Annotated in this window: 94 protein-coding genes, 2 pseudogenes and 2 riboswitches; of the genes and pseudogenes, 72 read left to right on the top strand and 24 right to left on the bottom strand. The window is 37.8% G+C overall.

Translation table 11 applies throughout. From position 1 onward, the window contains the following. The 3 genes from ACLHDF_RS11080 to ACLHDF_RS11070 form a co-directional block, all read left to right on the top strand. Positions 1-202 (top strand): aldo/keto reductase (locus tag ACLHDF_RS11080; protein ID WP_413918892.1); only part of this gene is annotated, 202 nt, incomplete at its 5' end. A gap of 166 nt (positions 203-368) precedes the next feature. Beyond that, positions 369-536 (top strand): Fur-regulated basic protein FbpA, encoded by a 168-nt coding sequence (locus ACLHDF_RS11075; RefSeq protein ID WP_251394943.1) that lies wholly within the window; start codon positions 369-371, stop codon positions 534-536. A 49-nt stretch (positions 537-585) separates the two neighbouring features. Continuing rightward, positions 586-789 carry an IDEAL domain-containing protein gene (locus ACLHDF_RS11070; protein ID WP_413918891.1) on the top strand — a complete coding sequence of 68 codons (204 nt, stop codon included), beginning with the start codon at positions 586-588 and terminating at the stop codon, positions 787-789. A 511-nt stretch (positions 790-1,300) separates the two neighbouring features. Here ACLHDF_RS11070 and ACLHDF_RS11065 read toward each other — a convergent pair. The 4 genes from ACLHDF_RS11065 to ACLHDF_RS11050 form a co-directional block, all read right to left on the bottom strand. Continuing rightward, entirely contained in the window at positions 1,301-2,656 is a 1,356-nt protein-coding gene (locus ACLHDF_RS11065) for an arsenic transporter (protein WP_413918890.1), read from the bottom strand. A gap of 194 nt (positions 2,657-2,850) precedes the next feature. Further along, entirely contained in the window at positions 2,851-3,960 is a 1,110-nt protein-coding gene (menC, locus tag ACLHDF_RS11060) for an o-succinylbenzoate synthase (RefSeq protein ID WP_413918889.1), read from the bottom strand. Further along, entirely contained in the window at positions 3,957-4,784 is an 828-nt protein-coding gene (locus ACLHDF_RS11055; protein ID WP_413918888.1) for a GNAT family N-acetyltransferase, read from the bottom strand. The genes menC and ACLHDF_RS11055 overlap by 4 nt, the downstream gene beginning before the upstream one ends. Positions 4,785-4,810: 26 nt before the next feature. Continuing rightward, the gene (locus ACLHDF_RS11050; RefSeq protein ID WP_413918887.1) at positions 4,811-5,617 is read right to left on the bottom strand and encodes a MurR/RpiR family transcriptional regulator; all 807 of its coding nucleotides are present in this window, start codon (positions 5,615-5,617) and stop codon (positions 4,811-4,813) included. A gap of 191 nt (positions 5,618-5,808) precedes the next feature. Here ACLHDF_RS11050 and ACLHDF_RS11045 point away from each other — a divergent pair, with 191 nt between their 5' ends. The 12 genes from ACLHDF_RS11045 to ACLHDF_RS10990 all read left to right on the top strand — a co-directional run bounded on the left by ACLHDF_RS11045 (position 5,809) and on the right by ACLHDF_RS10990 (position 21,501). Further along, positions 5,809-7,179, top strand: a complete 1,371-nt coding sequence (locus tag ACLHDF_RS11045) for a sigma-54 interaction domain-containing protein (RefSeq protein WP_413918886.1) — start codon at positions 5,809-5,811, stop codon at positions 7,177-7,179. 73 nt (positions 7,180-7,252) lie between these two features. Next, positions 7,253-8,569 carry an aspartate aminotransferase family protein gene (locus tag ACLHDF_RS11040; protein ID WP_413918885.1) on the top strand — a complete coding sequence of 439 codons (1,317 nt, stop codon included), beginning with the start codon at positions 7,253-7,255 and terminating at the stop codon, positions 8,567-8,569. Positions 8,570-8,635: 66 nt separating this feature from the next. Continuing rightward, positions 8,636-10,042: a sodium:solute symporter gene (locus ACLHDF_RS11035; protein WP_413918884.1), complete on the top strand. Its 1,407-nt coding sequence runs from the start codon at positions 8,636-8,638 to the stop codon at positions 10,040-10,042. Positions 10,043-10,172: 130 nt separating this feature from the next. Beyond that, positions 10,173-11,510, top strand: coding sequence for an MFS transporter (locus ACLHDF_RS11030; RefSeq protein WP_413918883.1), 1,338 nt, complete (start codon positions 10,173-10,175; stop codon positions 11,508-11,510). A gap of 331 nt (positions 11,511-11,841) precedes the next feature. Further along, entirely contained in the window at positions 11,842-14,871 is a 3,030-nt protein-coding gene (locus tag ACLHDF_RS11025; protein ID WP_413918882.1) for an efflux RND transporter permease subunit, read from the top strand. Between the two features lie 93 nt (positions 14,872-14,964). Continuing rightward, positions 14,965-15,138: a Fe3+ hydroxamate ABC transporter substrate-binding protein gene (locus ACLHDF_RS11020; RefSeq protein ID WP_413918881.1), complete on the top strand. Its 174-nt coding sequence runs from the start codon at positions 14,965-14,967 to the stop codon at positions 15,136-15,138. A gap of 105 nt (positions 15,139-15,243) precedes the next feature. Beyond that, positions 15,244-15,507 carry an autorepressor SdpR family transcription factor gene (locus tag ACLHDF_RS11015; RefSeq protein WP_413918880.1) on the top strand — a complete coding sequence of 88 codons (264 nt, stop codon included), beginning with the start codon at positions 15,244-15,246 and terminating at the stop codon, positions 15,505-15,507. After that, positions 15,508-16,146: an SdpI family protein gene (locus ACLHDF_RS11010; RefSeq protein WP_413918879.1), complete on the top strand. Its 639-nt coding sequence runs from the start codon at positions 15,508-15,510 to the stop codon at positions 16,144-16,146. A 343-nt stretch (positions 16,147-16,489) separates the two neighbouring features. Next, complete coding sequence (locus tag ACLHDF_RS11005) at positions 16,490-16,621, top strand: hypothetical protein (protein WP_413918878.1); 132 nt, start codon at positions 16,490-16,492, stop codon at positions 16,619-16,621. 678 nt (positions 16,622-17,299) lie between these two features. Then, positions 17,300-19,831: an EAL domain-containing protein gene (locus ACLHDF_RS11000; protein ID WP_413918877.1), complete on the top strand. Its 2,532-nt coding sequence runs from the start codon at positions 17,300-17,302 to the stop codon at positions 19,829-19,831. A gap of 56 nt (positions 19,832-19,887) precedes the next feature. Further along, a complete protein-coding gene (folE, locus tag ACLHDF_RS10995; RefSeq protein WP_413918876.1) occupies positions 19,888-20,532 on the top strand; it encodes a GTP cyclohydrolase I FolE in 645 nt (214 codons plus the stop codon). Between the two features lie 48 nt (positions 20,533-20,580). Continuing rightward, entirely contained in the window at positions 20,581-21,501 is a 921-nt protein-coding gene (locus ACLHDF_RS10990; protein ID WP_413918875.1) for an NAD(P)/FAD-dependent oxidoreductase, read from the top strand. Positions 21,502-21,539: 38 nt separating this feature from the next. Here the strand turns inward: ACLHDF_RS10990 and ACLHDF_RS10985 are convergent, their stop codons facing one another. Both ACLHDF_RS10985 and ACLHDF_RS10980 read right to left on the bottom strand, forming a co-directional pair. Beyond that, the gene (locus tag ACLHDF_RS10985; RefSeq protein WP_413918874.1) at positions 21,540-21,827 is read right to left on the bottom strand and encodes a hypothetical protein; all 288 of its coding nucleotides are present in this window, start codon (positions 21,825-21,827) and stop codon (positions 21,540-21,542) included. A gap of 326 nt (positions 21,828-22,153) precedes the next feature. After that, positions 22,154-22,336 (bottom strand): annotated as a pseudogene (locus ACLHDF_RS10980) (glycosyltransferase family 2 protein); the annotation flags it as partial. 23 nt (positions 22,337-22,359) lie between these two features. Next, positions 22,360-22,447: riboswitch (cyclic di-GMP riboswitch) on the bottom strand. A 557-nt stretch (positions 22,448-23,004) separates the two neighbouring features. On the opposite strand from ACLHDF_RS10980, the gene ACLHDF_RS10975 reads away from it, so the two are divergent. The 4 genes from ACLHDF_RS10975 (at position 23,005) to ACLHDF_RS10960 (ending at position 27,362) form a co-directional block, all read left to right on the top strand. Further along, positions 23,005-24,384: an APC family permease gene (locus ACLHDF_RS10975; RefSeq protein ID WP_413918873.1), complete on the top strand. Its 1,380-nt coding sequence runs from the start codon at positions 23,005-23,007 to the stop codon at positions 24,382-24,384. Positions 24,385-24,436: 52 nt separating this feature from the next. Then, on the top strand, positions 24,437-25,309 hold the full coding sequence (locus tag ACLHDF_RS10970; protein ID WP_413918872.1) for a carbon-nitrogen hydrolase: 873 nt from the start codon (positions 24,437-24,439) through the stop codon (positions 25,307-25,309). A 38-nt stretch (positions 25,310-25,347) separates the two neighbouring features. Further along, entirely contained in the window at positions 25,348-26,469 is a 1,122-nt protein-coding gene (locus ACLHDF_RS10965; protein WP_413918871.1) for a class II histone deacetylase, read from the top strand. Positions 26,470-27,107: 638 nt separating this feature from the next. Next, a complete protein-coding gene (locus ACLHDF_RS10960) occupies positions 27,108-27,362 on the top strand; it encodes a hypothetical protein (protein ID WP_413918870.1) in 255 nt (84 codons plus the stop codon). Between the two features lie 154 nt (positions 27,363-27,516). Here the strand turns inward: ACLHDF_RS10960 and ACLHDF_RS10955 are convergent, their stop codons facing one another. After that, positions 27,517-27,831 (bottom strand): hypothetical protein, encoded by a 315-nt coding sequence (locus ACLHDF_RS10955; RefSeq protein ID WP_413918869.1) that lies wholly within the window; start codon positions 27,829-27,831, stop codon positions 27,517-27,519. Positions 27,832-28,083: 252 nt separating this feature from the next. Here ACLHDF_RS10955 and ACLHDF_RS10950 point away from each other — a divergent pair, with 252 nt between their 5' ends. The 6 genes from ACLHDF_RS10950 to ACLHDF_RS10925 all read left to right on the top strand — a co-directional run bounded on the left by ACLHDF_RS10950 (position 28,084) and on the right by ACLHDF_RS10925 (position 33,920). Beyond that, positions 28,084-28,317 (top strand): hypothetical protein, encoded by a 234-nt coding sequence (locus tag ACLHDF_RS10950; protein ID WP_413918868.1) that lies wholly within the window; start codon positions 28,084-28,086, stop codon positions 28,315-28,317. Positions 28,318-28,395: 78 nt separating this feature from the next. Further along, complete coding sequence (locus tag ACLHDF_RS10945) at positions 28,396-28,806, top strand: hypothetical protein (RefSeq protein WP_413918867.1); 411 nt, start codon at positions 28,396-28,398, stop codon at positions 28,804-28,806. Between the two features lie 319 nt (positions 28,807-29,125). Next, positions 29,126-29,944, top strand: a complete 819-nt coding sequence (locus tag ACLHDF_RS10940; RefSeq protein ID WP_413918866.1) for a flagellin — start codon at positions 29,126-29,128, stop codon at positions 29,942-29,944. Positions 29,945-30,069: 125 nt separating this feature from the next. Then, entirely contained in the window at positions 30,070-32,001 is a 1,932-nt protein-coding gene (locus ACLHDF_RS10935; protein ID WP_413918865.1) for a glycosyltransferase, read from the top strand. A gap of 18 nt (positions 32,002-32,019) precedes the next feature. Next, positions 32,020-33,390, top strand: a complete 1,371-nt coding sequence (locus tag ACLHDF_RS10930) for a glycosyltransferase (protein WP_413918864.1) — start codon at positions 32,020-32,022, stop codon at positions 33,388-33,390. A 329-nt stretch (positions 33,391-33,719) separates the two neighbouring features. Then, the gene (locus ACLHDF_RS10925; protein WP_413918863.1) at positions 33,720-33,920 is read left to right on the top strand and encodes a YjfB family protein; all 201 of its coding nucleotides are present in this window, start codon (positions 33,720-33,722) and stop codon (positions 33,918-33,920) included. Between the two features lie 114 nt (positions 33,921-34,034). On the opposite strand, the gene pcp is transcribed toward ACLHDF_RS10925, so the two are convergent. Genes pcp through ACLHDF_RS10910 form a run of 3 tightly spaced genes read right to left on the bottom strand, consistent with a single transcriptional unit; the run spans position 34,035 to position 36,361 of the window. Beyond that, the gene (gene pcp, locus ACLHDF_RS10920; RefSeq protein ID WP_413918862.1) at positions 34,035-34,676 is read right to left on the bottom strand and encodes a pyroglutamyl-peptidase I; all 642 of its coding nucleotides are present in this window, start codon (positions 34,674-34,676) and stop codon (positions 34,035-34,037) included. 14 nt (positions 34,677-34,690) lie between these two features. Continuing rightward, on the bottom strand, positions 34,691-35,656 hold the full coding sequence (locus ACLHDF_RS10915) for a DUF979 domain-containing protein (protein WP_413918861.1): 966 nt from the start codon (positions 35,654-35,656) through the stop codon (positions 34,691-34,693). Then, entirely contained in the window at positions 35,657-36,361 is a 705-nt protein-coding gene (locus tag ACLHDF_RS10910) for a DUF969 domain-containing protein (protein WP_413918860.1), read from the bottom strand. A 364-nt stretch (positions 36,362-36,725) separates the two neighbouring features. Here ACLHDF_RS10910 and ACLHDF_RS10905 point away from each other — a divergent pair, with 364 nt between their 5' ends. Continuing rightward, positions 36,726-37,637 carry a zinc ribbon domain-containing protein gene (locus ACLHDF_RS10905; protein WP_413918859.1) on the top strand — a complete coding sequence of 304 codons (912 nt, stop codon included), beginning with the start codon at positions 36,726-36,728 and terminating at the stop codon, positions 37,635-37,637. Positions 37,638-37,701: 64 nt separating this feature from the next. Further along, on the top strand, positions 37,702-39,159 hold the full coding sequence (locus ACLHDF_RS10900) for a zinc ribbon domain-containing protein (RefSeq protein WP_413918858.1): 1,458 nt from the start codon (positions 37,702-37,704) through the stop codon (positions 39,157-39,159). A gap of 92 nt (positions 39,160-39,251) precedes the next feature. Here ACLHDF_RS10900 and ACLHDF_RS10895 read toward each other — a convergent pair whose 3' ends face one another. Next, complete coding sequence (locus tag ACLHDF_RS10895; protein ID WP_413918857.1) at positions 39,252-39,809, bottom strand: HPP family protein; 558 nt, start codon at positions 39,807-39,809, stop codon at positions 39,252-39,254. 231 nt (positions 39,810-40,040) lie between these two features. Between ACLHDF_RS10895 and ACLHDF_RS10890 the strand changes: the two genes are divergently transcribed. Next, positions 40,041-40,832 carry a histidinol-phosphatase HisJ family protein gene (locus ACLHDF_RS10890; protein ID WP_413918856.1) on the top strand — a complete coding sequence of 264 codons (792 nt, stop codon included), beginning with the start codon at positions 40,041-40,043 and terminating at the stop codon, positions 40,830-40,832. Positions 40,833-41,023: 191 nt separating this feature from the next. Continuing rightward, positions 41,024-41,110, bottom strand: a riboswitch (cyclic di-GMP riboswitch). A 116-nt stretch (positions 41,111-41,226) separates the two neighbouring features. Here the strand turns inward: ACLHDF_RS10890 and ACLHDF_RS10885 are convergent. Then, positions 41,227-41,574: a helix-turn-helix domain-containing protein gene (locus tag ACLHDF_RS10885; RefSeq protein ID WP_413918855.1), complete on the bottom strand. Its 348-nt coding sequence runs from the start codon at positions 41,572-41,574 to the stop codon at positions 41,227-41,229. Positions 41,575-41,784: 210 nt separating this feature from the next. On the opposite strand from ACLHDF_RS10885, the gene ACLHDF_RS10880 reads away from it, so the two are divergent. Then, positions 41,785-43,512: a phospho-sugar mutase gene (locus tag ACLHDF_RS10880; RefSeq protein WP_413918854.1), complete on the top strand. Its 1,728-nt coding sequence runs from the start codon at positions 41,785-41,787 to the stop codon at positions 43,510-43,512. 68 nt (positions 43,513-43,580) lie between these two features. Here ACLHDF_RS10880 and ACLHDF_RS10875 read toward each other — a convergent pair whose 3' ends face one another. Beyond that, the gene (locus tag ACLHDF_RS10875; protein ID WP_413918853.1) at positions 43,581-44,027 is read right to left on the bottom strand and encodes a VanZ family protein; all 447 of its coding nucleotides are present in this window, start codon (positions 44,025-44,027) and stop codon (positions 43,581-43,583) included. A 543-nt stretch (positions 44,028-44,570) separates the two neighbouring features. Between ACLHDF_RS10875 and ACLHDF_RS10870 the strand changes: the two genes are divergently transcribed. The 17 genes from ACLHDF_RS10870 to ACLHDF_RS10790 all read left to right on the top strand — a co-directional run bounded on the left by ACLHDF_RS10870 (position 44,571) and on the right by ACLHDF_RS10790 (position 61,067). Then, on the top strand, positions 44,571-45,338 hold the full coding sequence (locus ACLHDF_RS10870; RefSeq protein ID WP_413918852.1) for a tyrosine-protein phosphatase: 768 nt from the start codon (positions 44,571-44,573) through the stop codon (positions 45,336-45,338). A gap of 15 nt (positions 45,339-45,353) precedes the next feature. Next, positions 45,354-45,512 carry a hypothetical protein gene (locus tag ACLHDF_RS10865; RefSeq protein WP_413918851.1) on the top strand — a complete coding sequence of 53 codons (159 nt, stop codon included), beginning with the start codon at positions 45,354-45,356 and terminating at the stop codon, positions 45,510-45,512. A gap of 254 nt (positions 45,513-45,766) precedes the next feature. Next, on the top strand, positions 45,767-46,879 hold the full coding sequence (gene wecB, locus ACLHDF_RS10860; RefSeq protein ID WP_413918850.1) for a non-hydrolyzing UDP-N-acetylglucosamine 2-epimerase: 1,113 nt from the start codon (positions 45,767-45,769) through the stop codon (positions 46,877-46,879). Between the two features lie 19 nt (positions 46,880-46,898). Then, positions 46,899-47,780: a UTP--glucose-1-phosphate uridylyltransferase GalU gene (gene galU / locus ACLHDF_RS10855; RefSeq protein WP_413918849.1), complete on the top strand. Its 882-nt coding sequence runs from the start codon at positions 46,899-46,901 to the stop codon at positions 47,778-47,780. 20 nt (positions 47,781-47,800) lie between these two features. Continuing rightward, a complete protein-coding gene (locus ACLHDF_RS10850) occupies positions 47,801-48,481 on the top strand; it encodes a sugar transferase (protein ID WP_413918848.1) in 681 nt (226 codons plus the stop codon). 29 nt (positions 48,482-48,510) lie between these two features. Further along, positions 48,511-49,773, top strand: a complete 1,263-nt coding sequence (wecC, locus tag ACLHDF_RS10845; protein WP_413918847.1) for a UDP-N-acetyl-D-mannosamine dehydrogenase — start codon at positions 48,511-48,513, stop codon at positions 49,771-49,773. Between the two features lie 32 nt (positions 49,774-49,805). After that, a complete protein-coding gene (locus ACLHDF_RS10840) occupies positions 49,806-51,044 on the top strand; it encodes an oligosaccharide flippase family protein (RefSeq protein WP_413918846.1) in 1,239 nt (412 codons plus the stop codon). Between the two features lie 32 nt (positions 51,045-51,076). After that, positions 51,077-52,384 carry an O-antigen ligase family protein gene (locus ACLHDF_RS10835; RefSeq protein WP_413918845.1) on the top strand — a complete coding sequence of 436 codons (1,308 nt, stop codon included), beginning with the start codon at positions 51,077-51,079 and terminating at the stop codon, positions 52,382-52,384. Next, positions 52,377-53,441, top strand: coding sequence for a glycosyltransferase (locus tag ACLHDF_RS10830; protein WP_413918844.1), 1,065 nt, complete (start codon positions 52,377-52,379; stop codon positions 53,439-53,441). Before ACLHDF_RS10835 ends, ACLHDF_RS10830 begins: the two co-directional genes overlap by 8 nt. Before the next feature lie 124 nt (positions 53,442-53,565). Next, positions 53,566-54,960: a glycosyltransferase gene (locus ACLHDF_RS10825; RefSeq protein ID WP_413918843.1), complete on the top strand. Its 1,395-nt coding sequence runs from the start codon at positions 53,566-53,568 to the stop codon at positions 54,958-54,960. Position 54,961: 1 nt separating this feature from the next. Then, positions 54,962-56,119: a beta 1-4 rhamnosyltransferase Cps2T gene (cps2T, locus tag ACLHDF_RS10820; protein WP_413918842.1), complete on the top strand. Its 1,158-nt coding sequence runs from the start codon at positions 54,962-54,964 to the stop codon at positions 56,117-56,119. A gap of 16 nt (positions 56,120-56,135) precedes the next feature. Beyond that, positions 56,136-57,038 carry a glucose-1-phosphate thymidylyltransferase RfbA gene (gene rfbA / locus ACLHDF_RS10815; protein WP_413918841.1) on the top strand — a complete coding sequence of 301 codons (903 nt, stop codon included), beginning with the start codon at positions 56,136-56,138 and terminating at the stop codon, positions 57,036-57,038. Continuing rightward, complete coding sequence (gene rfbC, locus ACLHDF_RS10810) at positions 57,035-57,589, top strand: dTDP-4-dehydrorhamnose 3,5-epimerase (protein WP_413918840.1); 555 nt, start codon at positions 57,035-57,037, stop codon at positions 57,587-57,589. The genes rfbA and rfbC overlap by 4 nt, the downstream gene beginning before the upstream one ends. A gap of 7 nt (positions 57,590-57,596) precedes the next feature. Then, positions 57,597-58,607, top strand: coding sequence for a dTDP-glucose 4,6-dehydratase (gene rfbB / locus ACLHDF_RS10805; protein ID WP_413918839.1), 1,011 nt, complete (start codon positions 57,597-57,599; stop codon positions 58,605-58,607). After that, on the top strand, positions 58,607-59,467 hold the full coding sequence (gene rfbD / locus ACLHDF_RS10800; RefSeq protein ID WP_413918838.1) for a dTDP-4-dehydrorhamnose reductase: 861 nt from the start codon (positions 58,607-58,609) through the stop codon (positions 59,465-59,467). Before rfbB ends, rfbD begins: the two co-directional genes overlap by 1 nt. Before the next feature lie 144 nt (positions 59,468-59,611). Continuing rightward, the gene (locus ACLHDF_RS10795) at positions 59,612-60,367 is read left to right on the top strand and encodes a YveK family protein (RefSeq protein ID WP_413918837.1); all 756 of its coding nucleotides are present in this window, start codon (positions 59,612-59,614) and stop codon (positions 60,365-60,367) included. Further along, positions 60,357-61,067: a CpsD/CapB family tyrosine-protein kinase gene (locus ACLHDF_RS10790; RefSeq protein WP_413918836.1), complete on the top strand. Its 711-nt coding sequence runs from the start codon at positions 60,357-60,359 to the stop codon at positions 61,065-61,067. Before ACLHDF_RS10795 ends, ACLHDF_RS10790 begins: the two co-directional genes overlap by 11 nt. 51 nt (positions 61,068-61,118) lie before the next feature. Here the strand turns inward: ACLHDF_RS10790 and ACLHDF_RS10785 are convergent, their stop codons facing one another. Beyond that, on the bottom strand, positions 61,119-62,075 hold the full coding sequence (locus ACLHDF_RS10785) for a LytR family transcriptional regulator (protein WP_413918835.1): 957 nt from the start codon (positions 62,073-62,075) through the stop codon (positions 61,119-61,121). 180 nt (positions 62,076-62,255) lie between these two features. Between ACLHDF_RS10785 and ACLHDF_RS10780 the strand changes: the two genes are divergently transcribed. The 6 genes from ACLHDF_RS10780 (at position 62,256) to ACLHDF_RS10755 (ending at position 69,516) form a co-directional block, all read left to right on the top strand. Then, positions 62,256-63,023 carry an SGNH/GDSL hydrolase family protein gene (locus tag ACLHDF_RS10780; protein WP_413918834.1) on the top strand — a complete coding sequence of 256 codons (768 nt, stop codon included), beginning with the start codon at positions 62,256-62,258 and terminating at the stop codon, positions 63,021-63,023. A 175-nt stretch (positions 63,024-63,198) separates the two neighbouring features. Beyond that, complete coding sequence (locus ACLHDF_RS10775; protein ID WP_413918833.1) at positions 63,199-63,960, top strand: tyrosine-protein phosphatase; 762 nt, start codon at positions 63,199-63,201, stop codon at positions 63,958-63,960. A gap of 141 nt (positions 63,961-64,101) precedes the next feature. Further along, positions 64,102-64,839 carry a CpsB/CapC family capsule biosynthesis tyrosine phosphatase gene (locus tag ACLHDF_RS10770; RefSeq protein WP_413918832.1) on the top strand — a complete coding sequence of 246 codons (738 nt, stop codon included), beginning with the start codon at positions 64,102-64,104 and terminating at the stop codon, positions 64,837-64,839. 465 nt (positions 64,840-65,304) lie between these two features. After that, complete coding sequence (locus tag ACLHDF_RS10765) at positions 65,305-66,072, top strand: tyrosine-protein phosphatase (RefSeq protein WP_413918831.1); 768 nt, start codon at positions 65,305-65,307, stop codon at positions 66,070-66,072. Positions 66,073-66,170: 98 nt separating this feature from the next. Further along, positions 66,171-67,892, top strand: a complete 1,722-nt coding sequence (locus tag ACLHDF_RS10760) for a pyruvate oxidase (protein WP_413918830.1) — start codon at positions 66,171-66,173, stop codon at positions 67,890-67,892. A gap of 43 nt (positions 67,893-67,935) precedes the next feature. Continuing rightward, positions 67,936-69,516, top strand: coding sequence for an FMN-binding glutamate synthase family protein (locus ACLHDF_RS10755; protein ID WP_413918829.1), 1,581 nt, complete (start codon positions 67,936-67,938; stop codon positions 69,514-69,516). 23 nt (positions 69,517-69,539) lie between these two features. On the opposite strand, the gene ACLHDF_RS10750 is transcribed toward ACLHDF_RS10755, so the two are convergent. Beyond that, a complete protein-coding gene (locus ACLHDF_RS10750) occupies positions 69,540-70,166 on the bottom strand; it encodes a GntR family transcriptional regulator (RefSeq protein WP_413918828.1) in 627 nt (208 codons plus the stop codon). A 168-nt stretch (positions 70,167-70,334) separates the two neighbouring features. Between ACLHDF_RS10750 and ACLHDF_RS10745 the strand changes: the two are divergent. Next, a pseudogene (locus ACLHDF_RS10745) lies at positions 70,335-70,600 on the top strand (permease DsdX); the annotation flags it as partial. A 76-nt stretch (positions 70,601-70,676) separates the two neighbouring features. Beyond that, positions 70,677-71,156 (top strand): competence protein ComK, encoded by a 480-nt coding sequence (locus ACLHDF_RS10740; RefSeq protein WP_413918827.1) that lies wholly within the window; start codon positions 70,677-70,679, stop codon positions 71,154-71,156. A gap of 106 nt (positions 71,157-71,262) precedes the next feature. Here the strand turns inward: ACLHDF_RS10740 and ACLHDF_RS10735 are convergent, their stop codons facing one another. After that, entirely contained in the window at positions 71,263-71,754 is a 492-nt protein-coding gene (locus ACLHDF_RS10735) for a sigma-70 family RNA polymerase sigma factor (protein WP_413918826.1), read from the bottom strand. A gap of 466 nt (positions 71,755-72,220) precedes the next feature. Between ACLHDF_RS10735 and ACLHDF_RS10730 the strand changes: the two genes are divergently transcribed. From ACLHDF_RS10730 to ACLHDF_RS10710, 5 genes are all read left to right on the top strand, one after another. Continuing rightward, the gene (locus tag ACLHDF_RS10730) at positions 72,221-72,967 is read left to right on the top strand and encodes an SGNH/GDSL hydrolase family protein (RefSeq protein WP_413918825.1); all 747 of its coding nucleotides are present in this window, start codon (positions 72,221-72,223) and stop codon (positions 72,965-72,967) included. 379 nt (positions 72,968-73,346) lie between these two features. Continuing rightward, positions 73,347-75,761 carry a nitrite reductase large subunit NirB gene (nirB, locus tag ACLHDF_RS10725; protein ID WP_413918824.1) on the top strand — a complete coding sequence of 805 codons (2,415 nt, stop codon included), beginning with the start codon at positions 73,347-73,349 and terminating at the stop codon, positions 75,759-75,761. 18 nt (positions 75,762-75,779) lie between these two features. Then, positions 75,780-76,106, top strand: coding sequence for a nitrite reductase small subunit NirD (gene nirD / locus ACLHDF_RS10720; RefSeq protein ID WP_274588790.1), 327 nt, complete (start codon positions 75,780-75,782; stop codon positions 76,104-76,106). A 70-nt stretch (positions 76,107-76,176) separates the two neighbouring features. After that, positions 76,177-76,947, top strand: coding sequence for a uroporphyrinogen-III C-methyltransferase (cobA, locus tag ACLHDF_RS10715; RefSeq protein ID WP_413918823.1), 771 nt, complete (start codon positions 76,177-76,179; stop codon positions 76,945-76,947). 24 nt (positions 76,948-76,971) lie between these two features. Beyond that, positions 76,972-77,808 (top strand): formate/nitrite transporter family protein, encoded by an 837-nt coding sequence (locus ACLHDF_RS10710; protein WP_413918822.1) that lies wholly within the window; start codon positions 76,972-76,974, stop codon positions 77,806-77,808. A 216-nt stretch (positions 77,809-78,024) separates the two neighbouring features. Here the strand turns inward: ACLHDF_RS10710 and ACLHDF_RS10705 are convergent, their stop codons facing one another. Continuing rightward, positions 78,025-78,351, bottom strand: a complete 327-nt coding sequence (locus tag ACLHDF_RS10705) for a cyclic-phosphate processing receiver domain-containing protein (protein ID WP_413918821.1) — start codon at positions 78,349-78,351, stop codon at positions 78,025-78,027. A gap of 455 nt (positions 78,352-78,806) precedes the next feature. On the opposite strand from ACLHDF_RS10705, the gene ACLHDF_RS10700 reads away from it, so the two are divergent. The 6 genes from ACLHDF_RS10700 (at position 78,807) to ACLHDF_RS10675 (ending at position 85,207) form a co-directional block, all read left to right on the top strand. Then, entirely contained in the window at positions 78,807-79,784 is a 978-nt protein-coding gene (locus tag ACLHDF_RS10700; protein ID WP_413918820.1) for a carbohydrate kinase family protein, read from the top strand. 459 nt (positions 79,785-80,243) lie between these two features. Continuing rightward, on the top strand, positions 80,244-81,107 hold the full coding sequence (locus tag ACLHDF_RS10695; protein ID WP_413918819.1) for a GRP family sugar transporter: 864 nt from the start codon (positions 80,244-80,246) through the stop codon (positions 81,105-81,107). Between the two features lie 274 nt (positions 81,108-81,381). Then, the gene (locus tag ACLHDF_RS10690) at positions 81,382-81,828 is read left to right on the top strand and encodes a VOC family protein (protein WP_413918917.1); all 447 of its coding nucleotides are present in this window, start codon (positions 81,382-81,384) and stop codon (positions 81,826-81,828) included. Positions 81,829-81,934: 106 nt separating this feature from the next. Beyond that, the gene (locus ACLHDF_RS10685) at positions 81,935-83,068 is read left to right on the top strand and encodes a DUF2087 domain-containing protein (RefSeq protein ID WP_413918818.1); all 1,134 of its coding nucleotides are present in this window, start codon (positions 81,935-81,937) and stop codon (positions 83,066-83,068) included. A gap of 62 nt (positions 83,069-83,130) precedes the next feature. Beyond that, positions 83,131-84,453 carry an MATE family efflux transporter gene (locus ACLHDF_RS10680; protein WP_413918916.1) on the top strand — a complete coding sequence of 441 codons (1,323 nt, stop codon included), beginning with the start codon at positions 83,131-83,133 and terminating at the stop codon, positions 84,451-84,453. 109 nt (positions 84,454-84,562) lie between these two features. Next, positions 84,563-85,207, top strand: a complete 645-nt coding sequence (locus ACLHDF_RS10675; RefSeq protein WP_413918817.1) for a cupin domain-containing protein — start codon at positions 84,563-84,565, stop codon at positions 85,205-85,207. A 49-nt stretch (positions 85,208-85,256) separates the two neighbouring features. Here the strand turns inward: ACLHDF_RS10675 and ACLHDF_RS10670 are convergent, their stop codons facing one another. Together ACLHDF_RS10670 and ACLHDF_RS10665 are read right to left on the bottom strand one after the other, a co-directional pair. After that, entirely contained in the window at positions 85,257-86,087 is an 831-nt protein-coding gene (locus ACLHDF_RS10670; protein ID WP_413918816.1) for an LCP family protein, read from the bottom strand. Between the two features lie 76 nt (positions 86,088-86,163). Next, positions 86,164-86,535: a PilZ domain-containing protein gene (locus ACLHDF_RS10665; RefSeq protein ID WP_413918815.1), complete on the bottom strand. Its 372-nt coding sequence runs from the start codon at positions 86,533-86,535 to the stop codon at positions 86,164-86,166. 553 nt (positions 86,536-87,088) lie between these two features. Here ACLHDF_RS10665 and corA point away from each other — a divergent pair. Further along, positions 87,089-88,060 (top strand): magnesium/cobalt transporter CorA, encoded by a 972-nt coding sequence (corA, locus tag ACLHDF_RS10660; protein WP_413918814.1) that lies wholly within the window; start codon positions 87,089-87,091, stop codon positions 88,058-88,060. 42 nt (positions 88,061-88,102) lie between these two features. Here corA and ACLHDF_RS10655 read toward each other — a convergent pair whose 3' ends face one another. After that, the gene (locus ACLHDF_RS10655; RefSeq protein ID WP_413918813.1) at positions 88,103-91,294 is read right to left on the bottom strand and encodes an Ig-like domain-containing protein; all 3,192 of its coding nucleotides are present in this window, start codon (positions 91,292-91,294) and stop codon (positions 88,103-88,105) included. A gap of 451 nt (positions 91,295-91,745) precedes the next feature. Between ACLHDF_RS10655 and ACLHDF_RS10650 the strand changes: the two genes are divergently transcribed. The 4 genes from ACLHDF_RS10650 (at position 91,746) to ACLHDF_RS10635 (ending at position 94,092) form a co-directional block, all read left to right on the top strand. Then, a complete protein-coding gene (locus tag ACLHDF_RS10650) occupies positions 91,746-92,255 on the top strand; it encodes an SUKH-4 family immunity protein (protein WP_413918915.1) in 510 nt (169 codons plus the stop codon). Between the two features lie 143 nt (positions 92,256-92,398). Beyond that, entirely contained in the window at positions 92,399-92,671 is a 273-nt protein-coding gene (locus tag ACLHDF_RS10645) for a YesK family protein (RefSeq protein WP_413918812.1), read from the top strand. Between the two features lies 1 nt (position 92,672). Next, positions 92,673-93,131 (top strand): N-acetyltransferase family protein, encoded by a 459-nt coding sequence (locus ACLHDF_RS10640; RefSeq protein ID WP_413918811.1) that lies wholly within the window; start codon positions 92,673-92,675, stop codon positions 93,129-93,131. A gap of 475 nt (positions 93,132-93,606) precedes the next feature. Continuing rightward, positions 93,607-94,092 carry a hypothetical protein gene (locus tag ACLHDF_RS10635; RefSeq protein ID WP_413918810.1) on the top strand — a complete coding sequence of 162 codons (486 nt, stop codon included), beginning with the start codon at positions 93,607-93,609 and terminating at the stop codon, positions 94,090-94,092. A gap of 220 nt (positions 94,093-94,312) precedes the next feature. Here the strand turns inward: ACLHDF_RS10635 and ACLHDF_RS10630 are convergent, their stop codons facing one another. The 4 genes from ACLHDF_RS10630 to nagA all read right to left on the bottom strand — a co-directional run bounded on the left by ACLHDF_RS10630 (position 94,313) and on the right by nagA (position 97,894). Then, positions 94,313-95,038 (bottom strand): SIS domain-containing protein, encoded by a 726-nt coding sequence (locus tag ACLHDF_RS10630; RefSeq protein WP_413918809.1) that lies wholly within the window; start codon positions 95,036-95,038, stop codon positions 94,313-94,315. 15 nt (positions 95,039-95,053) lie between these two features. Then, positions 95,054-95,779, bottom strand: a complete 726-nt coding sequence (locus ACLHDF_RS10625) for a GntR family transcriptional regulator (protein ID WP_413918808.1) — start codon at positions 95,777-95,779, stop codon at positions 95,054-95,056. 196 nt (positions 95,780-95,975) lie between these two features. Beyond that, positions 95,976-96,707: a glucosamine-6-phosphate deaminase gene (gene nagB / locus ACLHDF_RS10620; protein ID WP_413918807.1), complete on the bottom strand. Its 732-nt coding sequence runs from the start codon at positions 96,705-96,707 to the stop codon at positions 95,976-95,978. Between the two features lie 2 nt (positions 96,708-96,709). Then, the gene (gene nagA / locus ACLHDF_RS10615; protein ID WP_413918806.1) at positions 96,710-97,894 is read right to left on the bottom strand and encodes an N-acetylglucosamine-6-phosphate deacetylase; all 1,185 of its coding nucleotides are present in this window, start codon (positions 97,892-97,894) and stop codon (positions 96,710-96,712) included. Between the two features lie 337 nt (positions 97,895-98,231). Here nagA and nagE point away from each other — a divergent pair, with 337 nt between their 5' ends. Both nagE and ACLHDF_RS10605 read left to right on the top strand, forming a co-directional pair. Continuing rightward, complete coding sequence (gene nagE, locus ACLHDF_RS10610) at positions 98,232-100,109, top strand: N-acetylglucosamine-specific PTS transporter subunit IIBC (RefSeq protein ID WP_413918805.1); 1,878 nt, start codon at positions 98,232-98,234, stop codon at positions 100,107-100,109. 117 nt (positions 100,110-100,226) lie between these two features. Further along, positions 100,227-100,361 carry a hypothetical protein gene (locus tag ACLHDF_RS10605; RefSeq protein WP_413918804.1) on the top strand — a complete coding sequence of 45 codons (135 nt, stop codon included), beginning with the start codon at positions 100,227-100,229 and terminating at the stop codon, positions 100,359-100,361. The last annotated feature ends 96 nt before the right edge of the window (positions 100,362-100,457 follow it).

Here is a 100,457-nt window from a genome sequence, read left to right as displayed (position 1 = left end):
CGGTAAATCAGTTGCTCAAATTATTCTGCGATGGGATCTGCAAAACGGAGTTGTAACAATTCCAAAATCGACAAAAGAACATCGTATTGTTGAAAATTCATCGCTATTCGATTTTGAATTGGATGCTGAAGACGTAAGTAAAATTGATGGATTAAATCAAAATCACCGAGTAGGTCCAGATCCGGATAACTTTGATTTTTAATAGAAGAACCAAGACAGGGAGTTTCTCTCTGTCTTTTTTATATGCGTTATTACATAAATTTAATAATTTCTTCACAGTAAGCTAAAGGACGGGCTATATGATAAAGAAAGGTCGTGAAAGATAGAGAAATCATTTTATTTTTAGGTGTAAAATAGGCGGTGTAACGATGACAAAACAAGCTTACTCTCACATACAATGTAAAAAAACATCAATGATTGATTTATTGCTGGATGCAGGGGTTTATAAAAAAGGAAACAAGCAGTTATATGAGCTTACGCTTCAAGAACTTGAAACAGAATACGAAGCTATTTCACAGCAGCGTATATCGGAATGAAATTTTGATACATTGCTAGAATTTGTTATAATAGAGGAAAGGATAGGAGTTGATTTATATCGAAAAGCACCCGACAGACTCGCAGCCCATCCGTACGGATATCCTCGATTCTATATTTGCTAAAATGGTATTAAATAAGGCTATCCGAGATTTTAGAAGAGATCAAATTTTACGTGAAGTAGATCAAACATTAGAAGAAAGAAACAAAGAGAAATTTTTTCAATTAATTGAAGAATTAAAATCAATTTCTTAAAGTGTGTTTGCATGATAGAATTTGATTTAATCATTTTAGCATATAAAAACAGGTAAAGAGCGGCATGCTTAGTTACCTGTTTTTTTGTCGTCTGCTTGCAAATAAAGGCTTTAAATAAAAAGTGTATAAAGTTTTATAAACGTTCCTCTATTAAACAGACAAAAAGAGTAAGTCTAATGTACTCACTCTTTTCAGAAAGGTATGGGTGTTACTGAGAAAATGAATGTCACCTTCTAAGTGTTGCGTGTGGGGTTTAGAAAGTTCTATGCATCTGCATATTTTCTATTTCATTCGCTCTATGTATTGTTAAAGTAACAATATAACTATATCTTATCACACGAACGAAATTCGATTCAATATATTTATTGATTTTCTTTTTAAATTGTTCTAAATAATTAGTGAATGTAAAAAAATGTTTTTATTAGGTGACTGTCTATCTATAAAAAAACACTTGTTTATTTCTGACGGACTGTAAGCTTCAAAAGAGTACAATCCGTCTTATAAATCCGTATTAAGAAAAAATGAGCTGAACCCAATAAAATAAGAGAAAAAGAGTAACGATGGTGGTAAGTGGGATAACGATAAGCGATACTTTTAAATAATCTTTCCATTTCACTTTGATATTATTTTCTTTTAGAATATGCATCCAAATAAGAGAAGCCAGCGTTCCAATCGGCAATAAAAGCGAGCCCATATCACTTCCAATAATATTAGCAAGGTAAATTGTTTTAAGAGTAATAGGATCGAGCCCCATTTCGGTCAAGGTAATGGTTCCAACCATTAGGGCAGGGTGATTGTTAAACAAGTTAGAAAGAATGGAAACAAGTCCTCCCATGATAAAGCTTGCTTCAAAAAGCCCTCGGTTTACAATTGGTTCGCATATTTTCACCAGTAGCTCTGTCAACCCAACGTTATGAAGACCGTAAATAATAACGTACATTGAAAAAGCAAAAACGAAAATGTGCCACGGGGTTTTCTTTAAAATATCAATTGGATTTGTACGTAAATGATACCATCTCCAAATGAGTAAAATCAGTGAGCCTAGTACAGCAACCAATTCGATTGGTATATTTAAATAAGAGGCAACAAATAGGAGACAGCGCATGACAAACACAAACAATAAAACTTTCAGCATAAATTGTGTGCGTTTACGCTTTGTTTCAACAGAAATGCTTCCTTTTAAGGGATGAAACTGTTTCGTAAAGAAACTTTCTTCTATATCTTTTGAAGCATGCGGCAGTTTTTTTGGCAAATGGCGTTTTACGACCGTATACATGAGCCAAGACATAAATAATAAACCAAGTGTCGCCGGCACAAACATCATTGCGGTGTGCATATAAAGCGACATATGAACAATTTTTAAGGCAATCAAATTGACAATATTACTTACACCTATAGGCGCGCTGGAAGCGGTAGCAATAAGCGCTCCACTTAAAAGGTAGGGGATCTGCTGATGGGGTTTTAGCTGAAGGTTTTTCAAAAGTAGAATTAAAATTGGAGTGGTAATTAAAATACTGCCGTCATTATTAAATAGTAAAGTCATTAAAAAGCAAAGCAGTTGAATGTACCAATATAATCGATACCCTGAGCCTTTGGATAAACTCACTAGTCTTGCAGCTGCCCAGTGGAAGAAACCGAAACTTTCTAATATGACGGCCATGACAATGGTGGCAATAATGGTGATAGAAGCGCCGCTTATTTTTCCAAAAATATCAACGATATCTGATTCGGATACAATGCCTGTAAGTAGAATAATGGCTGCTCCTATGGCTGCCGGCCATGCTTCGTTAATGCCGTTTGGCCTCCAAAAAATAACGAGCATTGTCATTGTAAACACGAAAATGGCAATTCCAATTTCAATATTCATCAGTATGCTCCTTTCTTCTAAAATTTGTAACGAATATACCCTTGCATGTCCCTTACACTCTATTTATATTCATTTATCACTATAAGGATTGTGCATAAGACCATTTTTGCTAATATGTTTGTTTATCTTGCCAAGGCACGTATCATCTCGGGAGAGAAGCCTAAAAAAAGCCTGCTTAAAAGCAGGCTTCAAGATTAGCAAGTATAGATTTTTTTATGTGAAGTTAACGCTTGTATCTGGTCATAATCAGGTTCATAGCCAATGCCTGGTATATCGGGAACAGAAATGATACCGTTGTCAACTGTGATTTCCGGGTGAACGATATCACGTGACCAGTATTTAGAAGATGCGGCCGTATCTCCAGGAAGCGTAAAATTGGCAAGCGTGGTAATGGCAATATTATGTGCGCGCCCTACGCCTGATTCCAGCATGCCGCCGCACCATACGGGCACACCGTAAGTCTGACAAAGATCATGAATTTTTTTGGCTTCTGTCAGTCCGCCTACTCGTCCAATTTTAATATTAATAATTTGTGTGCTTCCGAGTTTAATAGCTTTTCGAACGTCTTCAGCTGAATGAATGCTTTCATCTAAGCAAATTGGCGTGCGCATGCGGGCCTGTAGTTCAGCATGATCGATTAAATCATCATGAGCTAACGGCTGTTCGATCATCATTAAATCAAACTCATCAAGCTGAGAAAGGTGATCAAGATCTGCAAGTGTATAAGCAGAGTTCGCATCAACCATGAGTGGAATTGAAGGGAACTCGTTTCGAACCGCGCGCGTGAGATTAAGATCCCAGCCCGGTTTAATTTTAATTTTTATTCGCTTGTATCCTTCATTCAAGCCGGCTTCAATTTTTCGAAGCGTTTCGTCAATCGTAGGCTGAATGCCCACGCTAAGCCCGACTTCAATTTGACTTTTACTGCCTCCTAAGGCTCTAGATAGAGAGAGGTTTTTCCTCCGCGCATACAAATCCCAAACGGCGCCTTCTAAAGCCGCTTTTGCCATGTAATTGCCTCGAATATGAGCAAAGCGTTCAGATACTTCATCAGGATGCTGAATGTCCTGATGTTGAAGCAAGGGAATTAAAAAATCCTCCATGATGTGCCAGTTTGTTTTGAGCGTTTCTTCTTTATAAAAAGGATCTGCGCACGCTACAGATTCAGCCCAGCCGGACCGCCCGTCTTCGTCTTGAATTTCTACTAAAATAAAATCTCGATCTACTTCTTTTCCAAGACTTGTGGTAAATGGATGAAGTAAGTCCATTTTTAAGTGCCGTAAAATGACCTGTTTGATGTTCATTTTTGCACCTCTCTTTTCGTTAAAATGTAAAAATGAACGGGTCCGTTGCTCCCTGGATGCTTCATAAAGTCCGTTACTTCAAACCCTTTTGCAAAACATGTTTGAAATACGCGCCTTGTACGTATCCGCCAGTCCAATGCAAGAGAAGGAGAAGCTTCTTTCATTTGCTGAAAAGCAGACGGAATGGCTACAGATACGATATCACGGCCTAACACTTTTTCATCAATCTCTGTAACAGAAGGAAACCCTTCATCCGTTAATGTCCAGTGAATAAGCGATGCGTCCATTATTTGATCTGGCTTATAGAGAGGCTGACCTCGTTTTGTATCCTCTGCAGATGCCCATTCTACAACAAATCGATCAGAAGGCAAGTCGGCATTTAAGGGGTCGTTCATGTCTCCATAGCAGTTTTCAATGTACGTAGAACAAACGGCTCCAAGCTTTCCGATATTTAAATACCCGTTGGCGCTTTCTAACGGATCGTACGTCCAGCTAATATATGAATAACCCTTTTTTTTACTTTCTTGCCGCTGCGCATGCTTAAGCTTAGCCCCGATACCCATGCTGCGATAGGCAGGGTCAACTGCTAATATATGAGAACATAAATAGACGCAATCTCCATCAAACCCTGGAAAACTATATTGAAAGCCGATCAGCTTTTCATTCAGAAACGCACCGAGAACAAGACCTCCGTTTTTAACAGCGGTCAAAGTTTGGTGAACGGGCGTGGCTTCTTCTTTTCCCCAGACGCGGCTTTCTAATGTGCGTACGTCTTCTAGTTCATTGATTGTGGTAAGTGAACGAATCGTTAAGGCTTCAGTCATGTGTTTACTTCCTTTCTTTTTATCATTTATTCTAAAAAGATGCCTTGCTCGGCATAGAGCTTTTCCAAGCGTTCCTGTCGTTTTCCAGCCGTCTTAGCATCTTTTTTTTGCATGCTGCTGATTACAACTTGAGATAGCGCAAGAAGCGATAAAATATGTTCGGTTGTACCGGCTAAAAGTGTGATATCAGCGATTTGCCCTACTGGAGACAAACGGCGGTCTGTAATGGCAATCACTTTCGCTCCTTGTTTTTTAGCTTGCTGAGCTACTTCGAGGGCTTCTTTTGTATACCGCGGCAATGAAAACACGACAACGGTTGATGCACTAGTGAGATTACATAGCGTTTCAAGCAAAAATCCTGTTGGAAAAGATAAAAGAACATGATTGCGAAGCTGATTCATTTTATAATACAGCCAGTAAGCTGCCGTATGAGATTCACGGAAACCGGCAATATACACTTGATCACTGTTTATAAGCGCATCTACAGCTTGAGCTAATTCCTTTTCGTCAACAGGGGAGAGCCATTCACCGAAGAGTTTCTTTTCTTCCGCTGCAGAATCGGCTGAATGCTGGCTAGCTGCTTCTTTTGAATCAGTAGAAGAAAGCCATTCGTTTCGCATTAACCCCTGCAAATCTGAAAACCCGTTTAACCCAAGCGCATAGGCTAGACGAATAACGGTTGTTTCACTGACACCCGCTTCTTTGCCAATTTGTCCAGCCGTGTATAGCGAGCCTTTTTCCGTAAAATTGACGAGAAACTCTGCCACTTTTTTTTGACCGCGAGAAAGGTCCGGAAATTTATGTTTAACTAATTCTTGAAATGATTGATTCATATAGCCTCCTGAAAAAAGAAGTTATAACTTCATGAAAATATATTAATGCATTTTTAACTTCATTTCAATTGCTGGTTTAAAATAAAAAGAAGTACTCATGATATAATAAATTGATTATTCAAAAATAAATGAAGTTATTTAAAAACGAATTATATTTTATTCAAAAATGAATAAGGAAGCGGGGAACATACATGAATCCAGAATGGAATGAAAATCAGTGGATCCTTCATTCATTAAAAGATGATTTGCTTGTGACGGATGAAAAAGGCATCATTGTCCGAATACATGAAGGAACGGGAAATATTTACGATGTAAAAGCTGAAAAACTCTTGGGAAAGTCTGTTTATGAGCTTGAAAAACAAGGGTTGTTTACACCAATCGTCACGCCAATTGTGCTTGAAACAAAGAAGAAAATTACGCTTGTACAAACCACTAAACAAGGCAAGCAAGTGCTCGTTACGGGCATTCCTGTAAAAGATGAAAAAGGAGAGATTAAAAGAATCGTCAGTTATTCTCATGATGTGACGGAGCTAATGGAAATGAAGACATATCTTGATGCGATGGAAGGCGAAATGCAGCGGGTAAAAAGCGAGCTTATGCTGCTGAGGAACCAAAATCTATCAACAGAAGGAATTGTATGCAACAGCGACAAGATGCAGCACGTTCTGCGCACGGCTGTTCACGTTTCGAATGTAGACGTAAATATTCTACTTTTAGGGCAATCCGGAGTAGGAAAAACGCACTTAGCCAAGCTGATACATAACAAAAGTACAAGAAGCAAAGGTCCATTTATTGAAGTGAACTGCGGGGCGATTCCGGATCATTTATTTGAAGCTGAACTCTTTGGCTATGAAGCGGGGGCTTTTACCGGTGCATCTAAAAATGGAAAGGTGGGACTAGTGGAATTAGCAGATGGCGGTACGCTTTTTTTAGATGAAGTGGGGGAGCTGTCACCGGCTCATCAAGTGAAAATTTTAAAGCTGATTCAAGAAAAACAGTTTTATTCCGTTGGAGGAAGAAAGCCTAAAACCGTGGACTTTCGCTTAATTGCAGCGACGAATAAAGATTTAGAAAAAGCCGTAGCTGAAAAAGAATTTCGAGAAGATTTGTATTTTCGTTTAAGTGTCGTACCGATTACCATTCCATCTTTGAACGAGCGTCCTGAAGATATTTTCCCGCTGCTTACACATTTTGCCGAGCAGTTTGAAAAGAAATATAACCGGAAAAGAACGTTTGATAATGCGGTTATTCACGCACTGCTTGCACACGAGTGGAAAGGAAACGTACGAGAGTTAATCAATGTGATTGAACACGCGGTGGTCGTGTCTTCACAAACGTTGATTACAATGGAGCATTTGCCGCATTCTCTGCATAAAAAAAAACGAATTCAGCACGTTGAAGAACATCGGGAAATGAAGCTTAACGACGCGTTAAACGAGCTGGAAAAAGAGATATTAATAAATGCGAAAAAACAATATAAAACCACAACAGAAATAGGTAAAGCACTCGGAATCAGTCAGCCTTCAGTTGTTAGAAAATTAAAAAAACATTCTGTTTTTTAACGTCTTTGGCACGCTCTTTGCATGTAAAACAAGTACAAACACATTACTTGATAGATTGCGAGGAGGAAGTCATATGACGCAGGCATCACTTACACAGTTAATGAACAGTCTACCAGATTTACTAGCACCAAGCATGGCCAAAGATCACCCTAATTTACCGGTGGTAAAAGCAGAGGGCTGCTACTACTACGGAGCGGACGGAAAAACCTATTTGGATTTTACGTCAGGTATTGCAACAGCTAATACAGGTCATCGTCATCCTAAAGTTGTACAAGCGATTAAAGATAGCGCTGATCATCTTATGCACGGCCCGTCAGGTGTTATTATGTACGAATCAATTTTACAGCTTGCGGAAGAATTAAAAACAGTATTGCCAGGAGGCTTGGACTGCTTTTTCTTTGCCAACAGCGGAACTGAAGCAATAGAAGGAGCGTTAAAACTAGCCAAGTATGTTACGCGAAGACCTTATGCTGTTTCGTTTACGGGCTGCTTTCACGGCCGTTCTCTAGGAGCGCTTAGCGTAACCACATCGAAAAGCAAATACCGGAAATTTCTTCAGCCGTCGGGCTTAGCATATCAAGTACCTTATGCAGACGTGAATCAGTGTCCAAGAGGAGAAGATCCGGAAATCTACTGCGTGGAAAAGCTAGAAAGAGATTTTGACACCTTGTTTAAGCATCAAGTAACGCCGGAAGAAGTGGCGTGCATGATTGTAGAGCCGGTTCTAGGAGAAGGCGGCTACGTGATCCCGCCGAAAGCGTGGCTGCAAAAAATAAGAGAAGTGTGCGACAGACATGGAATTCTGCTTATTTTTGATGAAGTGCAAACCGGTTTTGGACGCACCGGAGAGTGGTTTGCAGCTCAAACATTTGACGTGACGCCTGACATTATGGCAATCGCAAAAGGCATAGCATCAGGCTTGCCGCTAAGTGCTACCGTGGCTTCAAAACAGCTAATGGAAAAGTGGCCGATTGGTACACACGGCACAACTTTTGGAGGCAATCCCATCGCTTGTTCAGCGGCGCTTGCGACGTTGGACGTATTAAAAGAAGAAAAGCTGATTGAAAACTCAAAAGCAATGGGGAAATATGCAGCGGATCAGCTTCAGCATTTAAAAGCGAAGCATGAAGTCATCGGAAGCATTCGTTCAGTAGGGCTAATGATTGGAATTGAAATTATTAATCCAACAACAAAGCAAGGTGACGGAAATCTTCTTCTTGAGATTTTAGACAAATGTTTGGAAAAAGGCGTGCTGTTTTACCTTTGCGGAAATAGCGGAGAAGTGATTCGAATGATTCCTCCGTTAACCATTACAAAAGAAGAAATTGATGCCGGTCTTCGCGTGTTGGATGAAGCACTGACAGAAATCACAAGCCTTAACATGATCTAATTAAGATCAAGGCAGCTCTTTGTTTCAGGGAAAGATAGATTGACCTATACTAAGGAGGAATCTGTTATGAACGGACTGGATATGACGGTTATGTTTGTCTATTTTGGCGTATTGATTGTAGCTGGTATTATTGGCTCGTTAAAAGCAAAGTCATCGGAAGAGTTTATTTTAGCCGGACGAAACTTAGGGATGTTTATGTATTTAGGGTGTTTGTCTGCCGTTATTTTAGGGGGAGCATCGACGATTGGAACGGCTCAGCTTGGCTATGAGCACGGGCTGTCTGGTATTTGGTTTGTGACGATGATTGGACTTGGAATCATTACGCTTGGCACGATTTTTATCAAGCGGATTTCGGCTTTAAAAGTAACCACTATCAGTGAACTGCTAGGAAAAAGATATAACGCTCAAGCGCAGATTATCAGTGCAGTTGTTGCCGCTATTTATACATTAATGGTATCGGTCACTCAGGTTATTGGAATGGGAACGATCATTCATGCTTTGCTTGGATGGAACATGACAACATCAATGTTAATTGGCGGTTCAGTTGTTCTGTTCTACACGATTTTAGGCGGAATGTGGAGCGTAACGGTTACTGATATTATTCAGTTTGTTGTGATGACGGTGGCGATTTTTGGATTTATGCTTCCAATGAGCGTATCAGAAGCAGGAGGACTCAAAGCGCTTGCCGGAGATTTGCCGACATCTTATTTTGATTTTTCATCCATTGGATACGGTCAAATCTTTCAGTATTTCCTCTTGTATACACTTGGTATGGCAGTTTCTCAAGATATTTGGCAGCGAGTATTCACGGCGCGAACAGAAAAAATTGCGCAAAACGGCTCCATTTTTGCAGGGGTGTACAGCATTGCCTATGCGATTGCGGGAAGTGTGATTGGGATGTGTGCGTATTTGCTGCTGCCAAATGCAGAAAGCAGTCAAAGCATTTTTGCGACGCTTGCCGTTCAGATCCTGCCTCAAGGATTATTAGGCTTAGTACTAGCAGGTGTTTGTTCGGCGCTGATGTCAACTGCTTCAGGAACGCTGCTTGCGTCTTCTACGCTCATTAGTAACGATATTATTAAAAAAGTGTGGCTTAAAAATATTTCAGAGAAAAATTATTTAATCTTAACGCGCGTTAATACGCTTATTGTCGGCATCCTTGCTATTGTGTTTGCTCTTTGGATTCAAGATGTGCTTGTCGCTTTAGACGTTGCGTATGCTATTTTATCAGGAGCGATTTTTGTTCCGTTTGTTGTGTCGCTGTTTTGGAAAGACATTCATTCAAAAGCCGGAGTTTCAGCGATTGTTGTCAGTACGCTAGTGGTACTTGGAGGTCTATTGATTGAAGGACTTTCTTCTACCACTCCAATTTTATATGGTATTTCAAGCAGTATCATTGTAATGGCAGGGTTTGCGGTTATGGCTCGAAACAAAGAACTATCTGATCAAGAGAAAGTTCAAGAAGATATGTGAATAAGCAGGTAAAAAGCTTCTCATAGTAAAGTGAGAAGCTTTTTAGCGTTTTGTGTGCATAAATATAGACAACAAACGGCAAGGAGGAGTAAACTAGACGCTCAGATTATAGAGATAAGGAGATTGTCAAATGAAAAGCAGAACATCCGTAATGGTTAGTATTGTTCTGGCAATGCTAGTGGCTTCGCTTGATTCAACGATTATGAATACAACGATGCCCGTCATTGCAAAAGAACTGGGAAGGTTTGATTTGTACGCGTGGTCGTTTGCTTCGTACATGATTGCAAGTACAATTTTATCTCCAGTAGCAGGGAGATTATCGGACTTATTTGGCCGCAAAAAAGTATTTGGGTTTGGAATTATTGCTTTTTTAATTGGTTCGATGCTCTGCGGCGTGGCAAATACGATGATTCAGCTTGTTCTTTTCCGTGCGGTTCAAGGGATAGGAGCCGGGTTTATGGTGGCGTTTCCAGCTATTATTGCCGGAGATTTATTTCCCGTAGAGAAGCGAGGGAAAATTCAGGCGCTGTTTACAACAATGTGGGGATTATCAGCTGTGTTAGCTCCGCTTTTAGGCGCTTTTTTTGTGGATTATTTAACGTGGAGATGGATTTTCTTTATTAATTTACCGGTATGTATCGTGTCATTTCTTACGTTAATGCCGTACCAAGAAAGCTATGAGCCGAAAAGAGCAAAAGTCGATTACATCGGTGCCATTTTATTTGGAGCGGGTGTTACGTCACTCCTACTTGTTACAGTAGTGGAACAAAACCGAGTTGTGTATACAGTCGTTGGACTTATTTTACTAGTCATTTTTTATCTGCATGAACGAAAACATGCTTCTCCGATTGTACCGCTGTCTATGTTCCAAAACAAAACGCTGTCATGGATTAATATCAATGCGTTTATTGGAACAGTAGCTTTATTCGGTACGTCGAGCTACATTCCGTTATTTTTGCAGCGAGTGGCGCATTTGTCACTGTTTATGAGCGGAGTTGCGCTGTTAGGAACAGCGGTCGGCTGGATGTCTGTGTCTGTTCCTGCGGGTAAATGGATATTAAAACACGGCTACAGAAAGCTTTTGTTAATTGGGAATGTGCTGCTGGTTGGATCAGGAACGCTGCTGATGATGCTAAATGAAAGTCACGGTTTCTTCTATGTGTTTTGCGTTATGATTGTCCAAGGACTATCGTTTGGATTGCTTTCTACGGTTGGAGTCATTGGTGTGCAGCAATTAGTAGGAGGACATGAAAGAGGTATTTCTACGTCATTTTTTATGTTTTGCAGAAACATGGGAACAGCAATCGGCGTTACCATTATGGGTGCTTTGCTGACTTCAGGCGGAAGCTTTATGGCAGGTATTCATCACTTGTTTTTATTTGGCTTTGCAGGAAGCATAGTGGCTTTATTAACGTCATTAAAGATTCAAAACGAGGCCGAATCAAAGCACAATCGAGCTGCTAGTTAAGGGAATTTGTGCTAAATATGTTTATTTCATAAAAAAACGGGAAGAAACCAAATAAGGTCATAGAATTGCCTAAAAAATCGTAGGCATATTCTTCTTCTTCTTTCACTTACTACATGTGGGACGCCGGGTATCGGCGTCTTTTTTTTGTGCTGTAAAGAGACTGATTATATAACCAAAAGCATATACATAAACGACTTTGTTCAAATAATGGGACTTTTTACAAAAATAAGTCTTTAAATGGTAAGAATCATTAGGTATAATTTAGTGGTTATTTAGCATATTTTAGAAATGTTTAACTGAGTTCGTACGAAAAAGTGAAAGGGGAAATTTCATGTCATGGCTCACCAAATGGTCGTTTAAAAACAAAGCGGCTATCACGATTATGTCTATTTTAATTTTAGCTTTAGGAGTTATTAGTTATTTTACACTTCCGATGGAATTCTTGCCGACCGCTGATCAGCCTCAAGTGTCAGTAGTGGTTATGGGGCAAGGAACGGATGCAGACTCGATGGAAAAACAAGTTACGTCACCGATTGAAGAATCGGTAGCCGGTGTTAAAGGAAAAAGCAATGTGTATTCAACAACAGGAGACGGCTATTCTAAAATCGATATTTTATTTGAATCCAAAACGGATATGAAAGAAGCAAAAACTAACGTCCAAGAAGCGCTGTCTTCCGTACAGCTTCCAGCCAATGTATCAAAACCTAATGTTATTCAATTAAACACCTCTATGATTCCCATCGCAGATATATCACTCACATTTAAAGAAGGATTAACAAGAGACAACCTGGATCTTGCAGAGAAAAAATTAATTCCTAAATATAAAGACGTTAAAGGCATTGCTAGTGTTCAAACGTATGGAACAGAAGATTCCTACGTGTCTATTAAAGTTGATAATAAAAAATTATCCGAAAAAAACGTGACCATTGATAAAGTCATCAGCGTGTTAGAAGGTAAAAACACGTCACTTGCAGTCGGCGAAAAAGTCATTAACAATAAGTCGAGCAATATCAATGTAACAGGTAAAATTGACAGCTTGGATAAAGTGAAAAAGCTTCCGGTTGTACCGAATGTAAAACTGGGCGACCTTGCAAAAGTAGAAGTAAAAAAGCCTGAAGGCGTCGTGACGCATATTAACGGAAAAGATGCACTTTTACTTATTGTTACGAAAGACAGTCACTCAAACGCCGTCAGCATTACAAAAGAAGTAAAAAAACTGTCTCAACAAATCAGCAAAGACTATAACAATGTGGATGCTTCTGTATTTTTTGCAACGGGTGACAGCGTACAAAACTCTGTTCATTCAATGATGAAAGAAGTATTGCTCGGCGCATTTTTTGCGACTGTTGTAATCATGCTGTTTTTACGCAGCGTTCGCTCTACGTTTATTACAATTGTATCCATTCCTTTATCGCTTTGCTTTACGCTGTTTTTACTATCCAAATCAGGCGTCACGCTCAATATTTTGACGCTTGGAGGAGTAGCGGTAGCGATTGGGAGATTGGTAGATGATAGCATCGTTGTCATTGAAAACATCTTTCGGAAAATGCAAAAAGAAGAGTTTTCGCTTGGGCTAATTATTGACGCGACAAAAGAAGTAGGCTCTGCTATTACCGCTTCTACGTTAACGACAGTGGCCGTCTTTTTGCCAATCGGCCTTGTAAACGGAGGGCTTCAAGACTTTATGCTTCCGTTTGCCTTAACGCTGACGTACTCGCTGCTGTCTTCATTAATCGTGGCACTTACCGTTGTGCCGTTAATGAGCGCCGGATTATTAAAAAATGAAAAACTTCGCAAGCACAAACAGCCGGTTCGTTTTACAAAGGCTGTTACGTGGTCACTTAATCATAAGTGGGTTGTGCTGCTGCTTTCGCTGCTTTTATTTGTAGGATCCATTGGCGCCTACACGATGATGCCTAAAGGAACGGTTGATAACTCTTCGTCCGACTTTGTGGGCACAACGTTAAGTTATCCAAATAATACGCCAATTGAAACCGTTGAAGAAAAGTCACTGCAGCTTGAACGCTATATTTTAGCTCAAAAAGAAGTAAAAGATGTATATATGCAGCTTGGTAATACAGACGAAGGAGCAAAGTGGGGAGACGTTGGTTCGCCTACTGAAGCTACGTATACGATTATAGTAAAAGACAGTGAAAACATTGATTTGCTGATGAAACGAATTGAAAATCAAAAGAAACTTTATGACGGAGGAGATCTTAGCGTAAGTGCTGCTTCACTCATGGGAGCGTCCACTACTTCTATTACCGTTGATGTGATTGGAAACGACATCAACAAGTTAGAAAAGACAGCAGACAGCATTAAGAAAGAAATTAGCGATATAAAAGGAGTAGACAAAGTTTCTACTAACCAAGACGAAAAGAAAACCATTTACTCTTTAGACGTAGATCCAACAAAAGCGAATACTCAGCAAGTAGCGCAGCAGCTTGGCGTTATGCTGAACAAAACGCCAATTGGAACAGTAGATTTAGAAGGAAAACAAGCAAACGTTTTTCTTGAATCTGTCCTAAATCCAACATCACCTCAAGGGTTAAAAGATATTTCTATTATGACGGAAACTGGAGCATCACCTGTTTCAAAAGTGGCTTCATTAAAGCAAGATGAAAAGCCAACAAATCAGTTTCATAAAAATGGAGACCCATATATTCAAGTAACAGCGGATGTAGACCCGGAAAAGCTTTCAGAGATTAATAAAGATATTCAAACAACGATTTTTGGAGATGGGAAGAGTAAAGGACTATCGATTTCAAAAGATGTTGACGTTGTAATAGGCGGAGCAAGCACTCAGCAAGGAGAAGATTTCTCTGACTTGTTTATTACGATGCTTGTTTCGATTGGTATTGTGTTCTTAATTATGGTGATTACGTTTAAAACAATCCGCACGCCGTTTGCGATTTTATTCTCACTTCCGCTTGCGGCGATTGGTGCCGTTTTAGGTTTATTAATCAGCCGTATTCCAGTAGACGTAACGGCTTTATTAGGAGCATTGATGCTGATTGGTATTGTTGTGACCAATGCAATTGTGCTATTAGACCGAGTGAAGCAAAATGAAAAGCACATGATTATGCGCGATGCGATTGTGGAGGCATCCGCTACACGTATGCGTCCAATTGTTATGACGTCTGCTGCTACGATTTGTGCGATGCTGCCGCTTTTATTTAAACAAAGCGAAAGCGGAAGCCTTGTTTCTCAAAGTCTAGCAGTCGTCGTAATTGGGGGATTGGCTGTTGCCACTCTTCTTACGCTTGTAGTTATTCCGGTTGTGTATGAGCTGCTTCATTTTCGAAAATCGAAAAAGCAAAGAATACAGCAAAAACAGCAGGAAGATGTAACGCCGCTATAAAATGTACAAAAGCCCGCTTATTTTAAGCGGGCTTTTTTATGAAACCTTTTGGCTAGTAAAACGTATAGTTATACAAAGGGATGGAGGGATGATATGTTTGAGATAAAAGAGAAGTGTTCTGTTTGTCAAAAAGAAATTCAGCCGGGTGAAGAGGTATGGGTGCGGATGAAGTATCCAAATAAAAGAGGCATGACCGAAATTAAAGCTTTTTTACATCAAGAAGCGCAGTTTGTATGCGTGGACTGCTTTGAAAAAACAAAAAAATGAGTCAAATGCAACAGTACTCTTTTCAAAATATTGACATATTATATTTTATAGTTTAATATTTAGATAATTATCTAAATGCTTAAATATAATGGAGATGAACCTCAATTGAATGAAACATTTAAAGCCTTAGCGGATCCCACTCGCAGGAAGATTTTAGAGCTGCTAAAAGAGCGGGATTTAACCGCAGGAGAAATTTCTGAGTATTTTAATATGACCAAACCCAGCATCTCAAATCATTTGAAAATCTTGAAGCAAGCGGACCTCGTTCAAGATGAAAAAAGAGGGCAGTTTGTGATTTATTCATTAAATACAACCGTTTTTCAAGATTTAATCGGCTGGCTTTTCAGCTTTCAGAAAGGAGAGAATTAAATGAAAAAGCACGTATTTCCTTTAAGCATTACACTCTTAACACTGGTTGCATGGCTGATCGCACTGCCGCACCTTCCAGCTGCGATGCCCATTCATTGGGGAGCAAATGGAGAAGCAGATGGGTTTGCAACAAAGATAAATGCAATGATATTAACAGTAGGAATCATGGCACTTATTTATTTTATCATCGCATTTATTCCTCGAATTGACCCTCGCAAAGAAAATTATAAGTACTTTTCAAAAACGTATAACATCCTGTTAAACGCCGTGCTGCTATTATTCTTTTTTATAAATATGAGTACCATTTTGCAGGGGCTTGGTTATAACGTGCCGATGTCGTACATTGTTCCGGTTATTGTTGGAATCATTTTTATTATTATCGGAAACTACTTGCAGCGCGTCCGCTCTAACTATTTTATGGGAATTCGTACACCGTGGACGCTAAGCAATGAAAACGTATGGAAAAAAACGCATCGGTTATCTGGAAAGATATTTTTTATAGGCGGACTGTTAATACTCATTAGCGCTTTTTTACCCGAGGAGTACACGTCAATAATCAGGTGGGTCACAATTGTTTTTTGCGTGGTCGTTCCTTATCTGTATTCGTACTTGGTGTATAAAAAAGAAATGAATATGTAGGCGTACCAAAAAATCCGGTGAACACACCGGATTTTTTTATGGATAAAATATCAGCCGTAACGCCACCGTTCGTGTCACGCCGACTGATGGGAATACATATAGCGTAAAGTATGAAACGCGTTTCAGGTCAAGGATTACCATAAAAAACTTACAGATTTTTCGAACGAGAAAGCCCACTCCTTTAGATGTGGGATGAAAGTGAGCTCAAATACATTGTGTCGTTTTATAACCAAAGGGTGATAGTATCTTAAGTATCGGAAACGGTAAGAGAAAATTCTCTTACTCTTTTTGTTTCCAGGAATGTATAATAATAGGAATATATGTTCTTTTGGAGGTGCGATGAATGGCTAAAAAGCAGTCCCCTACATTTGTATTAACGCAAGAGTTAAAAGAGCATCCACTATTGTTTTCTGTCATTGAAAAAGAGTTAGAGATTTGTCGAGTTATGTACAATGCCGTTTTAGGCAACTATTGAACAGTTTAAGACACAGCACGATCAATTTATTAAAACGATTTTAAGTCAGAAAAAGCTCATTCTAAATTCGGGAATCGTTGTTTCTACGTAATAAAAAATAGTACAGATGGCGGTTTGATACGACCGAGCTTGTGAAAGCTAAAGATACAGTTGTCAATGGCAACAGAGGTTACTTTGGCTGTAAATGTTCTAACGAAAGTCTACCCAGTGTCTTGTACCCTACATGCCGAGCATACCCTTGTATGAACTGGGGCTGCCGGGCATAGAGGAAGGTAAGGGAGTTAGAACCCCTCGGCTTCAGCCGTGTGGAGTATCAGCGTATCAGTGGGGAACTATTATTTTATTGACGGGAGTCGGAATCTACTGGTATCACCGAATTTTGAAGAATTTTAAGAAGTAGAGGCATATATAAGAAAGTTAAAATTTAAGCATTGATATTTTGAAAAAAGCAGTTAAAATATTATAAGAATACAAATTTGTTCTACCCGTGTAAATAAAAGTATTTATTTAATATGTTTTATAATTAGTTAAGAGTAGAGCCAACCAAAGCGGTTGGTTTTTTGTATGAGTTCATTCTTTTTTTGTGGAAATTAAAGAATATTATCCGATGTAAACCTAGAGCATATAAGCAGGTTTTGAGCCTGGCGGATCAGTTCTTTAAACAGGAGGCCATCACTAGTGTCGATAAAGAAAAAGTTATCCGTATTCTTTACTTTGCTGGTATTGTGTATTCTACTAGCGAATAACACCTTGCACTACATTCGATCAAAAAATAGATTAATAGAATTTAACCAAAGGGAAATCACGCTGGTAACAGAAGAAATTGCGTACGAAGTCGAAAATTCTAAAAATAGTGCTTCTTATATGGAAGATCGGATGGCACAAGAATTACGAACGGCCTCAATCGCAATTCAACAGTCTTTGCCTGCTGATTATCATGACATCAGCAATGACCAGTTAAAACAATTGGCTAAAACACTGATGGTATCTCACATTACATTATTAGCACCCGTAGAAGGTGATATTATAGGCGTGAAATCTTCTGATCCTAAGGAGATCAATATGTCTACAAAAGAGTGGGGCTATTGGTATACATCTTTTCAGCAGCTACTTTCTCAGCAGCCGGTCACTACAACAAAAGGATTGACTTTACCTCATTTTTGGAGCGGGCCGATCGAGGTAGCTTCTAGCAACCCCAATCACATTGACAAATGGGGATATTATTACGACGGGTCTACTAATTATATTATTAACCCTTATTTTCGTGATCGGCATGTACTGGATTTTGAAAAAAGGTTCGGTCCTACGAACGTAATGAACCGTTTTACAGAAAATCTTGACGGTGTTCTGGAACTAACGGCTTTTAACCCAAAAAATTTCGGGAAAAGAAATCAAAACGTATGTTTAAACGGCAATAAATATATTAAAATAAAAGATCAGCCAATTTGGTACGGAACATACACATACCGAAATACCGAACGTGACAAAAAGTCCATTCAAAAGGCCTTAAAAACAGGGAAATCACAAAGCTATCTTGCTGAAATCAATCATAAAAAAGTATTAAAAACATTGGTACCGATTAAAGAAAGAAACTCTCCAGCTTACGTAATAGGCGTAGTCTATGACTACGGGCTTATTGAAAAAGAGCTGCATCAAGAATTAATTAAACATTTATTACTGTCTCTTCCGTTTATCTTTATAGTCCTTATTATCAGCTTTGTATTCTCCACGTCCATTACGCGGCCGATTAAACATATTATGGAGCATGTGAATCAAATCGCCAAAGGCAATTTTGGCAAGGTGCTGAATGTAAGGAGAAAAGATGAGCTAGGAGAACTTGTGGCCAATATCAACCACCTTTCTCACTTTTTAAAAACGTATGTTGACGATTTGAAGAAGAGTCAGGAAGAAAGTGAGTACCATGCGTACCACGACTTTTTGACAGGCTTGCCTAACAGAAGATATTTTAAAGAAGAATTAAACAGGCGCTTAATTGAGTCGAAGGAAAAGTCCATTCGTCACGTAGCCGTGTTATTTATGGATATAGACCGGTTTAAAGATATTAATGATACGCTAGGGCATTCAAAAGGAGATCAGCTTATTCAGCTGATAGCTAACCGCATTAAAGAATGTCTGCCTTCTGCTAACAGCTTTCTTACAAGACAAGGTGGAGACGAGTTTGTTATTTTATTCAGTGATTTTACACCGGAAGAAGTCGAACGAATCGCGGAGAAGATCATTGCGTATGTTCAACAGCCTTGCTACATTGACAATGATGAAGTTTTCGTCAGTATAAGCAGCGGGTTAAGCTTTTATCCGGAGCACTCTACGAATTTAGACACGCTTATTACGTATGCAGATGTCGCCATGTATGCTTCAAAAAGACAAGGCGGCAGTAAGGTAAGTATCTATCATGATTCGTTAAATCAAAAACAAACTGAAAAAATTCACATCGAAACGCGCTTGCGAAAAGCAATTCAAAAAGGTGACATTGAGGTTTACTATCAGCCGAAAATAGAAGCGAAGCGCAATGTAATAACCGGTGTAGAAGCATTAGCGCGCTGGAATGACGCAGAGCTTGGATTTGTTTCTCCGGAAGTGTTTATCCCTATAGCAGAAGAAGCTGGTTTGATTCACTCTTTATGGGAAGTTGTGATGAAGAAAGCTTGTTCTCAAGTCAGCGAATGGAATAAGGTCTTAAACGAAAAAATGACGCTGGCGGTTAACTTTTCTCCGCGGCAATTTCAAGATCCGATTGTTTTGGTTAATGAAATCAAACAAATTCTTTCTCTGCATAGTTTTGATCCCAATTGGTTTGAAATGGAAATTACAGAAAGTACATTGCTGATGAACGCGGAAGAAACGATTAAAGCTTTACATCTGTTAAAGAAATATGGTATATCAATTTCTATCGATGATTTTGGAACCGGATATTCTTCGTTAAGTTATTTAAAAAAATTACCAATCGATTGTTTGAAAATCGACCGGTCTTTTATTCAAGACATTCAAGAAGATTACAGCAACAGCGAAATTGCACAGGCGATTATCAGCTTATCTCAAAGCTTAAAGCTGCAGGTAATCGCAGAAGGTGTAGAAGAAGAATATCAAAAAGCGTTTTTAATGGAAAACGGCTGTGATCACATGCAGGGGTACTTATTTAGCAAGCCCCTTACTGCAAAAGGTTTTGAAGCGGCGTTTTTTAATAGTTGAAGCAAAGACATCAATTGAAACGAAACTTACTAAGAAGAGGGAAGAGGAAGTAAAAGATGGCACTTAGTACACAAAATTTAATTGCTCAAAAATTTTTAGAAACACTAGGAACAAATTCAACTGAAATAGATAAAAAAATAGATCAAGCTGACACATTTATGAGTGCGGTGAAAGAACTGATCGATTTATGCGGAGATAATCCGGAAAGAGATGGTCTTGAAGAGACTCCGTACCGAGTGTTAAAGGCATTTTTAGAATACACAGAAGGCTACCGTGAAGACCCAAAAGCTCATTTGGAAAAAACATTCGATGTGAATCACAACGAATTGGTGTTAATACGAGACATTGAATTTCATTCGATGTGCGAACATCACTTTGCGCCGTTCTTTGGCGTTGCTCACGTTGGGTATATACCGGATGAAAAAATCACAGGTCTATCTAAAATCGCTCGTACGGTAGAAGGATACGCAAAGAGATTTCAAGTTCAAGAACGTCTAACGAATGAAATTGCAGACGCAATCGAAGAGGTGTTAGAGCCTAAAGGAGTTATGGTGATTATTGAAGCAAAGCATATGTGCATGTGCGGAAGAGGAATCAAAAAGTCTTCAGCTTCTACAGCTACTTCATCCGTTCGAGGAACATTTATGGAAAAACCAGAAGTTCGAGGAGAATTTTTATCTCTTTTACAACGGCAAATGTAAAGAAACAAAAAGCCATATAAGCTGAGAAGCAGAAGCGAGGTGAGCTGTATGCAACACGTTGACGTACTGATTATTGGCGGAGGGCCCGCTGGCATCTCTGCTGCTGTGTGGTGTAAAAGGTTAGGCGTTGAGTGCTTGCTTCTTGAAGAACAAGCACAATTAGGCGGACAGCTGTTTACTATTTATAACGAGATTATCGATTATCCCGGATTACAAGCGGAAAATGGAATAGAGATGCAGCGAAAAATGGTGAAGCATTTTATCGATATGGGTTGCTTATATGAAGTGAATACAAAAGTACTCTCCATTGATGAACGCTCTAAAAAAGTAAAAGTGAAGCAGCAAGAAACAGAAATTTGCTATACCTATCTTATTTTAGCAACGGGCTCTAGTCAGCGAAGGCTTGGAGTGCCTGGTGAGCAGCAAATGCTTGACCGAGGAGAAGTATATTCCGCCTCAGCAGACGGGGAACGGTTAAAAGGTAAAATAGTTGCTCTCATTGGCGGAGGAGACCGTGCTTTTGAAGGAGCACATCTTTTAGCATCAAAAGCAAAAGAAGTATATCTTATTCATCGCTCTAGGCATTTTAAAGCAAGAGAGCAATACGTTGAAAAAGTTCTTTCCAACCCCGGTGTTAAGGTGATGACAGATACCGAAGTGACAGCTATCCACGGAAAGCATCACGTCACATCGATCGATTTAAAGAGTAAAAACACTGAATGCGAGAACTTATTAGTAGACGCAGTGCTGATTAGACTAGGCATAGCGCCCAATGTTGAACTCATTAAAGAAAAAGTCACCACTACACAAAGCGGGCTTATCGTTATCAATAAAGTGCATCAAAGCAGTAACCCATATATTTACGCAATTGGAGACGCCTGCACGACTCCCTTGTTTTCTAGTATCAGCTCTTCGGCCGGCCAAGGAGCGATTGTAGCCAAGCATTTATCGAGTCTTTTGAATGAGTGATAATATCAAAAAGCATCTATCCAATCGATAGATGCTTTTTACGTAACATAGTAGAAAAAACATAAGAGAAGTGTGTTCAGGGGCAGACAAATCGTTTGGAAAAAAGCAATGTAGTTTCTAGGAACAGCGCTGATTCTTTTTACTAGCGTATACTCGATGATGAAATTAAAAAGAACAACGATAGAAGCAACCATTATATATGCCCATACATTCTGCTGAAACAAACGAGTAAAAAGAGGCGAAAAAAGAAGTAAAAAAGTAGCGGTTTGAACAGAACCTCTAGAAAATAAATCATGTTTTTTAACGTTGTGAGTCACGATATTCATCCTTTACATGTTTTATTCTACCAAATAAAAAAGACTTAAATAACGTTTTCTGGCCATTTTTACCTGAGATGTTCCTCATTTAAGGTAAATAGGATAAAATGTATGTCAAATGTAACTTGTCATAATAGTATAGAAGAAACAGATAAAAGGAGATAATATGGGACCTTGTCAGATAAAAACACGGAGAAGGAGCAGTCGGTCATGATAATGAAACATCTTGATCGTTTGAATACATAGCTTTTAAAAGAATACAATGAAGGTATTTTTCATCAACTGTGAAGGTGACATCACGGTTAGCAACGAAGCAGCCTTCAAGCTAACAGGAACGTACAGTTATCTGCAATCATAAATACATCAAGCTCCACATTATTTGAAAGAAGCTGATCGCCTAACCCAGCCAAGCAGTCGCGAATTGATTTTTCTTCATTGTGCGCCAGAATAAATGCCACGATGCGCGGCCTCATATACGAAGCTCCAATACTTTCAGTAACGACACGCTGATTGTTCATGTTTTCCTTTACCCCGTGATATATCAGGAAACCCAGCTATTCCCTAGTCCTAAGGACCTTAGACCGGAAGTTTTGCGTCCCAGCCTTTCCACTGGTTTGCCTTTAAGTGAACATGTTAAGTTCACTACATTTGTTTCTTTTAAAGAACGAAATGATTGAATTAATACTATATAGCGAATATTTTTTTGGATTTTACCACAAAACTAGGTTTAATTGCCCTGAAAACATTCGGCAAATTTCGATAAAAGTAAATTGGAAAAGCTGCTAATTATGTATACAATTTTATTTATGTTTATTGGAGTGACAAAGCGGGAGGTCCAGAATCGATGTTAAACTACTACAACCAAACTCTATGGAAATGTTATTAGACGTGATATACACAGAGTGATGGGATGCAAGAAAGTGATGGGTGATAAATGATAGTTGTAGGAGGTTATAAAGTAGAATATATAGTTAAGTGTAATATGTTAAAAATTCTGACAAAAATGAAGACAAAGAAAAAGTTATCGATTATAATAGAAGAATAATGAATGATAGTCATTCATTATTCTTGTTGTTTATAAATTTCCATTACATTAACCATAAATGAATGATAGTCATTCATTTATAGGCATTAAAATAGAAGGGAGAGTGTATGAGAACTATATTAGTTGAATGGGGGAAACAAGATGAAAGGTAAGCCAAGTGCTACATTTGTTCGTACGCTAACGCTTCGATCACTCGTCATTTTAGGTCTTGCATATATGGCTCCAATGACGGTTTTTACTACATATGGAGTTGTAGCTCAAACTACACATGGCATGGTTTCTATGGCATATGTCCTTGCTCTTGCAGCGATGCTATTTACCGCCTACAGCTACGGGCATATGGCTAAAGAATATCCTTTATCAGGTTCTGCCTATACGTATACTCAAAAATCTGTAAGCCCTCACATCGGATTTCTTGTCGGCTGGTCTGTGCTTTTAGATTATCTTTTTTTACCGATGATTAATTTTTTGTTAGCGGGAACTTTTTTATCGGCTGCGTTTCCGTCTATTCCATCGTCTCTTTGGATTCTACTTTTTATTGTTATCATTACTTGTATAAACGTGTTTGGTATTCAAATGACAGCAAGAGTGAACGGAATACTTGTTCTTTTTCAATTCCTTGTAACGGCTCTATTTGTTATCTTATCTATTAAGAAAATGGTGGAAGGAGAAAGTGATATTCTGTTCTTTTCTTCTTTACAGCTCTTCAACTCAGAGGATTCTTTTTCTTTTGTTCTTGCAGGAGCTTCAATTCTTTGCTTATCTTTCCTTGGGTTTGATGCTGTGACTACACTTTCTGAAGAAACAATTGATCCAAAGAAAAATGTACCAAAAGCGATTTTTCTTGTAGCATTTATAGGGGGGATACTTTTTATACTCGTTTCGTACATTACCCAGCTTGTTTATCCAAACTACCATTCATTTAAAGTTGTAGATTCAGCTTCGTTTGAAATAGCAGCTTATATTGGAGGAACGCTCTTTTCATCCGTCTTTCTTGCCGGAATTATCACTTCAACGATTGCATCAGGAATTTCTTCACACGCCAGTGCTTCACGGCTGCTTTATGCAATGGGCAGAGAATCAATGCTGCCTAAAAGACTATTTGCATATATACATCCCAAATATAAAACACCATCGCGAAACGTTGTCTTTATTGGAGTACTTTCATTAAGTGCACTTGCAATGGATGTAGTTACAGCTGCTTCCTTTATCAATTTTGGAGCGTTAATTGCATTTACATTTGTAAATATCTCTGTTATCTTTCACTATTATATCCGTGGAAAACAAAGAGATGTTAAAGGCACATGCCGTTATTTAATTAGTCCCATTCTTGGAGCAGCCTTTACAGTTTGGCTATGGACAAGCTTAGATATAAAATCTATTTCGTTAGGGAGTATTTGGGTTGTTATAGGTTTTATTTATCTAGTATACAAGACGTCATTTTTTACAAAGGCGCCGCCGCAATTTATTTTTGATGAAAAAACAGAGCCAAACCAACTCAAAACCGAACATATATCTTGATAAAGCACGTTATTAATTATCTGAAATTTCTAATATAAAAGGAGAGATTAAAATGAAAGAAACAGTAAAGGTTGGTCTTATTCAAGTTAAGTGTGAAGAAAGCGTTGAAGCTAATATTAATTACACGTTCACAAAAATTAAAGAAGCCGCAGCAAATGGAGCTCAAATTATTTGTTTACAAGAACTATTTAATGCTCAGTATTTCCCTCAAAGTGTTTCACCTGCAGGATACGAGCTGGCTATACCGGCAGAGAGCTCCGTATTAAAAGAAATGGCAGACCTTGCAGCAGACCTGAAAGTTGTGCTGATTGTGCCTTTTTATGAAAAAGCAGCTAGAGGCGTATATTTTAATAGTGCAGCCGTATTCGACGCAGACGGAACCTGCTTAGGAATTACAAGAAAGAACCACATTCCTGACGGGCCGAACTATCACGAAAAATATTATTTTGTTCCAGGAAATACGGGATACCCTGTATATGAAACGCAGTATGGAACAATTGGAGTAGGAATTTGCTGGGATGAGTGGTTTCCAGAAGTAGCACGAATTTTATCGCTGCAAGGAGCAGATATTCTATTTTATCCCTCTGCGATTGGTTCAGAGCCTGATTACCCTGAACTTTCAACTCGTCCCGCATGGGAAAAAGCTATTTCAGCACATGGGATTTCAAATGGCGTTTTTGTTGCTGCGGTGAACCGGGTAGGAACTGAAAAAGAGATGACATTTTATGGAGGAAGCTTTGTAAGCAATCCAATGGGAGAAATTCTACAGTCTTTAACGGATGAGGAAGGAATTTTGATTCAAGAAGTTAATTTAAAAGAAATTGATTCGACGCGTAATTTGCTTCAGTTTATGCGTGACAGAAGACCAGATACGTACGAATTATTATTAAAAAAAGAAGCATTCCGCACACCTTCAAATGTATAAGCTTGATTTCTAGTATAAAAAGAAAGGAGCAAAACAGAATGGTACACAAAACAAGCTGGATTTGGGATGAACGATTTTTACGCCATGACACGGGCAGGATTCGGTATATGTTTGAAGGTGGAGAAGTAGTAGAACCTTGTGACGAGTTTGAAAACAAGCATCGAATGACCGTGATTAAAGAAATAATTGAAAAAAGCGGTTTAACACATCACTTAGTTAGACAATCACCTTATGAAGCAACGGATGAAGATTTACTTCGGGTTCATACTAAAAACCATATCCAGCGTGTTCAAAACGGATGTAAAGCAGGAACAAGGGAAATTGGACCTGAAGCTTATGCATCTTCTGAAACTGAAGGGATCGCAAGGCTATCCGCAGGTGCCGTCATGAAAGCAGTAGATACGGTGATGGAAAGTGAAACGACAAAAAAAGTTTATGCTCAAATACGTCCGCCAGGGCATCACGCGTCTTCAGATCAAGCAATGGGCTTTTGTTTTTATAACAATGTGGCCGTAGGCGCTGCTTATGCAATTGAACATTACGGGTTAAAAAGAGTCGTCGTCTTGGATTGGGATGTTCATCACGGAAACGGAACACAAGACATCTTTTATGAACGTGACGACGTACTCGTTATTTCGATTCATGAAGAAGATTATTTTCCATTAGAATCCGGTCAAGTACATGAAGTCGGACAAGGAAAAGGGGAAGGATATAATGTAAATATACCCGTACCTTCCCTGACTGGAGATAAAGGCTATCAGTACGTATTCGAATCTATTATTTCACCAGTTATTAGCCAATTTGAGCCTGAGCTTATCATAATATCAGCGGGGCAAGATGCAAATGCACTAGACCCTATTTCTCGTTTAATGGTGACAAGAGAAGGTTTTAAATACATGGCAAACAAGATGCGAGAATTAGCAGAAACATATTGTGAAGGGAGGCTCATTGTAGCACAAGAAGGAGGATATAACTTAGCATATCTTCCTATCGCCACGATGGGAGTTATTGAAGGACTTACCGGTGTAGATGTGGACTGGAAAGATCCGCACGTTTTGCCGCACAGAAAAACACCGGCTGCTTTATTCGAAGCAGTAGATAACGTTGTAAACTATCAGAAAAGGTTTTGGAAGTTTGCTGAGAAAGAAAGCTTTTGTTGAAAAGTAGGGATGTAAGCTGTTAATAGCTTAAATATATTGAAACAAATAAATGAAATGGTATAACAAAAAAGAGTCTCCTTAATGGAGGTTCTTTTAAATGATCAATTAATAATAATAGTTAAAGTGTGCTTTAAGGCTGTTGGTCATTTTTAGAGAGAATTAACTTCTTTATTGGTTACATATGCTCCTACTTTTTTATGTATCAAAGACATAAAGATGTATATATACGATAAAATAAATTTTATGTAAAAATAGGTTATTTTATCCAATAAGGAGGGCGTATGAAAAAAAATGTTGTACTAGCTTTTATTGTTCTCATGTTAGTGCTATGCTTGAGTGCTTGTAAAAGCACAGAAAATAAGGCGTAGGAAACACACAAAGAAAAAGTAACAGAAGCAGCAAGCAGCGAATTAACCGCTGAAGATAATAGCGGAGGTGAACAAGCAACGCCGGAAGAAATTGCTGAAGCAGAGCGTTTAGAAAAAGGCATTCTGCTATATGGTCAAGGCTCAAAAAGAGGAGATTACGGAGCAACGGTTGAACATGCTACATATGAAGTAGCGCAAGAAGTTAAAGACAAAGTAGGGATTATTTCTGCTAGAGTTACCATTAAAAACGTTCGTGAAGATTCAAAAAGCGTGGATCTTTCTGACATTCAATTTTCTGTTAAAGATGAGAAATTCGGAAAATCTTATGAAGGCCAGCCTCTTATGGAGGACGAGCAAAAATTTAAACAAGTCCCGCCAGGATATTCGCTCACATTTGGCGTGAAATTCCTCATGAAAAATCCGCCAAAAAATGTTAGACATTTCTATCTATATATGGACAGCTCAATTGATCCGTTTGAAGACACGTATTGGCAGCTTGATGGGTTGTCGAAGAGTAAACAGTAAAAATAACTGCTTTTAAAGTAGTTATTGTCCTTGAATGGTTTAATACATATACTCTAGGTATTGAATGAAATCACATATCTTTTCTGAAAAATAATATTTTATAGTTGAGCTTAGTAAAGAGACAGGATAGATAGTTATTCTGTCTCTTTTACTGTTAGTTTTTCAACGTATGTAAAAAATCACTTAATGCTTCTTTTGTTGGGAACTTAAACGAATATCCGAAAGAAATCGGCTGTTTGCCTCCGTTTAACCGCTTTGGAAAATATTTTAAAGCGGTACTATGAATTTTTCCATCACTTTGACTTAAGTCTACATCAAATGAAAGAGGACTCACTGCAACATTTATTTCTTTTGTTGGCAGTAAGTATACAATATCTCCAGTCTCTTGATGTCTGTATTCAAGTCCTTTTGTTGTTTCGTTTGTTAGTTCAAAGTTATGAATTTCAAAAATATGTCGTAGATTGTGCATGATAAAGGCCCCTGTCTTTTTAGTAATTATACGTATTTTATAAGAATTGGGGAGGTTTTTGAAGGAAAAGTTCATCAATCACTTTACTAACTTCATGAGTTATATATTTTAAGGCATTCATAACTATTAATAAAAAAGGTTTAAAAAAGATTATTTTTATGTAAAAAGGAATACTGAAAACCATTTATTGTACAAATGTAGGTACAGAATAATAACAAATTTATGTGATTGTAGAGGATAAAGGTTTATCTTGTGGAATTAAGTCAAATGCTTCAAACTATTCACCACAACATAAAAAAACTAAGTGTCTTATTAAGGCAGCTTGTTTTATCTTCAAGCTTCAAATCAAGCTATGTACCTTCACATAACTTACAGCTGTTAATACATACGCTGGTAGAGAAAAAAATGAAGCATTTTCCTTTACTAGTTAAGAAGTATGCGGAGCGAATCAAAAAAGAAGAAGCGAATATAAAAGAAAAGGATTGACGCGAAGTCGGAGCCGAGTTACTCACGTTATTTTTAACAGTATCAACACATCCTGTCTCATTGCATACAATTACTCAATTGAATTATAAAATAAAGCAGCTTTGTGAGCTGTGTGAAACACAAGCAGAGCCCAACTCTTATATCCAAATTGAAAATACCTCTAACAGCCGTCTCTATGCGAGTGGAAATATTTTTGTTTTAGGAAGCGGGTGCATCAATACAACGATTCACTCCGGCGGTATGGTAAAGATTAAAGGGACTTTTCGAGGTGGAGAAGTGTATGCAAAATTAGGTGCTGATATTCACCGAGTGGGATCTGACAGCGGCACAGCAACATTCATCGAAGTGCCAGAAGATCAAAAAATTTGTATTGAAACAGCCATGAAAGGAACAACCATCAAGATAGGAAGCAAAAAACACACCTTCAAAGAAACCATCAGGCAAGTCACGGCAGCTCTTGATTCAAGCGGGTATTTGATGTTGAAGTAAGTACAGGGTTGTCTAAATAAATGGTAAGTACGTGAAAGGAAAGTGCTAACGCCTACCCTTTTTGATTTGCTAATTTTATAAATTGCCGTTTAACGTATGGAAAAAGGCACTCAAATCCGCTACCTAAAAATTTAAGTAAAAACCAATAAATCATCTAAACAACTGAACGCTCCTGTCGATATATAGTATGAACATATTCTTCTAAATGATATATGTTTGATAACAATCACTCCTCGCTGAATCAATCAGCAAGCGAGAAACTTCTTGCATACAAGGATGTAACCAAGAAGTAAAACCAATTATATGGAGGTAAAGGAAAATGAAAATTAATCACAATATTGCAGCGTTAAATACGTATCGTCAGTTTAACAGTGCAAATAATGCACAATCTAAGTCAATGGAGAAATTGTCTTCAGGTCTTCGTATTAATAGTGCGGCGGATGATGCTGCAGGTCTTGCTATCTCTGAAAAAATGCGCGGGCAAATTCGTGGTTTGGATCAAGCTTCTCGTAACTCACAAGATGGGATTTCTTTAATTCAAACAGCAGAGGGAGCATTGAATGAAACTCATTCAATTTTACAGCGTATGCGCGAATTAGCTGTTCAAGGGGCCAATGATACAAATACTGCTGATGACCGTGGTGAGGTTCAAAAAGAATTAAATCAGTTAATGTCTGAAATCGACCGTATTGCCACCGATACTCAATTCAATACACAGACTTTATTTTCGACCGGATCATTTCAAGCAACTCTTCAAGTTGGTGCTAATAAGAATCAAGTTATTACGTTCAGTATTGCAGCTATGTCATCGGGTGCATTAAGCCTTAGCACAGGTAATATTTCTGTGGGTAGTAATACGGCCGCAAATACTGCTATTAGCGATATAGATGGAGCGATCAAAACTGTATCATCTGAAAGATCTAAGTTGGGTGCACTACAAAATCGATTAGAGCACACTATTAATAACTTAAATACTTCTTCAGAGAATTTAACAGCTGCTGAATCTCGTGTTCGCGATGTGGATATGGCTAAAGAAATGATGGAACAAACTAAAAACTCAATTCTTTCTCAAGCGGCACAAGCTATGTTAGCGCAAGCCAATCAACAACCACAGGGAGTACTTCAATTACTTCGTTAATTTAATGGCTATACTAATTATTACCCTTTCTTATATAAGAAAGGGTAATTTTAAAAGAATAGCGTGTCATCTTGGAATGATGACACGCTATTCTTTTAAAACAACAACTAATTTGAGGAGATATTATGAAACCTTTTATTTCTTTATGTATGATTGTGAAAAATGAAGAAAAAGTACTAGGCAGATGTCTGGAATCTGTTGCTGGCTTAGTTGATGAAATCATTATAGTAGACACAGGTTCATCAGATAAAACAAAGGAAATTGCAAGTGAATATACCCAAGATGTATATGATTATGAATGGACAAATAGTTTTGCAGATGCACGTAATTATGCTGGATCTAAAGCAAATGGTAGATGGATATTAGTTTTAGATGCAGATGAATTTGTAGATCAAGAAAACTTTAGGGAAACCATTAACAAACTAAAAAGAATTCCGAATCCTGTTGAGGGTTATTCTGTTAAAATTTACAATTTTTTAGGTGTTTATGGAGAACAGGTTGTTCAACACAATAATTTACGGATTTATAAAAATGATAAATCAATTTACTATTTTCGAAGTATCCACGAACAATTAGGTAAAGAAAGCGAATCGTTAGAATTAGATACGTTAGATTTAGTAATCTATCACTCTGGATATTTAAACAAAACTGTTGAAGAAAAAAATAAACACGAACGTAATTCACCATTAGTTAATAAAGAGCTAGAAAATGGAGCCTCACGTGCATTTGATTATTTTAACTTAGGTAATGAATATTTTTCTGTAAATGAAATTGAAGCAGCTTTAGGAGCATATAAAAGTGCTTATACAAATAAAGAAAGTTTTGATCTAAGTTGGGTTAGTATAGCTTTAATCCAGATTGTAAACTGCTTGACAAGACTTGAAAGATATAATGAAGCCTTAAATGTTATTCATGACGCTGAGCAAATTTGGTCTACTACAGTTGACTTTAAATGTCTCAAGGCAAATATCTATTTTATACAAAATAGATTTGATGATGTAGAAGAAGAAATGCTGGATTTATTGAAAAACGGTCATAAATATAATCACTGTATATTAAATGTTAATTTCAAAGATCATCAACCTCATTTTTTACTTGGTAATATTTATGCTTTAAGTAAGAACTATGAAAAGTCCGTGTTTCATTATGTTAAAGCACTAAATATAAACAAAATTCATATAGAAACGATTACCAATTTGATGCATGTTTTAATAAAGAAAAGTTCAGATGAGGAAATATTATCGTTTATTAGAAGGTTCCGGTGGACAGAAAATAGAGGAATTCTAGTTCATTTAATTAGAGTATTTTTGAGCTTAGGGAATGCTCCTTTATCTTTTAGGTTGTTGGGTTTCTTAGTAGATAGTGATATAGAAATAAAAGGCCTATTAATGAAAAGTTACCTACTGTCAGAAAGCTTAATTCAATGCTATGAGTTGCTTGGTAAAATAGAATTACAAGATTTAGGTGTTATCATTAAGAGTGGATATTTTGATATATATGATATGTTAATTTTGGATTTACTTTTAGAAGATAAATCTTTACTTGAAAAAATCGAGAATTTTCTTACTTTAGAGTACGGAAATTTTATTGAATTTATTCAAGGTAGCATATCGGGAAAAATTAAAGAAAGTTATTATATTAACATTTTGGAACGATGTATTCAGTTAAATCAATTTGAACTATTTGAGAGAATAGTTAGTAAAAGATATCAAACAAAGATTTCACTTATTGATTTGTCTATAGGTCATTTATTATACAAGTATGAATTTAAGGAACTTTCTATCGATTTTTATAGCAGAATTGATATAAATGATCTTGATAGTCAAGGTTATATTAATATAATTACTTACCTTTTAGGAAATAACCAAGATGATGAAGCATTAGAATTTGTTTTATCGGCATTAGGAAGAGAAATAACGGATTTTCGCATATTTAAATTTGGAATAGAATCACTAAGAAGGAAAAATATTGAGTCTGATGAAGAAAATTTACTCAAAATAGCTTTAGATTATTACCCTGACAGTAATTGGCTAAAAGATATTCTTGTTTTTGGATGAAAATATAAGGAGGAGCCTGTGAAAACATCAATTATTATTTTAACACATAATCAGTTAGAATATACTAAAAAATGTATTGATAGCATTAGAAGGTATACAAAAACACACTATGAAATTATTGTAGTCGATAATGCCTCTTCCGATGGTACTGTTTCTTACTTGCAGCATCAAGATGATATTAAAGTGATATTTAATCATGAAAACTTAGGTTTTGCAAAGGCAAATAATCAAGGATATGAGATAGCTACTGGTAATACTATAGTGTTTTTAAATAACGATGTTGTGGTTACATTGGGCTGGTTAGAATCAATGATAGACACACTATATTCCAGTGAAAGTATTGGAATGGTGGGACCAGTTACGAATAATATTTCTGGGTTACAAATGATTCCTGTGTCATATGATCAAATAACCCTTCAAGGGTTACAAGAATTTTCAAGTGACTATCGAAGGAATGTAATTGGTGATATAAGGAAAAGTTTGAGACTTGTAGGATTTTGTTTAGCTTGCAAAAGAACTGTTTTAGATAAAATTGGACTTTTTGATGAAACTTTTGGAATCGGGAATTATGAAGACGATGATTTATGTCTGAGAGCACTGGAAAAAGGGTATGAACTCTATATTGTTCAGGATGCTTTTATCCATCACTATGGAAGTGTAACTTTTAGGGAAGGTAATGTTGATTACACGAGGCTGATGAATACCAATCAAACAAAACTTCAAAAAAAATGGGGGTTTAGTGTTAATTATTTTATGTTCCCACGCCCTGAAGTAGTTAATTTAGTTCCTAATGGTGTAAAAAGAGTGTTGGAAATTGGCTGTGGAATGGGGGCCATGGCAGTAGAATTAAAGGAAAGATATAAGTGTAAAGTTGTCGGGGTAGAAATTGATAGTAAAGTAGCCAAATTTGCCAAATATAATCTAGACAAAGTCTACTCTGATGACATTGAGGTATTTGATGTATCAGAGTTAGGTAGATTTGATTGTATTATTTGTGCGGATGTGTTGGAACATTTAAGAGATCCATGGACAGTTGTTCAGAAGTTATCTAACCTTTTAGAAAAAGGGGGATATATGGTTATTTCAATACCAAATGCAGCTAACATTGAAGTAATTAAAAGCTTAATACAGGGTGATTTCACATATAAAGATGCAGGACTACTTGATAAAACACATTTGCGTTTCTTTACTCGTAAAACATTGCCAAAACTTTTTCCAACTGAGATGGAATTGAAAGAAGTACATTCAATTCTATTAAGTTACACTGATTCAGAAAAGGTATTTGTTGAATTTTTAGGACGGTTAGGAAAAAAATTCGAACTTGATACAGAGATGATAGAAATAGATGCTTTAACGTATCAGTTTTTATTAAAAGCCCAAAAGAAATAAGAGGTTAAAGAAGAGATCTTAAGTTCATTATAAAGGGGCGCAATCTACTGTGAACACTTGAGTTTTGTTGAATAGATTCGGAGAAAACTAGTATTAAGATATACTCTATTCTGTCACTGAAAGGTACAATCGTAAAGTGGGCGAACCAACAACTACAAGGAGTATTACAACTTCTTAGTTAATTTTAAATTGTTTAAAAGAGGCTCTGATGTTACTAAAGCCTCTTTTGGGTAAAAAGATAAACTATCTTTTATAGATGGATAAAAAGAGATATTTGTTTAATAGAACAAAATTAACTGCTATATTAAACAGAAAAAAGGAAGTGTCCTATGGATATCGCACTCATGTCAATGTCACTAAGCCAAGGAAAAGTCCGGCAGCAAGCTTCTTTATCAGTCATGAAAATGGCAATGGGAAACGCCAAACAACAAGGAGAAGCTGTTCAAGAGTTAATAAGCAGTAACAATGTAAAAGCACTTCAACAAGTTGCTCAGCCGCATTTAGGTAGAAATATTGATCTGAAATTATAAGTTAATAGCCGTTACAAGATACATGGAGGGACAATGAATATTCCTTGTCTCACTATACGAAATGACCTTACCAGATAAAGGAAGGTCATTTCGTATATAAAATATTGTTAGCTTTTAATGCGTAGCCCCGCCCGAAACCACAACATCCTCCTTAACTAAAATCGTCGTTTTTACCACGCTAAGTAACCCTTGCACAATCAAATCCAGCGACATACTTGCTTTCCCTGGATGATTGACAGCTTGTTCAGGAAGATAAGGAATATGCACAAATCCACCTTTAATCGAACAATTTTGAATCATGTTCATCAGCCCGTAAAACACGTGGTTACAGACAAAGGTTCCAGCGGTTTGAGAGACGCTGCTTGGGATGCCTGCCTGGCGCAGATTTTCGACAGCTGCTTTAATTGGCAGTGTCGAAAAGTACGCAGCAGGGCCGTTTTCGATAATAGGGCGATCAATGGGCTGCTGGCCGATGTTGTCAGGGATTCGCGCATCGTCTACGTTAATGGCAACACGCTCTACTGTAATGTCTTCTCGTCCGCCTGCTTGTCCAACGCAAATGACGATAGAAGGGCTGATTTCTTCTATATACGTATGAAGCTTTGCGAGCGATTCGCCAAAAACAGTAGGAAGAGGCTTGGCAACAATCTTATAATCTTCAACAGCTACACCGTTTAAAGCTTTGACAGCTTCTAAGGACGGATTAATGCTTTCACTTTCAAATGGTTCAAAGCCGGTTAATAATACAGTTGTCATTCCATTAGTCTCCTTTAAAAGTGGTATACAAGGTAATACATCAATAATGTGTTAACAACAAAAACGGATAAAGCAATCGGCACTTGAGCTTTAATCACGGCGTTTTTGTCTTTTAATTCAAGCAGCATGGCAGGTACGACGTTAAAATTGGCTGCCATTGGCGTAAGAAGCGTGCCGCAGTAGCCAGCAAACATGCCAAGTGCCGCCATAATCGCTGGATTTCCTCCGTGCATATGTACAATTAACGGAAGTCCAATACCTCCAGTAATAACGGCAAACGCCGCAAATGCATTTCCCATTACAATGGTAAATAGCAGCATTCCTAAACAATAAGCAAGCACAGCAACAAACGCATAGTTAGTCGGTAGTACATCACTTACAATATCCGAGACGACTGTTCCAACGCCTGATTTTGAAAAGATACCGCCAAGCGCTGCGAGCATTTGGGGTAAAATAACCGCCCAGCCGACTGCTTGAAGCAAGCGGCTTCCTTCTTTAACAGGTACGTCCATTTTTGCTTTGGTGACGCCCATCGAAGCGATAAAAGCAATTACAGCTGCGATTGCTAGTGAAATTAACGTGACCTTTTCTGGATCAATTAACGACCAGTTTCCAAACTTGATTTTGCCAAAAAGAAGAGTACCGATAATTGTAAAAATAGGAATAAATAAAGCTGGTAAAAAGATTTTGTTTTTTAATCGTTGCGCGTGAGCCCCTCGTTCTTCAGCAGGTGTTTCGGCTTCATTGGATTTAGTTACGCGGTTAAATGAAGCAAGCAGCACCATGATAATAACTAAACATCCTGCATAAAAAGGCGGAATCACGTTGCCAAATAAAAATGTAATCGAAAACAGCGCCCAAAACAAAGAAGATCCTAAACGGTTAGGATGGTTGGAATCGCGCGCAATTCGAATTGCGATAAAAGCCACAATAATGCCGAGCAAATAGTAAATTGTATCAAGTGTCAAGATGCTTTTCATTTAACTCGCCTCCGTCTTTGAAGATGATGTTGGTTTGTGCTTCGTCATTCTTCTGTGAATACGTCGGTCTAACTGACGGAAACGAAGCGCGCTGATCAGTAACGCCGCAATGGCTGTTGGAATCCCCCAAAGCGCCATATCCCAGACGTCAACATGAATTCCTACGGAGTCAAAGAACCCTTTCATTAAGAGAATTCCACCCGTTGCGATAAAGATATCTTCTCCGAAGAACCAGCCTGTATTTTCAGCTGCGGCTGCGTGAGCGCGAATATCTTCTTTTACTTTAGGTGGAAGCTCTCCATATTTGGCACGAGCTGCGCCTTCAGACATAGGTGCAACTAACGGACGCACGGATTGCGCGTGTCCCCCGATATTTAAGCCGACTGCGGCTGAGATTTCACGGATAAAAAGATATATAAGTAAAACATTTCCAGAAGAAGCGTTTTTGGCTTTTTTAATCAGCACTTCCGCTTGTTCCTTTAACCCGTATTTTTCTAACACGCCGAAGATAGGAAGAGTAAGTAAAATAGCCATCGACATATAGCGGTTATCTACAAAGAACTGGCCGAACATCGTAATCACTTCCTGCAGTGACAAACCTGATACAAGACCTGTCACGATACCCGCAACAGTCACCACAAGCAGTGTATTTAGTCGAAATAAAAATCCCACTGCCACTAACAAAACCCCAATTAATTTCAACATAAAAAAATCCCCCTTGAGTATGTATAAATCGTGCTGCAAATTCACCTCCATTGCTTTCCTAAAAAAACAAAGATGTTTTGAGTATAAACAATTCTGAAAATTAAAACAAGATAGTTAAAAGATAAAATAGTTATATTGGTGAACTAAAAGCATAAAAAGAAGGTTTATATACAACATGCATGTAAAAATAAAAGAGAGAATTTTGGACAGAAACTTTTTAAGCTGATCTGCTGAAAACAACTCTCCTGAAATACCAAATATGGTGTATAATGCTAAAAGGTATGAATATAGAATTATATAGATTATATATAGGTAAATCTATATAACTATATTTTAAACAATATATTGAAGGAGGAAGGAGCATTTGAATTGTTCAAATTGCGGCCATTTTAATGATGGCGGAAAGTTTTGCGTGAAATGCGGTCACAAATTAAAAGAAGAGGCAGCTGTAAGCCAGACGGCAGCAGCATCTGAATATCAGTCTCAACCTCAGCCGCAAACAGCGTATGCGCCTCACCAATCTAATCAGCGTGTTCGTCAAGCGAAAAAAGTGTCAAAATCATTTTTTAGTTATTTTACAGAAGGAATTAAAAATCCAACAGCTACAGCACAAGCAGCAGGTGAAAGCCAATTTGTTAATGCTCTTATCACAGTCATTCTTTATGCTCTTAGTATACCTATTATGCTGTATGTAGGCTGGAAGCTATTGTTGATTCAATTTGTTCGAAGCATGTTCAAATTGCCTATTATCAGTGAAGAGCTGGCTCCATCTGACATGGAGGATTTTAATACGGGCGCTGATTTGATAAAAGCAACAGATATCAATAGCATTATTCATTTTAATTTTACCGATTTTGTCTTTAAGCAAGGGATTGTCATTTTTATTGGAATGGCGGTCATTATTGGAGCAACATATATTGCAGCAAAGTTTGGAAAAGTAGACGTTTCCTTTAAAGAATTTTTCTCACGCTTTGGCACGTTTTTAATTATTCCAACAGCTCTTCTTTTAATTGGACTTGTACTTGCATTTCTCCATATTGAATACTTCTCTTATTTTATGAATTTTGGTTTGCTGAGTATTTTCCTTGTGGTTCCATTTACGATTGCTAGCTTTAAGCAAAGCGGAACAAATGGACTTGATCATATCTATAGCACTCTTATTGTGTATGTAGTAATTACGATTGTGCTGACGTTCATCGCGAATGGCTTAGGAGAAGAAGCCAAAACCATTATTACAAGAATGGGAAACAGCACTGAATTGAATGATCTATTTTAAGCCGACAGAAAGCATCGTGTACAGCGGTGCTTTTTCATACCATTATAAAAAAGGAGTGTAGAAATTGAGCTATTGTAAAGAGTGTGGACATCAGTTAACAACTGAGCATGAATTTTGTCCAGAGTGTGGACATCCCGTAGAAAGAAAAGCGGCTTCTAGTGAAGGGGCAGAATCACAGCGTTACGTAGAACCTACATCATCTTCAGTAGAGGAATCTAGACAATCGGTAAAGCCTTCGAATAAAAAAACGAAGGTCATTGCGATTTCAGTGATAGCGGCAGCTGCCATACTTGGCGGTGCTTATTACGGAATAGATAAAACAATAATGGCGCCTAAAGCCGTATCAGAAAAATTTATTGCTTCAGTAAAGGGCAATGATGTTAATGAAGTGAAAAAATATGTAAATGATGGTCAAATTCAGCTGGAAGCCAACGATGAGCAAACAAAAGCATTTATTACATATTTGCATGAAAATCCGGATGTAATGAAATCCATCTCTGAAGGGTTAGCGGCAGATAGCAGTGCGCTTGAAGCAGGAGTCCCAAGCGAAGATCACTCTTCATACGCTAAGCTAGAACAAGACGGAAAGAAATGGGGAATCTTTGATCATTACACGGTACAAGTAAATCCTGTGTATGCAAAAGTTCAATCTACAGAAGATGCGACAGCGGTATATATTGACGGTCAAAAAGCTGGAACGGTAAGCAGTGAATCCTCTAAAAAAATTGGACCATTTTTACCTGGTACGCACACCATAAAAGGTGAAGTTCAAAATGAATATGGAAAAGTTGAAAACGAACAAGAGATTGACGGCACCAACGGAGAAGATGTGAACGTGGAGTTTGATTGGTCAGATTATGCGGTATACGTTTCTTCAGATTATGATGACGCAACGCTGTTCGTTAATGGCAAAGACACCAAAACAGAAATTGGCGATATTGATTATCTAGGTCCACTGCCAATGGATGGTTCTGTAAAAGTATATGCAAAACGTAAATTTGATTCTGGAGAAAAGAAAACGGAAGAAGTATCAATCAAAAAAGGAATAGAAGATATTGCGCTTAATTTTGACGAAAAAAATACGGCAGAAGCATCCGCTCCTTCTAGGGAAGAAGGGGCCAGTGAACAAGATTCAAAAGCTGATTCTGGGGTATCTACTACGGAAGTTTCCAGTTTTATTGAACAATATATGTACGCTACAATTTCCTCAATTAACACGGGAGACTTCTCTATTGCAGAGCCTTATATCGATTCTAACGGACCGAAATACAAGGAACAAAAAGACTATACAGCTTACCTAATCAAAAAGGGAATAACAGAAGATTTATTAAGCTTTAACGTAAATAGAGTAACAAAAATTGATGGTTCTATGTATAAAGTATATACAACAGAAGAGTATGATATTTCGTACGGAGATGGATCTGTTAAATACAAAAAATTTAACAGTATTCATAAAGTAAAAGAGTTATCTGATGGAAGTCTAGGAGTTTATCAGCTTATTAGTTCAACTGAAGTAAAGTAAAAGCTAGTAAATAAACGCTGAAGCAGAAAAAAATGAAGGAGGAAAAAACAAATAGAAAAAGACGTCTTCCATGAGGAGACGTCTTTTTTATATCAAACCCAATACCTCGGGTACTGCCGATCTTGAAATAAATTGTTATACACGGTAGAAATCAGTACAATCACACACGCACAAATCATAATAACTCCTAAAAATCCCCAGCCGGCCCCTGTGTTAATGGCCACAATTGCGCTGGCTGCAGCGGGAGGATGAACGGTCTTGGTAAGAATCATTAAAATAAGGACAAACGCAAGTACAATGGCAATTGTAATAAGACTTCGATGAAATAAACTCCAAATAATAAGTGCTGAAAGCGTTGCGAGCAAGTGCCCTCCAAGCACGTGGCGCGGCTGTGATAAAGGACCTTTATGAGCGCCAAAGATAAGCACGCAGCTCGCGCCAATCGGAGCAAGCGCCATCGGATAACCAAGCGCGAGTGCAATCGAGCTGCTGATGATAATTGCAATTAAGCCTCCTAAAGAAGAAACGACCGCATCTCTATAATTGATTTTCGGTTCTTCTTTTAGTTCTCCTTTCATCTTTTTCGTATAAGTGCTTAAGTAAGACAGAAAGGGGCTTTTTGTTTGTGAAAAACTTTTTTCAATTTCCATTTCTTGTTTCCTTTCTCTTTTAAGTAAAAGTTGTTTGTCAAGTTGCATGTCAGAACATCTGCTATATTAAGTTAGTTTATAAGAAAACAAGGATTACTGGAAGAGGAAAAACGTCTTTTTTTATTGGAAATACTTTTTATGACCGAACAAAGGCGAGATGGGCGGCATAAAGGGTCTCTATGTGCAGGGAAAGCAAGAGAGATGTATAATGAACTTAGAGGTGACTAAACTATGTATCTAGCAGACTACCATCATCACACGAACAATTCATTTGACTCACAGGCAGTCATGAAAGAAGTGTGCGAACAGGCTGTGAAAAACGGCATAAACGAAATTTGTTTTACCGAGCACTTTTCATTAAATCCATTAGCACCAACATACGGTCATATGGATTTTGATAAATATGAACGAGAACTAGCGGAATGCAGAGATCAGTTTCAAGGCCAGTTAGTGATTAAAAAAGGAATTGAGATTTGTGAGCCGCACTATCTAAAACAAGAATATCAAAAAACAGTGAAGCAAGAGAAATTTGATTTTATTTTAGGATCGGTTCACAATATTAATAACATTAAGCTTCGCAAGCATTTGGAGCTGAATGATAAAGAAGCAATTTACCGCGCTTATTTTAATGAAATGTATAAGCTAGTAAGCGAAGCGGATATTGATGTGTTGGCTCATTTAGATTTAATGAAGCGCTATGCGTTTGAGCAATACGGCATTTACGACTTTTATCAATTCAAAGACATTTTGGCGGATATTTTGAAAAAAGCAATCGAGCGCAATATCGGAATTGAAATTAATACTTCAGGTATAAGAGGGAAGCTGGGCGAAGCGCTGCCGGCACTTGAAGTTGTTGGGCTGTACCGCGATTTGGGCGGAGAAATCTTAACGATTGGATCTGATTCACATTTTGCTGAAACGGTAGGAGCACATATGAAAGAAGCGGTTGAAATGGCAAAACAGTGCGGGTTTACAGAGATTTATACGTTTGATCAACGTGAGGCAAAAGGAATTCGTATTTAAAAGGTAAAATGGAAAAAGCATGCTCAAACCAGAGCATGCTTTTTATATTCAATTACGCTTGAATTTCGATAAAAATTTCCGAACCTCTTCTACCGTCAGTCTTAGTGTACGAGCTGCTTGCATCAGGTTAACCCATTCGCGACCAATTAACAGTATATTTTCCTTCTTCATTACGGTTCATCCATCCTTCGCCAGGGAACTCAGCCATCGCAGCCATAAGCGACGTTAAATCTGAAGCTTTGCGTTACCATTTTTCAATAGTTTTGCCCTTATCTGGAGAATTTGTAAGGGTTATCACATTTGTAGCTTAAGGTTATTGTATAAAATACTATTAATAAAAAATGTCGAAATGGGTCGATATTCATAATGGAGTTATAAAATTAATAAATTTCAGTCAATTCGTAAGATCATTCATTTTGCGGAACTTTAAATAACATTGAAATTCCACAAACTCTTCTTTGGTCATGCCGTCTTTAATTGCTTGCTCAATTAAGTAAAGCCATTCCTTATTAATAAGTGGCTTTGAAGATGATACAGGATGACTGATTTCAGCTTCAATTAATTCGTCAACCGTTGTATTAAGAGAAGACGCAATTTTATTAAGCATGTGAAGAGAAGGGTTATTGTTTAGCCCTTTTTCTAAATGAGATAAATATGATTTTGAAACTTTGGCTTTTTCAGCTAGCCGTGTAATGGAATATCCTTTTTTTAACCGTAAACTTTTAATTTTGGCTCCTACCACATTCAGCCCGTCCTTTTCTTATGTCTTTTGTTCATTATAATGCATATACACTTATTCTGTACGTGTTTATACTAAAAAATGTTCTTTATAAAGAAAAATATTTTTAACTTTAAAATCATTTTGATACAAAGGACTCTGGTGAAATTCATATCTAGTTCATATAAACCGTTCACAATACTAATGGATAGACACAAGACAGGAGAGATGAACATGGCGTGGAATAATGAATGGAATAAATGGATCAATCATAACGAATTACAAAGTGAATTAAAAAAACAAATGAATGACATGACAGAACGTGAACGAGAAGATGCGTTTTATAAACAGCTGGAATTTGGAACAGGAGGCATGAGAGGCGAGCTTGGCGCGGGACCGAACCGCATGAATATCTACACTATTCGAAAAGTCACAACTGGACTCGCTAAATATATTGAAAGAAACGGAATTGAACCAAAAAGACGAGGAGTAGTGATTGCGTATGATTCCCGCCATCAGTCATCGGAATTTGCCTTAGAAGCGGCCAAAACATTAGGGGTGCACGGTATTAAGACATATGTATTCCAAGAGCTGCGGCCCACGCCAGAGCTGTCATTTGCCGTCCGCTATCTTCGGGCTTACGCAGGTATTATGATTACAGCAAGCCACAACCCGGCAGAATACAACGGCTACAAGGTATACGGAGAAGACGGAGCGCAGCTTCCTCCTGCAGCTGCTGATGTGATTGTCACTTTTATGAATGAAATTGAAAATGAACTGCTGCTGGAAGTAAAAGAAGAACGTGAACTGATGAGACAAAATCTGCTGAGCTATATCAGAGAAAATTTGGATCATGTGTACCTTGACTATGTAAAAAATCTGCAGCTAAATGAAAATGCAGCAAAAGCTCATCTACATATTGTCTATACACCGCTGCACGGGACAGGACACAAGCTGGTGCCGCAAGCTCTTCAAACTTTTGGCTTTGAAAATATCACGATTGTGAACGAACAAGCGAATCCAGATCCCAGCTTCTCCACAGTTTCATCACCCAATCCAGAAGAAGCACAGGCTTTTGAGTTAGCCATAAAATATGGAGAGAAAACAAGAGCGGACCTTTTACTAGCTACAGATCCAGACGCTGACCGCCTAGGGGTGGCTGTGAAAAATAACAGCGGTGACTACGTACTTCTGACAGGAAATCAAACAGGCGCTTTGTTGCTGCATTATATGCTGTCACAGAAAAAAGAAAAAGGCATACTCGCAGACAACAGCGTGATACTTAAAACGATTGTCACATCAGAACTAGGCCGTGCCATAGCAGAGGATTACGGCGTTCAAACGGTCGATACACTCACAGGTTTTAAATACATTGCAGAAAAAATCGAAGAGTATAATCAAGAAGAAACGAAAACCTTTCAATTTGGCTACGAAGAAAGCTATGGTTATTTAATTGGTGACTTTGTACGCGATAAAGATGCTGTACAGGCAGCTGCAATGATTGCTGAAGCAGCTGCTTATTATAAGCAACGAGGAATGACGCTATATGAAGGCTTAATTCAACTGTATGAAACATATGATTATTACAAAGAGTCTCTTACGGCTTTCACTCTAAAAGGAAAAGATGGAGCCGAACGAATTAGCAGCATCGTTAACCAATTTCGTGAGAATCCCCCGACAGAAATAGCAGGCGCAGCGGTTGAAAATATTGAAGACTACCAAAGCAGAAAGAGAACCAATTTGTTCACCGCGCAGCAAGAATTGATTGATTTACCTTCTTCAAATGTACTTAAATTTTGGCTGCAAGACGGCTCGTGGTTTGCCATTCGCCCGTCTGGGACAGAGCCGAAAGTAAAATTTTATTTTGGAGTGAAGCAAGCAACAGAGAATAGAAGTGAAAAGCGATTACAGGAAATTCAGGCAAATGTAATGAGTACAGTAGAAAATATGATATACACATAAAAAAGCATGAGGCACTAGCCTTATGCTTTTTTATGCATATATCTATCCTTTCCACAACGCCTATAAATCTATCGCGTCGAAGACTTTCTCACTTTATACAATACAAACAACATTACAGCTGCTCCAAAGGAATCAATCATTACATCCACAATCCGTCCGTCTCGGCCAATGATAAAAGCCTGATGAACTTCATCTAAAAAAGCAAATGCTGCGAGACAAAACCAAGCTTTCACATAACGATACCGCTGTTCCTTTAAATTCCAGTAAAAAAGCAGCCCAAGCATGCCGAAAAAAGAAAGGTGGGCGATTTTTCGAAGGATGAATTCTAAATCAAATCCGTAGGTATAAGACGTATAAAACTCGCTGCCGGGATGCAAAATTGACCAGAGCGTAGCGTTATGATCCCAAACGGAAGAATTCGTCCATGTAGAAGGATCAGTTACTAATAAGTGCGGTGTGTGGGAGAATTTTGAAATAGCTAAAAGCAGAAGTATTAATAAAATACGTTTTAACATAGTAAAAAAACTCTTTTCTCTACAAAATTTTCACTTAATGATAAAGAAATGAAGAGAGAAATGCAAGAATTTAATGGAATGTTCTTCCGCCACTAGTCTAAATACCTAATTTGAATCGGGTTTATTTAACTATTAAACATTCCTCGGTTACCTGCAAAACATTATATTAATAGTAATGGTCGCGTTTTCAGAGTTGGCGTTAGGAAAAGGTTGATTTATTAGAATTTTTTCAATAAATAATTCAGTTGTCTCAATAAATGTAAGACTTTAACTGATAAAATGAATAGTAGGAATAAAATAGAATCATATGATATTTTTTCATCCTCATCTAGATTATGTGAAGTTTTTAATATATAATTATAACATTTGAAATGAACAATAAGATTCATTTTAAATACAAATACCGGCATAAAAAGTATGTTTTTGGGGTATTTGATAACTTTCGACAAAATAAGACATTGAAGCTATTTTATGCCTATGGTAGTATTTCATAGGTATGAAGTAAAATTTATGGGTCTTTAGGTACAAGGAGGATTTTAAGGAATGATTGATCTTCACTGTCATATACTGCCTGGTATCGATGACGGAGCACAGACAATGGAAGACAGCTTAGATATGGCAAGAAAAGCAGTTTCAGAAGGAATTCATACGATTGTCGCGACTCCCCATCATCAAAACGGGAAATACATAAATGAAAAAAATGAGATTTTACAACGAGTTGCTGCGTTAAACGAACGACTGCTTCAAGAGAATATTCCTCTTACAATATTACCAGGTCAAGAGAGTCGTATATACGGAGAAATGATCCAAGACTATCGAAACGGTAAGATTCTCACCTTAAATTCTACTAATAAATATGTGTTTGTAGAATTTCCATCAAACCAAGTCCCGCGGTTTACAGAACGTTTGCTATACGATGTTCAAGCAGAAGGCTTAACGCCGATTATTGTGCATCCAGAGCGAAACAGCCGTTTAATAGAAGATCCAGATATCTTATACAACCTCGTTAACAAAGGAGCTATGACGCAAGTTACGGCATCTAGCTTAACAGGGCGATTCGGTAAGAAAATCAAGAAGTTCTCCATGAACTTAATTGATGCAAATCTTACACATATGATTGCATCAGATGCTCATAATATTTCAGGACGGAATTTTCACATGCAGGAAGCAAGTGAGCTTATTTCTGCTGAGTATGGAATGGACATGCTGTATCTGTTTCAAGAAAATGCAGAAGCGATTGTAAATGGCAGCGCTTGTTACAAAGATACGCCTGAGAAGGTGAAGAAGAAAAAGTTTTTGGGGATTTTTTAAATAAGGAGGATAGAAGTGAAGAAGTTTGATGAACTGCCAAAGAACGTTAAGAAGACAATTCGCTATATAAATCAGGATGCTTCTTTTGAACATCTAATGATTTTTAAACATTATTTAAATAAAGCAATTAAGAATAAGAAAAAAGATTTTTTTTTAAATAAATCTAAAAGTTAAGATTATTAATGGTGATATCTCCTAGCCGCTATCCAAGGAGGTACTCGACTGCATTATGGATATAGGTTCTTGTCTTAGATACTTAATTGTCGTAAGTGTTGTGTGAGGATAGGCTAAATACCCAATTATTTGAGATAAGTGCTTAAGAAATAACTGAGGTCATAGATAGTTATTTCTTAAGCATTTATTATGATAGATATCTTATAGCTTAGTAATTAAGAGAAAATAAATAGAAGTTTCAGGAAGGTGACTTAATGACTAACCCGAAGATTAAAGTAATGACTATATTTGGAACAAGACCTGAAGCAATAAAAATGGCTCCGTTGGTACTTGAATTAAATAAACGTAATGAATTTGAGTCTATTGTAGTAGTAACAGCTCAACATCGTGAAATGTTAGATCAGGTATTAAGAGTATTTAATATTACTCCAGATTATGATCTAAATATTATGCAAAACCGACAAACATTGATGGATATTACTACACGTGGATTAGAAGGTTTAGATGATGTCATGAAAAAAGTAAAACCAGATATCGTATTGGTCCACGGTGATACAACCACTACCTTCATAGCAAGCCTCGCAGCTTTTTATAATCAAATTAAAGTAGGGCATGTAGAAGCTGGATTACGTACATGGAATAAGTATTCACCTTATCCAGAAGAGATGAATCGTCAATTAACAGGAGTGTTAGCAGATTTACATTTTGCTCCTACTGAAAAATCAGCATACAACCTTGCAAAAGAAAATAAAAATCCAGAAACTATATATGTTACAGGGAACACAGCAATTGATGCTTTAAAAACAACCATATTAAAAGAGTATTCACATCCAGTTTTAGATAGTATTGGTAATTATCGCTTGGTGTTATTAACGGCACATCGACGTGAAAATTTAGGTGAACCTATGCGCAACATGTTTCGAGCAATTAAGAAAATTGTTGAAGAGCACAATGATGTACAAGTAGTATATCCTGTACACTTAAATCCAGTAGTTAGAGAGTTAGCAAATGAAATTTTGGGAGAACACTCTCGAATTCATTTAATTGACCCTCTTGAAGTAGTTGATTTTCATAATTTTGCGTCCAGAGCACATATTATTCTAACGGATTCTGGAGGGATTCAAGAAGAAGCTCCATCCTTAGGTGTCCCTGTTTTAGTATTACGTGATACAACAGAGCGACCAGAAGGAATTGATGCAGGTACTCTAAAGCTAGCTGGAGTTGAAGAAGAAACAATTTATAACTTAGTAAAAGAATTATTAGTGAATGAAAATGAGTACAATGCAATGTCTAAAGCTTCTAACCCGTATGGTGATGGGAGAGCCGCACAACGGATTGCAGATGCTATAAAAAATCATTTTAATTAAGTAGAGGAGATAGGTTGTTATGTCAAAAGTAAGAAAAGCTATTATTCCTGCAGCTGGTTTAGGTACAAGATTTTTACCAGCTACTAAAGCAATGCCAAAAGAAATGCTTCCGATTGTAGATAAACCAACTATTCAGTATATTATTGAAGAAGCAATTGAATCAGGTATTGAAGATATTATCATTGTAACGGGGAAAGGCAAACGTGCCATTGAAGATCATTTTGATAATGCACCAGAACTTGAGCAGAATTTAGTCGAAAAAGAAAAATTTGATTTACTTGAGAAAGTACGCCAATCAGCAAATGTTGAGATTCACTATATTCGTCAGAAAGAACCTAAAGGATTGGGGCATGCAGTATGGTGTGCACGTAAATTTATTGGAGATGAACCGTTTGCGGTGTTACTTGGTGACGATATTGTTCAAGCTGAAACACCTTGTCTACGTCAATTAATGAATGAATATGAACAGACGTTATCTTCTGTAATTGGTGTTCAAACGGTTCCTGAAAACGAAACACATCGCTATGGAATCGTGGATCCTATTTCAAGCAATGGAAGACGTTATCAAGTCGATGCATTTGTTGAGAAGCCAAAAGAAGGAACAGCACCTTCTAATTTAGCGATTATGGGTCGTTATGTATTCACGCCAGAAATTTTCAAATTTTTAGAACAGCAGGAAATTGGAGCTGGCGGTGAAATTCAATTGACAGATGCTATTCAAAAATTAAATGAAATTCAACGTGTATTTGCGTATGACTTTGAAGGTCGTCGCTATGATGTTGGAGAAAAGCTAGGTTTTATTGAAACAACTCTAGAATTTGCATTACAACAAAAAGAATTGCGTGAACACCTGCTTCCTATAATGGAACGGCTATTAAAAAATAATAAAGTAAACTTGTAGTAAGTAGGAGGAGTATTTAAATGGCTCAATTACAGCAAAATAATCATACTTCCCAATCGTTTGTTATGACTGAATCCGTTGTTGTTGCAAATAGTAAAGCTTACCGATTTACTAAGCGTTCTCTCGATATACTGGGAGCAGGGTTAGGAATGCTATTTCTATCCTGGTTATTCATTATTATGGCAATAGCTATTAAAATAGAAGACCCTAAAGGCCCGGTATTCTTTAAACAGAAAAGGGTAGGCAAGGACGGAAAAGAATTTGATATGTACAAAATGCGTTCTATGGTTTCAAATGCTGAAGAGCTTTTAGAGTCTTTATTGAAGCATAATGAAGTCTCCGGAGCAATGTTTAAAATGAAAAATGATCCTAGAATTACTAAAATAGGTCGCTTCATTAGAAAAACTAGTATTGATGAATTGCCGCAACTTTGGAATGTATTAAAAGGTGATATGAGTTTGGTAGGTCCAAGGCCGCCTTTACCTAGAGAAGTTAATGAATATACATTATATCAAAAGCAAAGGTTACTTGTAACACCTGGATGTACGGGTTTATGGCAAGTTAGTGGAAGAAATAATGTTGGTTTTGAAGAGATGGTAGAACTAGATTTGAAATATATTCAAAAACGTACAATTATGTTTGACATCTATATTGTATTTAAAACTGTAAAATGTATATTGTTGCCTAACAGTGCTTATTAATTATTAAAAAGAAAAAGAGGGTAATATTCATGAAAAAAGTTTGTGTAGTTGGTTTAGGATACATAGGTTTACCTACAGCAAGTGTACTTGCTAGTAAAGGATTTCAAGTGCATGGGGTAGATGTAAATGAAAAGGCGGTTAACTTAATTAATGAAGGAAGAATACATATTTACGAGCCTGATTTAGATGTTTTGGTGAAGCAAGTTGTAGAAAATGGTAATTTAGTAGCTTCAACTAAACCTGAAGAAGCAGATATTTATATTTTAGCAGTTCCAACACCTTTTAAGGAAAATCATAAACCAGATTTAACCTATGTAGAAGAGGCTACCAAAGCAATTGTTTCTTATATTAAACCAGGCAACATTGTTATTTTAGAATCCACAAGTCCTATTGGAACTACAGAAAAAATCGCGCAATGGATCCTAGTAGAACGTAAAGACTTGACAATAGGCAAGGGTGAAAATCGAATTTATGTCTCGCATTGCCCAGAGAGAGTATTACCTGGTCAAATTTTACGAGAGTTAGTAGAAAACGATCGTATTATAGGTGGAATTGATGAAGAATCCACAAATAAAACAGTAGAATTTTATGAAACTTTTGTTACGGGCCAAGTATTACAGACGAATGCTAGAACTGCAGAGATGACCAAATTAACTGAGAATTCATTTCGTGATGTAAATATTGCCTTTGCAAATGAGTTATCTATGATTTGTGGAGACTTAGATATCAATGTATGGGAATTAATTAACTTAGCAAATCACCATCCACGTGTTAACATTTTACAACCTGGACCTGGTGTAGGGGGGCACTGTATAGCTGTTGATCCATGGTTTATAGTAGATGCTGCACCCGAGAAATCTCAATTAATACATTCAGCAAGAAAAGTAAATGATTTCAAGCCAAATTATGTGATTGAGAGAATTAGAGAAACAGCTCGAGGGTACAATCATCCAACAATTGCATGTTTAGGTATTTCATTCAAGCCAGATATTGATGATCTACGTGAAAGTCCTTCCCTTGACATTGTAAACATTCTATCCGAAGAAGAGTATTTCATTAATGTGGTAGAACCTAATATAGAAAAATTGCCAACACTCTTAGAAAGCAAAGGAAATATTAAATTATTAGGCTTGGAAGAGGCATTATCTAGTTCTGATATTGTAGTGGTTTTAGTAGATCATACACCATTTAAAGAAGTAAATCCTGAGTTATTTGAAGGTAAATTAATTATTGATACGAAAGGTTTAACTGACAGTTTGCCATGCAAAACCACACTAGTTTCTCAACCCTAAATAAAAAATTATCTGGACTAAGAGAGTGGATGATGAGAGTAGGTTTTTTACATCTGCTCTCTGCTAATATAATTGTTCAAATTGCAGGATTTGGTGGCCAATTATTTTTAACAAGAATTATTAGTGTAGAAGATATTGCTATAGTGAGAGTTTTGCAATCTTACTATTCTATTTTAATTATTGCAGCTACTTTTGGGATTAATATGTCAATTATGAAAATTTGTTCAGAAGATATAGAGCAAAATATAAAAAAGCTAATTTTTAGTTTTGGCTTTTATATAAGTATCTTAATTAATGTAGTAGTTATGGGCATATTTATATGTGTAGTGCAAGGTGGTTTCTTTACTGCTGGAAATGGTGATTTAGAAAAATATTTACTTTTATATAATTTGCAAGTACCTTTTTTTGTTTTGACTAGTATTATTTTTGCGTATTATCATGCACAAAACAAAGTTAAAGTAGTGTCGAATTTTCAAAGTGCAACGAAGCTTAGTGTTATTATTTTCAGTATACTATTAGCTTTAGTTTGGGGACTACAAGGATATATTTATGGATCAGTTTTGTGTAATGGTATTGCCTTTTTTGTGCTGTTTTTGTACGTGAGAAAAGAATTAGTACCTATATCTATTAAAAAATTTCATCAGATTGATTTTAAAACATTTTTTAGTACAGGTACATACTCGTTTGGAACAAATATTTTATGGCAATTATTGCTGTATTTAAATATTATTATGGCCAATTACATGGTAGACGATAGAGAAGCGATTGCATTTTATGGAATGGCTCATTTAATAATAAATACTATGATGATGATTCCTATGACACTTAACCAAATTATGATTCCATATATATCTAAAGAGGCTAAAAATCATAAGCAAGTTTCTGTAATTTTAAAAAGTTACCAAAGAAAGATGCTTCTTCTGATTCTTCCTTTGTGTTTGATTACCTATTTTCTATTACCTCCAATCTTGCCTTATCTCTTGGGTGAAGAATATGTAAATTCTGGAATTTATTTTAAAATTATGTTAGCCATGCTCTTTTGTTGGAGTTTATTTTCTCCTAAAATGAACACGTTATTAGCAGTAGGGAAAATAAAGTATAATTTTTATACGTACTGTTTCTCAATAGTAATATATGTAATCCTTAATGTTATTTTGATGCTTCAATATAATATGTTAGGTGCTGCTGTTGCTATTTCATTAACTTTCTTTATTACTATGTTTATCAATCAATTATATTATTTAAAATATAAAAAACAGTTGAATTATTAAATTTAACTTATTAGCTGAAGGGATGTTAGAAGGTGGGTGTTTTAATTTTTCTTACAATAGCTATACTTCTATGGAAAAACTATTTTAAGACAGCTGTATTCTTTTTAATTTTCACTTTTGTTTCTATACCATACAATTATTACATTTACAATAAACTATTTATTAATGTATTAGGGGTTGATATGCGTGTAGTATCTTTATGTTTAATATATAGCTTGTTTATAGTAAATATTTTTAAAAGAAAAGTTAAAATTGAGTTTTCTGTAAGAGATTTAGTCTTCGTAAGTTTTATTTTATTAGCAAGCTACTATTTCTTATTAGGTGTATCTAATAATACAGGTTTTATTAAAGATGATACATATCCAATTATTATTATGCTTTTAACATATAGTTTAAGTAGAAATATGCTGTCTGATTCTAAAGATATTACGAAATTTTTACATGTAATATCTTTAGGAACATTCGTATATTCTTTATGCGTCATCTTTATTTATCTATTTATGAAAGATCGATTAGTTGATATTTTTGGTGAAACATTATTTTTTTGGTGGGGAGAAGAGAGAATAAATTTTGTTAATACCACTTTAATATTATTTTCAGCGATATTTTCTCTAGACAATATTTTGAAAAAACATAAACAAATTTTATTTTCTGTTATATTTATCTTCAATTTTATTGCCATGTTTCTTTCTCAGAACCGAACTTTGATTGCATCTTTCATGGTGATACTGGTACTTTATCTTTTCTATAAATTAGTTACATCTAAAATAACAAACAAAAAAATCACTTTAGTGGCGGTAATAATCCTTATTGGCCTTGGTGTCGGACAATCTCAAGGTGTTCAAGACATTATTGAAAAAACAAGTTTTATTAATAATGTATATAATCGTTTCTTTGAAGAAAAGTTAGATACTTTAAATGTAAGACAAGTTACTAATAACAATGGCTTAGAAAAAATTAAAGAAGAACCTTTGGGTTATGGTATTGGACAAGGTGTTGCCCTATATACGGATCAAGGGGCCTTTTATAGTGAAGGTACGTTTATAGACAATTTGTTTATTACCTTAGGTATAAAAATAGGTATCGTAGGATTAAGTTTGTTTACATTTATGATTATAGATTTATTTATAATTATTATAAAAATACTAATAAAAACAAAAGATAAAAATTACTTATTGTTGTTAATGATTTATCCGTTTTTTGTATTGATATCAGCTGTTATGAATGCACAAATGGTATATGGCTTGCCTGTCATGATGGTATTTATTATACTTTATGCATTTTGTATCAAACATTATAATTTACTAAAAACTAAGATAAGGAGTCAAGCTCATGTCTAAAGTGCTATATATCATCATGAATGATATCCATCCAGGAGAAAATCACTCTGGACCTACTGTTCGTTCTTTGGAGATTTTGAAAGAAATGAATTTGTTACATTCAAACTTGGATGTTATAAGGGGTAAAAGTCCTCGAGAACGTTTAGAAAAGTTTAAAGCATTGGATTCTAATAACCGATATGATTTTTGCTATATTGAGCTCAAAGTCGGGGTTACTAGATATTACGATACAATGCTTTTATTATCATTAAAGAGAAAATTTAAGAATTTAAAAATCGGGATGTATTATAGAGATATGTACTGGGGATATGGAATACAAGTGAGTAAAGGTTATCTTAAAAATCTGCTTGTTCCTATAGCTAATAAGTATCATTTGAAATTTCTTAGTAATATAGCTGATGTTATGTTTGGGCAAAGTAAAAGTTTCTGTGAGGAAATGAAAAAATTTGTGTCCGGTGATTGTGAACTTAAAATTATTTCACCCGGATGTGAAAATATAAATGTACCAAAAGAGAATCCGTCAGGTGTTATTTATGTTGGAGAGATAGATGAGGTTTTTAGTGGTGTAGAATTATTAATCGAGTCTATGTTTTTGGTGAATCAGATAAAACATGTTCCTTTATACCTTGTATGTCGAAAACATGAATATGATCAAAGTTTATTGTTACAAAAAGCGAATGAGAAATATGAATGGCTGAATATTGAGCACCATACAAAAGAAACGATAGGAAGTGTCTATTCAAAAGCTAGTTTAGCCATAATTCCACGTTATAAAAATGATTATACAAAATTATGCTTGCCAATTAAATTATTTGAATATATAACTTATGAATTACCAATTATAGCAGTAAGGCATGGTGAAGTCTCTAATTTTATTGAAGATCATAACATTGGATATGTTACTCCTCCAGATGCAAATGAAATTTCTGAAAATGTTTTAAAGCTTATAGAGGAGTCAATGTTAAATCAAAAAATGATAGAGAATTTAAAGAGTGCAAAAAGAAAAAATAGTTGGAATCAACGTGTACATCAGATTACTAAAGTTCTCAGCAGTTAATATAGATTAGAAAGGTATGATTATAGTGGGGGAAATTTATTAATAAGGATATCCTAGTTTTTAGTGTTTAAGTAAAACAACAATACTAAAATTAATATAAATGGAAAAGGGTAAAGTAAATCATATGAGAATTTTACACTATAGTTTAGGTTTGCCTCCATATCGAAGTGGAGGTCTAACTAAATATTCGTTGGATTTAATGCTTGAGCAAATACAGCAAGGTCATGATATTTACCTGTTGTATCCAGGACAAATTAATCCTCTTCAAAAACAATCTATAAAAAAAAATAAGGTTTATGAGGGAATTAAGGTATACGAACTAATTAATCCATTACCTGTACCACTGTTAGGAGGAGTATATCAACCTCTAGATTTTATGAAGAGTCTTCAAGTAACCTCCCTGTATACTGGTATGTTAAGAGATTTAAAACCAGATGCAATTCATATTCATACATTAATGGGTATACATAAAGAGTTTTTAGAAGATGCAAAGAAGCTAGGAATTAAAACCGTCTTTAGTACACATGATTACTATGGCATCTGTCCAAAGGTAAACTTGTTAGATGTTCAGGGAAGAATATGTGAGGATTTCGATAATGGACGAAAATGTATTTCTTGTAACGTTAGCAGTTATAGCAAATCAATGATTATCACTATGCAGTCGCACTTATATAAGAGTTTGAAAAATAGTAATTTTATGAAGAAAATACGTGTTTCTAAAAAAGCTAATATTAAACAGTTTGAAGAACGCAATGCTAATAATGATCACAACTCAAGTGAATTAATACTAGATGAAGAAAGTGCGGAACACTTCCGTCAGTTGAGAAGTTATTATATAGAAATGTTAAATTATGTAGATGTCATTCACTTTAATAGTACTGTTGCCAAGAATGAGTACGAAAAATATATAAGTGTTGATAGTGAAGTTACATTTGTTACACATAGTGATATTAGAGATGTTAGGAAAATAAAGACTTATGATTCTAATAAATCATTGCAGATTGGATTTTTAGGACCTATCGATACGTACAAAGGGTTTCCTTTCTTAAGAAAAACTCTCAAAAATTTACTCCAAGAAAATGAAGGGAATTGGCATTTACATGTATATGGAGACGACCGAACTGTACATTTAGATGAAGACAAGGAGTATATTACTTTTCATGGTCGTTATGAACACGAAGAGTTGTCTACTATTTTTAATAAATTAGATGTTTTAATTGTACCAAGCTTGTGGAAAGAAACATTTGGTTTTATAGGATTGGAAGCTTTATCTAATGGAGTTCCTACAATTGTGACAACATATGTAGGGTTTAAAGATATTGTGGAAGATTATAATACTGGTTTAATAGTGGAACCAAATGAAAAAGATTTAGGTGAAGGAATTAAATATGCTATTCATAACCGAGATCAACTTGCAGTTTGGAATCAAAATATTTATAAAGCATCATTTAACTTTATTATGAAAGAACACAGTCGGTCATTAGAAGTACTATATGAAAAAATTGTAGGAGAAAAATAAGATGAAAAATGTATTTATTATTGGTTCTAAAGGAATTCCAGCTAAGTATGGAGGATTTGAAACATTTGTTGAATATTTAACAAAAATGAAAGTCAGCGAAGAAATAGCTTATCACGTTTCCTGTATGGCTGATGATAACAAAGAATTTTATCATAATAATGTTCGTTGCTTTAACGTAAAAGTTCCTGATATCGGAAGTGCTAAAGCTGTTTTGTATGATATTTTAAGCTTGAAAGAATGTTTGAACTATATAAAAGAAAAGAAACTTACTAATTCAATAGTATATATACTGGCTTGTCGGATCGGCCCGTTCTTCGCTAAATACAAAAAAGCTCTTGAAAAAATGGGCGTCCAAGTATTTGTGAATCCTGACGGACATGAATGGAAGCGAAGCAAATGGAATTACTATATTAGACAATATTGGAAGCTTTCTGAGCGTCTCATGGTTAAACATGCGGATTTATTAGTATGCGACTCTAGAGGAATAGAAGAGTATATACAAAAAGATTATCAACGATATTCTCCAAAGACAACTTTCATTGCCTATGGTGCGACAGTAGAAGAAGCACGATTAAGTAATGATTCTAGCAAATTAACAGAATGGTATCATAAAAACGATATTGAAGCATTTCAATATTACTTAATTGTTGGTCGTTTCGTACCTGAAAATAATTATGAGTTAATGATTAGAGAGTTTATGGAATCAAACTCGAAAAAAGATTTAGTTATTATTTCGAATGTGGAACAAAATAACTTTTATGAAGAACTTTTACAACGCACAAACTTTAATCAAGATTCACGTATTAAGTTCGCTGGAACAGTATATGATCAAGAATTGCTTCAAAAAATTCGTGAACAAGCCTATGGATATTTTCACGGTCATGAGGTAGGAGGAACAAATCCTTCACTACTTGAAGCACTTGCATCTACTAGACTCAATTTACTACTAGATGTTGTCTTTAACAGAGAAGTAGGTGCTGAGGGGGCAGTCTATTTTAACAAAGATAAAGGTAATTTAGCGAAACTAATAGATTCCGTAGACCTATATCACATAGATGAAATTAATTTAATGTCAAAAAAAGCTAAACAGCGTATTGTTCAGGAATACTCATGGGAAAAAATTATTCATGAATATGAGACGTTATTCTTAAAAAATTAATAAAGGAGCTGGAAATATGAAAGGCATAATATTAGCCGGTGGTAGTGGTACTAGATTATATCCTATTACACGATCAATTTCTAAACAACTAATTCCGATTTACGATAAGCCAATGATTTATTACCCCTTGTCTGTATTGATGTTAGCAGGTATAAAAGATATATTAATTATCTCTACCCCTACTGATACTCCACGTTTTGAACAGTTGCTTAGAGACGGTAAAGATTTAGGCATTAATTTAAGTTACGAAGTACAAGAATCACCTGATGGGTTAGCGCAGGCGTTTATTATTGGTGAAGAATTTATCGGAGAAGATTCAGTGGCTCTTATTTTAGGGGATAATATCTTCTATGGTCACGGATTTACTAAAACTTTAGAGCGTGCAGCAAGTCGTGCTGAAGGGGCTACAGTATTTGGATATAATGTCAAAGATCCTGAGCGATTTGGTGTAGTAGAGTTTGATGAAAAAGGGATAGCCATTTCAATAGAAGAAAAGCCTTCTGAGCCAAAGTCTACATATGCTGTTACAGGGCTCTATTTCTATGATAATGATGTGGTAGAAATTGCAAAATCAATTAAACCGTCAGCACGTGGAGAATTAGAAATTACGTCCATCAATGAGGAATATCTACGTCGTGGTAAACTTCAAGTGGAGCTACTAGGACGTGGTTTTGCGTGGCTTGACACAGGTACCCATGAATCATTATTGGAAGCTTCTACGTTTATTGAAACTGTAGAGAAACGTCAAAGTTTGAAAGTAGCTTGCTTAGAAGAGATAGCATTTAGAAAAGGATACATTACAAAAGAACAACTTGTTCAACTGGCTGAGCCATTAAAGAAAAATGAATATGGCCAGTATATGCTACGTCTAGCGAATCAAAGTACATTAGAAAAAATATTGGTAGGTGGGAAAGCATGAATCTTATAAAAACAAAATTTGAAGATGCAGTCTTGATTGAACCAAAGGTTTTTGGTGATCACAGAGGTTTCTTTACAGAGAGCTATAATAAAGAAATATTTAAACAAAATGGAATCGATATGGATTTTATTCAAGACAATCATTCATTGTCTCAGCAACCAGGCACGTTGCGAGGCATGCATTATCAGCTAAATGACAAAGCACAAACAAAACTTGTACGTGTAACACGAGGTGCAATTTATGATGTTATTGTGGATATCCGAAAGGGTTCACCTACATATGGAGAATGGCAAGGGTTTATTTTATCAGCAGACAACAAACGTCAGCTTTTAGTACCGAAAGGCTTTGCTCACGGTTTTTGTACGATTGTTGAAAATACTGAAGTACAGTATAAAGTAGACGAACTTTATTCACCGGAACATGATAGAGGCATTGCTTGGAACGATCCGGCTTTAAATATTGATTGGCCGTTTAATAACCCGGTTCTTTCTGACAAAGATACAAAACATCCAACACTAGCAGAAGCAGATAATAATTTTACTTGGGAGTGATCCAGCAATGAATATTTTAGTAACAGGCGGAGCAGGTTTTATTGGAAGTAATTTTGTACGTCATATGGTAGAAACATATCCTAGTTATGGTATTGTAAACTATGATTTACTTACATATGCAGGAAATCTTGAAAACTTAAAAGATATTGAAAATCATGAAAACTATACGTTTGTAAAAGGTGATATTAATAATAGAGAACTTGTAGATCATTTAGTTAAATATCATAATATTGATGTAATTGTGAACTTTGCAGCAGAATCACATGTTGATCGTAGTATTACAGAGCCTGATATTTTTATCAAGAGTAATGTCTTAGGTACACAGGCACTATTAGATGTAACAAAAGCTAATAACTTGAAGAAATATGTACAAGTATCAACTGATGAAGTATATGGTTCACTAGGTGAGACAGGCTATTTTACAGAAGAAACTCCTCTTGCTCCAAATAGTCCTTACTCTGCAAGTAAAGCAGGGGCTGATATGCTTGTTAGTGCGTATCATGAAACATTCGGTATGAATGTTAATATTACAAGGTGTTCAAATAACTATGGACCTTATCACTTTCCAGAGAAATTGATTCCGTTAATGGTTACGAATGCTCTAGAAGGCAAAGAACTTCCTATCTATGGAGATGGTAAAAATGTTCGTGATTGGTTACATGTAAAAGATCATTGTGCTGCTATCGATTTGGTTATTCATAAAGGGGAGCCAGGAGAGATTTATAACGTAGGCGGCCACAACGAACGAACAAATAATGAAATTGTACATTTAATCGTAGAGAAACTTAATGCTCCAAAAGAATTAATTAAATTTGTAGAAGACCGACTTGGACACGACCGTCGTTACGCAATCGATCCTACTAAATTAACAACAGAACTTGGATGGAAGCCAAAATACACGTTTGATACAGGAATTGTTGAAACAATTCAATGGTATTTGGACAACCAAGACTGGTGGAAAAATATTAAATCAGGTGACTATGTAAACTACTATAACAAACAATATGGTGATAAATAATGAGTCAAAAAGTCTTAATTACAGGAGCGAATGGACAGCTTGGTAAGGAGTTAGTCGAGCTCTTTTCTGAAAAAGATTTTGATGTCTATGGATTTGGCCGAGATAAAATGGACATTACGAATCAAGAGCAAGTTCAAGAAATCATGAGTACTATCAATCCAGATATTGTGATTCATTCTGCTGCTCATACAAAAGTAGATTTGGCAGAATCAGAACCTGAACAAGCATTTCTAATTAACGGGTACGGTACTCGCAATGTAGCGGTAGCTGCTGAAAGAATTGGAGCAAAGTTAGTATACGTGAGTACTGATTATGTATTTGATGGAACTGGTAATACACCTTATAACGAGTTCGCACCAACTTCTCCGTTAGGGGTATACGGAAAATCAAAATTAGCTGGGGAACAATTTGTACGAGATCTTCATTCCAAGTTCTTTGTTGTACGAACTTCTTGGGTATACGGTAAGCATGGAGCGAACTTTGTCAAAACAATGTTGAAGTTAGGTAAGGAGCGTAAAGAGCTTTCAGTAGTATCAGATCAAATTGGCTGCCCGACGTATACGTTAGACTTAGCTAATTCTATTCTAGAGATAGTAGCCAGCGAGAAATATGGTATCTACCATGTTTCTAATAGTGGAAGCTGTTCTTGGTATGAGTTTGCAAAAGCTATTTTTGAAGAAACTGGTATAGATATTCAAGTGAATCCATGTACTACAGAAGAATTTCCTCGACCGGCTGCTCGACCTGCATATTCAGTATTTAAGCATATGTCTTTGCAATTGAATGGTTTTCAACAGCCTAGAACATGGAGAGATGGATTGTCACATTTTTTAAGTGAACAAACTCAGAATATCAAGTGACATTCAATAAAATTTCCAAGTTATTAATTTAAAAATTTGTAAAAATATAAGCATATTACCAAAGGTTATATAGATAAATATCACTATGTCAATTATAATAAAGGCTGAATTGTTTTCAATTTAAAAAATTATTTGGAGGTCATCATGGAAGAAACAATTGGTATGAAGGAATTGTTTCAGACGCTGAAGAAACGCATGTGGCTAATTGCGTTAATTACAATTATTGCGGCGATTATTAGTGCAGTTGTTAGCTTTTTTATTATTACACCTGTATATGAATCAAAAACGCAAATACTTGTTAATCAAGCTAAGTCTGATCAACAGTTATATAATGCTTCGGAAGTGCAAACGAATATTCAATTAATTAACACTTATAATGTAATTATTAAAAGTCCAGCGATTTTAGATAAGGTAAAAAGTGAATTAGGTTTAGAACAGACTCTTGATGAACTTGATAAACAAATAAGTGTAAATAGTGCTAAAGACTCGCAAATAGTGGAAATTACAGTACAAGACCCTTCTCCACAGATAGGAGCTCAAATTGCTAATAAAACAGCTACTGTATTTAAAAGTGAAATTTCTAAGATTATGAATGTGGACAATGTTAATATACTTTCAAAAGCAGAAGTAAAAAGTTCTGTTTCCCCAATCAAACCTAAGCCATTATTAAACATTCTTTTTGGAGTAGTTATTGGACTGATAGGTGGAGTGGGAGTAGCATTTTTACTAGAATACTTAGATAATACAATAAAAACAGAACAAGATATTGAAAATATTCTTGAACTTCCAGTAATGGGTGCTATCACTAACATTAAAGAAGTACCAAAAGCAACAAACGTAGCAGCAAGAGCACCCTTAAATACTCGTGCTCAGCAAAGAGGTGAAACTTATGGCTCGTAAACGAAAAGATCAGAAAAATGATAAATTACTTACGTTAAAGCGTCGTTTATTGGCTCATAATAGTCCTAAAGATCCTGTCGCTGAACAGTACCGTACGATTCGTACGAACATTCAGTTCTCAGATGCTGATCAAGACATCAAGTCTATTGTGTTAACGTCAACCGGTCCTGGAGAAGGGAAGTCAACAACGGCTTCGAACTTGGCAACCGTTTACGCTCAGCAAGGGCTTCGAGTGTTGTTAATTGATGCAGATTTACGTAAGCCAACTGCGCACTATACGTTCCGTTTAGAAAACCATGTTGGCTTAACGAATGTATTAACGAAACAGTCTACGTTAGGGCAAGCGATTCAAGGAACAGAAGTACCGGATCTATTTTTGCTTACAAGCGGCCCTATTCCTCCTAACCCGGCAGAGTTACTTGCATCAAACAATATGACGGAGCTTTTGAAAGAAATGAAAGAAGAGTTTGATATGATTATTTTCGATACGCCTCCGGTTCTCGCAGTAGCAGATGCACAGATTTTAGCAAATCAAGTAGACGGTTCAATTCTTGTCGTTAGCAGCGGCAAAACCGATAAAGAAGCCGCAGTAAAAGCAAAGGAGCTTTTACTGAAAGCCAATGCAAAAGTATTGGGTGCCGTGTTAAACAATCGTAAAATGGAAGAAGGCAGTGACTACTACTATTATTACGGTATGTAAGTTTATGTTTGTTTGAAAGAACCCCTCCAGCTTAGGCTGGAGGGGTTCTTTTTAGTTTAGATTTAAGTTTTCTTTTAGCATAGTTGAAATTTTTGTACGTTCCGCATCTGGTACATTGTAATAATAAATACCGTTCATCTTTCCGCCTGTACCATTAATTTGAATATGCTCGATGTTATTACGTGCTTCTTTGTAGTTCGATTGAATTTCCTTCATATCGTCAAATGTTAAGTTTGTTTTAACGTTATCGCCAATCGCATCTAAGATAGTTCCATAGTTCGTAAGAGACTTAATGCTTGCGCCTTCATCGATAACCGCTTGAATAATTTGCTGCTGGCGGGATTGACGGCCGAAGTCACCGCGTGGGTCATCATAGCGCATACGAGAATAACTTAGTGCTTTTTCTCCGTTTAACTCAAGTTTCCCTTTTTCAAAGTGATGTCCTTCGTACGTAAAATCTAATGTGTTGTTTACAGTAACACCGCCAACTGCATCTACAATGTCTTTAAAGCTTTCCATATTTACTTGTATGTAATAGTCAATTGGAACATTCAAAAAGTTTTCTACCGTTTTAATCGACATATCAACTCCGCCAAATGCATATGCATGATTGATTTTGTCTTCTTTTCCTTTGCCGACAATTTCAGTACGTGTATCACGAGGGATACTCACCATTTTGACTGCTTTTTTATCGGGATTTACTGTTAGCAGCATGAGTGAGTCTGAACGTCCACGGTCAGCTCCTCGTTGATCAACACCTAGCAGCAAAATTGAAATAGGGTCATGTTTAGCTAGACTTACTTTTTCAGAACGTTTGTCCGATTTTTCACGGTTTAAAGGCTCATGCGTACGATTAAAGGTATTCGCCACTGAACTGTATACGGAATATCCGTAAATACCAACGCCAAGAATGAGAAGAAGAATGATAGCTAATGCAATTTTAAATCCTTTTTTCTTTTTGGATTTGCGTTTTTTACGCCTGCGCTGCAGGTCTTGTCCTGTTTCCATTTTTATCGTCCTTTACAATTTTTTCGGGTTAGAAAGTTCGTGTCTTTCATCATGTGACAAAGTACACAACCATTCTTCTATTCTATCAAAAAAATTGTCATTTTTAATCATTTTTTTATAAAAAACAGTAAAAAATATATTATAATGGAAAGACAAGTAAAAAAATAAGGGAGTTAGTTTATGAAAGTATTTGTGAATATTTTTGCGGCTGTTGTGCTTATCGTTACTATTGTTGCGGGTAAAATGTACTGGGATCATCGGATGTCTGCGGAAGCTTCTAGTACAACCACGTCAAGTAACAGTGCTAATAAAGCTGCTGGTGGAAATTGGGAAGACTATGCAGAGAATCTTCCAAAATCCGTGAAAGAGAAGCTGAAAAATGCAGAAGCATCAGGAAAGCCGATGAAGCTATTAATTGTAGGCTCACAAGCAACGTCTAATGACTCAAAGGCATGGCCTGCAATGTTAAAGCAAACATTAAATCATACATATGGTTCGCTTGTAGAAACGAGCGTACTCGAATACAAAGATGAAACCACGCTTGATTTTGTTCGTAATCAAGATTATAAAGATATTATCAAAGAAAAGCCCGATGTACTGTTGTTTGAGCCTTTTCTATTAAATGATAATGGAGTTGTAGGCATTACAAATACGCTGGATAACTTACAGGTCATCATGTCTCATGTAACAGAGGCAGATAAAGATCTTGTGACGATTTTACAGCCGTCTCAGCCGATTTACAATGCTAGCAATTATCCGAAAGAAGCAGAGGCTCTAGGCGATTTTGCGAAGGAAAACGGCTATGAGTATGTGAATCACTGGAGCGCATGGCCTGATTATAAGTCAGACAAAATACTGGATTATTTAGTAGAGAAACAGCGCATTCCGACTGCAAAAGGGAATAAAGCGTGGGCAAGCTATTTAGAAGAATATTTTACAGCATCTTAAACCTGTCGTTTGACAGGTTTTTTTATTGAGATGAAGCTGCTTTTAATATAGTCTGCAGGACTGCTTACTCTATGTAAAAACTTTGTAAGAAAACCTATTAATTTATTGAAAATTGCCAAAAACAGTATTAAGATTAGATGTAATTATCGCTATTAAGTAAAGGAGGAAATACGCTGTGATAGATTTATATACGAATATCTTGCCTAATGTAGACAAAGGGCCGCGCGATACGACTGCTTTTTTAGCCATGGCAAAATCCCTGGTTGATCAAGGTGTAACGTCTGTAGTAGCGGCTCCAGTATATGATAGTCAAGACACCGAACAACTTACGATTCAAATGCATGTAGACGCAGCGAATGAGCGCTTGCAGCATTCATTTATTCCTCTTACCATTCTTCCTGGACAAAAGGCAATCACTCATCATCGTCTCGTTACAGCGTTTGAACAAAATACACTCATCACGATTAACCGCTCTACGAAATACGTGCTTTTACAGATCCCAAACGAATATACATTTAGCTCTACTGAACAAATTCTTTACCAGCTTCAATTAAAAGGCGTTGTCCCTATTATTAGTGAGCCGGAACGACAATCGGTCTTTTTAGAAAATCCTGATCAGCTTTATGAACTTGTGAAAAAAGGAGCTATTGTTCAGCTGTCCGCAGGCAGCTTAATCGGTAAAAATGGCCGCAAAGAGAAAAAAGCCGCTTTTTCGTTTATTAACAACGGACTGGCTCACGTTATTGCATCAGGAGTAAGTGCTGATACATACGAAAGTTATACATTGCCTAAAGCATACGAGATCGTATCTAAACAGCTCGGTACACAGGCTCTTTATAAGTTTATTGGGAATGCTGATTATGTAGCAGAAGGAAAAGCTGTTTTTAAAGAACAGCCGGAACGAGTAAAAAAAGGAAAAATACTAGGTATATTTTAGTCTGTTTTAAAGCCTGTTCGTATCGGATGGGCTTTTTGTTATGGTTCTAAAGGTTATTATTCCGGTAAAAAAAGTATGCTAAAATGAGGAACATAAGAGTGGAATTTCCAAGTTAATGTGTAAAAACAAGGAGAAGATTTTGTGATAGATATTTACACCCATATGTTACCCAGAACAGCAAACAGCAAGCAGCTGTTTGTAGATGCTGCTAAATATTTAGTTAGTCAAGGCGTAAAAGCAGCAGCGACGACTTTAGATAAAGAAATGAAGACTTCTCTTTCTCTTTATGTAAAAGAAGCGAACCAAACATTAAAAGATAACAATATCCCCCTTACGATTGTGGAAGGGACGGAAGTGATGGCGGACCGTGCGTTTGCAGAATCTTATCAACGCCGTGATGCTATGCTTGCTTCAAGTGAAAAATATATCGTGTTAACCGTTCCTAAACAGGAAGAGGCGGATTATCTTGAGCAGCTTTTATATGAAATTCAGCTTAATAAAATTGTCCCTATTATTAGTGAACCAGAATGTCATCCATACTTTTTAGCACATAAAAACGAATTGTATAAGCTTGTGAAAAAGGGTGGGATTGTACAATTGTCTTCAGATAGTATTATCGGGAAAAATGGAAAGCCTGCCAAAAAAGCTGCGATGCAGTTTATTGAACATAACCTTGCCCATGTGATTGCCTCTGGTACAAGCTTGGATAACTACAAGCAGCATTCACTGCGTGAAGCTTACGATGTGATTGGGAAAGAAAAAGGAGCCGCGACAGTTCAGTTATTGATGCAAAATGCTGCAACTACATTTAACGGTCAAGGCGTTCAAATTCTACCGCCTGAACGCATCAAAAAAACAAAATTCCTAGGAATCTTCTAATATTTCCCTTTGTACCCTGATTAACACCTAGTTAATCAGGGTATTTTCATAAAAAGACCTATTTCAGTCCCTCCTTTTATTATTATTATTTGGATTTTTTTACAAATTATGTTTGCGTTTTCACAAAGATTAATAGTAAAATTATGTTAGTTAAGTAGAGAACAGGAAAGTGCGCGGTTTTAAGGGGTTCGTGGTGGTAAATGTCGAGAAGAATACATAGTTTCATATGAGAAATCGTCGTAGAATATATGTATATCGATATAGAATATTTGCCATGACTAAAGAACGCAGTCATGGCAAATATTCTAGACCTAAGCGTCTGTCACTCCCCTTGCGGGGTTAGTGCCATCCGCATAGGTGAACCTTTGAATGATTATTCAGTGAAGTGTGAGTAGTATCCTCTGATGAAAGAAGATTGCCAGTTGACTAAGCAGGGTGTAGATATCATGCAGGGAGGGAAATAAAGTGATTGATATTCATACGTACATATTGCCTAATATCGATAGCGGACCTGAGGAAGTAGACGGCTTTTTGAAGATGGCACGCTCCTTAGCGGATCAAGGCGTTCAGTCCGTTGTGGCCACCCCGCTTTATGATAGCGATCAAGAGTTTATGAAACACCATTTATTTCTCTATGTGAATGCAGCTAATGAATTGCTTACGAATTCATATATTCCTCTTCAAGTATTACCAGGTCAGCTTGTCCCTTTATCGCCTCAACTTCTGCGAAACTATGAGCGAAATCAGCTACTCACACTTAATCACACCGATAAATATTTGTTTCTTTCACTGCCTGAATATGATTTCTCACCTTATTTTGAAAAAATACTGTATGATCTTCTAGCAAAAGGTGTTGTGCCTATTCTTCGTTCACCAGAATGTCATCCGATGTTCCGAGATCATCCTGAGCGTTTGTATGAGCTGGTTAAAAAGGGCGTAATCGTTCAGCTAAGCGCCGCTAGTATTCTTGGTTTAAACGGAAAAAAAGAAAGAAAAGCGGCGTTTACGTTTATTAAATACCGCTTAGCCCACGTGATTGCCTCTGGCGTTCATGCTCGCAATTACCACGCCTATTCACTTTCAAAAGCGTATGATTACATTTCCGATATGTACGGTGCTTCAGAACTTTATTTTTTTATTGAAAATGCAGAGGCTATTATCGACGGTCGTCCGGTTCATCAGGTAGAACCTGAGCCTATGAAAAAATTCAGTTTATTCAAGTTATTCAGCTAAAAAAGGGACTTTTCCATAAAAATGGGAAAGTCCTTTGTTTTGTCTTTCTTGCATTGTGGTATGGAATAGAAAGAAAGTTAAAGAAAGGAAGGCTGAATATGATAAAAACTACGGCTGGAAAAGCAGCCATGTCGGTATTAAAAGAATGGAAGATTGATCACATTTTCGGTATGCCGGGAGATTCGATCAATCACTTTATGGACAACTTGCGCAGTGAAAAAGATGAAATTGAATTTATTCAAGTCCGTCACGAGGAAGTAGGCGCACTTGCGGCATCTTCCTATGCTAAAATCACGGGCAAAATCGGCGTATGTCTGTCGATTGGCGGACCGGGTGCAATTCATTTGTTAAACGGTTTGTATGATGCCAAAGCGGACGGAGCACCGGTCTTGGTGTTAGCTGGACAGGTGCCTCGTGAGAAGCTCGGCAATGAGTCGTTTCAAGAAGTGAACTTAGAACGTGTTTTTGACGACGTGTCGGTGTTTAATCACCGAGTAGACTCGCCTGAATCATTTCCGCATCTGCTTCAGCAAGCGATTCGAACGGCTTATGCAAAAAAAGGCGTAGCGGTGTTAGTCATCCCGGATGATATTCCATCTTCAACGATTAAAATTGATTCAAAAACGCCAATTGCTAATGTATCAAAAACAATTTTTCACAGCGACCCGGAAGATGTAGCTAAAGCGCTTTTAGCGATTAAATATGCAAAAAAACCGGTCATTTTAGCAGGAACAGGTGCAAAGCACGCCAAGCTTGAATTAGCGCAGTTTGCAGAGAAAATTGCGGCGCCGGTTATTTTTACGCTTCCGGCTAAAGGGATACTGCCTGATCATCATCCTTACAATCTAGGACAGCTCGGACAGCTTGGGACAAAGCCGGCGTATGAAGCGATGGAAGAAACCGATTTGTTAATTATGGTTGGGACTTCGTATCCATACCGTGAGTTTTTACCAGATGGAGTCGAAGCAATACAACTGGACTCGGATGCCACGCAAATTGGCAGACGCTATCCTGTATCTATCGGACTAGTCGGAGACTCTAAAACGACGCTGTCACAGCTTACCCATAATTTAGATTATCAAGAAAACCGCCGTTTTTTAGAAGAGTGTCAAGTCAATATGGAAAACTGGTGGAAACACGTAGAAAAAGAAGAAAATGAAGTGAGCACGCCAATCAAGCCTCAGCAAGTCATTCCTAAGCTTCAAAAAATCGTTGATGATGATGCAATTGTATCTGTTGATGTAGGGAACGTGACGGTATGGATGGCGAGACATTTCCGCATGACGAATCAAAAATTTGTGGTTTCCAGCTGGCTCGCAACGATGGGCTGCGGACTTCCGGCTGCTATTGCAGGAAAGCTTGCCCATCCTGAAAAACAATCGATAGCCGTATGCGGTGACGGAGGCTTTACGATGGTGATGCAAGACTTTGTGACGGCTGTGAAGTACAAGCTGCCAATTGTTGTCGTCGTCCTTAATAACAGTGAAATCGGGATGATTAAATATGAACAAGCGCTTCAAGGTCACTTGGATTATCAAACGCAGCTTGGTGAAATGAACTTTGCGAAGTTCGCTGAATCATGCGGAGGAATTGGCTATCGTGTTGAAAAATATGAAGAGCTGGAAACAGCTTTTGAAAAAGCGTCTCTTGCGAATGTCCCTGTTGTGATTGATGTGGTCGTAGCGGATGAACCACCGCTTCCAGGCAAAATTTCATTCGGACAAGCGGCTAATTATTCGAAGCATATGATGAAAAAGTTCTTTAAAGAACATGAGCTCGAAATGCCGCCGCTTCGCAAAGGGCTAAGCAGAATGCTTTAATCAGTGACTCTCCTTACAGGGGAGTCTTTTTAGGAGGGATATCATGGGAGTGTTTGAACTTATTTTACTTGTTTTTGGCGCGGTGATGATGCTGGTGATTGTAGTGCCGGTTATCATTGCTATTATTCTTTGGATGAAAGATGAAAAACAAGAAGAGCATTCGGTGCTTAGAAATTATCCGCTGCTCGGGAAAATGCGCTATATTTTTGAGAAAATGGGGCCTGAACTGCGTCAGTATTTATTTTTAAATAATAACGAAGGCAAACCGTTTTCTAGAAATCAATATGAACAAACCGTTAAGTCAGGTAAATACCTCAACCGAATGATGGGATTTGGTTCAGAGCGTGATTTTAATGAACCGGGCTATTATATTCGAAACGCGGTGTTTCCAAAGCAGCGTGACGAAATGAAAGCGGATAATACACAAAAAATCAAAACAAAAGTATATAAAATGGATGCGGACAACTTATTCAGCAGAAGAGAGCACCGCGAAGAAAAAGAAGCGGATCCGTTTTATCTGCGGGATGAAGATGCCATCGTTATAGGTCCTTCATGCAAAGAGCCGTTTGTTGTAAAAGGATTAATCGGTCAATCCGGCATGAGTTTTGGAGCGCTTGGTGACCATGCGATTACCGCATTATCACTAGGGTTAGGACGAGCAGGCGGCACGTGGATGAACACCGGAGAAGGCGGATTGTCGCCGTATCATTTAAAAGGAAACGTGGATATTATTTTTCAAATTGGTCCAGGACTCTATGGCGTTCGGACAAAAGAAGGCGAATTTTCATGGGAAGAATTTAAAAAGAAAAGTGAAATGAAGCAAATCAAAGCGTTTGAAATTAAGCTTGCCCAAGGAGCTAAAACGCGAGGCGGTCACGTGGACGGTTCAAAAGTAACGGAAGAAATCGCCGAGATTCGCAACTTGAAGCCAGGAGAATCTGTAGACAGCCCAAACCGTTTTAAAGAGTTCGCGTCGTATCCTGACATGTTTCAGTTTATTGAAAAACTTCGAGATGTGGGCGGCAAGCCAGTAGGCATTAAAATGGTTGTTGGAAACACAAATGACCTTGAAGAAATGGCGGCGTATATGAAAGAGACGGGAAGTGGTCCTGACTTTATTACGATCGACGGAGCAGAAGGCGGAACAGGCGCATCGTTTCAAGAATTAGCAGACGGAGCGGGTGTGCCGTTGTTTTCAGGACTGCCTTTTGTGGATGAACTGCTTAGAAAATATGGCGTTCGTGATGAGGTGAAGCTGTTTGCATCCGGCAAGCTGTTAACGGCTGATAAAATTGCGACTGCTTTATCGCTGGGTGCCGACTGCGTCAATATTGCCCGAGGCTTTATGTTTTCTGTTGGCTGTATTCAAGCGGAGGTTTGTCACAACAACAGATGTCCAGTGGGAGTAGCCACAACAGATCCGAAGCTGCAAAAAGCGCTTATTATTGAAGAAAAGTCATACCGCGTGTGCAACTATGTGCTGTCGCTTCGTGAAGGATTGTTTAATTTAGCAGCAGCAGCTGGAATTGATTCACCGACGAAGTTTTCAAAAAAGCACGTGGTGTTTAAAAACAGCAGCGGACAATTAGCTGATATTTCTGTAAAAGAAAAGATGTACGTATAAAAAGCTGCCGATCGGCAGCTTTTTTATTGTCTTCGTTGAAGCAAATGCAGGCAAAACTCTAAGTCTTTTTGAAGATGCTCTTGCATTAACGCTTCGGCTTTTTCAGCATTACGTTCTTTAATCGCGTTATAAATGTCTTCATGTTCGTCGATTAAAAATGGACGGTTATAAAACACCACGGTGTGACGGAATAAGTAAATGATGGACTGCATGCGGTCGATGATATTAATCATCACGTCATTGTTGCTTGCGTTTACAATAATGGCGTGGAAACGTTCATTCGCGCTCATAATTTCTTCAAACGAGCCGTTTCTTCCGATGTCTACGCATTCTTTTAATTCTTCTAATTCTACGTCAGACAGAAAAGTTGCGGCAGCTTTAGAAGCTGAGCCTTCCAGCAGCATCCGCACTTTAAACAAGTTGCGCAGATCTTTTTCTGTAGGCGACACCACTTTTTTTCGAACAATCAGTCCTTCATATTCTAAGCGTCTGATGGAATCACGAATCGGCGTTCGGCTGAATCCAAGCTCGCTCGCTAATTTTTCTTCGACGATTTTTGTACCGCCTTCAAGCTCACCGTTTAAAATTTTATCTCGAATCATCTCATAAGAAGGGTGATGAGACGAACGAGATCCTTGATTTCTTAGCATGCTCTACTTCACCTCTAGCATTCGACACGAGGAAATCTCGTCTCTTTCTCTCTTTATTTTTTATCGTTTTGTACGCGTATATCCAAATCATACTATAACTTGTGGAAAGGTGGGACGGAAAGTTTCGCTTTTGAAAATAAATGCCTGGATTTAACGATCGTGTTATAGTTTGTGATTGCAGGCTTGATTCGTGCAGCAGTTGGCTCGGCAATAGTGGCAATGACAACAGCAACAATGCCAAACGTAAGCCCGGAGCTGTTAGTACTAGCAACAGGTCTGTTATGTTATAAATGGTTCTGGTTAATCAAAGAGTTCTTCAGCATGTCACACACATGCTAAAAACGTGGACGGTGATGGAAACGATTCTATCATTTGCGATGGTTCTTATTTCAGCGCTTTTTTCTTTGAATACAAGTATATTCAAAATATTTTAAATAATGGCAAAAATACTAGATTTTCCTCGTTTCGATAGTATAGAATAGTTATAAAGTAGAAAAAGGGGGTAGATGTATGACAAATGACGAAAATTATCAAATTGGTTTGACGACAAAAGCGTTGATTCCAGTGAATGATCCTATTCACCGCACAAAGGTGCTGGATGAAACAGGGGAATACATGCTAAGCAAGACATGTAAGCAATTATTAGAAGAAGCGTGTATTCGAGAATTAAGTACGTTTAACGGCTCTATCGCCGCCGTTCGAAAAATGTTTCCATACAAACAGCTTACGCCGCTTGTCATTAATCGTTCGCAAGCCATTATTGCGTTTCCGACATCTTCGCCAAATGACTATAGCTGCGCCTGGATTTTTGCCTCGCATGTTCATACTTCACACACGCTTTCTTCAGTTAATTCACCCTCTACGCTGATTCACTTCAAAGACGGAACGTTCATTCCAGTGAAACTTTCTTATTATAGCTTAGAAAAAAAGCTGGCCAGAGCAGCTGTTATTCGCAATTATTGTTTAGAAAGCCCGCTTTTTTTAGCGTAGTGCGTTCGATTTATCAAACAAAATTGTCCTACATATGAACAATTGGTTGCACAGGACTTCTTATATGTACTGAAGGAGGAAGCTTAGGATAAGCTTCCTTCTTTTCTTACTCTCTAAGAAGCGAGGCCTTTAGCTTCCTGCGAGCTGATTTTCCCCAGTTTTTAACGGCTCCTGTGGATACGTGGTATTTGTAGGCGATATCTTTATAGGAGTAGCCTTCTAGCAGATGTTCGAGTACATAGATTTTTTCTCTCCCTGTTAAATGTTCGATATGCTGTTCAATGATTTCAGCTTCTAGCGGGACGGGAAGAGTGAGATCTTCGTTCAGTGAAAGCAGGTTCTGTTCAGCAGGTGTTTCACGTTCTTCATATAAAATGGTGCCTTTTAAATGAGAAAGAATAGTACCGCGCACGGTTGTATAGGCATAAGCAGGAAAAGATCCTTTGCTTTCATCAAATTTTTGATACGCTCTCCATAAACCAATTAAAGCAATTTGATAATATTCGTCGTAGTCTTTGTAAATATGAAATTTTTTAATCATCGACACAATTAATGGATGAAAAGATGAAGCAATTTGATCAAACGAGCTTTTTTGCATATAGTATTCCTTTTTCAAAAACGCGTTTTTGCTGTATTCCGCCGGTATCTCTACTGTACAAGGAGAAGGTCACATGTGCGAATGAACGTACATTATGTTTTCTTTTTAAGAAACGTGACGCAATTTCCCCGGAAACTTCACATTTCGCTAGAAAATATGCGAAGTATACATGTATTTGTAGAGATTTTACGTACGAAAGGCCCCCCATTCCAAATTCTACTAATCTATAATTATTTTTATATCGATGTAGCAATTCTAGCATCACCAAAGAGCGGTGATGCTAGAGTTGCTAGAACTATCCGGATGAGCCACTCCCTTGCGGGCTGGTCTCATCCGGATAGGTGAACCTTTTAGGGCGGATTCAGTGAAGTATTTTTGTGTTTGTGCATTTGTTTATTCTATTGAATGTAAGTTTGGTGGACAGAATATATTTGGTTTTTAAAAAATGCATAAAAGGGGAGATTGAATGAAGGCGATGGTTGGGGTAAATGTGGCGGCCGCTGTTTTGTGCGGGGCGGTGATGTATGCGGGAATGCAGCACTGGCAAGAGCAAACCGAAGCAAAGGCAAGTGAAGTGAAATCCGCTGTTGTACATAAAGAAAAACAGTTTTCCGATGTATCTGCTTATACAAAAAATCTTCCAGACTTTATTACAAAGCAAATCGAGTCATCTATTGCAAATAAAAAACCTCTGACTCTTGTGCTTGCCACATCCGCGAAGGAAGCAGGATGGCCTCAGCAGTTAAAAAAAGAGTTAGCAGCTACATACGGAAGTGATGTATTTACAGTCAAAACACTTTCATACGGCAGCCAAACAACTGATGGGCTTTTATCCTCACAGATTGCTGATCAAATTAATCAACTTCAGCCAAACATTATTTTGTTTGAAGCACCTCTTAAAAATGACTATCAGCACCTTACGCTAGATGAGACGCTTAAAAATACAGACGAGCTGATTCATCAGCTCAAAGACTTGAAAAAAACCCTTATGATTCAGCCGTCACAGCCATATATTTCACAAACGGAATCCTATGAAGAAGGGGTAGAAGCGATCAGGGGAGTCTCTGAGGCAAATTGGGTATATTATATGAATCACTCGCTCATTTGGCCGTTTCATTTAGGAGAATATATAAATAAAGACAGCGGGAATTTAACGAAAAAAGGAAATGAAGTGTGGGGAGAATATGTTGTGGATTGGTTTACAGGAAAATAAAAAGACAAGCCCTATTAAATGTGGAATAGGGCTTGTCTTTTTATAGTTTTTAGAACAAGACTATGAAACTATTGATCATTTTTAATAGGAGTGATTTTTATCATAGCTCAGGTTATTTATTTCTGTTACATTAACGTTGTGAAAAACATCACAAAATAAAATACAAAGGATGATACAAATTAAAACATAATTAGACCACTTATTTTTTTTGCTTGCTGTTAAAGCAATGGAATCGCATACATACCATAACTGTGTTAGATAACCTAACACATAAGTTGAACGATTCTGAAAATTCATATATCTTAAGTGTATCTTTAAAGATGCATAGAAAATATATCTTTGGAACAAGCAGGTATAGATGCCAGGGGAGGAATGGAAGATGCAAAAAAAGAAACTCGTATTGATTGGAAATGGAATGGCTGGAGTTCGAGCGGTTGAAGAAATATTGAAGGTTTCAAACGAAGCGTTTGAGATTACGATTTTCGGAAGCGAGCCGCATCCGAACTATAATCGTATTTTATTATCAAAAGTTCTGCAAGGAGATACGAATGTTGAAGACATTACGTTAAACGATTGGAACTGGTATCAAGAAAACAATATTACATTATATACGGGCGAAACGGTTACTAGTATCGATTCGATAAAAAAAGAAGTAGCTACAAGCAGCGGCAGAATAGAAGCGTACGATGAATTGATTTTAGCAACGGGCTCTCTTCCTTTTATTCTTCCGATTCCAGGATCTGATAAAAAAGGAGTCACGGCTTTTCGAGATATAAAAGACACGGATGAAATGCTGCAGGCATCTCAGCAGTATAAAAAAGCAGCGGTTATTGGAGGCGGATTGCTTGGGCTAGAAGCAGCGCGCGGACTGTTAAATTTGGGAATGGACGTATCTGTGATTCATTTAGCTCCGTATTTAATGGAACGTCAGCTTGATCCAACAGCCGGTAAATTGCTTCAAAACGAATTAGAAAAACAAGGCATGAAGTTTTTGCTTGAAAAACAAACGGCAGAAATTGTCGGCGATGAACGAGTTGAAGGTCTATCTTTTAAAGACGGGACGTTTTTAGAAGCTGATTTAGTGGTGATGGCCGTTGGAATTAAACCAAATGTTCAGCTTGCAAAAGAAGCGGGGCTTACGGTAAACCGAGGAATTGTCGTGAATGACTATATGCAAACGGATATTCCGAACATCTACGCTGTTGGAGAATGTGCAGAGCATAGAGGAATGGTATACGGACTAGTGGCACCTCTGTATGAACAAGGAAAAGCATTAGCAAAAGCGATTTGCGGTGCAGAAAAAGTTCCTTATGAAGGGTCAGTTTTATCAACGCAGCTAAAAGTATCAGGGGTGGAAGTATTTTCGGCAGGAGACTTTACGGAAGATGAAGAGAAAAAAGCGATCAAAGTATTCGATGAACAAGACGGCATTTATAAAAAGCTTGTTCTGCGAGGCAATCAAATCGTAGGAGCCGTTCTTTTTGGAGACAGCAGCGATGGAAATCGACTGTTTTCAATGATTCAAAAGCAAGAAGATGTATCGGATGTCGCAAAAGTTTCAATTTTACAGCCATCTGGCGGTAACGCGGGTGAAAGCCTAGTAGCAAGCATGAGTGCCGATGATATTATTTGCGGCTGTAACGGTGTATCAAAAGGTACGATTGTGGAAGCTATACAAAAACAAGGATGCTCATCGGTTGATGAAATCAAAGCTTGTACAAGTGCGTCTCGTTCTTGCGGAGGATGTAAACCGCTTGTGGCGGAAGTGCTTCAGCATACTCTCGGCGCTGACTTTGACGCGGCGGCTCAAAAAGAAGCGATTTGCGGCTGTACGACTCTGTCACGAGACGAAGTTGTCGAAGAAATTAAAGCAAAAGGACTTTCACATACGCGTGAAGTTATGAATGTACTTGGCTGGAATAATGAAGAAGGCTGTTCGAAATGCCGTCCGGCGCTAAACTATTATTTAGGCATGGTGAATCCGACTGGGTACGTTGACGAACGCGAATCACGATTCGTTAATGAACGCATGCACGCGAATATTCAAAAAGACGGTACGTATTCTGTTGTTCCTCGCATGTACGGAGGCGTCACAAACGCAGAAGATTTACGAAGAATTGCAGACGTCGTTGATAAATATGAGATTCCTCTGGTAAAAGTGACGGGCGGACAGCGTCTTGATTTGTTTGGTGTCAAAAAAGAAGATTTGCCTAGCGTATGGGAAGAGTTAGATATGCCTTCCGGCTATGCTTATGGCAAGTCACTGCGGACCGTGAAAACATGCGTCGGCGAACAGTTTTGCCGTTTTGGCACGCAGGATTCAATGGGCGTTGGGATTGCGCTTGAGAAAAAATTTGAAGGGTTATGGACACCTCATAAAGTAAAAATGGCTGTATCTGCTTGCCCGAGAAGCTGTGCTGAGTCAGGTATTAAAGATATTGGCTTTATTGGAATCGACGGAGGCTGGGAAATTTACGTGGGCGGAAATGGAGGTACGCATCTTCGCGGAGGAGATTTATTGTATAAAGTAAAAACAGATGAAGAATTGATGGACATCACAGGAGCTTATTTGCAGTATTACCGAGAAACGGCTAATTACTTAGAACGTACGTCTGCATGGATTGAGCGTATGGGGCTATCGCACATTCAATCAGTGCTTGATGACGCTGAGACGAGAAGAGAGCTGAATATACGTATGGACGAAGCGCTATCGACGTACCGTGATCCTTGGAAAGAAATTGTTGAAAGCAAAAAGACGAAAAAAGAGTTGTTCGAAACAGTTGTCACATCATAAAGCTGGGGGGAAATAAAGATGGTGAATAAAAACATTACAAAAGTATGCGTAGGGTCTATTCATGATTTTCCGGTAAGCCTGGGTAAAACAGTGAAAGTAAACGGAAAAGAAATTGCGGTGTTTAAGCTATCAAGCGGAAAAATCCGGGCAATTGAAAATCGCTGTCCGCATAAAGGCGGCGTGCTAAGTGAAGGAATCGTGAGCGGTGACTCGGTGTTCTGTCCGATGCACGACTGGAAAATTTGCTTGCATGACGGTAACGTCCAAGAGCCCGATAGCGGCTGTGTAGACACGTATGGAGCATCTGTCGAAGGAGATTTGCTGTATCTTTTAATTGAAGAATAAGTAACGGTGGCGCGTTGATTTTCAACGCGCCACAAAAATTCAAGGGGACACTCAAAGGAGCGAAGCAAAAATGAGACAAGGAAAAGTATACATTGTAGGAGCCGGACCAGGAGATCCAGATTTACTAACGATAAAAGCAGCAAAATGTATAGAAAAAGCAGATGTTATTTTATATGACCGCTTAGTGAACCCTGTTCTTCTTCAGTATGCAAAAGAAGGAGCAGAACTCGTCTACTGCGGGAAAAAGCCTGGTGAGCACTGCGTTTCTCAAGATGATATTCATGATTTCCTTGTATTCTACGCAAGAAAAGGAAACACTGTCGTCCGGTTAAAAGGCGGAGATCCGTTTATTTTCGGAAGAGGCGGTGAAGAAGCGGAAGTGCTTGTTCAGCACGGAATTTCATTTGAAGTTGTTCCGGGTATTACAGCTGGAATCGCGGCACCGGCCTATGCTGGAATTCCCGTTACGCATCGTGAGCTGAGCCGTTCATTTGCCGTTGTGACTGGGCATTGTTTGAATGGCAAGCCAGAAAGTATTCGCTGGAAGCATTTAGCTAAAGGTGTTGATACGCTTGCGATTTATATGGGCGTTAAAAACTTACCGTATATTTGCCGTCAGCTTTTAGACGCGGGGAAAAGCGCAGATACGCCAGTCGCTCTTATTGAACAAGGCACGTCCATTTATCAGCGCACGGTTACAGGCACGCTTGGCACAATCGTAGACACGGCTGCCGAGCAGCAAGTCAGCAATCCCGCGATGATTGTGATTGGTGAAGTGGTGAAGCAAGCCTCTGCTCTTTCTTGGTTTTTGGAAAAAACAGAAGAAAAAGTATGCGTCTAAGATGAGTAAAAGGAGGAAACGCTTTTGTTGAAACATTCACTGCAGTCAATGAATGAGTTAGCCCGCGAAAAAACGAAGCTTGTGAATGATCATTTGCCGAGTTACTTGCTGTTAGCTGTGCTAGCAGGTGCTTACGTGGGACTTGGGGTAGTACTGGCTCTATCGGTAGGAGCGCCTTTAGCCTCCGCTTCTTTGCCGATTGTTTCTCTTGTGATGGGCTTATCTTTTGCTGTTGCTTTACTGCTTGTTGTATTTGCAGGAGCCGAATTGTTTACGGGAAATCACATGGTGTATACGGTGAGTACGCTATCGGGAGTCACCACGTGGAAAGATACGTTCAAAAACTGGACGTGGTGTTTAATTGGAAATGCGGCAGGAGCGTTTGGGCTTTGTTTGTTAATTACCGGAACCGGTTTGTTTAAAGGGATTGAAGCAAATCATTTGCTTATGACGCTGGCAGCTAAAAAGATGAATTTACCGTTCAGTGAATTATTTTTTCGCGGCGTTCTGTGCAACTGGCTTGTTTGTCTTGCAATTTGGACAGCTTCGCGCACCAAAAGCGATGCGGCAAAAATTATGCTTATTTTTTGGATGCTGTTTGCATTTGTTGCTTCAGGATACGAGCACAGCGTAGCGAACATGACGTTTCTTGGTCTAGCTTTATTGCTTCCGCACCCTGAAGTGATTTCGTTTGCTGGACTATTTCATAATTTAATTCCTGTTACACTCGGAAACATCGTAGGAGGAGGCCTGTTTGTAGGAAGCATCTACTGGTTCGTGAACGCTAGGCAGCTAAAAGAAACTAAAAAACAGCCGGCTACTCTCGCGGCTGATTTGGATTCTGCTAAACTGTCTAAATAGCAAAGAAACCGCTCTTTGTACCATATAGTCAGCTTTTAAAGCTATCATAACGGTATTTTAGAGCGGTTTTCTTCTATATAATATAAACTGCTTAAAGCGTATTCACATCTATACGTATCGAACAAGCAGTATCGTTCTTCATTTTATAAAAACAGGGAGTCTGTGAGAATTGAATCGGACAGATTCTGTTGAAATGAATGTGTGAGGGTGCAGATATCATCGAAGAGGCAGAGGGCATCTTAAAATTTTAATGTTGTTTGGCATTTTATGCTCTTTTTGAGCTTGCTTAAAGCAGTTGTACATTGCTTTGCTGCCTAAATGATTAGCGGAGTGAATCGTAATTCGATCGGCATATAAATGGTGCTTTACCATAAAATGCACGAGCATTAATCCATTCCGTGTCTTATTCAGTAAATCGTGATCAAGTGACAAATGTTCAACGTCGAATGATCTTAGCAGATCAATACATTCATCAATCGTTTCGGCTAAAACATGACCTTCAGGGCACTTGCGATAGTCGTCTAGAAAAACATTGATTTTCATGACTCATTCTCCCTTCCTTGCCTTGTCTTTAGTGTAACATACATAATGTCATATACCTACCTAAGTCCATTCGACATATTTTCCTGTATTCCTTCTTAAATAATGATAAAAACACGATTTTTTATCATTATTTGCATATCTAAGGCGAATAAACAGGAAATAAGGAAAGAGATGTCGAACGAAAAATGAATAGAGAAACAATTAAAATTGGAAATTGGCTTTTTAAATTCCGCTAACTTTACATAAGAAAATGATTCCAATCCCAGATTTATCAAGGGTTGAAAGGGAGTAAACCAATAAAAGTTTGTCAGAAAAAAGCTATAATTCACGATTTTTTTAAAATAAATTGGAAATTTCTCTTTACGAAAAAGATGTTTGGGACGTATAATTTGATTTAAGGATTTTTTGGAACATAGTATGACAATATGACAAAAAAGAAAAGTAAGGTGAATAGAATGGGTAAGTTATTTAGTATCGGTGAAGTATTAATTGATATGATTCCGGCTCAAAAAGGTCTTCAATTAAAAGAAGTGGAATCGTTTACGCGTGTGCCAGGCGGAGCGCCGGCAAACGTTGCGGCAGTTGTTGCTACATACGGTAATGAGTCAGCGCTTATTACAAAAGTTGGAGAAGATGCGTTTGGAGATTTTCTAGTAGATACGCTTCGTGAAGTAGGAGTAGGTACTGATATGGTCTATCGTACAGAAGAAGCAAACACAGCTTTAGCTTTTGTTTCTCTGCGTGAAGACGGAGAAAGAGATTTCAGCTTCTATCGTAATCCTTCAGCAGATTTATTACTAAAAGAAGATGAAATTAACCCTGATTGGTTTACAAGCAACGATGTTCTTCATTTCTGTTCGGTTGATTTAGTTGAAAGCCCTATGAAATACGCTCATATGAAAGCGATTAAAAGCATGAAAGAAAAAGGCGGCGTTATCAGCTTTGATCCAAATGTACGTCTTCCACTGTGGAAAGATCATGAGCTATGTCGTCAAACAATCTTAGAATTTGTACCACAAGCGCACATTGTTAAAATTTCAGACGACGAGCTATCGTTTATCACAGGCATTGAAGATGAACAGCAAGCGATTCAGTCTCTATTTACAGGGGACGTTCAGGTCGTTGTGTTCACAAAAGGAGCAGAAGGCGCAACGCTTTATACAAAACAAGCTGTCTATGAATCAAAGGGTTACAAAGTAGCGGTTGTTGATACAACAGGTGCAGGAGATGCATTTATTGGCGGATTCCTTTATCAGCTATTAAGCCGCAATGTGTCACAAGAAAACTTAACAGCTATTCTTGACTCTGACCACGATGCTATTTTGCGTTTTGCAAATGCAAGCGGTGCCTTAACAACAACGGGAAAAGGTGCGATCAGTTCGATTCCAGCCAAAGAAGTAGTAGAGCAATTTTGTAAGCCTGTAGCTAACTAAAATAAAAAGGCTTTATCTTTTCTTATTTTCAATCAGCAGAGGCGCCAGTTTCTGCTGATTACAGATCACATACAAAGGGAAAGCGAGCTGCGGAGCAAGAAGAAAAAAATTTTTTCTTTTTTTAAAAAATAATCAAAAAAATTTCTAGCTAAATAATAAATGTTCGTGTTAGTATAATACGAGCAGCAAAAAATAGCAGTTTTACCACCCTTTATGAAAACGTTATATATTTTTATCGATGTAGAAAATTTGATAGGACCAAAGGGCGGTCCTATCAAATTTTCTAGACCTAAACGGATACCGCCCGCCCTCCTTGCGGGGTAGGCAGTATCCGCATAGGTAAACCTTTTTGGGGAATATTCAAGGGAGATGAGCGTGTAGACCTTGATAAAAGAAAAGCAGCAAGTTATTACGTACCATGTACATAGATTAGAAATAGGAAAGTAGGTTAAGAGAAAGATGGATATTTTGCTAGGTGTTCTTCCTTCCGTTGCGTGGGGAAGCATGATTTTAGTTAGTATGAAGATGGGCGGTGGACCTTACAGTCAAACGCTGGGAACAATTATTGGAGCTTTGATTCTTTCATTTGTTCAGTTTATGATTGTGCAGCCGGTGTTAACGCCAACGCTTGTTATTGTCGGAATTGTTTCAGGTTTGTTCTGGTCAGTAGGTCAAAGCAATCAGTTTAAAAGTGTTCCATACCTTGGTGTTTCAAAGTCAATGCCGATTTCAACCGGTATGCAATTAGTATCAACAGCTCTTTTTGGTGTTATTGTATTTAAAGAATGGTCAACGCTTCAAACGATTCTTCTTGGATCTATCGCGATTCTTTTAATACTAGCAGGCGTTGTGCTTTCTTCATTAGACGGTAAAAAAGAAGGTGCACAAGCGACTCCGGGACAAACGAAAAAAGGAGTTATCACTCTTATCATTTCAAGTCTTGGATTTTTAGTTTACGTAGTTATCGCACGTATTTTCAACGTAGACGCATGGGCAGCTCTATTCCCGCAGGCAATCGGTATGTTAATTGGTGGCTTAATCATTACATATAAACATAAGCCTTTTAACAAATATACAATTCGTAACATCTTACCAGGTTTAATCTGGGCATCTGGAAATATGTTCTTATTCTTATCTCAATCAAGACTAGGCGTAGCAACAAGCTTTTCATTATCGCAAATGGGTATTGTTATTTCTATTTTTGGCGGTATTGTATTCTTGGGAGAAAAGAAAACAAAACGTCAATTATTCTATGTATCTCTTGCGAGTGTACTGATTATTTCAGGCGGTATTTGTATCGGTCTTGCGAAAGCACACGCTTAATTTATCGATGTAGAAAACCCCCACGGCTAAAGTGCAGCCGTGGGGGTTTTTCTAGACCTAAGGTTTTGAGGCCACCCCTTGCGGGGTGGCCTCAAAACCTTAGTGAAGGTCAAAACCTTAGTCAAAACCAAGCCCATAGTGCTCTTCTGAATTTCAAAGCTGTACGTTTGTATGAGGGTTTCTCATTCTTATGGCTGATTATTTTTCATTCTTTATTAGGAAGCTGTTTGTTGTGAAATGGCTTATAGTAGTAGAAAAGGATGGAGGAGAGGCTATGATTAAGAGTATTTATGAGACGCATGTGCAGGTGCGGAATTTAGAGGATTCAATTTTGTTTTATAAACGTCTCGGGCTGACGTTTGTTCATAGAGTTGAAGAGCGGCGCTGTGCTTTTTTCTTTGTTGGTGGCCAAAAGCAGATGCTCGGTCTTTGGGAAACAGATGAAAAAGAGTTGAAAACGAGTCATTTTGCTTTTGGAATCGAAGCAGCCGACATTCATCAAGCGTTAACGTGGCTGAGTTCAAAAGGCATTGAACCGGAGAAGACGTCGTTTGGAAAGCCGCAAACAGAGCCGATTGTTCATACGTGGATGCCAGCAGCGTGCGTGTATTTTAATGATCCTGATGGCAACCGCTTGGAGTTAATTACGCTTTTGAATGATGAGCCCGTAGTATCTAAGGATTTTCCTTATTTAAGTGAATGGAACAAAAAACAGCAGTGAGCACTGCTGTTTTTTTATGTATCATAAACGTATGATTGACATATTTATAAACATATAATATATTTGTTTATAAATTAACAAACAAAATAAAGGAGTGTCTATTTATATGGTAAGTGATTTGTTTTGGGAATCATCTTTTGATGATATGAAAAAAGGATATGCAGAAAGCGAAGAGCACTATCAATGCTTATTATGCGGTGAAAGCATCGAAAAAGGCATTATTTATCCGGTGGAAGGTCTTTTTTATGAAGCAAAACGTTATATGAAGCTTCATGTTGAACAGCAGCACGGATCTGTATTCCATCATTTAATAGAGCTAGATAAAGATGTAACCGGTCTTTCTGGTCATCAAAAAAATTTAGTGAAGTATTTTAAGGAAGGAAAAAGCGATAGTGATATTCAAAAAGAAATGGGAATAGGGAGTTCATCCACCATTCGGAATCACCGTTTTACATTAAAGAAAAAAGAGCGTCAAGCGAAAGTGTTTTTAACGCTGATGGAACTGTTGAACGACGGAGAAGAAGAGAAGGTGCTATCCAAATCAAATACAGCTCCTAAAAGAAGTCAGCGCTACAGCGTCAGCGATGAAGAGCGTGAAAAGATTTTAGCGAAGAACTTTCCGCAAGGTCTGAGTGGAACGCTTCGTACATTTCACTTGCAAGAAAAACACCGTCTTGTCGTTCTTGAAGAATTAAGCGGGCATTTTGAGTTTGGTGCAACGTATACCGAAAAAGAAGTGAACGATATTTTAACACCTTTTTATGACGACTACGCGGTGCTGCGACGCTATTTAATTGAGTACGGGTTCTTAGAGCGCAGCGCAGACGGAAGCAGCTACTGGAGAAAGGGAGAGACAGGGATGAGTACCGGTTCAAAAGACTATAAAAAACAAATGAAGCAGCTAGCGAAAGAAATAAAAACAGAAGGAGGCGTGTATCAAATAAAAAACCTTCACAACCATAAGATTTACATTGGCTCTACGCCTAATATCAAAACGTTAAACGGCGTAAAGTTCACGTTAAAAACAAATACTCATCAAAATAAAGAGCTTCAAGACGAGTGGAATACGTACGGAGCGGATGCTTTTTCAATTGAGATGCTGGAAACGATTAAAAGAGAAGAAGAAAAAGCACTTTCAAAAAAGGATTTGCTGAAACTGGAAGCGAAATGGTTAGAGAAGCTGCAGCCTTACGGCGAAAAAGGCTATCATTCGCCGAAAGCTGATAAAAAGGAGAAATAGGTGTGGAGAATCCAAGTGTTAAAAGTAAAGTGGTGGAATCAGAAAAATCCGTCAGTAAACTGATGCTTGTGTTTTTGATTCCGCTCATATTAAGTAATGCCATGCAGTCAGTTGGACAGCTGGCGGGAAGCATTATTGTCGGAAGAGCGCTTGGCGTTGATGCGTTAGCCGCTATTTCCGCTTTTTTTCCTCTGTTTTTTCTGCTTGTGTCGTTTTCGATTGGAATTGGATCCGGAAGTTCAATTTTGATCGGCCAAGCGTACGGTGCACAAAATGAAAAACGAGTTAAAGAAATTATCGGTACAACGCTCACGTTTACGTTTTTAGTCGGAATTGTGCTTGCTGTTGCAGGAAGCATATTTGCTCCGGATATTCTCCGGATTATGGGAACGCCGGCTAATATTATTGACGTAACGGTTCACTATGCGCGCATTTTGTTTGTTGCGATTCCTGTTTTGTTTTTATACTTTGTTTATACGACGTTTATGCGCGGAACCGGAGACTCTAAAACGCCTTTTTACTTTTTAGTTGTGAGTACGGTCTTAAACATCATTTTCCTTCCGATTTTAATTTTTGGATGGATCGGAGTGCCGAGGCTTGGTGTATACGGTGCTGCGTACGCAACGGTGTTTTCAACTGTATTAACGTTCATCATTATGATGATCTATTTACGCAAAAAGAATCATCCGTTAAAGTTTGACTCATCCATTTCATTAAAGATGGACGGAATGCTTTTAAAACTGCTCATGCGTTTAGGAATTCCAGCAAGTATCAATATGATTTTAGTCTCTCTTTCTGAAATTGCGGTCATTACGTTCGTAAACGGATTTGGTTCGGACGCTACAGCTGCGTACGGAGCAGTGAACCAAGTGGCAAGCTATGTACAAATGCCGGCAATCAGCTTGGGAATTGCGGTTTCTATTTTTGCAGCGCAGTCGATTGGTGCCAATAAATTTGAGCGTTTGAAAGAAGTTATTCGCTCCGGAATTATGCTGAATTATGTCATTGGCAGCGTGTTAATTTTACTTATTTATCTTTTTTCTAATCAAATTTTAGCCCTGTTTTTAACAAGTCAACACACGCTTCATATTGCTCAAGAGCTGTTAGTGATTACGCTTTGGAGCTACTTGATTTTCGGTCATGCGCAAATTATTACCGCTACCATGCGAGCAAGCGGTACAGTGCTTTGGCCTACCGTATTTAGCATCATGGCTATTTGGTGTGTAGAAGTGCCGGTAGCCTACGTGTTATCGCAGTTCACGTCTCTTGAGATCAAAGGAATTTGGATTGGATATCCAGCGGCGTTTGTTGTTAGCTTAATCCTGCAGTATAGCTATTATCAATTTGTATGGAAGAAAAAGAAAATTGAACGCCTTGTCGGATAAAAACGAGCGGAAACGCTCGTTTTTTATTTTTTTTAATTAAAACACCCTTATCAAAGAGCTTTAATATGATAGATCATATAACTTTTTTAAGAAAAGAGGGTATGACACTATGAGTAAATCTGGATTTGTACCGGATAATTCAAACATTAAAAAAAGCTCAGGAACGCCTAATCTGTCAGTAAACTATAAGCAAAATGTCCTGTTCAAACGAAATGATCAAAATATAGCGTATCGGTTAACATCAACTCAGCTTCCTGCCATGCTGGGAGGTGCTTTTGTTGATTTATATATGACGAAAGGACATATGAGGGAGCCGCACTGGCATCCAAACGCGTGGGAATTAGATGTCGTCGTTTCAGGTGAAGTGCAGGTATCTATTTTGGATCCTGATACAAGCAGCATGCACAAGTACCAAATAAAAGAAGGAGAAGTTGTTTTTATACCGATGGGCTGGTGGCACTGGATTGAGCCGCTATCGGAAGAAGCGCATCTTCACCTCTTTTTTAACAATGATCAGTTTGAGTCTACAGAAGGATCTGACGTGCTGCGCTTAACGCCTCCTATCGTGTTTCAAAAAGCGTACGGAGTAAGCGCAAGCGAAGTAGCAGAAGCCGTCGCTCCGATTACGGATACGGTTATCATTGGACCGCCTAATGATAGCTCTTTTTATCAAAAAAGCTATTTCAAAGATGAACGTGATGAAAAGATTGTGGTTAAAATAAATGAGAAAGTTGTGCCTGCTGAAGATGAGTAGCATAAAAAACCATTGAGCCTGCGGTCAATGGTTTTTTTGTGAGAATTTTTTATAAAAACAGCTCGCTGCGCTCCAGATGCTTGTACAGCCGCGTTGTGACTTGTTTTTGGTTCCATTCATTTTGCGGAAACTGCTGCTTGTCTACATGCGAAACGGCCGGTTTATAGGTTTTTTGAATCCGTTTGATATCATTAAATGTGGCGTTGGTTTCAATATGGTCAGCCAGTGTAAATACAAGAGAATGCAGCTTTGTAACGTTGGGAATCGTAGCTGCTTGATTGAAAATAGCTTTAGCTACAGAAAGCTGTCTTTCGTGCGCAGTAAAGACGTCTTGTTCATTACGCTGTTTTAAAAAAACAAGCGCTTCTTTTCCGTTAAGGCGAATCGACCCTTTTGGAAAAATAATGTTGCTGTGTTCAAACGCATGTTTGTTTGTGACGATGATGCCGCCTAGTTTATTTACGGCATGGACAACCGATTGCTGATTCATTTTAACGTAATAATCAACAGGCAGCTGTGCATACGTTTCGACATTCTTTACGACAGTGTTCATATTGCCTCGGTGATAAATGGTTCGCAAAGTTTCATTGCCGAGTTGAGTTGACCCTGGCAAATGGGTCATTTTTATTGATTTGTGCTGCTTATTAACAGTCATATAGACAAATGACGTATTTTGATGGTTTTCTTGAATTAAAAGCAGGGAAAACGGTTGTCCTTTTTTTAAATTGACGTGTGTTTTGTCATTATGCTGGAGCGGTACATACGTTTGATCAACGGCAGCTTTCACCGTATGATAGCCTGCAAATGCGATGCTGACAAAACTGACGAGTAAAAATAGTACGAGACCGCCAATCCATTCTTTTTTTGCTTTGCTGCTCATCGTTTCACCTTTTTCTATCGAAGTCGTTCGTAGTATTGCCATCTTAAAAGGGGAGTAAAACAAATGAGCGCTATTTTTATTGCGTATCTCGCTTTTTCTTGGCGTAGGTCTTGAGTTCTGTAATTAAGATTGCTTGTTCTTCCACATCGTTAAACGCTTCAATGCCATAAAGGTATTCCGTGTGCCGTTTTTCTTTCCATACGCAAAGTCCGGTAATATGGATGGGTTTTTCATTTAAATAAAAGCTGATTTTTAGCTGGATTTGATGCTTGAAAATAGGTAAATCAAGCGGCGTGATGATTTTGATTCCTTTTGGTGAAAGGTCAATAACAGACAAAGGACCGGGCTTAGAATCGACTTCTTTGTTGTCATATTTAGCAATGGAAAACGTTCCAACAATGGGAGTCTCAAATGAAAAACGAAACGGTTCTTCACGTTTAAAATGCATGTATCATCAGTCCTTTTCGTAATCTAAGTTTGTTAAGTAAATATTCGATTAAAATCTAAAAATTCCTACACGTTTTTCCTCATTACGAATATAATGTTTAGCGGTGTAGAAAATCTACTATGGCCACAGACCGGCCATGGTAGATTTTCTAGATCTAAGCGGAAGATTGAAGAGGTTCTAGTTACCGATTGTGAGTACTATCGTATTATTAAATAGCGGGTATACTAGTAAAGCATTCGTAAAAAAAGTATATAATTACTGCTTTTATAGTATCGGAAGTTTTGTTTGAAACTTTATATAGAGAAGGAAAGGTTTTGAAAAAAGCGCTACGCTAGAGTTGGATTGTATGTTAAAATTAAACTTTGTGAAGTAGCTGTATTACAAGTCAGCGTTCCTTCAACTAATTAGGAGGTGAGATGAATGGGCACTGATGACCCCATTTCGATGAAGGTTACTGCAAAACAAGATAGGGGCAACAAAGGTGTATATGTTCCTCTCATTTCAACGAAGGAAAATACTCCTTAATGCCTCAATGATGTGAGGTGAAAAATCAATGATTAAAACATACTTATATGATGATGAAACAAAAGAAATGATAACGAATCTTGATTTAGGAGACGTGCATGAGAAATTGCGCAATCCTGATAATTTGCTGTGGATTGATCTGTATGATGTCCACGGACAAGAGCTTGCTCAAATTGCTAAATTATTCGATTTTCACCCATTGGCGATTGAAGACTGCTTACATGACAGTCCTCGCGCTAAAATGGATGATTACGAAGACTATAAATTTTTCGTTTTTCACGCGCTTCGCTATAACGAAGAAAGTGATGATGAGATTACCACGCTTGAATTAAATGCCTTTGTCGGATCAAATTACGTAGTGACGATTCATAAGCATAAGATGGGCTGGCTTCGCAAAATGGATGCTGTGTGCTCGCGCTATCCAAAGTTTATGAACCGCGGCGCCGACTTTTTGCTATATGCCTTGATTGATGGCATCACGGACGAATACTTTCCGATTTTAGACCGAATTGATATGCGTATTGATGAATTAGAAGATGAAATTTACAACAAAGAAGTGCGCGGAGTGACGGAAGAGTTCTTGGCGTTAAAAAGAACGATTATCTTAATCCGGCGCGTTATTCTGCCTCAGCGCCGAATTTTCTTAACGGTTAATGGAAAGTGGAAATTCGATATACGAGAAGAAAATGTTCCTTTCTACATTGACTTGCTTGACCACTTAGAGCGGATTGTAGACTCTGCTGAAACGTTTAGAGACCTCGTAAACAGTGCACTTGATACGTATTATTCTATTACAAATGCAACTTCATCTGAAAAGCTGAATGTCTTAACGTTGATTTCAACGATTATGCTTCCGCTAACGTTCGTAACCGGATTTTTTGGGATGAACGTACCGATTCCATATCAAAATTCCCACTGGGCTACTGCTGTTATTATTGTTATGTTAATTGTGTTAACGTGGGGAATGTGGAAATACTTTAAAAACAAACAGCTTTTATAACAAAAAAAAGCACTTGGCCATAAGCCAAGTGCCTTTTTTTGTTTATTTTGTAACTGTTTTTGTTGTTGCTTTACTTGTATTGTTTGCTTTGTCTTTTGCCGTTACGCTTAAAATTGTTTTTTCTTTTTGTTTTTTAATTTTTACTGAGTATTGTCCTTTGCTGTTGGCAGTAGCAGAGCCAATGCTCTTTTTGTTCACTGTTACCGTTACGGCTGCATTTTCTTCAGCTTTGCCTGTTACAGCCGTGCTTTTTGTTGTGACAGCATTTACGCTTGGTGCAGCAGGCGGTGTTTTATCGCTCACTTTTACAGTTGTGCCTTTACTTGTGTTATTAGCTGCGTCTGCTGCTGTTACGCTGATTGCTGTACCTGCTTTTTGTTTTTTAATCGTAATGCTGTACTGACCTTTTGCGTTGGCTTTTGCTTTGCCAATTTCTTTGTTGTTCACTTTCGCTACAACAGAGGCATTTGCTTCGGCTGTTCCTTTAATAGCTGTATCTGCGTCGCTGACTGGATTCACTTTAGGAGCATTTGGAGCAATGACGTCACGTACCGATACTTTTACTTCTTCACTTTCTTGTTTTTGGCTGTTTGTAGCTGTGATGTACAAGATGGTGTTTTCTTTTTGTTTTGGAATTTTTACTTTGAATGCGCCTTTTGCATCAGCTTTGGCTGAAGCAATCACTTTCTTGGCGCTGTTTTTTACATTTATAGTAAAATTCGCTTTAGACGTTCCCGTTACATACTCATCTTTATTCGTTACGGCTTTTACCGCTGGTTTGGCAGGTGCTTTTTGAATAATTGCACGAATGCTTGTATTCGCTTTTCCGTTTGTTACAATCACTTGTAAAACAGTATCTGCTTTTTGAGCTGGAATGTTTACAGAGAACGTATTTTTTGCATCAGCTTTGGCTGTGCCAAGTGTTTTGGAGCCGTTCATCACTTTAACAGTTGAACCGCTTTGAGCTTTACCTGTTACTGTTTTTTGCGTGCTGATAAGTGTGTTTACCTGCGCTTGCAGCTGCTGTGCACTTACCGCGCTGTACGCATTTAAACGTCCCCATCCTGATACGTAATCGTAGCCTGGAGCAGGGGGTTCTAATGGACTTTCTTCATCATCGTATACAGGAGCATCTTTTTCATCAAATTTAATATCTTTCGCTGTATCTGTTAAACGTTTTTCAACGTCTTTTGGCTTTAAGCCTGGGTTTTGTGAGAGTAATAATCCTGCAACGGCTGCCACGTGAGGTGTAGCCATTGATGTTCCGCTTAAATAAGTTACGTTTCCATCTGGAACAAGACTTGGAATATCAGAGCCTGGAGCTGTAATATCTAATCCTTTTCCGTAGTTTGAGTAGTCAGATACGATATCTAAACGGTTTGAGGCGCCGACTGAAATCGCATAGGTAGATGAAGCAGGGTACGAGATTTCTTCTATGCCATCATTTCCGCTTGCTGCTACAACCGTTACATTATGGTCGTATGCGTATTTTAATGAATATTCAAGTACGCGGCTATAAGGTCCGCCAAGACTTAAGTTAATGACTTTTGCACCGTGATCAACTGCGTATTTAATACCGTACGCAATTTGTTCTGTATCTCCGCTTCCAGATGCGTCTAGAATTTTAACCGGTAAAATTTTTGCGTGAGAATTAATGCCGGCCATTGAATAGTTATTGTTTGCAGAAGCTGCAATAATACCTGCTACGTGAGTTCCGTGTCCGTTGTCGTCTGTTGCATTCGACGAACGATCAACGTAGTTATAGCCTGTCTTTGTATCCACTACGTCTTTTAAATCAGCTAGTGATGAATCGACGCCCGTATCCGCAACGGCAATAACCGTATCTTTTAATTTTTGACCGTTTAGTAATGTTTCAAGCGATTCATATTGAATATCGGCATGTTGAGTACCGTCGTTTTTACCCGTGTTGTTTAATGACCATTGATATGGATATTGTGAATCCATTGAAAGGGCATGGTACTCTTGAACCGGCTCGATAAAGTCAGTTTCAGGAAGTGCTTCAATTTGTTTTGCCGTCATTTTACCTTGAGCAGATGACGTACTGAAGCTTTTTGCATTGCTGTCATCTAATTGAATAACAAACATATTATCAAAAGAAGCAGCTGATTGTTTTAATGGATTAATAGATTCAATGCTTGCTGATTTTGACTGTGCTTTTGTTTTAAATGACTTTGCATTTGCACCATCTTTTAATTTAACAATATAGCGAGTCTCAGCTTTTGTTGAAACGCTGTTCGCGCTGACTAATTTAGCTCTTACTAATACAGACGACACGTTTAAGTCCGTAACGTCTTTTAATTTTGTCTGTGCTGCAACTTTTTCTAAGTCTTTCTTTAAAGCAGCTGGAACAGATTTGTACGCGATGCTGTATAAATCATTGATGGCTTTTTGATCAGCACTTGTAATCATATATGTGCTTGATGCGCCATTTTTCGCCACATCTGTAAACAAGCTTTTTAGCTGAACTAAATCTTTGTATACTTGTTCACGCATCGATTTATCAATAATCATTTTAGAGCTGATAAACGGAGCGGCTTTGTAATAAAGAGAAGAAAGGTCTTTTCCACTTGCTGTTTTTGAAAGCACAGCGTCGCGAATTGTACGTAAATCTTTTAAAATACCTTTTCCGTTTTCTTTTTGGCTTGTACTTAATTCAGCAGGGCATTCTTCTGCCATCATTTGAGATGGAGGAAGTGAAGCGCCTTCATAGCTGATTGTGTAAGGAACTTCTGTTTTTAATTCCGGCTGGGGTTCAGAAGGAGTTTGTCCGTCTTCTCCCGTATCGTCTTCAATGATAAGATCTTCATCTCCGTAATACTCAACCTTTACATAATAAGGGCCTGTCCAAGCGATTGGAAAATCTAGTTGAGCAGGCTCGTCTTTGTAGGAGTATCCCATATAACGGTCAAATGCCACGTTGTTTTTGGCATCTTCAAGACTAGAGTAAACCGTGATGTTTACTTCATCATCACTTTGCAGCTTAATTTGGTAGTGTGAAAACTTTGCTACATCTTGCTTAGAAGGATTAATCTTGTACCAATGTGCTTGTTCTGGTTCTGTAAATGTCCCTTTTGCTGCTTTACCAATGCTTAATGTTTTTTCGTTAGCAGGGGGATTGCCTGCTGCTTGTGTTTTCAGTAAGCCTAATTGGCCAAAACACAAGGTGAACATTAAAGCAAAAGCAATAAAACGATAAATTGACTCTTTTTTCATGTTAAACCTCCAAAAAATATAGTAAAAACAGGAATTACATACCTATTAAACCATAAAGTTTAAAAAATTGTAAATAATTACTGTTTCTTATTTTAAAATTCTGTCAAGTTATTAATCTTGTAGAATAAACGGTGAGATAAGTCCTAGTTGCAAAAGGTAGAAAAAATTGGCAGAATAAAGAGTGAGCTTATGTACAAAAGGCGATGGCACGCTGAAAAGGGAAGAAGGGAATGAGGGTTATTTTTAAAAACAGCATTCATTGGAGAAAATCTGGGCGGTTTCTTTTTACCTGTGTTTATAAAGAGAAATCGGGCTATATAAATAAAGATTGGAAAAATTTTCAGTCTAATTAAGTTCATTTGTAGCATATAATACGAGCTGGATTTCTTTTATAATAAACAAAAGCAAACAAAGAGCAAATGGTGAAAAGGAGTGAAAGAAGTTGTCAAATGTGATACAACGACACGAAAAACGAATGAAGTTTGATGCCGAACAGCTTGCACCCCTTGATATTGATAAAGAGATAAAAAAGTTGCTAACAGAAAAAGGATTGCCAAAAGAAGCTTCACCATTTCTAGAGTTCGTTTCATCCAAAGGGAAGTTAACAACGCTATGTGAAATATTTCAGTTATCATCTCGCTACCAACACTATTGGTTTTTAGGAACAACAGGTGCTGGAGATCCAATTTGTCTTCATCACAAAAACGGTTCTGTTGTGCTGCTCGATACGTCCAACGATGACTGCGAGCGCTTTGTTAATACAACTTTTCCGCAGTTTTTGGCATGCCTAGATGTGTTTGAAGAACTAGTAGAAGAAACGATTCAAGCGAACGGAGAATCTGCATACTTAGAGCGACACATTCCTGCTGAGGTGCTGCAGCGATGCAAAAAGCGTATGAATGAAGTCGATGAAGCTTGTTTAGCCCCTTATTCTTTTTGGTCCAAAGAACTTTCTTTTTAATAATATAGCATCTAAATAGACATGACCACTTTTGGTCATGTCTATTTAGATGTGGCTGCAAGCCAATTAATAGAGATAGAATAAATAGAAATCGTATTATATAATGGATATAAATTCCTTTTCGAGGCGAGAGGAGGGTGTAAATGATTTTATTACTAGGGTGGATGAGCATGTTCTTTGTGCTGCTTCTTAGTACATCGTATTTCTTCTATAGAAAGAATTCACCCGTACAGTACGGAATTTCACTTAGCAGCATCCTAATCAGCATATTTTTATATAGCATACTTGGAGTTGGAGGCTTTGAAGGAATGGGCCTAGGTGCTTTAGCGGTTGCTTTGTTTGTGGCGTCGGTTCTGAGTTTGTTCGTCAGTGTTCTTTTTAACATACTAAATAGACACGGGAAAGGTGCTGTATGAAATGGGAGAAATAATTTTTAGAGAAGCAGTGCGGGGAGATTTAGATCAAATTGTTGAAATGCTTGCTGATGATATACTTGGAAGTAAACGTGAGCGCTATGAATTACCGCTTCCAGACTGTTATGTTCAAGCATTTCAGGCGATTGACGGGGATCCGAACAATGAACTGATTGTCGCATGTAAAGGTAAAAAAGTGATAGGTGTTCAACAAATTACTTTTACGCCCCATATTGTACGACAAGGCGGGTGGAGAGCAACGATTGAAGGAGTTCGAACCGCTTCGTCAGAGCGCGGGAAAGGGGTTGGATATCAGCTGATCACATGGGCAATTGAACGAGCGAAAGAACGTAATTGTCATTTAGTGCAATTAACAACTGATAAAGAACGTTCAGAGGCTTTTCGTTTTTATCAAAAGCTTGGATTTACAGCTTCTCATGAAGGGCTAAAGCTTTATTTGTAATTGGCTGTTAATTATTATATTCCTGTGGAAAGAATTTTTTGAAAAAATGAGTTTTTTTCGTTTAGTTTAATTGAAACGTGGTATATAAATAGTACAGGGCCAATAGAAATTCTTCTAAGGCTACTGTGAAAGGTAAATACTTAGTTTCATGAAGGGACTGATTTCGTTTTGGAAGACTTAACAGCAACTTCAGCAAACGTATTACCTCATATGAAAAGCAGATATTCTGATCTGACGATTGGCACTCTCGTTATGAACCGATATACGTAGCGAAAGGGCCTCACAAGGGCAAATGAACATGAAACAATCAGTATGATATGAAGTGAAGAACCTGTATCAGTTTTGATGCAGGTTCTTTTTTGTGAGATGCAAAATAAAACTTATATAAAGCTTCGGCAGGGATTTACATGTAAAATCTATAGGTATGGTAAACTATTTGAAATTGTATCGGCACGAAAAAGGAAGGAGGAGTTCTATGGATACACGCGAGCTCTTTTATTACATTTATCAACAGAGTGTCACAGCAGAAGAACATTATTTACCATGGGCACTTTCTATGCTGGAACGTGAACAGGATTCTTTGTCTCTTTCTATTTTAGCTTCTCTCCGTCCACCTTATAATCTCTTTGAAATAGAAAATTATTTTCAGCGTACTTTAAAAGAGCTTTCTTTATCGGAACCGAGTGAGCAGGAATGTACAGATTACTTGATCTATACGCGGCTTCAAACAATTGTGCAGCATGAAGAGATGGTGCTAACAGAAGCCAATCACTTATACACCATGTTCATTGAGCTCGACTGTCCGACTGAGTTAGTAGGTTGGCTTGAAATTAGCGATATGATAGATGACTATCGATATGGAGACAATTATTTTAACATCACGGATGAAATCATACATACAACCATTATGAAAGAAGCTAAAAGCCAGCTGGAACATTACCGTAAGAAAGTCCTCAAATGAAGGCATTAAAAAATTTCTTATAACTCATTTGACACATAAAGTATAAAAGAGTATACTTGTATTAAACATAGTAATTATGTCGGATAAGTATGTTATGGTGCTGTGAACAAGACTTCTACTGGTAAAGAGGAGATCTAGTCCAAATCGTACAGTCCGACTTTGATGAGATGCTTTTAAGCATCTTTTTTTTGTACAAAAAAACAGCCGCACGGGCTGTTTTCTATAGAGAAGTAATTCTTCCTTTGTAAGTATCAATCAACCGCTGATTATGTTCGTCTGAACCTTCCATATTTCCGCTTACAAAGACAGGCGGAGCGATGCCGCGACTGAGCAGTTTTTGAATGGTTTTAGATAGGACATCGTTTAGGATAGCGCCTCCAATTACAGTAGAGCCAGAAGCGAAGGAAATGTCTTGTTGATGAAGAAGAACGTCTCCTTTTGGAATATGATTATTAATGACAAGATCAACGACATCATGAAGGTACTTTCCACTTTTATGTCGTGAAGCCCGGCTTGTGGCATAAGAAGGAGAGGTAAGCCCAATAACAAAGGCACCTTTTTCTTTTGCAATTAAGGCCACATCAATGGGAACGGGATTTACGCCCGATGTAGAAATGACAATCATAATATCACCTGGTACGATATCTTCTTTTTCCATAAATGTGTGAGCATAGTCGTTTTTCCGCTCTAATTGTGAAGAGCGCGAAGCTCCTTTATGAAGCATCAGTTCTTCTACAAAAATAGGATGAATCGGTGCAAGCCCTCCGGAACGGTAAAACGCTTCTTCCGTTAAAATATGAGAATGACCGCACCCAAATAAATGAATGAGGTGATGAGCAGCTAATTGCTGTGAGATTTTCTCGGCTGCGGATTCAATTGCCAGCTGTTCATGCGCTTCCACTTTGGCAAGCAGTTTTGTTAGTTCCTGTAGATATAAACTAGACATAAAAAAACTCCTTAGTTAAGATCGTGTCATGTTAATCGTAAACTTATAGCGGTCTGCTCGGTATGAAGATTTTACCACTTCAAGCGGCGTGCCATCATGCAAGTACGTATTTCTTTGAATTAGCAGAACGGGGGAATATGAGCTAATTCCAAGATGCTTCACTTCGGTTTCAGAAGCTAAAATGGACTCTAACGTTTGATTAGCTTCGCCGATTTTTAGCTCCAGCTCTTCTTCTATGTAGCGATAGAGAGAGGAGTTAACAATGGATTCTGTTAAGCCTTTGACTAAGTTAGCGGATACGTACACGCTTTCAAGCGCCATTGGCACGTCGTCAGCTAAACGAATACGCTTGATTTCATAAACCGGGGCATGAAGAGAAATTTGGAGCTGCTCGGCAATTTTCTCTGAAGCCGCAATAATTTCAAAGCTCAGCAATTTACTGCTTGGCACCATTCCGCGCGCTTTCATATCTTCTGTAAAACTCGTTAATCCAACGAGCTGCTGCTCAAGCTTTTTTTCAGATACAAAGGTACCGCGTCCTTTTTGTCGATACAAATAACCGTCGTTTACTAAATTGTTAATCGCTTGGCGAACGGTCATTCTGCTAATCTCAAATCGTTCTGCAAACTCTCGTTCAGAAGGAAGCGAATCATTCGGTTTTAACTCCCCGTTTTCAATTTGTTTTTTTAGTTGTTCTTCAATTTGATAGTAAATCGGAAGAGGTGAGCTTTTATCAATCACTTGAGTTCTCTCCTTTATGTAAACCTCCTCATCTAAAAGAGACGAGGAGGCCTGTTATCTATATACATTCTAACTAATAACCAGATAGCTTTCTTTCATAAAGACTGATTGATTATAGCCGGGATAGACTACTTGATTATTCTTTCAAAAGCTAGAAAATTCAAATTGTCCGCTCTTTTGGTCATATTTGGATCTTCTACATCGATACTTTACTTAAAGCTTCTTGGTCCGCAATAATTGTAACACAAGGATGCTTCTTTAAAATAGAAGCAGGAAAGTCTTCTGTGATTTCTCCGTTGAGCAGTTGATACATCGCTTCTGCTTTGGCTTCCCCAGAGATAAGGAGTAAAATTTCTTTACTTTTCATAATCGATTCAATTCCCATTGTAATAGCCTGAGTAGGTACTTCATCCAGAGAATTAAAGTAGCGCGCATTTGCTTTTCGCGTTGACTCTTCTAACGTCACAATATGAGTAGGAGAGTTGAATGACGTACCCGGTTCGTTAAAGCCAATATGTCCGTTTTGGCCGATTCCAAGAATCTGAAGGTCAATGCCTCCGTGATCTTGAATCATTTCATCGTAGCGTCGGCACTCTTCTCCAGGGTGATCAGCTAGGCCGTTAGGGACATGGGTGTTGCTTACGTCAATATCAATGTGATCAAATAACGCATCTGCCATATAGTAATGATAGCTGTTTGGATCTTGCGGCTTCATTCCGACATATTCATCTAAGTTAAATGAAGTAACTTGCTTGTAAGACGTGCCGTGCTCATTATGATCTTGAATTAAGCGATCATATAATCCTTTAGGCGTGCCACCTGTTGCAAGTCCTAAATTGATATTTGAATTTTCATGAAGTTTGCTAATCAGCATATCAGCTGCTTTTGCACTCATTTCACTGTAATTTTTTACTTGGATGATATTCATTGTTAGTCCTCCTTTTGAAAGCTCAATGTGCCTCGGCAAAATGTCATTTCAACATCTAAGTCTTCATTTAATACCACGATATCTGCATCTTTTCCAATCTTGAGGCTTCCTTTTGTGTCAAATAGATTAAGCTGTTTTGCTGGGTTTTCAGCGGTCATTTTTACGATTTCTTCCAATGAACAGTTCGTATAGCTCATCGTGTTTTTGATGGCATCGTTCATTTTTAAGATGCTTCCTGCTAATGTTCCGTCTGCAAGTGTAGCCGTTGTGTCGTTTACGTGAACAGGCTGTCCTCCTAAATCATACGTACCGTTTTTTAGCCATTTGGCACGAAGGGAATCCGTGATAAGAATCATGCGTTCACTTGTAATTTGATCGTACGCAAGCTTAACCATTTCAGGTCGGCAGTGGATGCCGTCTGTAATTAACTCTACAAATAATTCATCTCTCAAATAAGCGGCGCCTAATACGCCCGGTTCTCTATGGTGAAGGCCGCGCATGCCGTTATATAAGTGCGTAATATGAGACGCCCCTGCTTCGATGGCTTCACCAACTTGGTCATATGTGCTATCGGAATGACCAATAGAAGCGACAACATTTGTTTCTTTTAAATAAGAAGTAAGTGCTAAGCCGTTTGGCTGCTCCGGAGCTAATGTGACAAGTTTAATATGTCCTCTGGCTGCTTTTTGCCACTTTTGAAACAGTGCCACATTTGGATCTTGAATGTGAGTAGGCGGCTGTGCACCCGCACGTTTTGGTGAAATAAACGGACCTTCTAAGTGAATTCCAACTACTTCAGCATCCGTGCTTGTTTGTTCGTCTATATAAGTGCCGGCATTACGAAGCGCGTTTTCAACCGCTTTATTCGACTGCGTCATAGTGGTTGCTAAAAAGCTTGTTGTGCCTTCTTTTGGAAGCGTGCGCGCCATTGTTTTTAATGCTTCTGCTGTACCGTCCATCGCATCGGCATTATTAACGCCATGAATATGCACATCAATGGCACCAGGAATAACTTTATAGGAAGGAGAAAGCTCAATCACATGGTCTTTTGGCTGACGTACGTATTGATGTATCTCTCCAATTTCAGTAATTTTCTTGTTCGTTAGTTTAATATACCCATTTTTTAATGTCTGATTTTCACTATAAACGGTTACATTATAAATAATGATGGATGAATGTGTATCCATACATACACTCCTTTGCTCATTGTCTTGATTTAAGTGTAACGCTTTTTGGAATAGTTGTCTAGACCAGTTGATTCTTTTTCGTAAATTAGAAAGTTTTGTAAGGGCTTTTAACATTGATATAGAAAGGTTTGTAAAAAGAAAATTGGTATAGACAACTATATATTTTATGTGCTAGTATGAGTCCATGCAGTGAAACCGCCCTCATTATTTCAGCTGATGATGAACAACTAATCAAAAGCAGGGGATGAATGCGGTAACTTGTCATCCGATAAATATTGTTACGAAAATCCTTGCTCGTAACATCGGGTTAAATACGTTTTACAAAGGGGATAGAAACATGCTGAATTTTTTACAACGTATTGGTAAATCGCTTATGCTGCCAATAGCAGTATTACCTGCTGCGGCATTGCTTCTTCGTTTGGGTCAAAAAGACTTGCTGGATATTCCATTTATGGCTCAAGCCGGAGATGCGATCTTTGCGAATTTAGCTTTACTGTTTGCACTCGGGATTGCTGTTGGACTTTCAAAAGATGGAAGCGGCGCAGCAGCACTTGCCGGAGTAGTCGGTTATTTTGTTCTAACAAAAGGGACTGTAGCTATTGATAAAGATATTAACATGGGAGTACTCGGCGGGATTGTTTCAGGTGTAACGGCTGGTCTATTATACAATCGTTTCTCAGCGATTAAACTGCCCGAATGGCTCGGCTTCTTTGCAGGAAAGCGGTTTGTACCGATTGTTACTTCAGTCGTTATGCTTGCTCTTGCAGGAATCTTTGGCGTTATTTGGCCGCCGATTCAAGATCAAATTAACAACTTAGGAACATGGATTACAGGAGCCGGAGCGCTTGGTGCAGGTATATACGGGTTTTTAAACCGTCTATTGATTCCAATTGGACTGCATCACGTGTTAAACAGCTTAGTATGGTTTGTATTCGGAGACTATCACGGCGTAACGGGAGACTTGAATCGCTTCTTTAAAGGAGATCCAACGGCAGGAACATTTATGTCTGGATTCTTCCCGGTTATGATGTTTGGTTTACCGGCAGCTGCGCTTGCGATGGTTGCAGCAGCTAAAAAAGAAAAACGCAAACAAGTCAGCGGTATGTTAATCGGGCTTGCTGTTACCTCTTTTTTAACGGGAATTACAGAGCCAATTGAATTTCTATTTATGTTCGTAGCACCGTTACTATATGTTATTCATGCGGTTTTAACAGGAATTTCGATGGCTTTAGCCGTTGCGCTTGGTATTCACGCTGGATTTGGATTTTCAGCCGGGGCGATTGATTTCTTCTTAAACTATGGAATCTCACAAAAACCGCTGCTGTTAGCGGGAATTGGAATTGTGTATGCAGTCATTTACTTTGTCATTTTCTACACGCTAATCAAAGCTTTAAATTTAAAAACACCGGGACGTGAAGATGATGAAGAAGTAGATATGTCAAACGATACGGTTGTGGCAACAGGCGATAAATATGTTGATATGGCGTCTTATTTTATTGAAGATTTAGGCGGAAAAGAAAACTTAACTGTGATTGATAACTGTGCGACTCGTCTTCGCTTACAAGTAGCTGATGCTAGCAACATTAATGAAGCTGCTTTAAAGCGTCACGGAGCGAGAGGAATCATGAAGCTCAGCAAAACAAATGTTCAAGTCATTGTCGGAACAGAAGTAGAGTTCGTTGCAGACGCAATGAATCAGCTAGTTAAATACGGTACAGCTTCAACCGCTGCACCTGTTGAACAAGCGTCTGTTCAAGCAAATGCACATACAGAGTTTGTTTTACCGTTTGAAGGCGTGGTAAAGCCGCTTAGTGAAGTAGAAGATCAAGTGTTTTCACAAAAAATGATGGGCGACGGTTTTGCGATTGAACCAATTGAAGGAACGCTCGTATCACCGATTGACGGTGAAGTGATGACCGTATTTCCAACAAAACATGCAATTGGATTAAAAACAGTAGAAGGAATTGAAATCTTGATTCACGTTGGATTAGATACCGTGAATTTAAAAGGAGAAGGTTTCGAAGCGCTTGTTCAAGAAGGTGAGAGTGTTCAACAAGGAACACCTCTTTTACAAGTGGATGTAGAGTATGTTAAAAAGCATGCACCGTCTATTGTGACACCTGTTGTATTTACCAACTTGCCTGAGGGTAAAGAAGTGAAGCTGTTAAAAACAGGCTATCAAAAGCAAGGGACAAAGGATGTTATTACATTTTAATGAAAAGAGGCTGGAACAAAAGTGTTTTAGTTGAAGGAAGATCCGAACGATGAATCGTTCGGATTTTTTTATTGTTATGGTGAACAGGGGTTTAATCTATTTAGTTGCTTCTAGCGTTTGATTGGAGGGCAAGGCGAAGACTCCTGCGGGAAAAGCGGAACAGGTGAGACCCCGCAGGAACGGAAGCGACGAGGAGGTTCACCGGCCGCCCGCGGAAAGCGAAGTCTTGCAGGGAAATCAACAGCGGTGTAACAAGCTATTCATACTAGATCATTTATCCCATTTGTTCGTCTTTAGATGGGATTGATTTCGTTATGCCTCAAACTTTTTTAATAATTCTAAGAATTT

Origin of the sequence: Priestia megaterium, from assembly GCF_046599315.1 — a bacterium.
In the GTDB taxonomy this organism is placed as follows: domain Bacteria; phylum Bacillota; class Bacilli; order Bacillales; family Bacillaceae_H; genus Priestia; species Priestia megaterium_F.
Note: the sequence above shows the minus strand (reverse complement) of the source record. Positions and strands in the feature narration are given on the sequence as shown.

Excerpts from the sequence above, each read along its gene's own strand:
- ACLHDF_RS11075 (WP_251394943.1), top strand. The coding sequence starts at position 369 with ATGACAAAACAAGCTTACTCTCACATACAATGTAAAAAAACATCAATG.
- ACLHDF_RS11065 (WP_413918890.1), bottom strand. The coding sequence starts at position 2,656 with ATGAATATTGAAATTGGAATTGCCATTTTCGTGTTTACAATGACAATG.
- menC (WP_413918889.1), bottom strand. The coding sequence starts at position 3,960 with ATGAACATCAAACAGGTCATTTTACGGCACTTAAAAATGGACTTACTT.
- ACLHDF_RS11055 (WP_413918888.1), bottom strand. The coding sequence starts at position 4,784 with ATGACTGAAGCCTTAACGATTCGTTCACTTACCACAATCAATGAACTA.
- ACLHDF_RS11050 (WP_413918887.1), bottom strand. The coding sequence starts at position 5,617 with ATGAATCAATCATTTCAAGAATTAGTTAAACATAAATTTCCGGACCTT.
- ACLHDF_RS11045 (WP_413918886.1), top strand. The coding sequence starts at position 5,809 with ATGAATCCAGAATGGAATGAAAATCAGTGGATCCTTCATTCATTAAAA.
- ACLHDF_RS11040 (WP_413918885.1), top strand. The coding sequence starts at position 7,253 with ATGACGCAGGCATCACTTACACAGTTAATGAACAGTCTACCAGATTTA.
- ACLHDF_RS11035 (WP_413918884.1), top strand. The coding sequence starts at position 8,636 with ATGAACGGACTGGATATGACGGTTATGTTTGTCTATTTTGGCGTATTG.
- ACLHDF_RS11030 (WP_413918883.1), top strand. The coding sequence starts at position 10,173 with ATGAAAAGCAGAACATCCGTAATGGTTAGTATTGTTCTGGCAATGCTA.
- ACLHDF_RS11025 (WP_413918882.1), top strand. The coding sequence starts at position 11,842 with ATGTCATGGCTCACCAAATGGTCGTTTAAAAACAAAGCGGCTATCACG.
- ACLHDF_RS11020 (WP_413918881.1), top strand. The coding sequence starts at position 14,965 with ATGTTTGAGATAAAAGAGAAGTGTTCTGTTTGTCAAAAAGAAATTCAG.
- ACLHDF_RS11010 (WP_413918879.1), top strand. The coding sequence starts at position 15,508 with ATGAAAAAGCACGTATTTCCTTTAAGCATTACACTCTTAACACTGGTT.
- ACLHDF_RS11005 (WP_413918878.1), top strand. The coding sequence starts at position 16,490 with ATGGCTAAAAAGCAGTCCCCTACATTTGTATTAACGCAAGAGTTAAAA.
- folE (WP_413918876.1), top strand. The coding sequence starts at position 19,888 with ATGGCACTTAGTACACAAAATTTAATTGCTCAAAAATTTTTAGAAACA.
- ACLHDF_RS10990 (WP_413918875.1), top strand. The coding sequence starts at position 20,581 with ATGCAACACGTTGACGTACTGATTATTGGCGGAGGGCCCGCTGGCATC.
- ACLHDF_RS10985 (WP_413918874.1), bottom strand. The coding sequence starts at position 21,827 with ATGAATATCGTGACTCACAACGTTAAAAAACATGATTTATTTTCTAGA.
- ACLHDF_RS10975 (WP_413918873.1), top strand. The coding sequence starts at position 23,005 with ATGAAAGGTAAGCCAAGTGCTACATTTGTTCGTACGCTAACGCTTCGA.
- ACLHDF_RS10970 (WP_413918872.1), top strand. The coding sequence starts at position 24,437 with ATGAAAGAAACAGTAAAGGTTGGTCTTATTCAAGTTAAGTGTGAAGAA.
- ACLHDF_RS10965 (WP_413918871.1), top strand. The coding sequence starts at position 25,348 with ATGGTACACAAAACAAGCTGGATTTGGGATGAACGATTTTTACGCCAT.
- ACLHDF_RS10955 (WP_413918869.1), bottom strand. The coding sequence starts at position 27,831 with ATGCACAATCTACGACATATTTTTGAAATTCATAACTTTGAACTAACA.
- ACLHDF_RS10940 (WP_413918866.1), top strand. The coding sequence starts at position 29,126 with ATGAAAATTAATCACAATATTGCAGCGTTAAATACGTATCGTCAGTTT.
- ACLHDF_RS10935 (WP_413918865.1), top strand. The coding sequence starts at position 30,070 with ATGAAACCTTTTATTTCTTTATGTATGATTGTGAAAAATGAAGAAAAA.
- ACLHDF_RS10925 (WP_413918863.1), top strand. The coding sequence starts at position 33,720 with ATGGATATCGCACTCATGTCAATGTCACTAAGCCAAGGAAAAGTCCGG.
- pcp (WP_413918862.1), bottom strand. The coding sequence starts at position 34,676 with ATGACAACTGTATTATTAACCGGCTTTGAACCATTTGAAAGTGAAAGC.
- ACLHDF_RS10915 (WP_413918861.1), bottom strand. The coding sequence starts at position 35,656 with ATGAAAAGCATCTTGACACTTGATACAATTTACTATTTGCTCGGCATT.
- ACLHDF_RS10910 (WP_413918860.1), bottom strand. The coding sequence starts at position 36,361 with ATGTTGAAATTAATTGGGGTTTTGTTAGTGGCAGTGGGATTTTTATTT.
- ACLHDF_RS10895 (WP_413918857.1), bottom strand. The coding sequence starts at position 39,809 with ATGGAAATTGAAAAAAGTTTTTCACAAACAAAAAGCCCCTTTCTGTCT.
- ACLHDF_RS10890 (WP_413918856.1), top strand. The coding sequence starts at position 40,041 with ATGTATCTAGCAGACTACCATCATCACACGAACAATTCATTTGACTCA.
- ACLHDF_RS10880 (WP_413918854.1), top strand. The coding sequence starts at position 41,785 with ATGGCGTGGAATAATGAATGGAATAAATGGATCAATCATAACGAATTA.
- ACLHDF_RS10875 (WP_413918853.1), bottom strand. The coding sequence starts at position 44,027 with ATGTTAAAACGTATTTTATTAATACTTCTGCTTTTAGCTATTTCAAAA.
- ACLHDF_RS10870 (WP_413918852.1), top strand. The coding sequence starts at position 44,571 with ATGATTGATCTTCACTGTCATATACTGCCTGGTATCGATGACGGAGCA.
- wecB (WP_413918850.1), top strand. The coding sequence starts at position 45,767 with ATGACTAACCCGAAGATTAAAGTAATGACTATATTTGGAACAAGACCT.
- galU (WP_413918849.1), top strand. The coding sequence starts at position 46,899 with ATGTCAAAAGTAAGAAAAGCTATTATTCCTGCAGCTGGTTTAGGTACA.
- ACLHDF_RS10850 (WP_413918848.1), top strand. The coding sequence starts at position 47,801 with ATGGCTCAATTACAGCAAAATAATCATACTTCCCAATCGTTTGTTATG.
- wecC (WP_413918847.1), top strand. The coding sequence starts at position 48,511 with ATGAAAAAAGTTTGTGTAGTTGGTTTAGGATACATAGGTTTACCTACA.
- ACLHDF_RS10840 (WP_413918846.1), top strand. The coding sequence starts at position 49,806 with ATGAGAGTAGGTTTTTTACATCTGCTCTCTGCTAATATAATTGTTCAA.
- ACLHDF_RS10830 (WP_413918844.1), top strand. The coding sequence starts at position 52,377 with ATGTCTAAAGTGCTATATATCATCATGAATGATATCCATCCAGGAGAA.
- ACLHDF_RS10825 (WP_413918843.1), top strand. The coding sequence starts at position 53,566 with ATGAGAATTTTACACTATAGTTTAGGTTTGCCTCCATATCGAAGTGGA.
- cps2T (WP_413918842.1), top strand. The coding sequence starts at position 54,962 with ATGAAAAATGTATTTATTATTGGTTCTAAAGGAATTCCAGCTAAGTAT.
- rfbA (WP_413918841.1), top strand. The coding sequence starts at position 56,136 with ATGAAAGGCATAATATTAGCCGGTGGTAGTGGTACTAGATTATATCCT.
- rfbC (WP_413918840.1), top strand. The coding sequence starts at position 57,035 with ATGAATCTTATAAAAACAAAATTTGAAGATGCAGTCTTGATTGAACCA.
- rfbB (WP_413918839.1), top strand. The coding sequence starts at position 57,597 with ATGAATATTTTAGTAACAGGCGGAGCAGGTTTTATTGGAAGTAATTTT.
- rfbD (WP_413918838.1), top strand. The coding sequence starts at position 58,607 with ATGAGTCAAAAAGTCTTAATTACAGGAGCGAATGGACAGCTTGGTAAG.
- ACLHDF_RS10795 (WP_413918837.1), top strand. The coding sequence starts at position 59,612 with ATGGAAGAAACAATTGGTATGAAGGAATTGTTTCAGACGCTGAAGAAA.
- ACLHDF_RS10790 (WP_413918836.1), top strand. The coding sequence starts at position 60,357 with ATGGCTCGTAAACGAAAAGATCAGAAAAATGATAAATTACTTACGTTA.
- ACLHDF_RS10785 (WP_413918835.1), bottom strand. The coding sequence starts at position 62,075 with ATGGAAACAGGACAAGACCTGCAGCGCAGGCGTAAAAAACGCAAATCC.
- ACLHDF_RS10780 (WP_413918834.1), top strand. The coding sequence starts at position 62,256 with ATGAAAGTATTTGTGAATATTTTTGCGGCTGTTGTGCTTATCGTTACT.
- ACLHDF_RS10760 (WP_413918830.1), top strand. The coding sequence starts at position 66,171 with ATGATAAAAACTACGGCTGGAAAAGCAGCCATGTCGGTATTAAAAGAA.
- ACLHDF_RS10755 (WP_413918829.1), top strand. The coding sequence starts at position 67,936 with ATGGGAGTGTTTGAACTTATTTTACTTGTTTTTGGCGCGGTGATGATG.
- ACLHDF_RS10750 (WP_413918828.1), bottom strand. The coding sequence starts at position 70,166 with ATGCTAAGAAATCAAGGATCTCGTTCGTCTCATCACCCTTCTTATGAG.
- ACLHDF_RS10740 (WP_413918827.1), top strand. The coding sequence starts at position 70,677 with ATGACAAATGACGAAAATTATCAAATTGGTTTGACGACAAAAGCGTTG.
- ACLHDF_RS10735 (WP_413918826.1), bottom strand. The coding sequence starts at position 71,754 with ATGCAAAAAAGCTCGTTTGATCAAATTGCTTCATCTTTTCATCCATTA.
- ACLHDF_RS10730 (WP_413918825.1), top strand. The coding sequence starts at position 72,221 with ATGAAGGCGATGGTTGGGGTAAATGTGGCGGCCGCTGTTTTGTGCGGG.
- nirB (WP_413918824.1), top strand. The coding sequence starts at position 73,347 with ATGCAAAAAAAGAAACTCGTATTGATTGGAAATGGAATGGCTGGAGTT.
- nirD (WP_274588790.1), top strand. The coding sequence starts at position 75,780 with ATGGTGAATAAAAACATTACAAAAGTATGCGTAGGGTCTATTCATGAT.
- cobA (WP_413918823.1), top strand. The coding sequence starts at position 76,177 with ATGAGACAAGGAAAAGTATACATTGTAGGAGCCGGACCAGGAGATCCA.
- ACLHDF_RS10705 (WP_413918821.1), bottom strand. The coding sequence starts at position 78,351 with ATGAAAATCAATGTTTTTCTAGACGACTATCGCAAGTGCCCTGAAGGT.
- ACLHDF_RS10700 (WP_413918820.1), top strand. The coding sequence starts at position 78,807 with ATGGGTAAGTTATTTAGTATCGGTGAAGTATTAATTGATATGATTCCG.
- ACLHDF_RS10695 (WP_413918819.1), top strand. The coding sequence starts at position 80,244 with ATGGATATTTTGCTAGGTGTTCTTCCTTCCGTTGCGTGGGGAAGCATG.
- ACLHDF_RS10690 (WP_413918917.1), top strand. The coding sequence starts at position 81,382 with ATGATTAAGAGTATTTATGAGACGCATGTGCAGGTGCGGAATTTAGAG.
- ACLHDF_RS10685 (WP_413918818.1), top strand. The coding sequence starts at position 81,935 with ATGGTAAGTGATTTGTTTTGGGAATCATCTTTTGATGATATGAAAAAA.
- ACLHDF_RS10680 (WP_413918916.1), top strand. The coding sequence starts at position 83,131 with ATGCTTGTGTTTTTGATTCCGCTCATATTAAGTAATGCCATGCAGTCA.
- ACLHDF_RS10675 (WP_413918817.1), top strand. The coding sequence starts at position 84,563 with ATGAGTAAATCTGGATTTGTACCGGATAATTCAAACATTAAAAAAAGC.
- ACLHDF_RS10670 (WP_413918816.1), bottom strand. The coding sequence starts at position 86,087 with ATGAGCAGCAAAGCAAAAAAAGAATGGATTGGCGGTCTCGTACTATTT.
- ACLHDF_RS10665 (WP_413918815.1), bottom strand. The coding sequence starts at position 86,535 with ATGCATTTTAAACGTGAAGAACCGTTTCGTTTTTCATTTGAGACTCCC.
- corA (WP_413918814.1), top strand. The coding sequence starts at position 87,089 with ATGATTAAAACATACTTATATGATGATGAAACAAAAGAAATGATAACG.
- ACLHDF_RS10655 (WP_413918813.1), bottom strand. The coding sequence starts at position 91,294 with ATGAAAAAAGAGTCAATTTATCGTTTTATTGCTTTTGCTTTAATGTTC.
- ACLHDF_RS10645 (WP_413918812.1), top strand. The coding sequence starts at position 92,399 with ATGATTTTATTACTAGGGTGGATGAGCATGTTCTTTGTGCTGCTTCTT.
- ACLHDF_RS10640 (WP_413918811.1), top strand. The coding sequence starts at position 92,673 with ATGGGAGAAATAATTTTTAGAGAAGCAGTGCGGGGAGATTTAGATCAA.
- ACLHDF_RS10635 (WP_413918810.1), top strand. The coding sequence starts at position 93,607 with ATGGATACACGCGAGCTCTTTTATTACATTTATCAACAGAGTGTCACA.
- ACLHDF_RS10630 (WP_413918809.1), bottom strand. The coding sequence starts at position 95,038 with ATGTCTAGTTTATATCTACAGGAACTAACAAAACTGCTTGCCAAAGTG.
- nagB (WP_413918807.1), bottom strand. The coding sequence starts at position 96,707 with ATGAATATCATCCAAGTAAAAAATTACAGTGAAATGAGTGCAAAAGCA.
- nagA (WP_413918806.1), bottom strand. The coding sequence starts at position 97,894 with ATGGATACACATTCATCCATCATTATTTATAATGTAACCGTTTATAGT.
- nagE (WP_413918805.1), top strand. The coding sequence starts at position 98,232 with ATGCTGAATTTTTTACAACGTATTGGTAAATCGCTTATGCTGCCAATA.